Genomic DNA, 112,812 nt, shown 5'->3' on the forward strand with positions numbered 1-112,812 from the left:
ACGCCCCCGCCACCTCCTCATGACCGGCGTCGCCGTCACCGGCCTGGGCCTGGTCACCGCCGCGGGCATCGGCGCCGGGCCCACCTGGGAGGGGGTGTGCCGGGGCGAGTCGGCCGCCGCGCGGAACCCCGCGCTGGAGGGGCTGCCGGTGGACATCTCCTGCACCGTGCCGGGCTTCAGCGCCCGCGAGCACGTGGGGCGCCGCAGCTCCCTGATGCACGACCGGTTCGTCCAGCTCTCCCTGACGGCCGCCCGCGAGGCCGTCGCCGACGCCGGACTCGACCCGGCCGGCTGGGACGGGGCCCGGGTCGGGGTGGTCGTCGGCTGCGGGCTCGGCGGTGTCGCCACCTGGGAGGAGCAGCACCGCAGGATGCTGGAGCAGGGCCCCGAGGCGGTCTCCTCGCTGCTGGTCCCGATGCTGGTGCCCAACATGGTCGCCGGGCACATGGCGATGGACCTGGGGGCCACCGGGCCCAACTTCGTGACCGCCACCGCCTGCGCCTCCGGCGCTACCGCGATCGGCAGCGCGCTGCACCTGCTGCGCTCCGGCGCCTGCGACGTGGTGATCGCCGGCGGCGGCGAGGCCGGGGTGAGTCCGCTGATGGTGACCGGCTTCGCCCGGATGGGCGCGCTGTCCCGGCGGCTCGACGAGCCGTCCGCCGCGTCCCGCCCCTTCGACGCCGGCCGGGACGGGTTCGTCATCGGCGAGGGCAGCGGGATGCTGGTCCTGGAGCGGTCGGCGGACGCCCGCGCCCGCGGGGCGCGGGTGCGCGCCTCGGTGGCCGGGTACGGGGCGTCCGCCGACGCCCACCACATGACCTCGCCCGACCCCGGGGGCGCCGGTGTGCTGCGGGCGCTGCGCGCGGCGCTGGCCGACGCGGGCGTCGTCCCCGGGGAGGTGGACCACGTCAACGCGCACGGCACCTCCACTCCCCTCAACGACGTCGCGGAGGCCGCGGTGCTGCGCAAGCTGCTCGGCGACGGTGTCGCCGTCACGTCCGCCAAGGGGGTGCTCGGCCACTCCCTCGGCGCGGCGGGGGCGATCGAGGCCGCCCTGACCGTCCTGACCGTCGAGTGCGGCACGGTGCCCCCCACCGCCAACCTGGAGCGGCTCGATCCGCGGATCGAGCTGGACGTCGTCGCGGGGGCGCCGCGGCGGACCCGGACCGAGGTGGCGGTCAGCAACTCCTCCGGGTTCGGCGGCCAGAACGCGGTCCTGGTCGTCACGGCCGCATGACGCCCCACGGCACCGCGCCGGGTGACACCGCCTCGGGCCCGCGGTACGACCCGGACGAGCGGTACGCCCCGGCACGTCTCCCCCGGCCGTTCGGCCACGACACCGGAAGATCCCGTCACGTGACTTTGACCACGTCCATGACCAGAGGGAACCTCCTGCTGCAGCGCGTCGTCGGCGTTCTGTACATCGCCGCCGGCATCGGCAAGTTCTTCCCGGAGATCGAGTCGGTCGAGCAGCGGCTGAACGACGCCGCCCGGTCGAACGGCGACGCGCCCCTGCTGGGTCCCTTCACCGACTGGCTCGCGCGGTACCCCGGCGGGGTGACCGTCTTCGTCGCCGCCGCGATGATCTCCTCCGGACTGCTGCTCCTGCTCAACCGGTACCTCGTCCTCCCGGTGCTGTACTGCCAGCTGCTGATGCTGGTCTGCTTCGTGGTGATCCTGGTCGGCAGCGTGCCGCAGATACTCGTCATGGACGCGGCGTTCTTCGCCGCCGCCATCCACCTGCTGCGGCTGCACCGCTCGCCGGCCGCCGAGGCGGTGCCCCTCGCGGACCCGCTGGACCCCACCGCCCCGCTGGCCCCGCCGGATCCCGCGGACCCGGACGGCCCCACCGTCCCGCCGGCGTCCGGGGGTGAGCCCCGATGAGCGGAACGACCGGTGCACGGACGCCGTTCACCCTGCCGCACGCGGAGCTCACGGCCCTGGAGGAGCGGGTGGCCGGGGCCCTGCGGACGGCCGACGACAGCGCCCTGGAGATCCTCGGCTACGGCGAGGTCACCCTGGTGCTCCGGCTGGCGACCGACCAGGGGGCCTTCGCCTGCAAGCGGCTGCCGGTCTTCCCCGACCGGGACCGCTTCGAGCGCTACCGGCACTCCCTCGACGAGTATCTGGAGCGGCTCGGCAAGGGCGGGCTGCGGGTCGCCGACACCCTGCTGTGGCACCTCCCCCTGCCCTCGGGCCGGATCGTCGCCTACTGCGTCCAGCGGGAACTGCCCCCGCACCGGCTGTGCTCCCGGCTGCTGCACGGCGCGGACGAGGCGTGGGCCGGGGACTTCTTCGCGCGCTTCCTCGGCCGGGTCGAGCAGGCGGTGTCGCCCGAGCTCGGGCTGGACGCGCAGGCGGCCAACTGGATGGAGGTGGACGGCGAGCTGGTCTACCTCGACGTCACCACCCCGCTCATGCGCGACGGGCGCGGCCGTGAACTGCTCGACGTCCGGCTGTTCTTCACCTCACTGCCGTGGCTGCTGCGCGATCCCGTCCGGCTGTCGATGACACGGTCCATCTTCGACAAGTTCTACGAGGTGCGGGGGGTCCTCCTCGACTTCCTGGGCAATCTGCACAAGGAGCGGCTCGGCCATCTGGTCCCGGTGTTCCTGGAGCGGGCCAACGCGCGGCTGGCGAAGCCGATCACCGAGCGGGAGGTGGCCGCCTACTACCGCGGCGACGCCCGGATGTGGGAGCTGATCCAGCGGCTGCGCCGGGCCGACCGCTTCTGGCACCGCAACGTCCGCCGGCGCACCTACCCCTTCCTGCTGCCGCCCCCCGTGGAGCGCTGACATGGCGGTTTCCGCGCCGCTCCCCGCGCCCCGGCCGCCGGTACCCCCGGTGCCGTACCGCGCCACGGCCCCGCGGGCACCGGCGGCCGGGATCGGCGAGAGCCTCGTCCTGGACCCGTCGCGCCCGCTGTACGTCAGCCACGTGCGGGGGCCGCTCACGGTCGCGGTGGTGTCGATCGCCTGGCTGCGGGAGCGCAGCGAGGCCGACCGGGTGGCGCTCCGGGCGCGCTACCTGTGGGACGAGGAGGCGGCCCGGCTGGCGACGCTGCACCTGCCCAAGCGGCGGTCGGAGTGGCTCGCGGGCCGGCTGGCCGTCAAGCACAGCGTCTGCGCGTACCTGCGGCGGCACGGGGGCGCGGCGACCGCGCCGCACGAGGTGCGGGTCCGGCCCGTGGCCGACGGCATCCGGGCCGGCAGGCCGACCGTCAACGCGCCGGTGGACGTGGGGCTCTCGCACTCCGGCGACCTGGCCGTCGCCGTCTGCGGCCCGCGCGCCGTCGGAATCGACCTGGAGTCCGACCGCCCGGTGCCTCCCCTGCTGGCCGAACTGCTCGCCGTGGACCGCGCCGGCGCCCGGAACCCCGGCCGCCGGCGGCTGGCCGCCATGCCGCTGCCGCTGCGCTGGGCCTGCCGGGAGGCCGTGCTCAAGCACTTCGGCTTCGGACTGCGGATCGGCGCCCAGGAGGTCGAGCTGCGCGGCTGGAAGGACGACGGCCGGTTCTCGTGGCGGGCCGGACCGGAGCTGCGCCGCCATGTCCCCGTCGCCGACGGCCGCCGCTTCGACAGCTGGGCGGGGCGTTTCGGCGACTACTTCCTGGCCCTGGTGTGGCAGTGAGGAGCGTGTTCCGTGTCAGCAGTACCGTCCCCGGCCCCCCGTTCCGGCGGGCCCCTCGGACCGGTGCCCGGCCGGAGCTTCGGGGAGGCGCTCCGCGCGGCGGCCGGGACCGCCGCCCTCAGCCCGTCGTCGCACAACTGCCAGCCGTGGGCGGTCGCGGTGGCGGCCGGGCCCGCCGCCCGCCGGGCTGCCGCCCGGCTGCTCGGTGACGGCGGGGACGGCGGGGACGACAGCGGGAACGGCGGGACGGGAACGGGAGGGGAGGAGCACCGCTACCTGGTGCTGGCCCTGGACCGCGCGCGGCAGCTCGACGCGCTCCCCGCGCACGCCGCGGAGATGCTGGTGAGCTGCGGCCTGTACTGGCGACTGCTGCTGCGCGCCCTGGCCGCCCGGGGCTGGACGGCGGACCGCGTGCGCTTCACCGGGGGCACCGGGAATTCCGGGGGACCCGGCGGGTTCGGTCCCGCGTGGCCGGAGAGCTGGTCGGCACCGCTGTGCGTCGTCCGACTGCGCCCCGGCGCCCCGGCCGAGGACCCCGCCGCGCTGCACGCCACCGCGCTCGCCCGCCGCACCAACCGGGCGCCCTACCGCACCGGGGAGATCGATCCGGCGGTCCTGGAGGAACTGCTCGCCCCCGCCGGGGACGCCACCGGAGACACCGCAGGCGCCGGGGTGGTCGTACGGCACATCGGGGACGCCAGGGTGCGCGCCCGTTTCGCCGCTCTCGTCGCCCGCCACGGCGGCCGGGACTTCAGCCATGGACCGGCCTGGCGGGAGACGCACTCCTTCCTCCGCCGGAACCACGCCGACGCGCGGGCCCACGGCGACGGCTTCGCCCTCGACCAGCTCTTCGGGCCGCTGTCACGCCTGCGACGGCTGGCGCTGCGCGCCGCCCTGGCCCCCGCCACCATGGGCGTCCTGTGCCTGGCCGGCTACCACCGCCTGCTGGCCCGGCGGCTCGCGGCCACCGTGCGGGCGGCGCCGGTCCTCGTCGCGATGGGCCTCCCGGCCGGGGAGCCGGGCCCCGGTGACCTCGTGCGCGGCGGTGCGCGGCTGGCCGACTACTGGCTGCGCGCGACCGAGGCCGGGCTCGCCCTGCACCCGGTCAGCGTCGTCCTCCAGCACGACGACCCGCGCCGGCGGGTCCAGTCCCTGCTCGGGCTGCCGGGGCGGCCCTTCCTCGTCGCCCGCCTCGGCCGGCCCACCACCGGCTTCCCCCCGGCGCCGCGCCGGGCCGCCGAGGCCGCTTTCCGGACAATCTGACGGAACTTCCGGCGAACACTCCGTTCCCCGCCCGGCCGGCGCCGCGGCCACCGGCCCCCACTCGCACGAACACGGTCAAAAAACCCCTGCCCGTGTTAATCTCGGTCCCCCGGAAATTGGTAATTCGCGCGTAGGTTTGATAGAGCCACGGGCATCACCGTTGTCCCACATAAGTGACCAAGGGGTAACATTAGTGCCGCATGGGGGAAGCCCGGGACGGGCCGGAATGTCCGCGCGGGAAGGCGGCCCGAACGGCACGTCCGAGCGAATACGGGAATCGCGGAACCTTCCACCGCGGCAGACAGTCCCCAGTACGGGGGGCGGTGGAAGATGAACATGAGGGTCCTGCTGTGCTGCGATGAGTCGATCATGAGCGCGGGCATCCGCGCACTGCTGAACGAGCAGCCGGACGTCCAGGTCGTCGGCCACTCGTCGGGCCGCGACTGCGCCCGGATCACGGCGCGGTCGCGGCCCGACATCGTCCTGGTGATCTCTCCGGCCCTCAGCATCGAACACCGGCGGGAGCTCGCGCAGCTGGCCGCCATGGCCAAGGTCGTGCTGATCCCCAAGGCCGAGAACACGCACCGCTCCCTGGAGGCGGTGCGCCAGGGAGTCAGCGCGGTCCTGGCGCCCGACACCTCCGCGGACGAGTTGATCCACACACTCCGGACGATCAGCTCGGGCGAGGCCATGGTCATCCCCAAGGCGACCCGGCGCGCGCTGTTCTCGCTGCCCGAGAGCCGCGACTCCGGCACCGCCTCACGGCTGCTGGGCACGCTCACCCCGCGCGAGGCCGAGGTACTGCTCCTGCTCGCCCGGGGAAGCTCCAGCACCGAGATCGCCGGAAAGCTTTCGGTCTCCGAGGCGACCGTCCGGTCCCATGTCCATCACCTGCTGAGAAAATTGAATGTTGAATCACGTACCCAGGCCGTCGCCCTGGCCTACGAGAGCGGCATCATGGCGGCGCTGGAGGAGAGGGCGGAGGGGAAATCGGGTCCCCCGGCGGAATTCCGCTTTCCCGGCGAGAAGCGGGCGGGTGAACGGAAGGGGCGGAGGGAACGGAAGGATCCGGGTCAGGCCCGGTAGCCCGGCTCGACGCGCTCGCCCACGAGTTCGTCGACCACCACCGCCATCTTGTCGAAATCGGCGACAAGCGAGCGGAAAACTTCCTTTTGCATGTCCCTCCCGAATTCCTCCCGGCTGGTCACCTCGATGAGCTCGAAGAAGTGGACCGGCGCCCCGGCCCCGCCGCTCTCCCCTTCCACGACGCGCTGGACGCCGAACGCCAGCACACTGGGCAGCTCCGGACAGGCGGCGTAGTCGGTGTCCCGGACCCAGGCCTCGAAGTCGGCCGGGTCCACGCCCTCGTGCAGGCGGATGCGGTGAACGATGGTCGTCATGGTGTCCTCCGGGGAGTGCGGTGGCGGTGCTGTGGCTGTGTGCGGTGGCTGTGGCTGTGGCTGTGGCTGTGGGGACGGTCAGCGGCGCCTGCCCGGGCGGCGGCCGGTCAGCCCCATCGCCCGGGCGACGTTGTTCTTCTGGATCTCGTTGGTCCCGGAGAAGATACGGGCGGGCAGCGCGTCGCGCAGCAGGGTCTCGGCCTCGCCGTCGAGGACGCCGAGCGCGCCCCGGAGCTGGACGGCGTCGAGGCCGACCTGTACGGCCGCCTCGCTCACGGCGAGCTTCGCCAGCGCGGGCGCGATCTCGTCCCGACTGCCGTCGGCCAGCCCGCGGGCGGCCCGGTAGAGCAGCAGCCGGGCCGCCTCCAGCCTCAGGGTCATGTCCACGACGCGGTGGCTGACGGCCTGGAAGCCGCCGATCGGCGTGCCGAACTGCTCGCGCTCGCCGACGTGGCGGACGGTGTCGTCCAGCACCCGCCGCATCGCCCCGAGGTAGGCGGCGAACAGGCAGGTCCGCTCCCACTTCATCGACGAGGTGAACACACTGGCCCCCGCGCCCTCGACGCCCAGCATCCGGTCGGCCGGCACCACGCACCCGTCGAGGCGGACATCGGCCGTGGGCGAACCGCGCAGCCCCACCTTGCGGTAGGGCGGGCCGACGCTCAGCCCGGGGGTGCCCGCGTCCACGACGAAGGTGCTGAGCCCGAAGAAGCCGCCGCCGGGCGCGGTGGCCACCTGCACGACGAAGACGTCGGCCACCGGCGCGTTGGTGGTGAAGCACTTCTCGCCGTCGAGCACGTAGTGGCCGTCCCGGCGCTCGGCGCGGGTCCGCAGGTTCAAGGCGTCGGAGCCGGCCTCCGGCTCGGTGACGCAGTGCGCCGCGATCCGCTCGCCCGAGCAGAGCGCCGGCAGCCAGCTCCGCTTCTGCTCCTCGGTGCCGAACTCCACGATCGGCATCAGCGAGGCGAACAGATGGGCCGCGACGGAGAAGGCGAAGCCGGTATCGGGGCTGCCCTCCCCGAGCGCCTCCAGGACCGCGGCGGCCGCCACGGCGTCCAGTCCGCTGCCGCCGTACCGGCCGGGCACCGTGGCGCCGACCACGCCCTGCTTGCCCGCCAGCAGCCAGCGCCTCCTGAAGTCCCCGGAGTCGAAGCCCCCTGGTGCGTCCGGGGACGCCCCGGACACACCGGGGGGCCGGGCCAGCTCACGTCTGGCGAACCGCAGGACCATGTCGCGCATCTCCGCGGTTTCCGGATCGAGGTCGAAGTTCATCGCGTTCCGTCCGTGTGCTCCTCGACGAGGAGGTGGTAGTTGATGCCGCCGGTGCCGAACGAGCTGACCCCCGCGCGCCGGGGCCGCCCCGGCCCGGCCGGCCACCGGGCCGCCTCGGTCGGGACGGTGGCGGGCACGGCGGCCAGGTCCAGCGCGGGGTTGAGGGTTCGGAGGTTGGCACCGGGCGGTATGGTCCGGGCCCGGATGGCCTGGAGCGCGCGCAGCAGGCCCGCGCTGCCAGCCGCCGCGAAGGTGTGGCCGAAGAAGGACTTGGCGGAGCCGATCCGCAGGGGGTCCCGCCCGGGGGTGCCGTAGACCCGCGCCACGGCGTCGATCTCCACCCGGTCGCCCACCCGGGTGCCGGTGCCGTGCGCCTCCAGGTAGTCGACCTCCCCGGGGCCGAAGTCGACCTGCTCGAAGGCCCGCCGCATGGCTCGCGCCTGGCCTGCCGCGTCGGGGGCGATCAGGGACCTGGCGTCGTTGGAGGCGCCCACCCCGCGCAGGACGCCGAGGATCTCGTCCCCGTCGCGGCGGGCGTCGGCGTACCGCTTGAGGAGGAACAGGCCGCAGCCGTCCCCGGGGGTGAAGCCGTCGGCCGCCGCGTCGAACGGCCGGTTCGTGCCGTGCGAGAGCAGGCCCAGCGCCGAGCACAGGACCATGTCCCGGGCGTTGCAGGCCAGTTCGACGCCCCCGGCGACCGCGAAGTCGGCGGTGCCCGCCCGCAGCGCGCCGACCGCGAGGTCCAGTGCGGCCAGCGACGAGGCGCACGCCGCCTCCACCGCGACGGGCACGGCGGCCAGGCCGTACTCGTTGGCGATCAGCGCCGCCGTGCCGCCGGCCAGGCAGCCGTCCAGGAGCGCGGGCGAGAGGGGGTCGCCGGGGCCGCCGTAGCGCTCGCGCACCCGTTTGAGCAGTGTCCGCACCTCCACCGGGGACAGCCCGGCGGCCCCGGCGAGGGCGGCGAGGGCCTCCTCGGTGTCGCGCAGGGCGAGGTCGACGGCCGCGCGGCGCTCCGCGGTCAGCCCCAGATTGCTGCCGACCGCCACCACTCCGGGGCCGCTCAGGGTGCCCGCGGCGCGGCGGTGCCCGGTGAGGAGTTCGCCGGCGACCGCGAGGGCGAGGCGCTGCGCGGCGTCCATGGCCGCGTGGCGGAGCGGGGTGATGCGCAGTCCGGCGGGCGGCTCCTCGGGGACCGGGACATGGCCGCCCCGGTCGGTGTAGCTGTGCGTGAGGCTGAGCGCGCCCGGCGCGTGGTACAGCTCCCGGTCGAGCACCGACTCCGGCACCGGCCCCAGCCGGTCCCGTCCGGAGCGGACCACCCGCCAGAACTCCCCGGCGTCGCGCGCCCCGGCGAACCGGCCACCGACCCCGACCACCGCGACCGGTTCGGCCGCGGCGGCCGTACGCCCGGTGGCGGCGCGGGCGGTACGGGCGGGCGCACCGCCCGTACCGCCGCCGGGCGCGGCCCGGTCCGGCTCGTGCTCGGCCAGCAGCAGATGGCACAGGGTCCCGGTGAGGGAGGCGCCGTGGACGGCCGCGCACCGCGGCGCGCCGTCCCGGCCCCGCGGCCACTCCTCGCCGGTGCGGAGCGTCCGGAAGGGGGCGCCGTACGGCAGGCCGCCGTCCGGCGGGGGCCACTGCGGGGGGAGCCCGCGGTGGTACAGGGCGAGGGCCGCCTTGGTGAGGGCCGCCAGGCCCGCGTTGGCGAAGGTGTGCCCGAGCCGGTCCCGGACGCTGCCGAGGACGACTCTCCCGGCCGGCCCGGCCGGCTCCCCGTCCGCGCCCTGGTGGAGCCCGGCCAGCGCGGCGAGTTCGGCCGCCGTCTCCCGGGCCAGCCCGGAGCCGGCACACTCGACGTACCCGACCGCCCCGGCCGGTACGGCGGCCTCCCGGTGGGAGGCCTCGGCGGTCTCCCGGCGGAGCGGCACGGAGTCGGAGTAGCGGAACGCGCCGGGCCGGGCGTGGTGGCGGAGCGCGACGCCGCGGATCTCGGCGTAGATCCGGTCCCCGTCGCGCACGGCCGACGAGAGCCGCTTGAGCAGGACCGCCCCGACCCCCTCGCCGAGCGGGAAGCCCCGGCCGTCCGCCGCGAAGGGACGGGTGCCGGGGGCGAGCAGGCCCTTGGCGGCCAGCGCCAGCTCCGGGAGCGGGCCCTCCCGGCGCTGGCCCGCCACCACGAGGACGGCGTCCGAGACCCCGCCGCGCAGGCAGTTGACCGCGTGGGCGACGCCCAGGAAGGAGGTCGCGTCGGCGGACTCGACCGCGAGCGTACGGCCGCGCAGCTTGAAGGCGCCCGCGATCCGCGCCGGGATGGTGCTGGCCATCTCGCCCACCCGGTCGTGGGAGGACCCCCCGGCGCGCTCCACCAGGAGCCCCCGCAGCCGCTCGGCCGCCTCGGCGCCCCACGGCGCGCCGCCCGCCGCGGCGGCCACCTCGCGCGCGTAGCGGCCGGCCTCCACGCGCAGGGCGTTGGCGTACTGGCGGTCGAGTCCGAAGCAGGTGCCGGTGACCACATCCGTGCGGTCGGCGGGCAGCGGACGGCCGGGGTGGCCGGCGTCGGCCAGACAGCGCCGCGCCGCCTCCAGCATGAGCAGCTGCATCCGCGCCATGGCGCCCGCCTGGGCCGGCGGGATGCCGTAGCGGGCCACGTCGACCCGGAGGTCCGTCAGCCCGCCGGGGCTTCCGGCGGCGGAGTCGGCGCCGGGCTCCCCGGGAGGCCCGGCGTTCAGCAGCCTCCAGTAGTCGCCGGGGCTCCGGACACCCGGATAGAGCGCCGACATCCCCACGATCGCGATCGGCTCCGGCGGAGCCTGGTCCGGGCGGTGCTCCCGCTGTGCGCCGGACGGTGTGTCGGACGGCATGATGCGGCTGCTCCTGTGTCTCGGCTGTGGTCCGGCCCGGTGGACGGGCACGGCGGTGGACGACGCCGCCGGTGTCACGGCGCGCCGTTCGGCGGGTGCGCCGGTCAGCGGTGCGCGGCCGCCGGGGCGCGCCCGCCGGCCCAGACCGCGGCCGGCCGGTCGAGGTCCGGGGCCCGGGCGAGGATCTCCGCGTGCCGGCGCTGGAGCCGGTCGCCCGGCCGGACGCCCAGCTCCTCGTCGAGGTACCGGCGGGCCCGGTGGAACACGTCCAGGGCCTCGCTCTGCCTGCCGGAGCGGTACAGGGCGAGCATCAGCAGCTCGCAGAAGCGCTCCCGCAGCGGGTACCGCGCCACCATCCGCCGCAGTTCCGCGATCGCGCGGGACTCGTCGCCTACCGCCAGCCGGGCGGCCGACAGGTCCTCCCAGACCGTCAGCCGGCGCTCGTCGAACAGCGCGGCGGCGCTGCGGCAGCGCAGCCCGTCCCCGGCGTCGAGCAGCGCGGGGCCGCTCCACAGCTCCAGGGCGGACTGCAGCAGCCGCAGCGCCCGGGCGGGCTCGTGGACCAGGGCCGCCGTCCCCTGCACCGCCAGGTCCAGGAAGCGGTTGCCGTCCACGCACTCGGCGGACACGTCGAGCAGATAGCCGTTGTGCACGGCGCGCAGGACGGTGGTGTCGCACGGCCGCCGGGCCGCGCCGTCGAGCACCTTGCGCAGCCGGGTGGCGTTCGCCTGCAGGGCGTTGCGGATGTTGCCCAGCGGAGTGCCGGCCCACAGCTCCTCGGCCAGATCCCCGGTGGATATCGCCTGTCCGGCGTCCAGCGCGAGCGTGGCGAGCATGGCCCGCACCTTGTTCGACCGTATTTCCCGGCTCTGCCCCGCCACGGAGACGGAGACGGGCCCCAGAAGATTGATCCGCACGACGTTCCCCCGTTTTGCTGCGATCAACAGCGGCCGCCAGCCTGCCGGAACCCCCGTGAGGCGCCACCGGTACCCCGCGACCGCCCCGGGTCCGGGGCCGTACGGGCGGGGCCGTGGCAGGCGGCCTGCTTTCCGTACCCCGCAGTCTCACAGGGGGGACCGCGCCGGGGCATCCACCGCCTGACGGTTTTCCCCGGCCGCCACCGGCCACCCCGTGTACCGCGGACTCAACCATTGGTTGAACCCGCCTCAACCCTTCTCACGGCCCCCCGCGCCCGCTCCGCCGCCGAACACCCGGCCCTTTGCCCGGTTATCGGCAAAAACACCCGAGAGAAGTAAGCACACCGCCCCACACGGGTGAATCCGGGTGCGGATTCCCGGGGCTCGAGAGCGAGTGCCGCAGGCGTACGGCACCGCGCGCCCCGCCATCACCAGGACCGCACCGGTCCGAGCACACCGACCCGGCGCCCGCAACCCCTCCCATATGACTACATGCGCACTTTGGTCCGCTTTCGTAACGTCGAACGGGAAGCCGCCCGCCGAGGCGGCGACACCGTACCGGGGATCCAACGAGGAGGATTTTCGATGATTACTCACGCAACGGCCGGCCCCGCTCTCGCGCCCGCCGACCTGACCGAGCGGCACGCCGTCACCGACCTGATGACCGTGCGCGAGGCCCCGGTCAGCGACGCGCCGGTGTGGGCGCCCGAGGCCATCGGGATCCTGCTGCTCGCGCTCCTGCTCTCCCCCAGGGAGCCCCGGGAGAAGTGACCGGCCCGCGGACCGCCCCCCCCCCGCGGGACAGGGCGGGACGCGGCACGAGCAGGCAGTGGGCCCGGAGGCCCCGGGAAGCCCCGGGGCCTCCGGGGCCCCGCGGGGACACGAGGGATCCCGGAGAACCCTCCGGGAAGCCCGGGAACCCAGGAAACCCAGGAAACCCAGGAGAGCGGCACGACATGACAGACCGGTCCAGAGAGGTGGGTCTCTGATGCCGAACCCGGACGTCTCGCCGCGCGCGGCCTACACCGCCGCGGTGGAGAGTCTGGCCGACCGCGTCCTCGGCGCCCTGCGGGGCGCCGGGGACCCGGTGGTGATCGCCGCCCAGGTGGAGGAGGCACCCGACCCCAAGGCGGCGCTGGCCGCCGTACGCGTGCTGGGGCCCGACGTCTTCGCCCCGGCCCTGTTCGGCGAGACTCCTTTCGGCCCCGCCGACGTCCAGGCGGTGGCCGAGTCCTTCCGGCTCTTCCCGCCCGCCCCCGACGCCACGCCCGAGACGGCGTGGCGCGACTGGACCACCGCCCGGCTCCTCCTCCGGTACGGCGGTGACGACTCCCTGGGGGCACCCGAACCACGCGTCCTCGACGACGGCGGGGAAGGCCCGGGCGGTACGGGGGGCGGCACCGGGGCGCCGGACACCTCCTGGCGCGTGTGGTCCCTGCGCATGGCCCAGCTCTCCCCGCTCGCCCTGCCCGGGGTCGACGGTCCCGTCCACGAGGCGGCGGCCCGGCGGTCGCACGCCCTGGCGCGGGGCACGGCCCGGGCGATGCTGCGCCGCGACTACCCGATCGCCGCCTGCCTGGCCCGCTGGCTCGCCCACTCGGCACACCGCGGAGCGCGGCCCTGCCTCGACGTGGCGGCCGTGGTGCGGCACATCGAACTGCACGGCGTGGGCGGGGCCCGCACCGCGCTGGACACCGCGATCGCCCGCCGGCTGCTGGACCGGCCGGAGCACCGGGGAGGCCCGACACCGTGAGCACGCCGAACACCTCCCCCCTGAGCGCCCCCGCGCCGGCCCCCGTGCCGCGGTCGGCCCGGCAGGTGGCCGGCCGGGCCCTCGGCTGGCTGCGGCGCCACTGCGAGCTGGGCACCCTGCCCCCCGGCACCACCGCTGAGCTCGCCCACCCCGACAGCATCTACAAACCGCTGGGCGAGACGGCACTGGCCGGCTCCCTGGTGCTGCGCGCGGAGCGGGCCGACCCGCAGGACCGCAGGACCGCCCGCGAGCTGCTCGACTTCGCCTGGTGGGAGCTGCGCGGCGGCGACATGCTCTACGAGCGCCAGCTGCGGTATCTGATGATGACCGACCCGCTGGAGCTCTACACGCACTTCGTCCGCGCCGGCTACCGGCACCGGCGGCTGGACGCCCTGCTGGAGCACCTGTACGGGGTGGTCACGCCGTACGCCGTCGAGCAGGTGCCCAACCGGCGGCTGGCGATCGCCAACGCCGCGCGGCTGATGGGCCTGGACCGCGCCGCCGGCCGGGAGATCGACTGGCGGCTGCTCACCGACGCCACCTGGCTGGGCAACACCCCCGAGCCGTGGGCCGTCGACTGGATGACGGCCTACTCCATGACGCACACCGTCTTCCACCTCACCGACTGGGGCGCCCGCCCCGGCGATCTGCCGCCGCGCCTGGAGGAGTACCTCCAGCTGTGGCTGCCGGTCTGGCTGGAGGTGTGGCGGGAGGTCGAGGAGTGGGACCTGTTCGCCGAACTGCTGATCGTCGGCGCCTGTCTGCGGGAGCCGTACCTGGACCCGGCCGCGTGGGCCGGGCTGGCCGCCGTGCAGCACGAGGACGGGCTGGTCCCCCGGGACGGCAAGGCGGTGGACGGGGACGACGCCCAGCGCTTCCGGGACCACCACCACCCCACCGTGGTGGCCGCCGTCGCCGGCACCCTGGCCCTGGCCCGGTCCCTCCCCGGCGAAGGCGAAGCCGCCCGGTGAGCGGCACCGCCACCGCCGGACCGGACCCGGCGGAGTACGGCCCGGCGGGCGGGTCCGGGCTCGGGCTCGGCGCCCGCCTGGCGGCGGTGGCCGACACCGCCTCCGGCCCGGCGGCGGCGGTCGTGGCGGTACGCGCCGGGGAACCGGCCGTGCTGTGCCGGGGCGTCACCGAGGCCACCCGCTTCGAACTCGGTTCGGTCACCAAGACGTTCACCGCCCTGCTGCTGGCCGAGCTGGCCGCCCGGGGCGAGGTGCGCGCCGACGAGCCGATCGCGGGCCGCCTCCCCGGGCTCGCCGTGCCCCGGGGCCTGGGCGACCGGATCACCTTCGAGCACCTGGCCACCCACACCGCCGGGCTGCCCCGGCTGCCGCCCGGGCTGCTGCGCCGGGCGCTGCCCCGCTGGTTCACCAACCCGTACGAGACCTTCACCCCCGAGCACCTGCTGCGCTCGCTCCCCCGGGTCCGGGTGCGCCGTCCGCCCGGCGAGCGGGTGCGCTACTCCAACCTCGGCGTCGGGCTGCTGGGGCAGCTGCTGGGCGAGGCCGTCCGCGCCGGCCACCCGGACCTCACCGGCCATCCGGACCCCACCGGCTACGCCGCCGCGCTCACCGCCCGGGTGCTGGCACCGCTGGGGCTGGCCGACACCACCTGCGACCCGGAACTCCCGCAGGCCACCGGCCACTTCCACCACCGGCCCCGCCCCCCGTGGCGGATCCCCGGCCTGCCCGGCGCGGGCGCGCTGCGCTCCAGCCCCCGCGACCTCCTGCGCTATCTGACGGTCCTGCTGGACCCGCCGGACGGCCCCGCGCAGATCCCCGGCACCCTGCGCACCGCGCTGCACGACGTGATCCGGCCGCGGATCACCGAGCCCGGCGGCGACCGGGTGTGCCTGGTGTGGAAGTCGCGGCTGCTCACCGCGGACGACGGCACCCTGCGCGAACTGCTGTTCCACTCGGGCGGCACCCGCGGCTTCACCTCGTTCGCCGGTTTCTCCCCCACCACCGGCACCGCCCTGGCGGCCCTCACCAACGGCTCGCCCACCCTGCGCGGCACGTTCATCCACACCGCGTACCGGACGCTGCGCGAGCTGGCCCTGGAGACGCCTCCCCGGCAGCCGCCCGTCCGGCGGCCGGAGACCGCGTACCCGGCGGAACCGCGCCCGGGGGCCCGGCAGCCGGAGGCTCAGTAACCGGACGGTCGCACCAGGCCCGTCTCGTAGGCGTGGACCGCCGCCTGGGTGCGGTCCCGCAGCCCCAGCTTGGCCAGGATGCGGCCGACATGGGTCTTCACCGTCTGCTCCGCCACCACCAGCCGCGCGGCGATCTCCGCGTTCGACAGCCCCTGGGCGATCAGGGACAGCACCTCGGTCTCCCGCTCCGTCAGCTCCCCCGTCCGGCCCCGCAGCGGGGCCCGGGGCACCCGCGTCACCCGGGAGTACTCCGCGATGAGCCGCTTGGTGACGTTCGGCGCGAGCAGCGCGTCGCCGGCGGCCACCACCCGTACCGCGTGGGCCAGTTCGTCGGCCGAGGCGTCCTTGAGCAGGAAGCCGGACGCGCCCGCGCGCAGCGCCTCGTACACGTACTCGTCGAGGTCGAAGGTGGTCAGGATCAGGACCCTCGTGGTGTTGCCCGGCCGCCCGGTGACGAGGCGGGTGGCCTCGATGCCGTCGAGGTTGGGCATCCGGATGTCCATCAGGACGACGTCCGGGGCGAGGTCCGCGACCCGGCCGACGGCCTCCAGCCCGTCCACCGCCTGGCCGATGACCTCGATGTCCGGCTCGGCGCCCAGCAGCACCGTGAAACCCTGCCGGACCATCGCCTGGTCGTCGGCTATCAGTACGCGGATCGTGGTCATACGGGGTCCTCGGCGGAATCTGCGGGATCGGCGGTGTCGGCGGGCAGGACGGCGGTCACCTCCCAGCCGCCGCCCGGGGTGGGTCCGGCGGCCAGCTCGCCGCCCAGCATGGCGGCCCGCTCCCGCATGCCCAGCAGCCCCTGCCCCCCGGACGGGACGGACGGTACCGTACGGCCCTCCCGGCCCGGCGCGGTGTTGGCGACCCGTACGGTGAGAGCGTCCGGCCGGTGGCCGATTTCCACCCGTACCACCGCGCCCGGCGCGTGCCGCATCGCGTTGCTGAGCGCCTCCTGCACGATGCGGAACGCCGACAGCTCCACCCCCGGCGACAGCGGACGCGGTTCCCCGGTGGTCTCGGCGGTGACCTCGACCCCGGCGCCGCGCACCGTGCCGAGCAGTTCGTCCAGCCGGTCCAGACCGGGCTGCGGGGCGCGTGTCTCCTCCGCACCCGGGTCCTCCGAGCGCAGCACGCCCAGGACGCGCCGCAGTTCGGTCAGCGCCTCGACGGCGTTCCCGCGGATGCCCGCGAGGTTCTCCCGCAGCTCCGGTGAGGGGTCCGCGACCAGGTGCGGGGCGACCTGCGCCTGGATGGAGATCACCGACATGTGGTGGGCGACCACGTCGTGCAGTTCCCGGGCGATCCGGTTGCGCTCCTCCAGCAGGGTGCGCCGGGCCCGCTCCTCGGCGGTGCGCTCCTCCTGCTCGGCCAGCCGGGTACGGGCCACCCGCCGACCGCGCAGCGCGACGCCGAGCACCACGGGCACCGTGAAGGCGACGACGTACAGGCGGGGCACGGGGAACCGGTCGGGGGCCAGGAACGCACCGGCCGTCCCCACCAGCAGGCTGACCACCAGTGCCTCGGCCGCGACCCGGGGCCGGGTCCGCAGTGCCAGCAGGAAGAGCACCCCGGCGTGCGCGAAGAAACCCGGCTCGGTCCAGGGGGGCATCGGGGGGCCGTCGGCCAGGCCCCGTTCCATCATGTCCGCGGAGACCGGACCCGACAGCACGGCGGCCAGGACCGGGGCCACCGTCGACACCCACCAGGCCGGTACGGGACGGTACAGCGCGCCGACGAGCGCCCCCGCCTGGGCGCCGGCGAACAGCAGCGCCGTCACCGGACCCAGCCGGTAGACGGCCTCGTAGTCGTCCGCCGCGGCGAAGCCCAGGAACAGCGCGAGCAGCACCACCGGCACCGCCAGCGCCGGTGTCCACTCCAGCCACCCGGGCCGCCGCCCCGCCGGCGGCAGCGGCTCGGCGGACACCGTCAGCAGGTCCTCGCGCAAGGCGCGCGGCACCGCCCGCAGGCCCCGTGGGATCCGTGAGATCCGCTCCCGCACGCTCCGCCCCCTCGGCACGGACGCCACCCTAGCGACTGCGCGCCGGTTCCGGCCGTCCACCGCGCACCTCCCCGGCGTCCTCGGCGTGCTCGGCGTCCTCGGCGTTCCTCCGCTCGGTGCGGCCGCCGCCCGTCCGCGGCCGCCGCCCCCACTCGTACGGGCCGAACGCGGCCAGGCAGACCAGCAGCGCCACCGCGAACACCGGCAGCCACAGCAGCCGGACCAGCGCCCAGCCCGCCTCGTCGGGGACGGTGTGCAGACCGGTCAGGGGCCCGTCCGCGAGCAGACCGACCGCGGTGACCGCCATCATCGCCGTCTGGTGCCAGAGGAAGACCGTCAGCACCGACAGGTTCACCAGCGCCACCGCCGCCCAGACCGCGGGACGCCGCACCGCCCGCCGCAGCGGGCCGAGCAGCAGCACCGCCGCACCGCACTGGGCCAGACCGAAGCAGACGGCGGCCGGGGTGGGCGGGGCCAGGTTGGAGATCCCGGCCCCGGGCACCCCGACCATCGAGGCCGGATAGCCCGCCCACCGCACGAGCCCGGCGGTCGCGGCGGCACCGCCCAGCAGCAGCGTCCACCCGGCGGCCCGGCCCGGCGTGCCGTTCCTCGCCCAGGCCGCGCCCAGGCAGTACGGCACCAGCCAGCCGGCCAGTACGTTGACCGAACCGGTCCAGGGCGGGCCGTCGAACCCGAACCGCAGCAGGTCCACGTACAGCACGACCGTCAGCGGCCAGACCGGGTGCAGCCTCGCCACCAGCGGGGTCGCCACCGTCAGCGCGGCGAAGACCAGCAGGAACCACAGCGGCGACAGCACCAGTCGCACCATCGTGCGGACCGTGTCCGCGCTCGTCCCGGCGGCGAGCATCACGGCCACCGCCACCGCCCACACCGCGAGCAGGACGGTCACCGGTCCGAACAGCCGGACCAGCCGGGCGCGCAGCCACCGCCCGCGGCTCTCCCCCGGGCGCGGGCGGCCGTATGGCTCCGCGCCGCCACCAGCCCGCCCACCAGGAAGAAGACCGCCAGGGTCTGGAACACCCAGGAGAACGGGACGAACCCGGTCAGGTGCTGGAGGGGGCTGGCGCCGTGCAGGGTGCCGCTGTCGGGGACCGGGGCGGTCACCAGCCAGTGGCCGAACACCACCCCGAGGACGGCCAGGGCGCGCAGGGCGTCGACGGCCCGGTCGCGGCCGGGCGGGGTCGCGGCGTCGATCCGCCGGGCCAGGGTGCGCGCGGCGTCGCGCGGGGACTCACGCACGGCCGTCCTCCCCGGCCGGCCGGAGTCCGGAGACGATCCGGACGATGTTCCGCAGCGCGAGCGAGCCGGGTCTGAGGTAGTCGCCGTGCCCGCCGTCACCCGCCGGAAAGACCCTCGCCCCGAAGCCCGGGGCCACCGGATCGGCGCCCAGCCCGATCGACACGCCAGCCGGTTCGGCCCTGGTGTGCGGCACGAGGGCGATCCAGTCCCTGCTGCTCCGCCCGGCCCAGACGGCGGCCCGGGTGCGCAGCGCGGCGGCGCTGTCGACACCGGCGCCGGGGCTGCCGTACAGCACGAGGTCGTCGGCCGCCAGTCCGGCCGCGGCCCGGCCGCAGAGCACGGCGCCGTAGGAGTGGCACAGGACGGAGACCCGGGTGCCGGGGCGGGCCGCGGCCAGCTCCGCCACGAAGCCCCGCAGGGCGGGGGCGGCGCCCTCCGCCCGGCCGGTGGTCAGCACCGAGGGGCCCAGCGTGTTCGGCGTCCGGTACCCGAGCCAGGCGACGACGGCGGAGCGCCCGTCCAGCTCCCACCACAGCGCCTCCGCGCCGGCGCGGAGGCTCTCGTACCGCTCGGGCTCGAAGTCGGTGTCCGCGCCGGGGACGAGGACGGCGATCCGCTCGGCGCGGGCCAGGTTCCCGAGGACCTCGGCGGACCGGCCGCCGTTGCGGCCGTCGAAGGTGAGGAAGTGCCGGTCCGGTGCGGCCATGGCGCGCAGCGCGGCGGCCCGCCGCCGGTCGCCGTGGCCGTCGGCCGTCCGGGCGGCGGCCAGGATGTTCTCGCGGTTGGCGCGGTACCGCACGGCGAGGGCCGCCGAGTCCGCGTCCACCGGGCCGAGCGCGGCCGGCGGCGGTGCCGGTACGTCCGCGGCCCCGGCCGCGCCCGACACCGGCACCGCCACCGAGGCGGCGACCAGCGCGGTGAGCAGGGCGCGTCGGATGCGCCACAGGTGACGTGCACCCCGTACACGTCTGCCGCGCGCGCGGAGCTGCATGGCGGGTTCCTCCCGGTGCCGGACGGCTGTCGTGCTTTCCGGCACCGAAACTATGGAGCGCGCCCCCTCACCCGCCTCCCTCCACGGGGCCCACCTTCCGGGTGGCTCTCAGGTACTACGAGTAGGGGCGGGGTCACCCGCGGGCCGCTCCGGCGGCGGGCGTACGGCCCGTCCGGCCCCGTGCGCGGCGCTCACGCCCTTCCCGGGCGGGGCTCCGCACGCCCGCGGTCACCCCGGGCGGCCCGGTGCCCGCACCCGCCGCTCCGGTGTGCACGGGGCGGCGCCGTCCCCCGCCGTCCGCGGACCGACGTGGGCGCTGGGGCTGATCAGGGGCGGCGCGCCGGAGTCGCGGAAGTAGGCGAGGAGGATCTCCTCCAGGGTGGGGGCGTCGGCCCGCCAGCCGCCGGCGACGGGTCCGTCGGGCCGCACGAGCGCGGTGAGCTGCCGACCGCTGACCCGTGACTCGACGACCGTGTGCCGGGCGAGCTCCGCAGGGACGTCCCGGCCGGCGGGCGCCCCGGTGAGCGCCCCGGTGAGCAGGGTGTGGGTGGTGAGGACCTCGTCGACCCCGCCGGCCAGCCGGATGCCGCCCGCGGCGAGGACGAGCAGGTAGTCGCAGCTGTTCTCCAGGTCGGCGAGCAGATGGGAGGAGAGCAGCACGGTGGTGCCGTGCTCGGCGGCCTCGGCCAGCAGGACGGACATGAGCTCGCGGCGCGCCAGCGGGTCGAGGCCGGCCCCGGGCTCGTCCAGGACGAGCAGGTCGGGACGCCGGCCGAAGGCGAGGGCGAAGGCCACCCGGGTGCGCTGGCCGCCGGAGAGGGCACCGGTCCGCGCGCCGAAGGGTACCCCGCCGGAACGGACGATCCGCTCGGCGGTCCGCTGGTCCCAGCGGGGGTTCAGTTCCCGGCCCAGCCGCAGGGTCTCGGCGACGGTGAACCGCCTGAACAGCGGCTTCTCCTGGGGAAGGAAGGCGACCCGCGGGCCGGCCTCCGCGATCCCGGGGGCCGCGCCGAACACCCGGACGGTGCCCGTCGTCGGCTTCAGCAGACCCGCCACCAGCCCCATCAGCGTGGTCTTGCCGGCGCCGTTCGGGCCGATGAGCCCGCAGACCCGGCCGGCCGGCAGCCGGAACGAGCAGTCCCGGAGCGCCCAGCCGCGCCGGTACCGCTTCCCCAGGCCGTACGCCTCGACGGCGGACTCCGCCGCCCCCTCCGCGCGCGCCCCGCGGCCCGGGGCCGCACTCACCCGAGTTCCCCGCCCGCGCCGCCGGGCCCGTTCCCGGTGGCCGCCGCGCTGCCGCCGTACCGCTCCTGCAGAACCGACGTGACCAGGGCGGTCACATCCTCCCGGTCGAGCCCCGCCGCACGGGCCCGGTCCATCCACTCCGCCAGTTCCCCGCGCAGCGGCGAGTCGGCGGCGGCCTGGGGCCGGGCCAGCGACCGGCGCACGAACGTTCCCAGGCCGGGGCGCGGTTCGACCAGTCCCTCCCGCTCCAGTTCCCGGTAGGCCTTGAGGGTCGTGTTCGGGTTGACCGCGCAGGTCCGCGCCACCTCCTTGGCCGTCGGCAGCCGGTCGCCCGGCAGCAGCACGCCGAGCCGCAGGGCCTGCTTGGTCTGCAGGACGATCTGCTGGTAGGCGGCGATCCCGCTCCGTCTGTCGATGCGGAACTCGATCTCCCTCACCCCCTCTGGCCGGTTCCACCGGCCGGTGGAACCGACGATGTAGGGGCGGCCCGGTCCTGTCAAACGAGGCGGACGGCGGGCGCGCGCGGCCGGCGGCACGGGGCCGCGGCCGTCAGCGCGGCGGCCGTACCTCGCGGCGGCGTACGGCCGCCGTACCGCCCAGCTCCTCCAGGAGGTCCGCCAGCAGGGCACGGGTCTCCGCCAGCCGCCGTGTCCCGCTCCGTTCCCCGAACCGCTCCTCCAGCGCGCGCCGCGCCGCACGGGCCGCCTCCACCGCCGCCCGGCCGCGCGGCGTCAGGCCGACCCGGCGGATCCGGGCGTCGGCGGGGTCGGGGACGCGTTCCACATAGCCGAGGCGTTCGAGTTCGGCCACGGTCTTGGACGCGCCCTGCTGCGTCATGTCCAGCTTCCCCGCCAGCTCGCCGACGGTCGGGTGCGCGTCGACCAGGTGCTGGAAGACGTAGCCGTGGGAGAAGCGCAGGCCGGCGAAGCCGCGGGCCGCCAGCTCGTCCGCCACCCGGGCGGCGGCGGTGAAACCCAGGAAGAGGGCGAGGGTACCGGTGTCCAGTTCTCGGGGGTCGACAGGCTGCACACCACCATCCTGCACTTGACAACCTCGGTTGTACAACTAACGTTTCAGGCATGCCGGAGCTTCAGCGACACCCCAACGTCGATCTCGCCGTCCGCTACCACCGAGCCGTGTCCCGGGGTGCCACGGGTGAGGAGCTGGCCCGCTTCCTCCACCCGGAAGTGGTGCACCGCGAGCTGCCCAACGCCCTCCTCCCCGTCGGCGCCACCAGCGACCTGGCCGCCCTGCTCCGGGCGGCCGAGCGCGGCGCGGAACTCCTGGCGGAACAGGACTTCGAGGTGCTCAACGCGGTCGCGGCCGGCGACCGGGTCGCCCTCGAGGCCCGGTGGACGGGAACGCTCGCCGTGCCGATGGGCGACCTGCCCGCGGGCCGTGTCCTGCGCGCCCACATCGCGGCGTTCCTGGAGATCCGGGACGGCCGGATCACCGCCCAGCGGAACTACGACTGCTACGAGCCGCTGCGGCAGTGACGGCGGCGGCTCCCCAGGACCTGCCCGCGGCCCCGGGAACCGCCGTCCTCGCCCCGGACGCCGCCCGCCCGGCACCTCAGCCGAAGGAGAGCGGGATCTCCTCGGCGCGCAGTTCCGCGACGGCCCGGCCGTACATCCGGGACTTGATCACACCGAGCGTGGGGCTCGCCTTGGACGCCAGGGACCCGGCGATCTCCAGCGCGGTGGCGCGTACGGCCTCCTCGGCCACCGCCCGGTCGACGATCCCGGCGGCGAGGGCCTCCTCGCCCCCGTAGCGGCGGGCGGTGACCATGGCCTCGTGGGCGGCCCGCGGGGTCAGCCTGGCCTGGATCAGGGCGGACATGCCCGGGGTGAAGGGGATGTGGATGTCGGCCTCGGGCAGGCACCAGTAGCCCCGGTCGGCGCGCATCACCCGGAAGTCGTGGCACAGCGAGAGCATGGCGCCGGCCGCGAAGGTGTGGCCCTGGAGGGCGGCCACCGTGACCAGCGGCAGGGTCAGCACCCGGGCGAAGAGCTCCTGGACGCTCGCGGCGTACTCGGCGGCCCGGTCGGTGTGGGCGAGCAGCCAGTCGAGGTCCAGGCCGTTGGAGAAGAACTTGCCGGTGGCCGCCGTCACCAGGGCACGGGGCCCCTCGGCGTTCTCCACCTCGTCGAGCAGCGCGCCGACCGAGGCGATCCAGTCCGGGTGGAAGCGGTTCTCGGTGTCCCCGAGGTCGAGGAGGAAGACGTCGTCCCGGCGCTCCAGCGTGGGCATGGGGTGGCTCCTTCGGTCAGGGAGGCGGGAGGGCGAGCCCTCCCGCCAGGATGCTACCGGCAAGTAACTACTCGGACGGCATGTTATCCGGCTCCCGGCGGGCACCCGGCCACCGCGCCCCCGTCCCGCGCGTCCCCGCGGAACGGGGAGTGCCGCCCGGGACCCGACAGCCGGACAAGGGATGCGCCGAGGCGAAAAATCCCGGTATGCGCACCCGCGGGGTGTCCGGTGGGCGAGAATCGGCCACCACGGCCGGCCGCCGCCCCGCACGGGAGAAGGGCGGCGGACGGCGGGCCGGAGCGGGAGCGACGAGGAGATCCGATGGAACAGCCCGGGAGGCCGCTGAAGGACGACCGGGACCTCACCGGTCCGCGTCTCGCGCTGAACGCCGATCCCGATTCCGGCCCCGGTCCCGGCTCCGACCCGGTCACCGAGCAGATCCGGACGCTCACCCGCGCCCAGGTCCGGCTGCGCGGTCTGCTGGAGGCCGTCCTGGCCATCAGCCGGGAGCTGGAGCCGTCCGTGGTGCTGCGCCGGGTCGTCACCACCGCGATGGAGCTGGTCGACGCCCGTTACGGAGCGCTCGGCGTGCTGGACGAGTCCGGGGAGCGGCTGGCGCGGTTCATCCCCGTCGGGCTCGACGAGCGGGAGGAGGCAGCGCTCGCCGGCGTCGAACCGCCGCGCGGCCACGGCCTGCTCGGTCATCTGATCCACCACCCCGAGCCACTGCGGGTCGAGGACATCGCCGCCCATCCCGGCTCGGCGGGCTTCCCGCCCGGCCATCCGCCCATGCGCACCCTGCTCGGGGTCTCGATCGGCGTCCGGGGCGAGATCTACGGGGACCTGTACCTGAGCGACCGGCGCGACGGCCGCCCCTTCGACGCGGAAGACGAGGAGATCGTCATCGCGCTGGCGGCGGCGGCCGGGGTGGCCATCGAGAACGCCCGGCTGTTCGAGCGGGTGCGCTCCGGCGCCGAGAACTTCCAGCGCATGCTGCTGCCCCGGCTGCCCGATCTGCGCCCGTTCGGCGGCGCGGCCGTCTACCGGCCGGCGAACGCGCCCGAGCAGCTCGGCGGCGACTGGTACGACGCGATCCTGCTGCCCGACCGGTCCTGCGCGGTCGTCATCGGCGACGTCATCGGCCACGACCTGACGGCCGCCGCCGCCATGGCCCAGACCCGCAACATGCTCCGCGCCCTGCTGTACGACCGGCGCACCCCGCCCAGCCTGGTCCTCACCCAGCTCGACCGCACCCTGGAGGCGATCGCCGACAGCCCCGTCACCACCGCCTGCCTGGCCCGCGTCGAACCGGACGGGCCCGCCGGGGCCGGTGGCTCCGCCGGGGCGACCGCCTGGCGGCTGCGCTGGAGCAGCGCGGGGCATCCGCCGCCCCTGGTGGTCACCCCGGACCGGCGGGCGGAGTACCTGTACGCCGAACCCGGCGTACCGCTCGGCGTCGACCCCGGCCTGCCCCGGCCCGACCACACCCGTCCCCTGCCGGACGGGGCCGTGGTGGTGCTCTTCACCGACGGGCTGGTGGAGGATCCCCGGCGCCCGCTCGACGAGACGATGGCGGCACTCGCCCGGGTGGCCGCCGACCACGCCGCGCTGCCGCCGGACGAGCTGTGCCGCGTCCTGGCCGACCGGCACACCGGCGGCGGGCACGACGACCTGGCCGTCCTCGTGCTGCGCGTTCCGGAGCGCGCCGTCCGCCCGGACTGACCGCAGGCGCGGGGAGCGGAGCCGCCGCACGGGCGGGCCCGGTGCCGGCGGGTCCGTCCGTGCGGCGTCCGGTCCCGGCGCCTCAGGAGAAGTTCACGTCACTGCAGATGTAGTACACCTGGTCGGCGTGTGAGGCCTTCCAGATCGTGTACACGATGTGGTGCCCGGTGCGGCCGGGGGCGCTGACGTCGACCAGGATGTCCGAGGCGGGGGCGTACCGCCCGGTCGTCTCCAGCAGCTCCAGATCGCCCCAGCCCAGCCGCCGGGTGGTGGGGTCGAAGCCCTGCCGGGTGACGTAGACCCGCAGGTAGTCGGCGCCGTGCAGGGCCTGGTCGCGCAGGTGCACCGTGAAGTCCTCGCCGACGTCCGTGGTCCGCCACGGGCCCGGGTTGTCCATGGACCGGTAGCGGCCGTCCCCGGTGAGGCCGGCGCTGCACAGCTGTCCGTCGGGGATGAACGCCTGGTGGTCGCCGCCGACGTTCTCGCGGTACAGGCCGTTCCAGTTCCACATGGCGTTGGTGTCGTCCTGCCAGGCCTGCCAGCACATGGGGTCCTCCCGCTGCATGGCCGGGTTCTGGAAGTCGCTTCCCCAGCGCAGCCAGCAGCCGTAGTTGCGGGAGGCGGGATCGATGACCGAACCGTGGGCGGCGGCCGGTTCGGCCCACGGGACCAGACCGACGAGGACGGCGGACAGCAGTGCGAGGATCCGGAGCGCCCAGCGCTCCCTTAAATCATGCTCATGACAATCCAACACGGACTCTTCGCCTTTCGAGATGAGGGCTCCTGCCGGAAGCGCCGGGAGTTCCTGGGAGCGCTCCCAGGCGCTTTGGCCGCGTTATCCCCGCGACCGTCCGACCAAAACACATTCGACAACGATTCGACAGAAACCGATAACGGAGCCCACTCGGCTCCACACGGCACCGACCGTCCCGCCGCCCGGACCACCCTCTGATCTCACAGGTTCCCTCCCCCCGCCCCCTCCGGCAGAGTGGGCCTCACGCTGCCACGGGGGGCGGCGCCGCGCAGCCGCACGGCGGCCCGGCGTCCGGACCCGCTCCGGCTGCCGGTCGCCCCCACCCGCAATACCCTGGACCCAGGGCGGAACGAAGTCCGCGAACAGGAACGGCCCGCGCCCCCGCCCGTCCCCCGTATCCCTCCGTAAGGGGAAGTCCCATGTCCGCCACGCACACAGCCGAGTTCGAACACGTCATCCACACGGCGAACATCTGGTTGAAGGCGGTGTCGGAAGCCCTGGGGACCGAGGACCGCCACCTCGCCCACCGGGTCCTGCGCACCTGGCTGCACACCCTCCGCGACCGCCTCACCGTCGACGCCGCGGCCAACTTCGCCGCCCAGCTCCCCGAACTGCTGCGCGGGGTCTACTACGACGGCTGGGTCCCGAGCAGCGTGCCGGTCAAGTACGACCGCACGGCCTTCGTGAACCGCTTCGCGCAGGAGGCCATGGTCAGCACCGAGGCTGTCCCCCGGATCGTCCCCGCGGTCACCGACACCGTGCGCGGGCGTCTGTCGCCCGGTCAGCTGGACCGGGCCATGGAGCAGCTGCCGCACGGCGTCCGCACCCTCTTCGAACCGGCCCCCGTCTCGGCCTGACGGCCCCGCGGCCGGCCGTGCGCGCCGCGACCACCGAGCCGGTGACGGGAGACCCCGTTCCGTTCCGCGCCGGGCGGCGGGTGAGGGGCGGATGCCCGGCACGCCGGGCACCACCTCGTACGTCGTGGCCGACGCGGCGGACAACGATGCGTTCTCTCGCCTGCCACGGCGCGGGCCAGGTGCTCACCCGCTAGCGGGCACTGCGCGAGGTGCGCGGGACGGCACTCCGGAACGAGCCGGAGTTCCGGGGTTCGCCGTCCGCACGTCCTCCTGGCACGGGTCGGCCGGGAGGCGCCCGGCTGCTGCCGCTCGGCATCCTCAAGAGCCGGCAGGGCCTGACCGCGTCCGCTGCGGCCGCCCGGCGCCGAGACCGTTCTCGTACGCGCGGTCGGCAGGACGATGAGGATCGCGCCCAAGGCGTACATGACGTGCTCACTATCGGCCGCGGGTGCCTCGACCAGCTCACGCGCGAAGAAGCCCGGAAGGTGCTCCAGGGAGTCGTCGTGCTCCCCGACCGCGTCCAGGACGCCCGCCAGCCAGTTGGATCCTTGATGGCGTACCTCGCCGCACACCTCCTTCAGGCATCGTTTCTTATGGCTGACACTCGTGCCGTTGACCGACCGGGTGAGTGTCAGTGCGACGTGGGAGTCTCCGCGGCATGAGTTACGACCTTGCTGTCTGGGAAGGCGAGAGGCCGGCGGATGACAAGACCGCTGGCCAGGTCTTCAGCGACCTGTACGACCGCCACATCGACGGCGAGGTGGAAGAGCCTCCGTCCGAACGCATTGCGGCGTACGTGGCTGTGTTGCTTGAACGGTGGCACGACATCACCGAGGACGAAGAGGACACCTCGCCCTGGTCAACCGGGCCGTTGATCGATGAGGCCAGTGGTCCGCTGATCTACTTCGCCATGCGGTGGAGCATGGCTGAGGAGGCGTCTGCCTACGCGGCGGCCGTCGCGGAGTCCATGGGGCTGGTCTGCTTCGATGTTCAGCAGGACCGGCTCAGGCCGTGAGCGGGGCCGCCAACCGGCGGTAGCCGACCAGGGTCGCGGCTATGCCGACGAAGGCGAGGAAGTGTTCGGCCTTGCGTTCATAGCGGCGGTGGAGCCTTCGGCAGCCTGCCAGCCAGGCCACGGTTCTTTCGACTACCCAGCGATGTCGGCCCAGCCGCTGCGAGGACTCGACGCCCTTGCGGGCAATGCGGTGGCGGATCCCCCGTCGACAGAGCCACGCGCAGGTGGTCGTGGATCTTGGGCCCCAGCTTGCCGCGGTCGGTCGGATCCGGTCCCGTCAGTGGCCCCCTTTTGCGGCCCGCGATCCGCAGAGGTGGGACGGGTTCGGGGACCGGCGCCTGGAGGCTGCTGGCCTCGCGCAGCCAGGTCCTGGACAGCGACCAGGCGAGATGGCTGGAGAGTGTGGACTTGCCCGCGCCGGGCTCACCAGTGATCAGCAGATGCTCGTGTCCGGCGAGCGCCTCGGGAAGCGGGGGCAGGGCGTCGGACGTCTGTGTCTTGCGATCGCCGTCGTTCCCACCGTGCCGGGCGCCGGTGACGATCTGCGGCTCGTCGCCCAGCGGCGGGCTTCCCCCGCCGGCTGGGCACGCACCTGTCGGCGGACGTAGATCACCGACAGCGGTGGCTCTTCGACGCCGAGGATGTCGTAAGGCAGTCGCTCCACCACCTTGCCCTGGGCCTCCAGCAGCGCGCGCAGGGCGAGTGTGGGGAGGGGCAGTTCGGTCCACGTTGTGAGCCGGGGGCGCTTCGCCTCCCGGGCGCGGCCGCCGGCCCGGCCCGGACCGCGCGGGACGAGAAGCCCGTGACCGGAATGCCACCCGGCCGCCGCTCCGGAAAAGCCCGGAAAGCGTCCCTCACCGGACCGGCCGGCGGCGGGAGCGCATGGTCAGCCGTACGGCGAGGAGGACGAAGGCGGCCACCAGGACCGCGATGCCGACGGCCAGCAGGTAGGCCAGGGTCTCCGCCACCACCCCGATGATTCCCAGGACGACGGCCACAAGAACGAGGAACAGGAAGAGCGCCATGTTGTGAGCACCCCTTTCGCAGGGTTTCGCGCTGGTCGGGAGCGGCCGGTCAGCGGCGGGCCAGCCGCCGCTCACCGTTGCCGCCCGGCTGGTAGGCCAGGTCGTAGTGCCGGAAGACCGACTCCTCCTGCTCGGCGGGCAGCACGTCGTCCGTGCCGATGGCCGGGGCCTTCTTCACCAGCGCCTTGTCGTACGGCACCTGGACGTAGTCCGGCCCGGCGACCGCCTCGCCGACGGGGACGAACACCAGGCGCTGGCGGGTGGGCAGTCCGGTGCGGACGGTGGCCATGGCGGGCTCGTCGGTCACCGTGTCCACGTAGACCGCCTCCAGCACGCCTATCTTGTGCCCCTCCGGGTCGATGACGTCACGGTTGCGCCATTCGCGGATGTCAGCCGTCTGGATCATGCTCTGCTCCCTGTGCGGATCGTCGGTCGGTACGGGTCTTCCCGGGGGCCGTGCCGCGGCTGCGGCCCCCTCCCGTACAGAACGTTCCCGGTATTCGCCGCTCGATGGCACGGGGCGGCGCCGGTCCCGCTACACCTCCGGCCCGCCGCCGTCACCGCCCTCGCCGCCGTCATCCCCGTCCCGGGAGGCGTAGGTGTAAGGACTGGAACTCCCCCCGCCGTCCGGGAGTACGGGCTCGCGGACGGCCCGCCACTCCTTCTCGCCCATGGCAGCGCGAACGTGCTCGACGGTCTCCGCGGCGGCCGCGCGGGCGGCGGCCAGGCAGTCGCGGAGGCCGCCGAGCAGCGCGTGCTCGTACTTGACGACCCGGCCGTCGACCATGACGGTGTGCACGTCACCGCGGCCCGCCTGGAGCACGATGTGCCCGTAGGGGTGGACGACCGGTGACATGGCGGGCGACCGGTCGTTCTTCACCAGGACGAGATCCGCCTTCCTGCCCGGGGTGACGCTGCCCGTCACGGAGTCGAGGCCGAGGGTCCGCGCGCCCCCCAGCGTGGCCCACCGTACGACGTCCTCGGCGCGCAGCCGGTGGTGGGACACCGTCTCACCGCGCTCGTGGGCCGCCAGATGTGCCCTGCCCCGTGCGGCGTTCAGGGTGGCGCGCATGGCGGAGAACAGGTCGGCGCTCCCCCACATGGCGGAGTCCGTGGACAGGGACACCGGTATCCCGTGCTCGCGCAGCCGCCGGGTCGGCGGGTACCCCTGGCCCGCGTTGAGCTCGCTCTCCGCGGCGACCGAGGCGGTGCCGCCGGTGTCCGCGATGCGCCGGTAGGAGTCCGGGGACAGCGACGCGGCGTGCACGTAGGTCACCGCGGGGGTCATGAAGCCGTGCTCCCACATCAGCCGGATGCTGTCGTCGTCGGTGGCGCCCCACACCCCGGCGTGGGTGGTCACGCGCAGCCCCAGCTCGCGCGCCGCCTCGAACGCCGCCCGCTCGGGGAAGGCCGGGTCACCGGTGACGTCGAAGGCCAGCTGGAGACCGAGCATGTCGTCCCCCGGGGTGAACCGGCGCTCCGCGAAGGTCCTGAAGTCGGCGCCGGTGGCCCACTCCCAGGGGGCGCCGAGCAGGTTGCCGTACGCGAGGACATGGCGGCCGGGCACGGCCCGGAGCGCGTCCACGGCGGCGTCGGCGTGCTCCGGGGTCCGCAGGCCGTGCGACCAGTCCAGGACGGTGGTCACCCCCGCGTCGAGCGCCTCGACGGCGGCCAGCAGGTTGCCGGCGTGGACGTCCCGGGGCCGGAACACCTCGCCCCAGTTCAGGTAGCAGAAGGCGAAGTACTGGCCGAGGGTCCAGTCCGCGCCGATGCCGCGCAGCGCCGTCTGGTACATGTGGCGGTGGGTGTCGACCATGCCGGGCAGCAGGATGCCGCCGGCGGCGTCGATCTCGGCCGTCCCGGCGGGAACGGCCAGCCTGCGGCCGACCGCCTCGACACGGTCCCCGGTGACCAGTACGTCGCCCCCCTCCACCACCTCGCCGGTGTCCACGGCCAGCACCGTGGCACGGCGGAAGACGACGGGACGGCCGGGGACGAAGTCCCGCGGGTCCGTGGCGGGAGTGGTGTCCGTGGCCATGGTCAGGCTCTCCCCTTCTCGGCGCTCTCGGCGTTTCCGGTGTTTCCGGTTGTCGGCCGCTGCCCCGCCGGTACGGCCGCACCGGGGTGAGGGCGCGTACACGGGCGCGGCTGCTCCCTTCCTTCTGCCGGGCCGCGAGAATAGGAGGACCACGCGGGCACGGGAACAGCGCCTTCCCCGGACCCACCCGGAATCGGTCACGGGCGGCTCCCCCGCCCCCCGGCAGGGGCCACCGCCTTGGGGGACGCTCTCCGGCCGCGGACTGAGACCAGAACCGGGGCCAGCCCCACCAGGGAGGCCCGCGCCCGGCGCCGCCGCAGGATCAAATAACGCGGAAGGGCCCAGGTCACAGACGTGACCTGGGCCCTTCCCGGAGTGAGCCGCCTAAGGGAATCGAACCCTTGACCTACGCATTACGAGTTGTCCGATCTTGTTCCGCGACCGTCCGCCAGCGTCCGCCAAGAAGGCAGCGTCGCAGCTCAGCGCCTTGATGGACGCTGATGGATGAACGTGGACCGCCCCAGAACATCAGCCAACCGAGACCAGGACTGAGACCAACTCGGCGAGTTGAAACTGCCTCAGTCCACAGCTTGTGCCCGGGCAGCAACCGTCTCGGAGTTCCGGGTTCCTAGAGTGTCCGGCGCTTACATCGCAACCGCTTCGTCCCGGGCTACCGGCACTACGGTCACTGAGGTCTCCGCGCCCAGTCATCCGGCCAGCCTGGAGCCGCTGTCGGTTGGCTGCGGTCGTGGTGGTTGCTGTACTCCGCTGCTGTACTGCACCTGTCTTCGGTGCTGGTGGAAGCGGTCACTGGCGTGGTCAGTCGCAGGCGGCCTGGACCTGGCGCAGGAAGGCCGGCCACTGTCGAGGTTCACTGCTGTACCCCGCGCTGCGGAGGGTGAGTTGCAGGGTTTTCTTAAGGGGGTGGGGGGATTGCAGGATCGCCTCGTTGCGCTGGGCGAGGCGGTGGAGTTCTTCGGGGGTGGGTAGCCGGTCGCTCTTGGCGCTGTTGCAGGTCTGGTGGGTGGGGGCGAGGTTCCAGATGACATCCAGGTCGGGGCCGCGCCAACCGGAGACGGCACCGAAGCGCCGCATCAGCGAGTGAGGGAAGACGTGATCGACGGCGATTTCGTCGCCGGGGGTGAGGGGGGCCGTGCAGAGCAGGCACCGGCCGTGCTGGAAGCCGATCAGGGCGTCGGCGACTCCGGTGACCGAGCGGCGGCGGTGCTTGTCCGTGAGTTTCAGCGTGGCCCAGTCCACCGCGACGCCCTCGGTGATGAGGCTGCGGCCGACGCCGGCGGCGAAAGAGCTCTCCACGATGCTCCACCGCGCGCCCAGCTCGGTGCGCAGCCCGGCGGCCTGCTCGGACCGGGCGACCTGGCGCAGGTCTGCGGTCAGGCGCACGATCCGCTTCCGCGGGCTGCCGACCAGCTCGTAGAAGCGGTGGGCCACCTCGGTGCCGCCGCCCAGGTTGTGGAACTTCTGCATCACCATCGCGGGCATGGACCGCACCGCCGCGTCCAGGAGCCGCTCGGTGGGATGGCCCAACGTGGTGGACCCCTCGGTTTCCTGCCGGGCCACGGTCAGGAAGTCCGGCTTGCCCAGCAGCGGCCCGGACGGCGCCTGGGGCGCTTCGGCTAGATGCACCACCAGGCCCATGGCGTAGGGCACGGCGATCTCGTCCAGCGTCACCTCGGTGCGGTCCTGGGCGGCGTACTCCAGCAGCGCGGTCCCGAGGGCGAACTTGTAGGTGCGGGTGTTGGCTCCCATCAGCACCGCCAGCCGCCAGGAGGTCCGGGCGCTCGGCTCGACCCGATAGAACTCCGCCGTCATCACTTCCTCCCCACGACGGCACGGTGCTGCGTACGGAAGACCAGTGTGCTCCAGCGCACCTCCGCCCGGCCCAGCCGGTCCGGCCCCTCGCCGCGGTGCACCACGGTCAAGCCGAACCGTTCGGCCAGGGCGACGGTCTCGGCCGCGGACACATCGAACATCCGCCGCCCGGCCGGAGGCGGTCCGTGCCGCAGCGACATGGCCACACACACCCCGGGCGCGGTCAGCTCGGCCACCCGCCGCATGCCCTCGACTCGCTCGCGGCTGTCCAGGTGCATCCATACCGCGGACAGCAGCACCAGATCGAAGGGCCCGCACAGACCGGTCAGGGCAGGCAGGGCGGCATCCACCCACTCGATCGCCGCGCCGGCGTGGAGGCGCTGCCCGATCCGCCGCAGCTCCGAAGTGGGCTCGACCGCCACCACCGCATAACCGCGCGCGGCCAGCGCGGCGGCGTCCCGGCCGCTGCCGGCCCCGATGTCGACCACCCGGCCCGGAGCGGGCGGCAGCCACGGCAGAAGATCCCCGTGCACGTCCTCAAACGTCACCCCCTCGTACAGGCAGGCCAGCGCCTCGGCGTCCTCCCCGTAGCCCACGGTCCCCGGCAGCCGAGCCATGCCCGTAGCGCCTCCTCACACCTCAACCAGACAACTCCGTACGCCGCACACCATGGCAACCAGCCCCAAGCTGCCACTTCCCTGTGACAACCGCTTTACAAGTTCGGTCTCCCCTCGGCCTAGTCGGGGCCCGCCTCGTGCACCAGGGCCACACGTGGCTGCTGTGTGTCGCCACCGTCCGGGCTCGTTGATGTCACGTTAGATGTCAGCGGAACAGCTCCGGCACCAGGCAGGTCTCCAGAGGCTCATCAGGCCGGTCGGCCCAGCGCCATCAGCGGCTACCCGTCAGTCTTGTCTAACCTCCCCTGCCTCACGAGTGCGAACCAAGTGCACCATGAACGGCCTTACGAGTGTGTTCAGCCCTGGGGGAGACGGCAACTTATGCAAACGCATAGCGGAGATCAAGCCGTGTGTGTCATCGTGTGTCAATGCTGCGCAGAATCAACAGATGGGCACGAGTAAAGTCGCACCCTGCCGACGCGGTGAGCACCCTCACCAGTAAACTCCCCGCGACTTACCAGCCAATCATTCGGCCGCTCATCGAACGTCAGTCGGAATTGTTCGGAGTGCCGGAATCAGCCTTCACTGGCGGTGACTCTGGCCCGCATGCCCGCTCTTCTTTCCCTACCGAAGAAGACGTGGTCGATGCCGAGATTTACGCATTCGGTAGTGTTCTAATAATTCTATGCGTTTCCGAGGCATTGCGCCTCAGTCATGAGCGCAACGACGAAGGCGAGATTGTAACTACCGAGGAAAAGGACTGCAGGGTCCGCCTTACTTATGCAGTGCCCTTCGTCGAGGACCCCGACGTTGCGGAATTCGAAAGGATTATTGCTGAAGTTTGGAGAGGAATCGAATTTAGAGATCCGCCGTCGCGGAGTCGGCGACTGCGAGAAATGGCGCAAGGTAAGCCGAATACGACTCGGCTACCTACTGACGGAGAGTTGGATGCAGCTGAGGCGCTATCGGACAAGTCCGTACGACGGTTGGCTATAGCGATCAAGTCGTCTAGCGGCCTGCTACTGAGTGACGCGCCGAAGCAGATCCCACCCAAGGAGCGGGGGCGCATTGACGCTATTGTTCAACTTCTTATCGACAAAGAGCTGGTCGATACCGAAATAGTTGTGATCTGTCGAGACTCGTCTGCTCAGGTTAATCGCGTTGCTACGGCAGATGTATTGAACGGCCTAGACGAGCAGGGTGTTCGATGCGCTTGCGGGCGTCCGCTATCAGAAGAAAAACACGAAAAAGCACTCAGCGTAACCGACTTTGCTCGGTCCATGCTTGATGGCAGTGCCTGGCTTTCCGTCTTGGTGCTGCGACATTTGCTCAACTTCGGAGTACCCATCCACAGCATTCGAATGGAGCAGGAGTATTCCGGGGAGGAAGTTGACTGCGTGGCGGAGATTTATGGCCGTCTCGTGCTGTTCGAGCTCAAGGACAAGGAATTCAACCTCGGGAATGCATATTCCTTCGGCGCTAAGGTTGGTATTTTTCGACCGGATGTTCCTGTGATTGTCACTACAGAGAAAGTCGGGGCCGACGCGAGGGATCATTTCGCCAGATCGGCCGTTGCTGACCGGCGAAGCAGGAGGTACGCGACCGAAGGCCCTGTTGGAGATGGAGGTATTAAGTTTATCGAGGGTCTAGATAGCCTCAAGGCCGGGATCGAAGGAATCATCACTGAAATTGCGGGCGCCGCACTGGCACCACAACTTCGATCAGCGCTTTCTTTCTCAAGCGCACACCCTGCGGCCTTGTTGGCCGCTTGGGCGGGCGTAGAACGTTCGTCGACTCCCGAATAGTTAGCCAGATAGGTCGGCGTAGCGGCTTTGGGCTGGAGCTGATTTGGCGTGAGTGATCATGACCCATTACGCTAGCCTGCGGATCAGGCGGATTTGTGAGCCTGCCCGTTAATGCCCGATCTTGGGCCATTTTCTTAGAGGCTCGCGCCAAATTGACTACCTAAAACCGTGGAGCCGACCGGCCTCAGCCACAAAAGGGTTTTCCTCCCTCCGCCCGCGTGCACGCAGCGCTGCCGGGTGCGGCCTGCCAGGGCGAAGACAGGAGGCAGGCCGCGCCGTGCGCGGGCCTTGACTCCGTGAAGAAAGTTGTTACTCAGACACCGGTCGTGATGGGTCGAAGCGGGCGCCCGTACTGCTCGCCTGACCGCTCACAGGCGCTCCGCAAACGAGTCGGCTGGTGAAGCCTTGAGAGACGAGGCGTTCGTACGCGTGGCGCACGTCGCTGGGTACGTCTTGGGCGACCATGAAGTCCTGAGCGGGGTAGAGCATTAGGCGTTGCAGGGACCCGACTAGCATGTCGATCACCAAGCGCGCGTCCTGGATGGAGTCGATGTACTCGGTCAGGGACATGGGGGCGGACGCGCTCACCCACTCGACTTCGGGCCACAGCTTGCAGGCTGTCGCGTAGGCCCGCCGTTCCTCGTACGGCTTGCTGACCAGGAGGACGGACGAGACGGGGACGCCCTGCTCTTCGAGCAGGGAGCGTGAGAAGCGGATGTTCTCCCCGGTGTTCCGGGCGCGCGGCTCAACGAGGATCGCTTCCGCCGGCACACCCAGCTCTACCGCTCGCTCGCGGTAGTGCTCGGCTTCGCCCCGCGGCATGCGGTCGCGTGTCGTGGGGCTGGTCGCGCCGGTGAAGACGATGAGCGGCGCCATGCCGCGGTGGTAGAGGTCCGCGGTGGTGTCCGCCACGCCGAGATCGTGGCTTCCGAGGCCGATGGCGACGGAGCAGGGGCGCACCTCGTGTCCCATCTGCTGGAACTCCCAGAGACATTGAGCGTCCGCCCACTCCTGATCCGAGATCACTTGGACTCTCCTCCGTCGTTTGCCGAGTCGGGCACCTTGAAGTCGTATGTCCACGAGAAGCGCGTTGCTGCGTGGACACCGATCGCGAACTCCACCACGGTCCCGTCCGCGGTGAAGGTGGTGCGGTGGAGTTCCACCACCCACTCGCCCGGTGAGAGCTGGAGGAGCTGCGCCTCCTCCGCCGTGGGGACACGTGCGAACAGCGTCTCCTGCATGTGGTCGATCTCGTATCCGGCGTCGTAGAGGACGCGGAAGCCACCGCCGCGGCCGGCGGGCCCCGGCGTCGGATCGACGATGCGGGTTCCCTCGACGTGCTCGGGGCGGTAGTAGCTAGTCAGTGTGTGCGTGGGCTGGGAGCCCTCCTTGACCACACGTGCACGGGCGTACACCTCCGCACCTTCTGGCAGGCCGTGCGCCTCGGCGACAATCGTCGGCGCTTTCACCCGGCTGACGGTCTGCGTCTGCTCGTTCCGGCGGTACGCGCGCCCGGAAGCCACCCGGTCCGCGATGAACGCCACCTCGTCGCCGTCGCGCCACTTGGCCTTGTCGTACCGCGCGATACCGAGCCGCTTGAGCGGTGCCCGCTGGCGCACAACGGTGCCGTGACCGCGCGACGAGGTGACCAGTCCCTCGGCCTCCAGCGCCTTGTAGGCCGCGTGGACCGTGGACTTCGAGCCTTCACCCGCTTCGACCAGCTCCCTGATCTGCGGTAGCTGATCTCCCGGGGCGTACTCACCGGCCCTGATCTTTTCGGCTAGTCGGTCAGCGAGTTCTCGCCACTTGGGCGCCATGTAGCACTCCTCTCAACACCGCCAGTGAAACACAGTCCCAGGACTGTTGACAGTCCTGGGACTGTGCGTCATCGTCTTGCTCAGCGGCTCGCAGTCCTAGGACAGCGAGCTTCGGAGGGCCTTGTTTGTGCTGCTCCGAAACGCAGGGCGGACACGCTGCAGGACCGCCCGACAAGGCCAGAGGACAGGGCTTCGGCCCGACTGGCGAGGTGGCCCGGTGACCGCGAGCAACGGCCGGAGGGTGGGGACACGGTCCCCCTTGCAGCACGTCCCTTTCCCTGCGACCGACAGGAGCTCTGATGTCCCGACGACCTCGATAGACACCGCCGTGACGGACCGGCCGGCGGTGTCTGTGCGGTACCCCGGTCCGCCCTCTGCCTGGCACCGCAGCGGCTGACGCTGCGGCCGGTTGCCTCCTCCGCCCGTCCGGTTCCGCGTGCTGCGCGGCGCTGTACGGGCGGGGCGTGGGGAGCCGGATGTTCCTGCTCTACGGCCGCGGCCCCGGTGGTGCAACACCGGGGCCGCTCTGCTGGGCCGTTCCACTGTGGAAGGGATCCACGACCCATGAAGCACAGCATGACACTCCAGGCGGTTGCCGCTGACCTGGCCGGCGGGGAGCCGTCGGCCGCCGAGCTGGACGCGATCGAGGCCGAGATGCCGCTCATCGCGGCCGAGGTCGAGCTGCTGGACGCGCAGATCACGGTGCTGGACCGGGTGCCGTCCGAGCTGGATGCCCGCCGCCTGCGCCGCGCTCGCCGCCGGGTGCTGGCCGCCCGCCGGGCGCTGACCAACCAGGGCATCGCCGGTTCGCCGGAGGTGGCCTGATGGCCGGCACGTTCACCGCGCAGTTGGCCACCCGCGGCGGCCGGTGGCACCTGTACGTCGCCCTGCTGAACACCGGGGAGCCCTGGCCCGACCACGACTTCGGTACCCGGACCACAGTGCCCACGCGGGCGGAGCGTTCACGCGCCTTGAACGCGCTGGGCTACACGCTCACCGACGACGCCGAATGGACGTGGGTGGAGGACAGCGAAGTCCACGATGACCCCGCCTCGCCGGTGCTGCTGATCGCCGCGACCAGGGTGCGGGAGGCGGCCCGGTGAACAGCGTTCAGATCCGTTCAGCCGAACGTGCCTTGTCGGTGGGGACGTGGCTGATCGTGGCCGGAGCGATGCTCTACTCCATCCTCACCGTCACCCCGCTGATGGCCAAGCACACCCCTCAAGGGTGGGGCTGGACCGCGCCGATCCTGCCGCTGGTGGTGGACGCCGCGGTCGTCATCGTGGTCCGCCTGGACGCCGTGCTAGCCCGCCTGGGCGGGCACGGCGGGCGGTGGCCGGTGGTGCTGCGGTGGATGACCGGCGCCATGACCCTGGCGCTGAACGTGGCCGACTCCGCGCTGAAGAAGGACCTGGTGGGCGTGGCGGTGCACGCGGTGGCGCCGCTGCTGCTGATCGTCACCGCCGAGACCGGGCTGGCCTACCGCCGCGCCATCGCCGCCGCCCAGGAAGCACAGGAGGCCCGGCAGCGCGCCGAGCGGGAGCGGGCCGAGCAGGCGGCCCGCGAGCGCGAGGAGGCGGCCGAGCGGCGGGCCCGGGCCGAGCGCGAGCACGCCGCCCTGCTCGCCCGTGAACAGCGTGAACACGAGGCCCGCCTCGCCCGCGAGCAGGCCGAGCGGGAGGCAGCCGCGCGGCGGGAGGAGCGGGAGCGGGCCGAGGCCCGCGAGCGCGCCGAGCGGGAGGCTCGTGAACGCGCGCAGCGCGAGCGTGAACAGGCCCAGCGGGAGCGTGAACGCCGCGAGCGGGAGGAGGCCGAGCGCCGCGAAGCCGAGCGGCGGGAGCGGGAAGCCGCCGCCCGCCGGGAGCAGGCCGAGAGGGCCGAGCGGGAGCGCCGTGAACGCGCCGCGCTGCTGGCCGGCGGGCCGGTGAACGAGAAGCTGCCCGAGGAACGGGCCCGCCGGATCGTGCACGCCGCGTTCGCCGAGGGACTGCCGGTGCGGGCCGCGGCCGAGCTGTGCGGCTGGTCGATCGGCTGGGTCTCCGCCCGCTACCAGGAACTGCGCGACCAGCCCACCCCGGCCGACAGCGCCGGGCGGCCGGTCAACGGCACCGCCCTGGCCGGTAGGCCCTGATACGGCTGCACCAGCGCCCGCTACAGCGCCTCCACCCACTCGCGCATGCGTGACCTTAGCGACCCGTTTTCACCTGCTCTGTCGCACGGGCCCGGCCGTCCACCTTCCACAGCTTCGGCCGGGCCGCCCTCCCAGAACAAGGAGTGCACTCAGCATGACTGACACCACTCTCACGCCGGTAGCGGGCCCCGAGGCCCCGCCGGACGCACCGCCGCCGCAGCAGGCGCCCGAGCAACCGGCCCCCGCGCCGGCCGCCGAGGTGGACCACACGCCCGGCGGTTGGCCGGTCGTTCCGCTCGCGGTGACCGGCACGAACACCACCGCCACCCTGCTCGGGGCCGCTGCGCTGGTCGGCGGACCGGCGGCGCTGGCCGTTGCCGCCACGGGCGCGGTCGTCGTCGGCACGGCCGCCGCCGCGCGTACCCGGCGCGGGCAGCGCGGTACGGCGCGAGCCGCCCGCACCAACACCGCCCGTACGGCGGTCGGAGCGGCACCAGGGGTGCGCGGTGCCCGCAGGGGCGGGACCGGCCGGGTGCCGCTGCAGAAACGGCCGACCAGCCTGAGTAAGAGGAACGGCGCGGGCCACGGGACCAGTACGGCCGGTGCCCGAGGCAAGGCCGCCCACCGGGCTGCCGGTTCGGGCCAGGCCGGATCGCTGCCCAGGGCCCGCGCGGCATCCGCCAGTGCTGGCACCCGACCGGGCCGCGCCGGTGGACGGATGGCCCAGGCGCGGGCAGTGCGGGAGGCGGCTCGTGCGTCGGCCCCAACGCGGGCCGCACGGCGGGCTGAGACGACCGGGGCACGCCGCGCGGTGGCCGACGCCCGCCGCGCTGCAAAGCACCGGGCCCGCACCGCCTCCCTGGCCGGTAAAGGACCGGTCGGACGGACCGCGGCCAAGGCGCTGGGCGCAACGAGCGCGGCCCGCCGCAAGGCGGTGGACCGGGCCCGTGCGGCGCGGGACCGCGCGGCGGCCCGGCACCTGGACGGGCAGCGGGAGGCTGTGCGCACGGCACCGGCCCGCAAGCGGGCCCGGAAGGCGCTGTGGCGATCGGCGGCCCGGTTCCAGGGCCGCCGACTGCTGGCCGCGCTGCTGGCGGGAGCGCTCGGGCTGATCGGGCTGGTCACCACCCCGCTGGGCCGCCGCCTGGGCTGGGCGTGGCTGATGTACCCGGGCCGCCGCTTGTACGCCCGCCTGACGCGCACCGCTGCCGAGCAGCGCGCCGCCCGCGATGCGGCGATCCGCGAGCGGCAGGCGGAGGAGACCGCAGCGGAGGCGGACGACAGCGAGCAGATCGGGGACACCGCCGAGCGCCCGGCCGGCACCGTCCCCGCTGCCCCCAGCACGACCACCAGTGAAGGAGAGAACATGTCCGGTTTCCGGTTCGAGGAAGCCGCGGCCGAGATGGAGGCCGCGGCACAGAGCTACGAGCCCGAGAACGCCATGGAGATCCTCGCCATGGTCGAAGGGCTTCCCGCCGCGCTGACGAGCGTGGCGAACGTGATGCGGATCCTGGCCGAGCGCGCCGATGGCGAGTTCCCGCTGGAGAAGGAGGTCGCGGACGGCTTCAACGACATGTTCGGCGCGCTGATGTCGGCCGTCGCCGTGGCCGAGGACATGGGCCCGCTGTTCCGCCAGGTCCACGAACAGGACATCGCCCGCCACGAGGACCCGCGCAACGGGCCCCAGGCCGAGAAGGGATGGAACGTCTGACCATGACCACCAACACCGCCTCAACGGGGCCGGTGTGGGACTGGGCGGCCGGTCACGGACCCGTGACCGGCGCCCTGTCCGCCACTACCGGATGCCTCGCCGTCGCCACCACCGGTACGGCCGCCGGCATGCCGCCCGGCTGGGCGCTGGCCATCGGCGCGGCCGGAGCCATCGGCCACACCGTCACCAGCCTCCGCGACCGCCTGGCCGCCCGCACCGTCGCCATGCGGGCCGCCTCCTGGCTGGTTGGTGCGGGCTGGACCACCTGGGCCATGACCTCGGGCCCGCTGTCCTGGACCGCGCTCGGCTCGCTGGCCACCCTCGGGGTCGGCATCGGCGCCGCCGCCCGCGCCACCCTGCTGCACGAGGAGGCCCGGGAACTGGAGGCGATCGCTGCTGCCGAACGCCAAGTGGCCGCCGAGCTGTCCGCCGAACGCCGGGCCATCGCCGCCGAATGGGTCGATCGGATCCAGCGGGTGTGCGGGATCACCGTGCGGGTGCGGGCGGTGGAGATGTGGCCCACCGGCACCGGCTTCACCCTGGACGCCGACCTGCCGCCCGGCGGGACCACCTACGACCGCATCGCACGGGAGGCCCCCAAGCTGTCGGCGGACGCCCGGCTGCCGCACGGCTGCACCGCCACCGCCTCCCCGGGCATCGACCAGGGCCGCGTGCTGGTGGACGTGACCACCGTCAACGTGCTCGCGAGGGAGGTCACCTACCCCACCGACTACGGCCCCCTGTCGGTCCTGACCGGCATCCCCTGGGGACTGCGGACCAACGCCGAGGAGATCCGCGCCTACCTGCGCGAGCAGTGCGCGCTGGTCGTCGGTCCCACCGGGTCGGGCAAGACCAACATGGTCCACACGATCCTGGCCGGGTTCGCCCGCGCCGAAGACGTGCTCACCTGGGTCATCGACCTCAACGCCGGATCGGCCGGCCTGCCCTGGGTCCGCCCCGCCCTCGACCGTGACGGGCGGCCGGTCGACGGCATGCGACCCGGGGTGGACTGGCTGGCCGCCTCCCCCGAGGAAGCAGCCCTGATGCTGGATGCCGCGGTGCGGGTCGCCAAGCACCGCAAGACCGTCTACCAGGACCTGATGGCCCGCGCGAACACCGACCTGCTGCCCATCAGCGCCAAGATTCCGCAGATCATGCTGGTCATCGATGAGGGTGCGGAGATCCTGGCCGGTAGCGACAAGCAGTCCCGCATGCTCGCGGCCAAGATCCTGGAAGTGATCCGGATCGCCCGCGCCATGGGCATCCGCACCGTGCTGACCGCGCTCGGGGCCACCGGCGCGGTGCTGGGCAACCTGATGATCCGCCGGGAGGCCAAGGTCCGCGTCGCGCTCACCGGCGGAGAGACCGAGGGCATGGACCTGTCCAAGCAGTTCCCCGGCTCCCGCGGGTTGCGGGTGGACCAGGCTCCCTACAAGGGCGCCGGGTTCATGGGCACTCCCGAGTCCCCGGCCGCGCTGTTCAAGTCCTGGCGGATCCTGCCCAACCAGATCCGCGACATCACCGCCGCCACCGCCGACCGTCACCCCACTCTCGACGCTCCGTCCGCTCAGGCCGCCGGAGACGCCTACGCCCGGCGCTGGGATCCCGGCCGCACCGCCTGGATGCGCGACCAGCCCAGCACTCCCGCCGCCACCGGCCACGGGCAGCAGGCCGACCAGCCGAGCGGGCTGAACCTCTCCGCGCTCCGCAGCGAGCAGCTGCCCACCGCGGAGCCGGACGAGGAGGAACTCGCCCGGCGCTTCCGTGAGCAGATCGACGCCCAGTTCGCCACCGCCCCCGAAGCGAGCGCGGCCGAACCGGACGAGCCGCAGCCGCCCGCACCGGGCGGGCTGAACCTGTCCGCCCTCAAGGCTGGAGATAACCCGGCCCGCGATGCGGCACTGGCGCTCCTGCTCGCCGCCGGCCCCGAGGGCACCGGAGCCTCAGCCATCGCTCGCGCACTGGCCGACGAGCACGGCACCACCCGGCAAACCGTCGTCGGCTGGCTCAAGAGCTGGACCGAGGACGGCACCGCCGTACGCGTCGGCACCGGCACCAAAGCCCGCTACGTCCACTACCGCCACGCACCCGACAACCCCACCGAGCAGTGACCGCCTGTCGTCTGTCGCCCCGCCCGTACGCAGCCCCCCAGACGACTCTGTGAGGGCCGGAAACGACTTGTGACCTCGGCGCGACAAGTGACAAGACAAGACAAGCGACACCCCGCACGACAAGCCGGATGACAAGACGCACGACAAGCAGAGCCCCGCCCCGCCACCCGCCGGGCGGGGCTCTGCGTTTCCGCACACCCACCACTCAAGGAGGCCGTCATGGACCGCCGTGAGCCGCCGGGGCACCTCGCCCCGCACCTGCCCGCCGACCTCTACCACCGCTTAGACGACCGCACCGTCGTCATCGTCCACACCCCGCCCCCGCGGCGCCGGGCCACCACCTACGCGGTGCCGCTCGCCGTCGGGCTGGCCGTCGCGTTCGGGTTCATCGGCCTGGCCGCCGCCGCCTTGGCGCTGTTCGAGTTCGCCGTCCGCACCGCCGCCCTGCTGGGCACCCTGGCGGGCCCGGTCGGCATCGGCACCTTCCTCCAACTCGCCCGCCCCAAGGGCAAGTAACGCCCGGAGCGGGCCGCCCACGTCTCGCCAAAGATCGCGCGGCCCGCTCCGGCACTCCCAACTCCTGTCAGGGAATCAGGAGGGCTCCAGCATGACGTACCCCATAGCAGCCCGATGAGGGCGCAGGCACCAACCTTCGAAGCAGCAGAGTCCTGCCGTTTACGGCCGTGGCCGATGGGTGTGCCAGTGGGCGCTGAGCCAGATGCGGTGTTCTGGCCGGAGCCGGACTGCCGGCGGCTGGCCGTGGAGGTCGGCGTACACCGGGTAGGCGCGCAGGGTGTCGTTGACGTCGAGGGTGCCGGTTGCCGGGTCCACGGCGATCTGGCCGAGGTCGAAGAGCCGGTGGACATCCCGGCGCAGCAGCAGTCCGCCGTAGTCATGGTGCTCGCCGCTTTCGGCATAGCTGTACAGGTGGGCTGCTTCCAGGGCAGCGGCTGGGGCGGGGCCGGTAAAGGCGCACGTCTCGCCCTGGTCGCGCAGCAGCTGCTTGCGGAAGGCGTCCTGCCCGACGCGTACCCGCACCACCGATTCCCGGTGGCCGCCGGGGATGGGCAGCCGAGTGCCTCCCTCCAGCACATCCAGTGCTTCGGCCTCATCGGTGACGGCCTGCAGCGCATCCCGCAGCTTCTCCCACCGTGCAGGTCGCATGCTCAGCTGTGACTTCGGGGAGTCGCACAGGGCCCGCAGTTCCGCGCCGGAGAGCAGGCCGCGGCCGTTCATCCAGGCCATGCCGTGCCGTGACCGGTAGGTGGTCACCTGCCGGGTCTTGCGGCCCGGGATCTCAAACAGCGCCCCGCACTTGTTGCAGCGGCACGCGGGCTGCTGCCGCTGGCGCCGCTTGAAGTCCGCCTTCTTGCACTGCGGGCAGAAGTACACCGTCTTCTGGTCGGTGCCGGTCTCGATGGCCTCGATCACCGAGACACCGATCAGCTCCTTCTTGTTCCACAGGGCAATCACATCTCCCACAGCCACCCGGGCGTGGTTGGGAACGGTGCTGTCCCAGCTGTAGTGCTCAGCCGGGTTGTCGTCATAGCCGTCGTTCCCACCGTGCTGCCGGTCATCACCCACGGCCAGCATCAGCCACGCAGTGGTCATCCCATCCCCCTTCAGCTTGCCATGCAGCAGGGCAGCCGCCCTCTCGCCAAAGACCGCGGCTGCCCCGTCTCCCTATCCCGCTACGAGACTCAGGAGGTCTCCAAGCATGACCCACTCTGTCCTCTTCCGGCGAGCGTCCGGCCGCCGACCGCGGCTGCTGGACGCGTTCTGCTGCCAGGGCGGCGCCGGCATGGGCTACCACCTGGCCGGGTTCGACGTGACCGGCGTCGACATCGCCCCGCAGCCGCGCTACCCCTTCGCCTTCGTCCAGGCCGACGCCATCGCCTTCATCCGCGCGCACGGGGCGGAATTCGACGTCATCCACGCCTCCCCACCGTGCCAGCACGACAGCGAGTGCCAGCGCCTCCGCGGCAACATCCACCCCGACCTGATCGCCCCCACCCGCACCATCCTGGAGACCACCGGGCGGCCGTGGATCATCGAGAACGTCCGCGGCGCCGTCCCCAAGCTGCGCGCCCCGGTGATGCTGTGCGGGCAGATGTTCGGCCTGGAAACCTACCGGCACCGGTACTTCGAGACCGGCGGCGGCCTGGCCCTCACCTCGCCCGCGCACCCGCCCCACACCGTGCCGCAGGCGAAAATGGGCCGCCCCGTCCCGCCCGGGCATTACGGGCAGTTCATCGGCAACTTCTCCGGCGTCCCACTGGCCCGCAAGGTGATGGGTGTGCCGTGGATGACCCGCGACGGCATCCGCGAGTGCATTCCCCCGGCCTACACCCGGCACATCGGCTCCGCCTTCCTTGCCGCAACCAGCGCCGACGCCGGGGCGGTGGCGGCATGAACGCAATGGTGCTGCCGCTGCGGCGGCCCAACGGGCTGCGGCTGCTGGACCTGTGCTGCGGCGCGGGCGGGCTGTCCATGGGCTACTACCTGGCCGGATTCGACGTCGTCGGCGTCGACATCGCCCCGCAGCCGAACTACCCCTTCACCTTCCACCAAGCCGACGCCCTCACCTTCCCGCTGGACGGCTTCGACCTGGTGCATGCCTCTTGGCCGTGCCAGCACTTCGCCCGCGTCACCGCCTGGCGCGGCGACCGCGCCGACCACCCCGACCTGCTCACCCCCGGCCGGGAACGGCTCCAGGAATCCGGCATCCCCTGGGTGATCGAGAACGTCCCCGAAGCACCGCTGCGCCCCGACTACCTGCTGTGCGGCACCCAGTTCGGCCTGCACGTCCGCCGCCACCGTGCCTTCGAGACCTCCTGGGGCGGGGGTGGGGACCTGCTGCCGCCGTGCTGGCACCACCGCGGCCTGCTTGCTTTCGCCCACAAGGGCGAGCGGGCCTACGCCGACGCCATGGGCTGCACCTGGATGACCAACCGGGAGGCCCGCCAAGCCGTACCTCCCGCCTACACCGAGTGGATCGGCCGCCAGTTCCTCACTCACCGCGAAGGGAGGACCGCCGCATGAACCAGCACCTGCTCACCGCCGCCTTGGCCGCCGCCGAGCGCGGCTGGCACGTCTTCCCCCTGCGCCCCGGCAGCAAGGTCCCCGCCGGGCACGCCGAGGCCCGCTGCCCGCGCACCGGCCGCTGCACGGGTGGGCACCGCAAGCCCGAGCAGCGCGCCACGGTCGACCCCGGCCGTATCCGGCAGGCGTGGGCGCAGCGGCCGTACGGCATCGGGGTGGCTACCGGCCCGTCCGGGCTGGTCGTGGTCGACCTCGACCGGCCCAAGCCCGAAGAGCCGGACGGAACGCCTGACGGCGTGGCCAACTTTCAGGCGCTCTGCGAGCGCGCCGGGCAGCCCGTCCCCACCACCCTCACGGTGCGGACCGCGAGCGGAGGGGTGCACCTGTACTTCACCGCACCGGCCGCGGTGCGGCTGCCCAGCACCAAGGGCAGGCTCGCACCGAAGATCGACACCCGCGCTTGGGGCGGGTATGTCGTCGCCCCCGGCTCCACGGTCGACGGCCGCCGGTACGAGGTGACCGACGATGCCCCGGTCGCTGCGCTGACCGGATGGCTGCTGGCCGTCCTGCGGCCCGTACCGCGGCCCGCTGCCGGGGCGATGCCGGTAGCGGCCACCACCCGGGTGAGCCGGTACGCCGATGCGGCGCTGCGCAACGAGACCGCCGCCGTTGCTGCCACCGGGGAGGGCGGGCGCAACGCCGCGCTGCTGCGGGCCGCCCGCGCCCTGGGACGCTTCGTCGCATCCGGCGACCTCCCCCGGTCGGTGGTGGAGGAGGCTCTTCAGGGAGCAGGGGAGGCGGCCGGTCTCCCGCCGGCCGAGTGCCGCGCCACCCTCCGCTCCGGGCTGGACTGGTCCATCGCCCACAACCCGCAGCGGAGGACCGCATGAGCCCCCGCGCTGCTGCCCGCCTGAAGAGCCTCCCCACCCCCGACCGGCCGACCGACGCCGACCGAGCCGCGCCCCCGGCGGCCGGAGGCGAGCCGAAAGGCACCGCCCGTCAGGGTGTCCGCTCTGGTCCTGGCCCGCGCCGTGGCGACGGCCGTCGCATCGTGGCGTGGCTGCACCTCACCGCACCCGGCCGCGGCGCCGTGCCCACCGCCCACTCGTGGTGCGCGTGCGGCCACGACCGCAGCGCCGTCGGCCACCGCCAGGTCCTCGCCCTGATCGCCGCCCACACCGCCCACCGCGAGAACTGCCCCCTGCGCCACCGCACCGAAAGCAGGCCCGCCGCATGACCGACACCCAGCCCACCACCCTCGACGGCGCCGAGCTGCTGGACGCCGTCGAGCACTTCCACCGGCGCTTCAACGCCTTCCCCACCGAAGCGGCCTACGTCGCCGTCACCCTGTGGGACGCCCACACGCACCTGCTGGACGCCTTCGACTCCACCCCGCGCATCGCCTTCCTCTCCCCCGAACCGGGCAGCGGAAAGACCCGCGCGCTGGAGGTGATCAGCACCCTCGTTCCGCACCCGATGCACGCGGTCAACGCCAGCCCCGCCGCCCTGTTCCGCGCGGTCGCCGACGAGAAGGGCAGGCCCGTGGTGCTGTTCGATGAGATCGATACCGTCTTCGGCCCCAAGGCCAAGGACAACGAGGACCTGCGCGGCCTGATCAACGCCGGGCACCGCCGGTCCGGTGTCTCCTACCGGTGCATCGGAGACGGCGGCACGCAGAGCGTGGTGGCCTTCCCCTCCTACTGCGCGGTGGCGATGGCCGGACTGGGGCACCTTCCCGACACCATCATGGCCCGCTCCGTCGTCATCCGGATGCGGCGCCGGGCACGGACGGAGAAGGTCGAGCCTTACCGCCACCGCATCCACGAGCCGCAGGGGAACGCGCTGCGCGATCGGCTCGCTTCCTGGGCAAAGGAGGTGCGGCCCCAAGTCGACGGAGTGTTCCCCGAGATGCCAGAGGGGATCACCGACCGGCCGGCCGACGTGTGGGAACCGCTGCTCGCCATCGCGGACGCCGCCGGAGGAACGTGGCCCGAGCGGGCCCGCACCGCGTGCGTGGAGCTGGTCAACGCCGTCAGCGAGGACGACCGCGCTTCCCTGGGCGTCAAACTCCTCACCGACCTGCGCGACCACGTCTTCCCCGGTGAAGTCGCCGTCTCCACCGTCGAGATCCTCCACCTGCTCAACTCCATGGAGGAGTCGCCCTGGGGCGACCTCGACGGGCAGCCCCTCAACTCGCGTCGGCTCTCCCGCATGCTTCGGGAGTACATGACCTCCAAGGGGAAGACCATCGCACCGCGCCCCCTGCGCATCGGAGGCCAGCCCACCAAGGGCTACCACCGCGACGACCTCACCGACGCCTGGAACCGCTACTGCCCGCCGCCTCCCGAGGCATCGGTTACATCGGTTACAACACCCGCCACACCCGCTGTGATCAGCGCGGACGCCGTAACCGAACCGGAGGCGCGTAACCGGTACGCCGCGGTTGCGGACGCGCCCGACCAGTTGCCCGTGTAGCCGCTCCATATCGGTTACACCCCGCGCATCGGTTACGCCGCACAAGGTCCTGACCTGCGGCGTAACCGATGTAACCGATGTAACCGGTCCTGGAGAAACCGCCCGCGGTTCTCCGGCATCCCCGCTCTCGCACCTACGAGGAGGCATCACCGGTGAGTACCCCTGCCGCACCCGTAGCCCGGCTCCTCTACAAGCCCGAGGAGGCCGCCGAGGCGCTGGCCGTCGGCCGTTCCACGGTCTACGAGCTGATGGCCGCCGGCTCCTTGGAGTACATCAAGCTGGGCCGCTGCCGCCGCATCCGGCGGGACGACCTCGAACGCTACGTGGCGAGCCTGACGCCTCAGCCCAACTGACCAGCCGCAGAACACAGCACACCGAAGCGGGCCGGGGCATCCTCCGGCCCGCTTCCGCATGGAGGCACACACTTGAGTCCCCGCAAGCCGAACATGGAGTCGTCCATCTACCTGGGCAGCGACGGGTGGTGGCACGGTCGCGTCACGATGGGCGTCAAGAGCGACGGCAGTCCAGACCGGCGCCACCGCCGGGCGAAGACCGAGGCGGAGGTACGCCGGAAGGTCAGGGAGTTGGAGAAGCTGCGCGACGCCGGCCGGGTGCCCAAGGCGGGTCGCGTCCCGACCGTGGCGCAGTGGATGGACACGTACCTGAGTACGATCGCCGTGCACAAGCTCAAGCCGCGGTCGCTGGACGACTACTGGTCGAAGACCCGCAATGACATCGTGCCCGGTGTCGGCAGGCACCGGTTGGACCGGCTCCGGCCGGAGCACCTTGACCAGATGTACGCGGACATGCTGCGCGAGGGACACGCCCCGTCCCACGTGCTGAAGGTGCACCGCATCCTGTCCCGCGCGCTGAAAATCGCGCACCGTCGTGAGCTGGTCGGCCGCAACGTCGCCACCCTCGTGGATCCGCCCACGGTCGATGAGGGAGAGATCAACCCCTTCACCCAGGAAGAGGCGCGCGCCTTCCTCCGGGCCGCCACCCAGCGGCCGACCGCCCTGCGCTGGGCCATCGGCGTAGGGCTGGGCATCCGACAGGGTGAGGCGCTGGGGCTGCGCTGGTCGTACGTGGACCTGGAAGCCGGGCACCTGAAGACGTGGTGGCAGCTCCAGCGGCTCACGTGGCGGCACGGCTGTGAAGACCCGCACCGGTGCGGTGAGCGGCTGCACCGCTTCGAGCCCTGCCCGCCCGGCTGCACCGTGCACAAGCACTACAAGCGGGGCTGCCCGGCTCCCTGCCCGCCGAAGTGCACCCGGCACGCCAGCACGTGCCCGCAGCGGCGGGGCGGCGGGCTGGTCTTCACCCGGCCCAAGACCAAGAAGAGCCGCCGCATCGTGCCCATCCCGCCGCCGCTGATCCCGCTCCTGCTGGAGCACCGGGCCCGGCAGGAGGAGGCGCGGGCCGCGGCCGGGGAGCTCTGGGAGGAACACGACGTGGTGTTCGCCCGGCCGGACGGCCGTCCCATCGATCCGCGGCAGGACTGGCAGGAGTTCAAGGATCTACTGAAGGAGGCCGGCGTCCGCGACACCCGGCCGCACGACAGCCGCCACACCGCGGGCACGATCCTGAACGAGCTGGGGGTGGACATCCGGACCATCATGGAGATCCTCGGGCACTCTCAGCTCAGCGTGACCCGCCGCTACGTGCACGCCACGACGCCGCTCACCCAGGAGGCCGTACGGCGCGTGGGGAACGCTCTCTGGCCGCAGACTGAGACCAGAACTGAGACCAGCCCCACCAGGGCCGCCCGCGCCCGGCGCCGCCGCAGGATCACGTAACGCGGAAGGGCCCAGGTCACCGAGGTGACCTGGGCCCTTCCCAGAGTGAGCCGCCTAAGGGAATCGAACCCTTGACCTACGCATTACGAGTGCGTCGCTCTGGCCGACTGAGCTAAGGCGGCGAACGCTCGCGGCCGGGCCGCGGCGGGCTCAAGTCTACACAGTGCCCGGGGGTGCCTCGTACCGGGTTCACGCCGGGCGGCGGGGTGCGGGCGGGGCGGGGGCCCCGGGATCAGGCGCACTTCGTGCCCTTCTCCGGGACCTCGCCGCGCAGCAGGTATGCGTTGACCGCCGAGTCGACGCAGTCGCTGCCGCGCACGTACGCGGTGTGGCCGTCGCCGTCGTACGTCAGCAGGGTCGCCGAGGAGAGCTGCCCGGCCAGCCCCTCGGCCCACTTGTACGGTGTGGCCGGGTCCCGGGTGGTGCCCAGGACCAGGATCGGGGCGGCTCCCTCGGCCTCGATGCGATGGGGTTCGCCGGTGGGCTGCGGCTCCCAGTAGGCGCAGTTCAGGGCGGCCCAGGCGAAACTGCGGCCGAAGACCGGGGAGGCCTTCCGGAAGTCCGCCACGGCCCGTTTGGCCTCGGCCGGGCTGCTGAAGGGCGGCGGGAGGTCGATGCAGTTCACCGCGGCGTTGGCGTACATGATGTTGCCGTAGGAGCCGTCCGGGTCCCGCTCGTAGTAGTCGTCGGCCAGCGCCAGCAGTTCCGCGCCGTCGCCGTCCAGGGCGGAGGTGAGCGCCGAGCGCAGCTTCGGCCAGTAGTACTCGGTGTACATGGCGTTCAGCACGCCGATCGTGCCCAGCGACTCGGTCAGCTCGCGCTCCTGGCCGGTCTCCAGCGGCCGGCCGTCCAGGCGCTTCAGGAAGTCGCCCAGCTTCCGGCCCGCGTCCTCGGGGTCCTCGGTGCCCAGCGGGCAGTCCCGCCGCTTCACGCAGTCGGCCAGGAAGGCGGTGAGGGCGGTGTCGAAGCCCGCGGTCTGGTCGCGGTTGAGCTCCTCGGAGGTGAGCGAGGGGTCCATGGCGCCGTCCAGGACGAGGCGGCCGACCCGGGAGGGGAAGAGCCCGGCGTAGGTGGCGCCGAGGTAGGTGCCGTAGGAGGCGCCGACGTAGGTGAGCTTGTCGTCGCCGAGCGCCGCGCGCAGGACGTCCAGGTCGCGGGCGGCCTCGACGGTGGAGACATGGCCCAGCAGCTCGCCCGCGCGCTTCTCGCAGCCCTCGGCGAACTTCTCGAACGCCTCGACCAGTTCCTCGATCTCGCGCTGGTCGTCCGGTGTGACGTCGGTCTGCGTGTAGGCGTCCATCTCCTCGTCGGCCAGGCACTTGACGGGCTCGCTGCGCGCCACGCCGCGCGGGTCCATGCCGACGATGTCGTACCGGGCGCGCACCGGCGCCGGGTAGCCGACGCCCGCCGCGAGCTGGACGTAGTCGACGGCGGAGCCGCCGGGGCCGCCCGGGTTGACGTGCAGGGTGCCCAGGCGTTCGCCCGGGCCGGTGGCCTTCTTGCGGGTGACGGCCAGTTCCAGGTCCTCGTCCGCGTCCGGGGCCGCGTAGTCCAGGGGCACCCGCAGTTTCGCGCACTGGAAACCGGAGACCCCGCAGTCCTTCCAGTCCGGCTTCTGCCCGTAGTACGGCTCCAGGTCCGCCGGGATGCCCTCGGGCAGCGGCTCCAGCGGCGCGGCGGTCGGGGCCGCGCGGTCGTCGCCCGGGGACCGCGCGGGCGGTTCGGAGACGCCCGGACCGCGCCGTTCCTCCTCTCCGGGCTCCCCGGAGCCGTCGCCGTCCGAGCCGGAACAGCCCGACAGCAGCAGCGCGGCGGTCGCGAGTGCGACGCCGCCGGTACGGAGCAGACGCCTGGTGTCCATGCCCGGAGCGTATACGGGCCGGAGCGGCGCGGCAGGACGCCTCTCCGCCGGGCCGGCCGGTTCAGCCCGTCCGCAGGGCCACCGCCATCGCCTCCACGGCGAGCAGCGGCGCCACGTTGCGGTCGATGGCCCGGCGGCACTCCAGGACGGCCTCCATGCGGCGCAGCGTCTGCTCCGGCCGGGTGGTGGCGGCGATGCGCTCCACCGTGTCCCGGACGTCCTCGTTGGCGAGGGCGGCCGGAGAGCCGAACTGCCGGGTCAGGACGTCGCGGTAGAAGGAGGTGAGGTCGACCAGGGCGAGGTCGAGGGAGTCGCGCTGGGCCCGGGTGGCGCGGCGCTTCTGGCGGGTCTCCAGCTCCTTCATCACCCCCGCCGTGCCGCGCGGCAGCCGGCCGCCCTCCGACGCGCCGAGCGCGGCGCGCATCTCCTCCGTCTCCCGGGCGTCCACCTCCTCGACGGCCTCCCTGGCGTCCGCGCCGGCCGCGTCGATCAGCTCCTGGGCGGCCTTCAGGGCGTCACCGAGCTGCTCGATGCGGACGGGGAGCCGCAGCACGGCGGCGCGGCGGGCCCGGGCCCGTTCGTCGGTGGCCAGCCGGCGGGCCCGGTCGATGTGTCCCTGGGTGGCGCGGGCGGCGGTGGCGGCCGTCTCCGGCTCGATGCCGTCGCGGCGGATCAGCAGGTCGGCGACGGCGTCCACCGGCGGGGTGCGCAGCACCAGCAGACGGCAGCGGGAGCGGATCGTGGGCAGGACGTCGTCGACGGAGGACGCGCACAGCAGCCACACCGTGCGGGAGGCGGGCTCCTCGACGGCCTTGAGCAGGACGTTCCCCGCGCTCTCGGTGAGCCGGTCGGCCTCCTCCAGGACGACGACCTGCCAGCGGCCGCCCGACGGGGAGAGCTGGGTGCGGCGCACCAGCTCGCGGGTGGTGTCGGCGCCGATGCTGAGCTGGTCGGTGCGGACGACCTCGACGTCGGCGTGCGTACCGACCAGGGCCGTGTGGCAGCCGTCGCAGAAGCCGCAGCCGGGGGCGCCACCCAGCGCCCGGTCGGGGCTGACGCACTGCAGGGCGGCGGCGAAGGCGCGGGCGGCGGTGGCCCGGCCGGAGCCGGGCGGCCCGGTGAACAGCCAGGCGTGGGTCATCGCCGAGCCGGACAGCGCGGCGGGGTCCGTTCCGCCGGAGGCGGCGGCGGTGACGTACGCGTCGGCGTCGCGGGCGGCGGCGACGAGCTGCTCGGTGACCCTGTCCTGCCCGACGAGGTCCTCCCATACGGTCATGGCCCGGCGCCCCTCCTCCCGGTCTCCCGTCGTACCGGTGTCCTGTCGTCCCGTTGTCCGGGGCCGTCCCGGCGATCCGTCCCGGCCCGGCTCATTGTGCCGTGTCCGGCTGACGGACCGGTGCGGCGGACCGCGCCCGGCCGGCTCTCAGCCGCGGCGGCCCCGGCGCCCGCGGCGGCCGTCCTCACCCGCGGGGCCGTCCGGGTCCGCGGTGTCGTCCCCGGTCAGTCCCTGCTGGGGGCCGAGCAGTTCGTCGGCGAGGGTGGGCAGGTCGTCCAGCGGTGTCTCCTCCGCCCATTCGGGGCGGCGCCGGGGACGGCCCTCCTGGTCGACCTGGGGCAGCTCCTTCGTGCGCTCCACCTCGTCCGGCACGGGCGGCGCAGGCGGTGCGGGCGGCTGGACCTGGGGCAGTACGGCGGTCTCGTCCGCGTCGGGGTCACGGGCCGGCTGCCCGGGCCGGGCCTGCGGTATGACGACCGTCTCGTCCTCCGCCGGGACCTGCGGCAGCATCCTGGTCTCGGCATCGGGGTCGGCGCCCGCGCCGGGGGCACCGGCGGTACCCGCGGCGTCCGCCTCCTCGGTCGTGCGCAGCGAGTGTCCGGACTGTTCGGGCTGGGCGCGCCGCTGCTCCTCCTCGGCGCGGCGGCGGGCCTCCTCGGCGCGCAGCAGCGCCTCCTCGGCCTTGCGCTGCTTCTCCCGGCGGCGTTCCTCGGCCTCGGCCCGCAGCCGGGCCTCCTCCTCGGCCTGCCGGCGGCGGCGTTCCGCCTCCTCGCGGCGGGCCCGCTCCTCCGCCTCGCGACGCCTGCGCTCCTCCTCGGCCTGCCGGCGGGCCTCCTCGGCGCGGCGGCGGGCCTCCTCGGCCTGGCGCAGTTCCTCGCGGCGGCGGGCCTCCTCCTCCTCGCGCTTCCTGCGCTCCTCCTCCTCGGCGCGCAGCCGGGCCAGGCGCTCCTCCCGCTCACGCGCCAGGCGCTCCTCCTCGGCCTTGCGCGCCGCTTCCTCCTCCGCGCGCCTGCGGGCCTCCTCCTCGGCCTTGCGGCGGGCCTCCTCGCGGGCGGCGATCTCGGCCTCGGAGAGCGGCAGCATCTGGTCGAGCCGGTGCCGTACGACGGTGGTGACCGCCTCGGGCTCCCGGCCGGCGTCCACCACCAGGTAGCGCACCGGGTCGGCGGCGGCCAGCGCCAGGAAACCGGCCCGGACCTTCCGGTGGAACTCGGCGGACTCCGACTCCAGCCGGTCGGGCGCCTCGGTGAACCGCTCGCGGGCGGTCTCAGGCGAGACGTCCAGCAGCACCGTCAGGTGCGGGACGAGCCCGCCGGTGGCCCAGCGGGAGATCCGGGCGACCTCGGTGGGCGACAGGTCGCGGCCCGCGCCCTGGTAGGCCACGGAGGAGTCCACGTAGCGGTCGGAGATCACGACCGCACCGCGCTCCAGGGCGGGCCGGAGGACCGTCTCGACGTGCTCGGCCCGGTCGGCGGCGTACAGCAGGGCCTCGGCGCGGTGCGACAGACCGGTCGAGGAGACGTCCAGCAGGATCGCGCGCAGCCGCTTGCCGACCGGGGTGGCGCCCGGCTCGCGGGTGACCACCACCTCGTGGCCCTTGGCCCGGATCCACTCGGCCAGCGCCTCCACCTGGGTGGACTTGCCCGCTCCGTCGCCGCCCTCCACCGCGATGAAGAAGCCGTTCGGCGCGGGCGCCGGACGCGGCTCGGTGCCGCCGGTGAACGCGTCGCGCAGGTCGCGCCGCAGCGGTACGCCCTGCCGGTCGTCGAGACGGACCAGGACGAGCGCCGCCACCGGCAGCAGCAGCGCGCCCACCAGCATCAGGGTGAAGGCGGCACCGCCGTGCGCGAAGACGAAGTCGCCGCTGACCACCCGGTGCGGTCCTATGAGGGCGGCCAGCACGGGCGCGGCGAGGACGGCGAGCGCGATGCCGAGCCGTACGACCGCGTGGAGGTGGTCGGTCGTCCGGGCGCGGCGGGGCTCCTCGGTCTCCTCGTCCAGCAGGGTGTGCCCGGTGTTCGCGGCGACCCCGGCGGCCAGGCCCGCGAGCAGGGCCAGCAGCAGCACGGTCGTCAGGTCGGGGGTGAGCCCGGCGGCGAGCAGGGCCAGTCCGGTCAGGGCCGTGGCCAGGGCCAGCAGCCGGCGCCGGGACAGGGCGGGCAGGACGCGCGGCGCCCGGCGGACACCGGCGGCGGTGCCGCCGGTCAGCGCCAGGACGGACAGGCCGAAGGCGACCGGGCCGCCGCCGAGGTCGGCGGTGTGCAGGGCGGCCAGCGCCACGGCCGCGGCGATCGCGGCGGCGAGGGAGGCGCAGGCCAGGACGAGCAGCGGGACGGCACCGGTGCGGCCCTTCTCCACCGTCCCGGCGGCGCCCTTCTCCGCCGTCCCGTCCGCCCTGTCGGCCCTGCCGGTCCGGGGCGGGCGCAGGCCCTCCAGCGGGGAGCGGGGGCGCGGGGTGTCACCGGCCGGGAGGCGGAGGAAGTACAGCAGGCTCACCGAGGCGGCGAACAGCCCGGCGGCGGCGTACGACGCCAGCGCCGCCTGGTGGGTGCCGAACCAGTCGATGCCCGCGGCCAGCAGATTGCTCACCAGGGTGGCCGCCACCAGGACCGCGCCGGCCAGCGGCACGGCGACGAATCCCGTGCGCAGCCACAGCCGGCGCAGGGCGTCGTGGTGGTCCGGCAGGGGGCGTACGGCGGCGCCCTCGGGCGGCGGCGCGGGCAGCAGCGTGGGGGCCGCGCTGTCCTTGGCCACCGCGTGGAAGCGCTCGGCGACTCCCAGCAGGAAGGCGGTGACCAGCAGGAACGCGAAAGCCTGGTCGGGTGTCCAGTCGATCCACAGCGGTGCGACGATCATCAGCGCGAGCCGTACGCCGCCCGCGCCGATCATGGTCCAGCGGCGGTCGAGGGCGCCGGAGGAGTCCGCGGTCAGGGAGGACAGCGGGCCCAGCAGAACGGCGCCGAACAGCAGGGTGGCCAGCATCCGGGCGCCGAAAACGGCGGCGACGGCCAGGGCCGCCCCGCGGTAACCGCCGCCGAGGAGCGGCCCGCCGCCGCCGGCGGGCACCACGAAGGCCGCCTGGAGCACGAGGAGCACCAGGACCAGCAGGGCGAGGACGTCACCGATCCCGCTGGTGAGCTGTGCGCCCCACAGCCGCCTGAGCGGGGCATGGCCCAGCAGGGCCCGTACGGCGCGCTCGCGGGAATCGGCGGCCAGGGCGTCGGAGGTGGAGGTCACGACCGGTGGCTGCTCTGCTCGCGTCATCCCGCCAGCCTAGCGGGCCGCGGCGGCGGAGTGACGGTACGGCCGAACAGGTGGACGGTGTCGTTTAGGAGCCGCTGTGGGGCGGACGCGGCACGCGGTGTGCCGGGCCGTGTTCCGGGCGGCGCATCCGGCAGTGCCTCCGGGCGGTGGGCCGCCCCCTCGGGGTACGGCCCGCCGCCCGGATGTGCCGGTCACTCGCCGCCGTTGGCGCTCGCCGCGGTCCGCTTCGCCGCCGTCTTCTCGGCGGCGGTCTTCTTCGCGGTGGTCTTCGCCGCCGTCTTCTTGGCGGCCGCCTTCTTGGCCGGTGCCTTCTTGGCCGTCGTCTTCTTCGCCGGCGCCTTCTTCGCGGTCTTCTTCACCGGGCCCTTGGCACGCTTCTCGGCGAGGAGCTCGTAACCGCGCTCCGGCGAGATCGTCTCCACGTCGTCGTCGCGGCGCAGGGTGGCGTTGGTCTCGCCGTCGGTGACGTACGGGCCGAAGCGGCCGTCCTTGACCACCACCGGACGCCCGCTGACCGGGTCGGTGCCCAGTTCCTTCAGCGGCGGCTTGGCCGCGGCCCGGCCGCGCTGCTTGGGCTGGGCGTAGATCGCGAGGGCCTCGTCGAGGGTGATCGTGAAGAGCTGGTCCTCGCTCTGCAGCGACCGCGAGTCGGTGCCCTTCCTCAGGTACGGCCCGTAGCGGCCGTTCTGCGCGGTGATCTCCTCGCCGGTGGCCGGGTCGGTGCCGACCGTGCGCGGCAGGGAGAGCAGCTTCAGGGCGTCGTCCAGGGTGACGGTGTCCAGGGACATCGACTTGAACAGCGACGCGGTGCGCGGCTTGATCGCGTTCTTCCCCGTCTTCGGCGTGCCCTCGGGCAGCACCTCGGTGACGTACGGCCCGTAGCGCCCCGCCTTGGCGACGACGGTGCGGCCGGTGTCCGGGTCGGTGCCCAGTTCCACCTCGCCGCTGGGCTTCGCCAGCAGCTCCCTGGCGTACTCCACCGTCAGCTCGTCCGGCGGCAGGTCCTCGGGCACGTCGGCTCGGCGGCCGGGCGTGCCGTCCTCGCCCGCGGGCTCCTCGACGTAGGGGCCGTAGCGGCCGACCCTCAGCACGATGCCCTCGCCCACGGGGAAGGAGGACACCCCGCGGGCGTCGATCGCGCCGAGGTCGGAGACCAGTTCCTTCAGTCCGCCGAGGTGGTCGCCGTCGCCGTTCCCGGCGTCGGCCGCGGCGGCGTCGCCGGAGCCCGGGTCGTCGGCGCCGAAGTAGAAGCGGCGCAGCCACGGCACGGCCTCGGCCTGGCCCGCGGCGATGCGGTCGAGGTCGTCCTCCATCTTCGCGGTGAAGTCGTAGTCGACCAGCCGGCCGAAGTGCTTCTCCAGCAGGCCGACCACGGCGAAGGAGAGGAAGGAGGGGACGAGCGCGGTGCCCTTCTTGAAGACGTAGCCGCGGTCGAGGATGGTGCCGATGATCGACGCGTAGGTCGAGGGGCGCCCGATCTCGCGCTCCTCCAGCTCCTTGACCAGCGTGGCCTCGGTGTAGCGGGCCGGGGGCTTGGTGGCGTGGCCGTCCGCCGACATCACGGTGGCGGTCAGCGGGTCGCCCTCGGCGACCTGCGGCAGCCGGCGCTCGCGGTCGTCGAGGTCGGCGGCGGGGTCGTCGGAGCCCTCGACGTACGCCTTGAGGAAGCCGTGGAAGGTGATGATCTTGCCGGAGGCGCTGAACTCCACGTCCCGGCCGGCCCACTGTCCACCGTCGGCGGCGCACCGCCCGCCGACGCGGACGGTGACGGACCGGCCGGTGGCGTCCTTCATCTGGGAGGCCACCGTCCGCTTCCAGATCAGCTCGTACAGCCGGAACTGGTCGCCGGTCAGGCCCGTCTCGGCGGGGGTGCGGAAGCGGTCCCCGGAGGGGCGGATCGCCTCGTGCGCCTCCTGCGCGTTCTTGACCTTGTTCGCGTAGGTGCGGGGCCGGTCGGGCAGGTACTCGGCGCCGTAGAGCTGGGTGACCTGGGCGCGGGCGGCGTTGACCGCGGTGTCGGACAGCGTGGTGGAGTCCGTCCGCATGTAGGTGATGAAGCCGTTCTCGTACAGCTTCTGGGCCACCTGCATGGTCGCCTTCGCGCCGAGGCCCAGCTTGCGGCTGGCCTCCTGCTGGAGGGTGGTGGTGCGGAAGGGCGGGTACGGCGAGCGGCGGTACGGCTTGGACTCCACCGAGCGGACGGCGAAGCCGGTGTCCTCCAGCGCGGCGGCCAGCGCGCGGGCGGCGGTCTCGTCCAGGTGCAGGACGTCCGCGCCCTGCTGCTTGAGCCGCCCGTCGGGGCCGAAGTCGCGGCCCTGCGCGACCCGGCGGCCGTCCACGGTGGTCAGCCGGGCGGTGAACGAGGCGGGGTCGGCGGTGTCGTGCGGGCGGCCGGTGGCGAAGGTGCCGGTCAGGTCCCAGTACTCGGCGGAGCGGAACGCGATGCGCTCGCGTTCGCGCTCGACGACGAGACGGGTGGCGACGGACTGCACCCGGCCCGCCGAGAGCCGGGGCATGACCTTCTTCCACAGCACCGGGGAGACCTCGTAGCCGTAGAGCCGGTCGAGGATGCGGCGGGTCTCCTGGGCCTCGACCAGGCGCTGGTCCAGCTCCCGGGTGTTGGAGACGGCCGCCCGGATGGCGTCCTTGGTGATCTCGTTGAAGACCATCCGGCGGACCGGGACCTTGGGCTTGAGGACCTCCTGCAGGTGCCAGGCGATGGCCTCGCCCTCGCGGTCCTCATCGGTGGCCAGGAACAGCTCGTCGGACTCCGCCAGCAGTTGCTTGAGCTTCTTGACCTGGTCCTTCTTGTCGCTGTTGACGACGTACAGCGGCTCGAAGTCCTGGTCGACGTTGACGCCGAGCCGGGCCCAGGGCTCGCCCTTGTACTTGGCGGGGACCTCGGCGGCGCCGCTCGGCAGGTCCCGGATGTGCCCGACGCTGGCCTCGACCACATAGCCAGGACCGAGGTAGCCCTTGATCGTCTTGGCTTTGACCGACGACTCGACGATCACGAGTCGGCGCCCGCCGCTTGCGGCCTTGCTGGTCGGGGACAACTTCTTCTCGCTCTTCTCTCCGGTTCCCTGGGGCGTGGTCCCGGTCCGTGGTCGGCTCTGGGTCGCTTGCGCTCTCGCTGCGGAGTGTGACGGTACCTCCCGCCCCCGTGTCAAACGGTAAAAGTCCGCAACGCCACTCGAACGGTAACCCGAGTCCCAGCATTCCTGCCGCCTCGCGCCGACTGGCAAGATGTGGCCGGTCACGCGTTCCAGCCGACCGCCTGGGGGGTTCCTGCCATGTCGGGCCCTGTTCACGGGCCGGGCGACCGGGCGCGCACGGGCGCCGGGAGGTCCGTCCGGGCCGCCCGTACCGCCCGGCTCCTCCGTACCCTCCGCACCGCCCGTACCCATCCGGCCACCCCGCCGCTGACCGCGCTGGCAGCCGGACTGGGCGCGGCCGGCCATCTGTGGAACACCGACCCCCACCGGCCCGGGCAGTGGCTGCCGCGCTGCCCGTTCAACGTGCTCACCGGGCTGCTGTGTCCGGCGTGCGGCGGTACGCGGCTGGCGTACGACCTGCTGCACGGGGACCTCGTCGCCGCCTTCCACGACAACGCCCTGCTACTGGTGCTGGGCGTGCCGGCGGCGGCGTACCTGGGCGGGAGGTGGCTGGTGGCGGGGCTGCGCGGGCGCCGGTGGCGGCCGTCGGCCGGCCGGCGGGGCGTGCTGGGGGTGGCGGTGGTCGCCGCGGTGTGGACGCTGGCGCGGAACCTGGCCGGCTGACCTCCGCCCGGTGCCCGCGGCCGCTGCCGGGCGGGTCCGGCGAAGGGCTCGGAGCAGGGCTCGGCGAAGGGTGGTCAGAGCAGGGTGAAAAGCCAGGCGCCGGCGACCAGGAGGGCCACGCCGAACAGGGTGGTGACCGCGGCGGCCACGGTCTGGTCGACACCGTCGGCCACCGGCTCGCGCAGCCGTACGCGCACCGATGTCCACAGCAGCAGTCCGGCGCCGACCAGTGCGAAGGTCGCCCCGGCGAAGACGGCGGGTGCACTCTCCATGCGGAGCATGGTCGCGTCCCGGGGAGACCTGTGGGCGAACGGCGGATGAACACTGGCGGAGTGGCCGGATTCCGACCCCCTGGCCTCTCCTCTTCTTCCGCTCTTCCTCCGTTCTCCCGTGCCCCGGCTCGTTCTCCGGTGTGCTCCGGTGTGCTCCGGGCTCTGCTCCCGGTGCCCTCAGTCCGCCGCGCCCCCGTGCCCCTCCAGAGGCAGCAGGAAGCCCTGCTCCACCAGCAGCCGGATCGCCTCCGGAGTGCGGTCGCGCAGCCCCACCGGGTCCTCGCCGAGGAGTTGGGCGATGGCGTCGAGGATCCGGCCCGCCGGGAGCGAGCCGTCGCACACGCCCGCGAAGCCGGCACCGACCGTGTCCACCCGCGTCGCCCGCCGCATACCGCGGTTCTGCCGCAGCACGACGTACTCCGGGTCGTCCGCGCCGGGCTTGCCGATCTGCTCCTGCACCACCTCGTCGGCGAGGACGAACCGGGTGGCGAGCAGGGCCGCGTCGTCCGTGGCGCGCAGGAAGTCCCGGCGCTCGAAGTGGGCGCGCACCTCCCCGCCGAGCGGCTGCTCGACGGGGTGCGGCCACTCCTCGACGGTGACCGACGGGTGCTCGGCGCCCGACTTGCGCAGGGTGATCCAGCCGAAACCGACGGCCGTGGTGCCGCGCGCCTCGAACTCCGCCAGCCAGGCGTCGTACCGCGCGGCGTACACCGCGGGGTCGCCCAGGTGGTCGCCGCCGTCGCGCAGCCACAGCTCGGCGTACTGGGCGACGTCCTGCGCCTCGCGCTGCACGATCCAGGCGTCGCAGCCGGGCGGCACCCAGGAGGCGAGCCGTTCGCGCCAGTCCTGGCCGTCCACGTGCTGCCAGTTGGCCAGCAGCTGGCACCAGCCGCCGTCGGCGAGGTGGTCGGCGGAGTTCCGCACGAGGGTGCGGCACAGGTCGTCGCCGCCCATGCCGCCGTCCCGGTAGGTGAGCCGGGTCCCGCCGGGGGTGCCCGCCGCGGCGCGGGGAGAGATGACGAAGGGCGGGTTGGAGACGATCAGGTCGTACGGGGCCTCGCCCTCGACCGGCTCGAAGAGCGAGCCCTCGCGCAGGTCGGCCTCGGGGGCGCCGGACAGCGCCAGGGTGAGGGCCGTCAGCCGCAGGGCGCGGGGGTTGAGGTCGGTGGCGGTGACCCGGTCGGCGTGCTGGGCGGCGTGCAGCGCCTGGATGCCCGAACCGCAGCCGAGGTCCAGGGCGCGGGCCACGGGTGTGCGCACCGTGATGCCCGCCAGGGTGGTGGAGGCGCCGCCGACCCCGAGGACGAGCCGGGCGCGCGGGTCCGGGTCCGTACCCGCCGTACCCGTGCCCCCGGGGTCCGTGCCCGGATCCGCCGGGTCCGGTCCCGCCACCGTGCCGGTGTCCCCGGCGGTGCGGATGCCGCCGGCGCCGCCGACGGCGCAGCCGAGATCGGAGACGATCCACCAGTTCTGCCCCGCCGGACCGCCGTACGGCCGGATGTCCACGACGGCCCGTACGGCGTCCGCGCCGTCGGCGGCGGCGCGGCGCAGCCAGCCGTCGGCGAGTGCGTCGTCCGCCGGGAGCGCGGCGCGGGCCCGTTCGTACGGCACCGGCCGCTGGAGCAGGAACAGCCGCACCAGCGTCGCCAGCGGCCCGCCGTCGCGGGTGGCGCGCAGCGCGGGGACGGTCTCGCTGCGGGCCAGCGCGGCGTAGGCGGTGGCACCGAGCAGTTCCAGCAGGCCGTCGGGGGTGAAGTCGGCGGTGCGGAAGGCGTCGCGCAGCCGGGGCAGGGCGGGGCCGGGGGCGGGGAGGTGGTCCGTACTCACCGCCCCATTGTGGCGTGGAACCGTCCCGGGCACCGGACGTGCCCGCCGTGTACCGGACACCTCCGGCACGCGGCCGTGCCGACCGCGCCGGCCCGTGTCGACCACGCCGCCTACGCCGACGAAGCGGAGGGGCTCGGCGACGGCTTGCGGCAGCCCTTCTGCTCGGCCATGGCCTTGCCGAGCTCGCCCTTCTGGAGTTTCTCCAGCGCCTGGTCACCACCCTCGTTGAGCCGGCCCAGCCCGTCGGCTATCTCCTTGAGCCCGTCGGCGAACTCCGCCTGGTCCTCGGTGTTCAGGGCGTCGGCCTGCTCCTTGAGGTCGGCGTACTTGCGGGACATGCCGTCGAGCTGCCGGACCGCGTCCTTCTCCAGCGCGGCACCGTCCTCGACCGGCGGGGTGCCCGCCCCCTTCACGGCCTTGGCCAGGGCGGCGTAGGCCTGGGAGATGTCCGAGAAGGCCTGCGCGTCGGTCGTCTTGATCTCCTCCGGTGACTTCTCCCCCTCGGTGGCCTGGGTGATGGAGGTGTTGGCCTGCTGGATTCTCTTCACCTGGGGCTGCACCTGGTCGCAGAACTTCTGGGCCCACGCGGCGGTCTTGTCCTCACCGTCACCGCCGCACCCGCTGAGCGCGAGTACCAGTGCCGTGCCGCCGGTCAGCGCGATCGCACGTTTCTTGTTCACTCCGGATCGGTCCCTTCGTGGCTGTCCGGCCCGGAACATACACGCACACGGCCCAACGGCCGGTTACGGCACACGGCTTATGCATGGTTTGGGGTCGGTATGGACGCACCGGAGGCATGCGCATCTCACACGGATCCGTCCGGGGCCGGACGCCCGGAGAACACGGTGGGGCGGGCGCCCGGGATCCCGGGTGCCCGCCCCACCGTCGACTGTGCCTTTCCGCGGCTGTCCGGCCCTTCCGGCCCTTCCCGGGCCGTTGTCCGGACCGCGCTACGGGGTCGTCACCGGGGCCCCGGACTCCGCGGAGCCGGACGGCGTGCCGCCGGGCGTCCCGCCGTCCGTGCCGGTGTCCGCGTCCGCGTCGCCCACCGCGATGCCGCGCCGCTTGGAGACGTAGACCGCGCCGACGATGACGACGAGGGCGAGGACCGCGATGAGGGCCCGTAGCCAGGGGCTGGTGTCGTCGCCGTAGCTGAACTGCACCACCGCGGGCGCGATCAGCAGTGCCACCAGGTTCATCACCTTCAGCAGCGGGTTGATCGCCGGACCGGCGGTGTCCTTGAACGGGTCACCGACGGTGTCGCCGATGACGGTCGCGGCGTGCGCCTCACTGCCCTTGCCGCCGTGGTGGCCGTCCTCGACGAGCTTCTTGGCGTTGTCCCAGGCACCGCCGGAGTTGGCGAGGAAGACCGCCATCAGGAGGCCCGCGCCGATCGCCCCCGCCAGGAAGGAGCCGAGCGCGCCGACGCCGAGGGTGAAGCCGACGGCGATGGGTGCCATGACGGCGAGCAGGCCGGGGGTGGCCAGCTCGCGCAGCGCGTCCTTGGTGCAGATGTCCACGACCCGGCCGTAGTCGGGCTTCTCGGTGTAGTCCATGATCCCGGGCTTCTCCCGGAACTGGCGCCGCACCTCGAAGACCACCGCGCCCGCCGACCGGGACACCGCGTTGATCGCCAGCCCGGAGAACAGGAAGACGACCGAGGCGCCGAGGATGAGACCGACCAGGTTGTTCGGCTGGGAGATGTCCAGGCTCAGGTTCATCTCGCCCGCCCGGGCGCCCACGTCCGCCACGGCGGTGGCGATCGCGTCCCGGTAGGAGCCGAAGAGCGCGGCGGCGGCCAGCACCGCGGTGGCGATGGCGATGCCCTTGGTGATGGCCTTGGTGGTGTTGCCGACGGCGTCGAGGTCGGTGAGCACCTGGGCGCCGGCGCCCTCCACGTCGCCGGACATCTCGGCGATGCCCTGGGCGTTGTCGGAGACCGGACCGAAGGTGTCCATCGCGACGATGACGCCGACGGTGGTCAGCAGACCGGTGCCCGCCAGCGCCACGGCGAACAGGGCCAGCATGATGGAGGTGCCGCCCAGCAGGAAGGCGCCGTAGACGCCGAGGGCGATCAGCAGCGCCGTGTAGACCGCGGACTCCAGGCCGATGGAGATGCCGGCCAGGACCACGGTGGCCGGGCCGGTCAGCGAGGTCTTGCCGATGTCGCGCACCGGCCGCCGGCCGGGCTCGGTGAAGTAGCCGGTGAGTTGCTGGATCAGCGCGGCGAGCACGATGCCGATGGCGACCGCGACCAGTGCGAACACCCGCGGGTCACCGTCGTGGCCGAGGATGCCGGGGTCGGTGACGCCGTCCAGTTCGGCGAAGGTGGACGGCAGGTAGACGAACGCCGCGACGGCGACGAGGGCCAGCGAGATCACCGCGGAGATGAAGAAGCCGCGGTTGATGGCGGTCATGCCGCTGCGGTCGGCGCGGCGCGGGGCGACCGCGAAGACGCCGATCACGGCCGTGACGACGCCGATCGCGGGGACGAGCAGCGGGAAGGCCAGACCGGCGTCGCCGAAGGCGACGGTGCCCAGGATGAGCGCGGCCACCAGGGTGACGGCGTAGGACTCGAAGAGGTCGGCGGCCATGCCCGCGCAGTCGCCGACGTTGTCGCCGACGTTGTCCGCGATGGTGGCGGCGTTGCGCGGGTCGTCCTCGGGGATGCCCTGCTCGACCTTGCCGACGAGGTCGGCGCCCACGTCGGCGGCCTTGGTGAAGATGCCGCCGCCCACCCGCATGAACATGGCGATCAGCGCGGCGCCCAGACCGAAGCCCTCCAGGACCTTGGGGGCGTCGGCGGCGTAGACGAGCACCACGACGGCGGCGCCGAGAAGGCCCAGACCGACGGTGAACATTCCGACGACACCGCCGGTGCGGAAAGCGATCTTCATCGCCCGGTGGGAGACGTCGGTCAGATCCCTGGCGGGTTCTCCCGCACCGGGAGTCGCCTCTCGCGCGGCGGCGGCGACCCGTACGTTGCTGCGTACCGCGAGCCACATGCCGATATAACCGGTGGCCGCCGAGAAACCGGCGCCGACCAGGAAGAACAATGAGCGGCCGATTCGCTGGCCCATGTCGTCGGCCGGGAGCAACATCAAAAGGAAGAAGACCACGACGGCGAACACGCCGAGAGTGCGCAACTGCCGCGCGAGGTAGGCGTTCGCGCCTTCCTGTACGGCGGCGGCGATCTTCTTCATGCTGTCGGTGCCCTCACCTGCCGCGAGCACCTGGCGTACCAGCATCACGGCGACCACCAGGGCCGCCGCCGCGATCAGTGCGATCACCAGTACCAGACCGCGGTTGCCGCTGGTGAGAACCGCTTCGGCCAGATGGAGCCGGTTCTGGGAGGGGATGTGGTGCGCGGCCATTCGTCCTCCTTGACGTTTGGCACATGGGCGCGCGCAAGCACGCTCAGGCGTCCTGCTGCAAAGATGTGGACGGATTGTAGGAGCCGCTCCGGGTCACAACCAGAGTGCGCTATTCACCGCAGATCCGCACCTTCGAAGATCGAATAGCAGGCACCGAGACGATTCCCTCAAACGGGCGGATGTATTCCCCTGGGACACCGTCATCTCACTGGGACGACAGCTGTTTGAGACACCTTTGAAGTGCCATTCGGGTGATTTCCGGAGAAAGGCCCCAGGGAAGATCCGGAAACACTCGAGCGGCGTCGGCCGGAGTCCCCGCAGCGACGGCACGCAGGTTTTTCCCTACGGAATTCCCGCAGCGGGACCGTGCGCGGTGGAGTGGTCCGGCGCCCGGGACCCCGGACGGGCTCGCCCGTCCCGGCCGGGCCGGACAGGAGGGGCTGGGCCGGGCAGGAGGGACAGGAGGGACAGGAGGGATCCGGCCGAGAGGGCCGGCGCGGCGGCCGGTGGGGGGAGATCCGGTGCGGGGCCGTCGTGCGGGGAGGACCCGGCTGGGAAGGGCCCGGCTACGCGAGGGAGGCCGGGGTTATCGGCCAGCTCATCCGGATGAGGCCGCCGTGCTCGTCGGCGGTCACCTCGAAGTCGTCCACCAGTCCGCTGATCACCGCGAGCCCCAGATCGCTCTCGTCGTCGCCCTCGGCGCCGTCCTCGTTGCCGGAGCCGTAGCCCGGACCCCGCACCGCGGGGACGTCGTCCCCGACCTCGATGCGGAACGCCTTCTCGCCCTCGGTCAGCCTCACCCGGACGGGTGTGTCGAGGCCGTGGCCGACATGGAGACCGACGGCCCGGCTGCACGCCTCGCCCACCGCGAGCCGCACCTCGTCGAGCGCGGTCTCGTCGACGCCGGACCGGCGCGCGACGGCGGCCGCCACCAGCCGCGCCGTCCTCACATGCTCGGGCAGCGCGCTGAAGAGCAGTTCGACGGTGGCCATAGCCATCCCCCTCGGTAGTACGTGCGGACCTTCGCGATCACCGGCCGGGAGATCACCGGCCCGGCAGCCCGGTCGATGCCTGGATCCGGCGGTCAGCGGTCAGCGGTCGGCAAGGGGGTACCGGGCCGACACACGTGTGGACCCGGTACCCCTGGCGCCGCCTTGTGCGGGCTGTACGGCCCCGGCTTCTCAGTCGGTGGCCGCCACGGCCTCGTCGACCGAGGTGTGGATGGGAAACACCTTGGTCAGACCGGTGATACGGAAGATCTTGAGAATGCGCTCCTGGTTGCAGACCAGGCGCAGTGATCCCTCGTGCGCGCGCACTCGCTTGAGTCCGCCGACGAGCACACCGAGGCCGGTGGAGTCGAGGAAGTCAACACCCTCCATGTCCACGACCAGGTGGTAGCTGCCGTCGTTCACCAGCTCCACCAGTTGCTCACGCAACTTGGGCGCGGTGTATACATCGATCTCGCCACCCACCGAGACGATCGTGCGATCGCCGACGGTACGGGTCGACAGGGACAGGTCCACGGATCCTCCAGCACCTTGCTATCGAGCGGTCCGCCCCCTGGGATGTACCCCACCGGGAGCGGAGAGGGGTCCCTTCTACCGGAAGCGGGGAGGGGGTCCTCCCACCGGGGGGCGAGAGAGTCTCCCGCCGAAGGCAGAGGTGAAACCTCCCCACCGAAGGTAGGGGACGGATCGGCAGCCGCAGAAGCATTCAATCACTTACCCGGGGCATGCACGACGCCTTGCGACCATTGTCCGTCGTGCCGGTGACACACTCGAATCCGATGGCCACCAACCACCGCGCGGCGTCGGCAGACGCGCGACCCCCGTCCCCGTCCCCCCGGGCAGTCCTCGAAGGCCTCACCGCGGGGGCGGACCGGGCCGTGCGCATCACCCATACGGAGCACCTGCCCCCACGGATCGGTCGTCATGCGGACTGGCCTGGACGGATTCGGCCGGAAGTGATCGACGCGATCCGCGCGGCGGGCATCGACCGTCCCTGGGAGCACCAGGCCCGTACCGCCCGGCACGCGCTGCGCGGCGAGTCGGTGGTCGTCGCCACCGGAACGGCCTCGGGCAAGTCCCTGGCCTATCTAGCCCCGGTGCTCAGCACCCTGCTGGACGGCTCCGAGGCCCCGGGCGGGCGCGGCGCCACCGCCCTCTACCTCGCCCCGACCAAGGCCCTCGCCGCCGACCAGCGGCGGGCCGTGGGCACACTGGCCGCCCCGCTGGGCAGCGCGGTCCGTCCCGCGGTCTTCGACGGCGACACGCCGGCCGAGGAACGCGACTGGGCGCGGCAGTACGCCAACCTGCTGCTCACCAACCCCGACATGCTGCACCGCGGGCTGCTCCCGGGCCATGCCCGCTGGTCCTCCTTCCTGCGCGCGCTGCGGTACGTGGTCGTCGACGAGTGCCACACCTACCGGGGCGTGTTCGGCTCCCATGTCGCCCAGGTGCTGCGGCGGCTGCGGCGGGTGTGCGCCCGCTACGGCGGCGCGCCGGTGTTCCTGCTGGCCTCCGCCACCGCCGCCGAGCCGGGCAGGGCGGCGACCCGGCTCACCGGCCTGCCCGTGACCGAGATCACCGAGGACGCCTCCCCGCGCGGCGAGGTGGTCTTCGCCCTGTGGGAGCCCCCGCTGACGGAGCTGCACGGCGAGCGCGGCGCCCCGGTGCGGCGCACCGCCACCGCCGAGACCGCCGACCTGCTCACCGACCTCGCCGTCCGGGGGGTGCGGACCGTCGCCTTCGTCCGCTCCCGGCGCGGCGCCGAGCTGATCTCGGTGATCGCCCGGGAGCGGCTGGCCGAGGTGGACCGCGACCTGGCCGGACGGGTGGCCGCCTACCGCGGCGGCTATCTGCCCGAGGAACGCCGCGCCCTGGAGCGGGCGCTGCACTCCGGTGAGCTCCTCGGTCTGGCCGCCACCAACGCCCTGGAACTGGGCATCGACGTCTCCGGGCTCGACGCCGTCCTGCTGACCGGGTATCCCGGCACCCGGGCCTCGCTGTGGCAGCAGGCCGGGCGGGCCGGCCGGGCGGGCCAGGGGGCACTGGCCGTCCTCGTCGCCCGGGACGACCCGCTGGACACCTATCTCGTCCACCACCCCGACGCCATCTTCCGACGCCCCGTGGAGTCCACCGTCCTGGACCCGGACAACCCCTATGTCCTCACCCCCCATCTGTGCGCGGCCGCGGCGGAACTCCCCCTGACCGAGGACGACTTCGAGCTGTTCGGCCCGGCGGTGCCCGGGCTGGTGCCGGTGCTGGAGCGACGCGGACTGCTGCGCCGCCGGGGAACGGGCTGGTACTGGACCCGCCGCGAGCGGGCCTGCGACCTCGCCGACATCCGCGGCCGGGGCGGCCGGCCGGTACAGGTGGTGGAGGCCGCCACCGGACGGCTGCTGGGCACGGTCGACGCCGCGGCCGCCCACACCACCGTCCACGACGGCGCGGTCCATCTCCACCAGGGCCGCACCTATGTGGTCCGGCGGCTCGACCTGGACGACTCGGTCGCCCTGGTCGAGCAGGCCGATCCGCCCTGGACGACGATGGCCCGGGACACCACCGCGATCTCCGTCCTGGAGACCACCGCCGAGGTCCCCTGGGGCGGGGCCCGGCTGTGCTTCGGCTCGGTGGAGGTCACCAACCAGGTCGTCTCCTATCTGCGCCGCAGGCTCGTCACCGGCGAGGTGCTCGGCGAGACGAGACTGGACCTGCCGCCGCGCACCCTGCGCACCCGCGCGGTGTGGTGGACGGTCACCGAGGACCAGCTCGACGCCGCCCGGGTGGGCCCGGAGGTGCTGCCCGGGGCCCTGCACGCCGCCGAGCACGCCTCGATCGGGATGCTGCCGCTGTTCGCCACCTGCGACCGCTGGGACATCGGCGGTGTCTCCGTACCGCTCCACCCCGACACCCTGCTGCCGACGGTGTTCGTCTACGACGGGCACCCCGGCGGTGCCGGCTTCGCCGAGCGCGCCTTCCACACCGCCCGCGAGTGGCTGACCGCGACCCGCCAGGCCATCGCGGCGTGCGAGTGCGACAGCGGCTGCCCGTCGTGCATACAGTCGCCCAAGTGCGGCAACGGCAACGACCCCCTGCACAAGCGCGGTGCCGTCCGGCTCCTCACCGAACTGCTGCGGCAGGCCCCGCCCGGGCCCGCACCCCGGCGGCATACGGACCCGCCCGCACCCGCACCGTGAGATCGGCGACCGTGCCCCGCACCCGGCAGCGCACCACACCCGCCCGCTGGGCGGCGGCCACCTCCCTGGCCACGGCACACGCCCGTGTACCGCCCCACAGGGCGTGGTCGGCTGCCGCGAGGGCCGCCGCGTCCGCCGCGGCACCCGCCCGGTGGCGGACCACGACGGCCTGACCCAGGCTCAGCACGGCCGCCGCCAGCACACACAGCGCGACCCCGCACACCGCGGCCCACACCGTGGCCGAGCCCCCGTCCCCGCCTCCCGGCGGCCGGGCCGCCTGCCGGTCCGGCGGGCCGCCCGGCACACTGCCGGGCAGGCGCCCGCTTCGCCGGTCAGCCCGGCTCCGCATACGCCACCGCCTCCGCTCCCAGTTCCACGGCCAGCGGTCCCGGACCGGCCGCCCTCGCGATCACCCGCACCCGCACCAGCTCCCCCTCCCGCGCCATCTCCAGCGCCGCACCGCGCGGCGCCACCGCGCGTACGGCCCGCCGCACCCGCTCCGGCGGCTCGTCCCGGGCCACCGCCCGTGCGCCGGCGCCCGCCGCGTCCACGCATCGGATCTGCGCGGCCACCGCCGCCACCCCCCACAGCACCATTCCGAGCAGGGCCACCAGGGAAGGCACCACCACGGCGGTCTCCGCGGTGACATAGCCCTGCTCCCGCCCCGCCCCCGTCCGGAGGGCCCGCACCCGTGGGGTCCGCCTCCGGCAGGCCACCGGACGGGGAGCCGGGCCCCGGGGAGCCGGCGTCCGTCCCGGCCGGCCCGTACCGCCGTTCGCCTCTGTCCCGCCGGACGGGCGCGGCCCGCCGGACGCGACCGTCCCGGCCCCGTCAGAAGCCCGCATCGAGCGCCCGCTCGATCAACTGCTGCATCGCGCCACTGACCGGCCCACTGGTGACGATCTTGTACAGGACCGCCGCGAAGCCCGCCGCGGCGATCGTGCCCACCGCGTACTCCGCCGTACTCATCCCCGCCTGGGTGTCCCCGGACCGCACCCTGCGCGCGATCCCGCCGCTCCACTCCCGCGTCCGTCCCCGCATGGTTGTCTCCCTCTCTCCTCTTCCGGCTCTTCGTCCGGTTCTTCGTCCGATTCTTCATCCGGGTGTTCTCCTCTCGGTCGCCGTGCGGCGACCGGCTCACAGCAGGGACCGCGCCAGACCGATGACCACCGGCACCACTCCCGCCAGCAGGAAGGCGGGCAGGAAGCACAGCCCCAGCGGCCCCGTGACCAGGACCGCGGCCCGGCGGGCCCGCCCCGTCGCCGCCCGCGTCCGGGCGGCCCGGCACTCGGCCGCCAGCCGGCCCACCGGTTCCACGGCGGGCACTCCGGTCGTCCCCGCCCGCTCCAGGCACCGCGCCAGCCCGGCCGCCTCCGGCAACTCGCCCAGCCGCTCCCACACGGCCACCGGATCACCCCCCAGCCGCAGCTCGGCCGAGGCCCGCACCAGGCGCTCGCCGAGCGGCCCGCCCACCGAGGCGCCCACCGCCCCGGCCGCCTCGCACGGCCCCGAACCCGCCGCCAGGCAGGCGGCCAGCAGCTCCGCGGTGACCGGCAGCCGCTCGTCCACCCGCGCCCCGAGGTCCGTCTCCCCTCGTGCGGACCGTCCGGCGGCACGGGAACGACCGGCGCGCTCCGTCCGGCTGCCGCGTCCGCGCGACAGTCGCCCGAGGCTCCACGCCGCGGCGGCCCCGAGTGCCCAGCCGGCCGGACCTCCGACCAGCACCGCTCCCAGCGCCAGGGCACCGAGCGGCGCCGCGGCGGCCCGCAGCGGTGGCAGCCGCCGCCGTACCCGGGCGACGCACGGTGGTGTCCGCCCACCCGGCCGGCCGGCCAGCAGCGAGGTCAGCCGCCGCCGGTGCCGGCGTGTCCGTCCCATCGCGGACACCGTCCCCAGCAGGCAGACGGCGACCGCCGGGGCGGCGAGCCCGGGCAGCCCGGCCGCTCCGGGGAAGCCGGGGAACTCGAACAGGCCGGAGGACCCGGGGAGCGCCGCCCACAGCCTGTGGACGGTCCCGCCGGTCACTTCCGGCCGCCCTTCTCCGCCGTACGGATGATCCGGGCGACCCAGGCCAGACCGGCCCACTCCAGTGCCCCGGCCCCGGCCAGACAGGCCCATCCGGCCGGACTGTGCAGCAGTACGTGCAGCGGCCGCGCTCCCATGGCGGTGCCCAGCAGCAACCCGAACACCGGCAGCAGTGCCAGCACCAGCGCCGTGGCGCGCGGGCCCGCCAGCTGGGCACGCAACTCCTCCCGCTGGTCGCGTTCCGCGCGCAGCGCCCCGGCCACCCGGTCCAGCCCGTCCGCCAGCCCCGCACCCTCGTCCACCGCCACCTGCCAGCACGCGGCCACTCCGGCCAGTCCGCCCGCGCCCTCCTGCCGGGCCGCCTGCCGCAGCGCCTCCGGTACGTCCCCGCCGAAGCGCGCCGCCGCCAGTGCCGCCGCGCCACCGTCCCCGAACCCGGGCATGCCCACCGCCAGCAGGGCGCGCTCCGGGGTGCGGCCGGCCCGCAGCTCACCGACGAGTGCCGAGCACAGTTCGACGACGGCCGCCTCCCGTGCCTCTCCCGCACGCCGCCGTTCCCGCCGCCGCAGCCCGCGCCCCAGCAGGGGCACCGCCAGCGCCCCGGCCAGCAGCGGCAGTACCGAATCCCCCAGCAGCGCCGCCACCGCGCCACCCGCCAGGCACCAGCCCGCGAGCCCGGCCCGGCCACCGCGGAAGGCCCCGGCCCGGCCGCCGGGCAGACGTGCCGGCCGGGCGGCGATCCGCGCCACCGGCCCCGGGACGGCCCACCACGGGGGAACCGGCCCGGTATCGCCCGCGCACAGCGACCGGGCCCGCCGCGCGCCTTCCCCCGGCCCGTTCAGCAGCCAGGTCAGCGCTCCGGCGCACACCATCACCGCGCACACCGATCCCACGTACGCCATGACCGGCCGCACCTCCACCAGGCCCGCCGCTCCCGTCAGCCCGGCCGTCCCGGTCGCCGTCACAGCGCACCACCGCCCCGCGCGCACAGCCGCTCCAGCCGCGGCCAGCCCCGTTCCCGCACGAAGCCGCCCGGGCTCCAGACGGCGGCGGGTACGGTCACCACCAGGCCGTACCGGTCCTGCTCCAGTACGTGGACCTCCGCGACGCGCCGCCGCCCGCGGCGGTCCCGTGCCAGATGGAGCACCACCGACAGCGCCGCCGCGAGCTGGCTGTGCAGCGCGGTCCGGTCGAGCCCCGCGGTGGTGCCCAGCGCCTCCAGCCGGGCGGGTACGTCGGCCGCCGCGTTGGCGTGGACGGTGCCGCACCCGCCCTCGTGGCCGGTGTTCAGGGCGGCCAGGAGATCCGTCACCTCCGGTCCTCTCACCTCGCCGACCACCAGCCGGTCCGGCCGCATCCGCAGGGCCTGCCGCACCAGGTCCCGCAGGGTGACCCGGCCCGCTCCCTCCTGGTTGGCGGGCCGGGTCTCCAGCCGCACCACATGGGGGTGGTCGGGGCGCAGTTCGGCGGAGTCCTCGGCCAGGACGATCCGCTCCCGCGGCCCCACCAGTCCCAGCAGACACGACAGCAGGGTCGTCTTCCCCGACCCCGTCCCGCCGCTGACCAGGAACGACAGCCGGGAGTCCAGCACCGCCCGCAGCAGCCGGTCACCACCCGGCGGCACCGTACCGGCCGCCGTCAGCTCCGGCAGGGCGAAGGCCCTCGGCCGCACCACCCGCAGGGACAGACAGGCGCAGCCGACCGCCACCGGCGGCAGTACCGCGTGCAGCCGGGTGCCGTCCGGGAGCCGGGCGTCCACCCACGGGCGGGCGTCGTCCAGCCGCCGGCCCGCCGAGGTGGCCAGCCGCTGGGCCAGCCGGCGAACGGCGGCCGCGTCCGGGAAGCGGACCGCGGTGCGCTCCACTCCGTCGCCCCGGTCCACCCAGACCTCGTCCGGCCCGGTCACCAGTACGTCCGTCACCTCCGGCTCGGCCAGCAGCGGCTCCAGCGGCCCGGCTCCGACCATCTCCGACCGCAGGGCCTCCACCACGCCCAGCACCGCGCTGTCCCCCAGCAGCCGCCCCTGGGCCCGCAGCGCCGCCGCGACCCGGGCGGGGGTGGGTTCGGCACCCGCCTCCGCGAGCCGCAGGCGCACCGCGTCCACCAGCGCCCGCGGCGCCTCCGGCCCGGCGGGCACGGCCGCTCCCACCGGATCCGCCCCCTGCCCCGTGCGGGGGCCCGTACGGGCGCTCACGCGGCCACGCTCCCCGGACCGCCGACCGGCGGCGCCCCACCGCCCTCCGGCATCGCGCGGGCCCAGAAGCCGGCGCAGAACTGGGCCAGTGGGCTCCGGGCATCCGTCCCGGGCGGCCGTCCGGCGTCCACCGCCGCCGACAGCCCCGCCTCGGTGGGAACCTCGCCGGCGAGCCGCAGTCCGAGCAGCCGGGCGATCTCTCCGCCCGCCAGCCCCGATCCGGTGCAGCCGCGCACCACCGTCCGCAGATCCCGCAGCACCATGCCCGTACGGGAGGCCACCCGGTGCGCCGCGGCGACGGCCCGCAGTTCGGCGGGGACGACCAGCAACCCCAGGTCGAGCTGGGACAGCGCCTCCGCGACCGACTCGTCCAGCCACCGCGGCAGATCCACCACGACCACCCCGCCACGGCGTCTGGCCGCGCCCAGGACGGCGCGCACCGCCTCCGACGGAACGGCCACGCTGTCCCCGCGGTCCCAGCTGAGCACCCGCAGGCCGTGCAGCACCGGCAGGGACTCCTCCAGCGCCACCCCGCCGACCCGGCCGCGCGACTCGGCGAGCGCGGGCCAGCGCAGGCCCTCCGCCCGCTCCCCGCCCAGCGGGACGTCCAGCCCGCCGCCGAGCGGATCGGCGTCGACCAGCATCGTGCGGTGCCCGGCACGTGCCGCCGTGACCGCCAGCGCGCAGGCCAGGGTCGAGGCGCCGGCTCCGCCGCAGCCGCCCAGCACCCCGACCGTCAGCGCCTGCCGTCCCACGCCCTCGGCCGCGTCGGCGATCCGCCCGGTGAGCCAGGGCTCGCCGTCCGGCAGGAGCACCACATGCTCGGCGCCGATCCCCATGCCGCGCTGCCAGACCCCGGGGTCGTCCATATCCCGGGAGACGAGCAGCACCCCGGCCCGGCGTACGGACACGCGCGCCGAACGGGAGAGCGGACCGGCCCGGTCGTCGCCGACCAGCACCAGTGGGGCGCCCTCCCAGACGCCCGGCCCCGGCGGCGCCCCGTGCGCCACCTCCGCCTCGGCACCGGCCGCGGCGCACAGCCGCAGCAGGTCGTCCAGCAGTTTCTCGTCCTCCGTGACGATCAGGATGCTTCCGGCCACTGTCCGTCCCCTTCCGGATTCGCACTCTCCAGTTCGCGAAGATCCGCGAACGCCGTGCTCAATCACCGTGCCGGGGAACGGAGAAAATCGATGATCTTGGTCCAAAAGCGTGGACAACTCGGCAGTTGTGAATAACTCGCTCACTCAAACGAGTAGCCTCCGCGCGCACCTTGACCGCTACGCAGAGTGACGACGCGGGGAGGGGTGGCGCTCGGCGCCCAGAAAGACCAAAGATGCAACATAAAGGGGTTTGGCAACCCGACATGCCCCCGGACATGCGACGACCCCCGCCGGGGGGGAGAGCGGGGGTCGTCTCCACGGCCGACTCGGGGGGGGAGGAGCCGGACCGGGGTAGCACGGTCGCGAACGATCCGTGACTTCCATGGTGTACCCGAGAGCCTTCTCAGGCAAACCCACACGCCCCACCTTACGCCGAATGGCGGGCGCCTATGCTCACCCTCGTGGAAAACCACTCGCTGCCGCGCACCGCCGCCTTCTTCGACCTGGACAAGACGGTCATTGCGAAGTCGAGCGCGCTCACCTTCGGGAAGTCCTTCTACCAGGGTGGCCTGATCAATCGCCGTGCCGCACTGCGCACCGCGTACACCCAGTTCGTGTACCTGGTGGGGGGCGCCGACCACGCCCAGATGGAGCGCATGCGCGCCTACCTGTCCGCGCTGTGCCGCGGCTGGAACGTCCAGCAGGTCAAGGAGATCGTCGCCGAGACGCTCCACGACCTGATCGACCCGATCATCTACGACGAGGCCGCGTCCCTCATAGAGGAACACCACCTGGCCGGACGGGACGTCGTGATCGTGAGCACCTCCGGCGCCGAGGTGGTCGAGCCGATCGGTGAGCTGCTCGGCGCGGACCGCGTCGTGGCCACCCGCATGGTCGTCGAGGACGGCCGCTTCACCGGCGAGGTGGAGTACTACGCGTACGGCCCCACCAAGGCGGAGGCGGTGCGCGAGCTGGCCGAGTCCGAGGGGTACGACCTCTCCCGCTGCTACGCCTACAGCGACTCGGTCACCGACGTCCCGATGCTGGAGGCGGTCGGCCGTCCGCACGCCGTCAACCCCGACCGGGCGCTGCGCCGCGAGGCGGCGGCCCGGGACTGGCCGATCCTCACCTTCCAGCGCCCGGTCCGCCTCAAGCAGCGGTTCTCCGGCTTCGCGATGCCCCAGCGGCCCGCGCTGGCGGCGGCGGTGGCGGTCGGCACGGCCGCGCTCACCGCCGGTCTGGTGTGGTACGCAAGCAGACGGCGGGCCCGGCCCGGCACCGCCTGAGCACGCCGCACGCATCCCTTTCGATCCTTTTCGATCGCTTTCAACAACGTTTGAAGGTGAAAGAAAAGATCGGTGGGCAAGGGTTCCGATTCGTCCCGACATGGAGTACAAAGAAAACAACGGCCCGCGAGACCTGAACCGAATCGCATCCGAGAGGAAGTCCGGTACAGACAAAGGCCCCACGGACCGAGCATGGAAGCCGGGAACCCACGCGCAGCCGACCCGCGATAGGGCCAGCCGCACCAGGACCGGGCGAGGTGCCCGCCTGATGTCGGCAGATCTCGTGCACGCCTGGTACCCCGGCGGACGTGCCAGCGACGGTGCCGACTCAACGCCGGTGCCGTCGCACCTCTGTGTCCGCCCCGCCCGCGCCGTTCACGCCGCCCCGCGCTGCAGCGCCTCGCAGACCGCCGTACTCTCCCGCGCCCCCAGCTCCACCGCCCGGCCGCAGTGGGCGATCCACTCCGCCATGCCCTCCGGGGTGCCCGAGACATAGCCCGCCAGGGCGCGGACGTACGCCTTGCCGCCCTGCTCGGCGTGGCCGAGCTCCGCCGGGCAGACGGACTTCGGATCCAGCCCGGAGGCGATCAGCACCAGCCGTTCCGCCGCCCGGGCGACCAGGCCGTTGTACTCGGTGAAGGGCCGTACGGCCAGCAGTTCGCCGTGCACCACCGCCGCCGTCACCAGCGCGGGCGCGGCGGTGCCCGCCACGATCAGCCCGGCCAGTCCGTCCAGCCGGGCGGTGACCTCGTCGGCGTCCAGCAGTGGGAAGCCGTCGAGCAGCGGCTCCGTCACCGGCTCGCCCGCCAGCCGCGGCCGCCCCACCGGATCGCCGCCGGACCGGGCCGTCTCCGGGTCCCGTACTCCGCCGCCCGCCGCCACAAGGTGCAGCCGGGCCAGGACCCGCAGCGGCGACTGCCGCCACACGTCCAGCAGTTGACCGGCCTCCGCCGTCACCCGCAGGGCCGCGCCGACCGTACGGGCCTCGGCGTCCGCCCCGAAGTCGCTGCGCCGGCGCACCTCCTCCAGCGGCCAGTCGGCGCCGCCGAGCGCCGCGGAGGCCCGTGCGCCGCGCAGCGCCGCCTCGGCGGTGATCTCGCCGCTGCGGCGCCGCATCACCCGGTGTCCGTACACCCGGTCCACGGCTCCGCGTACCGCCGAGACGGAGTCGGGGACACCGGGCAGCCCGCCCAGCGCGGCGAGGGGATCAGCAGTCGTAGACATGCCCCCGACCCTACGCAGCCGCGCCCGGCCGCCACGCCCCACGTTCGAGTGGTCTTGTTCACCCGGTCCCGCTCCCCGTCCCCGGCGCCCCGCGGACCTCACTACGCTATCGGTTATGAAAATCGCTTTCGTAGGAAAGGGCGGCAGCGGCAAGACGACGCTGTCCTCGCTGTTCGTCCGCCACCTCGCCGCCCGTCGCGTCCCCGTGCTGGCCGTGGACGCCGACATCAACCAGCATCTGGGCACCGCGCTGGGGCTGCCGGAGGAGGAGGCCGCCGCCCTGCCCGCGATGGGTGCCCGGCTGCCGCTGATCAAGGAGTACCTGCGCGGCACCAACCCGCGGATCGCCTCCACCGAGGCGATGATCAAGACGACTCCGCCGGGCACGGGCTCCCGGCTGCTGCGGATCACCGAGGACAACCCCGTACACGACGCCTGCGCCCGCAGCGTCCGGCTCGATCCCGGCGACGCCCCCGGGCACGCTCCCGCCGGGGCAACCGGGGCAACCGGGGCAACCGGGGCAACCGGGGCAACCGGCGGAACCCCCGACGGCACGGTCCGGCTGATGGTCACCGGCCCCTTCACCGAGACGGACCTGGGCGTGGCCTGCTACCACTCCAAGGTCGGTGCCGTGGAGCTGTATCTGAACCACCTGGTCGACGGGCGCGACGAGTACGTCGTCGTCGACATGACGGCGGGCTCGGACTCCTTCGCCTCCGGCATGTTCACCCGCTTCGACATGACGTTCCTGGTGGCCGAGCCGACCCGCAAGGGGGTGGCGGTCTACCGGCAGTACAAGGAGTACGCCCGCGACTGGGGCGTCGCGCTGCGCGTGATCGGCAACAAGGTGCAGGGCCCGGAGGACCTGGACTTCCTGCGCGCCGAGACCGGTGACGACCTGCTGGTGACCGTCGGGCACTCCGACTGGGTGCGCGCCCTGGAGAAGGGCCGTCCCAGGCCGTTCGCGGAGCTGGCGGAGGCCGACCGGGAGGCGCTGCGGGTGATGTACGCGGCGGCCGACGCGTCGTACGGACGGCGCGACTGGGAGCGCTACACCCGGCAGATGGTCCACTTCCACCTGCGGAACGCGGAGAGCTGGGGCAACGCGCGGACGGGCACCGACCTGGCCGCGCAGGTCGACCCGTCCTTCGTACTGGGGGAGACGGCGGCCCGGGCGCCCCAGCCCGCCTGACGGCCCGTCTGGTGGCCCGCCCGCGGTGGTGCCGGAGTCCGGCTCCGTCACCACCGCGGCGCCGCGGTGCCGTGTCCGTCAGCCGTGCGTCATCCGCGCGGCCTTCCGGAGCCGGGAGGGCCGGAGGGCGGGGATGCGCCGGCGGCCGTCGCCGGGGCGGCCAGGAAGCTCTCCCAGCCGTCCTCGGGGGCCTCTCCGACGCCCAGGGTGCGCAGCTTCTCCAGGACCGCCGGGTCCTGCTCGTCGAGCCAGTCGACGAGCTGCCGGAAGGAGACGCAGTGCACGTCCGCCTTGGGGCAGATCTCTTTGATGACGTCCTCGACGGCCTTCATGTAGACGCCGCCGTTCCAGCCCTCGAAGTGGTTCCCGATGATCATCGGTGCCCGGTTGCCGTCGTAGGCCCGGTCGAAGCCCGCCAGCAGGCCGTCCCGCATCTGGCGCCCCCACCGCTCGCGCATCGCCGGGTCGCCGTCGACCGTTCCCGACTGGTTGGCGAGGAAGTTGTAGTCCATCGAGAGCGTCTCGAAGGAGCGGCCGGGCATCGGCACCTGCTGGAGCGGCAGGTCCCACAGACCGCCCTCCTTGTCGGGCCAGACCTGGGTGCCGTTGCCCGAGGAGTCGTAGCGGAAGCTCATCTCCCGCGCGGCCGGCAGCAGATTGTCGCGACCCTCCAGACAGGGGGTGCGCCCGCCGACCAGTTCCCTGTCGTAGTCGAAGGGGAGGGGCTCCAGGTCGTTCCAGCCGGTGGCGGTCTTCCAGTTCGACACGAACCACTTGGCCTGTTCTATCTCGCTCTTCCACTGCTCGGACGACCAGTCGCCGACGCCTCCCGGCCCGCAGAAGTGGCCGTTGAAGTGGGTGCCTATCTCGCTGCCGTCCAGCCAGGCACCGCGGAGCTGCTCCAGGGTGGCCCGTATGTTCTCGTCCTTGAGATAGCCGATGTCGGAGGCGCCGCGGCCGCGGCCGGGCGGCCGGTAACGGTCGGCCTCCGACTCGGGGAGAAGGTATATCCCGCTGAGGAAGTACGTCATGTGCGCGTCGTACTTCCGGCCCACCTGCCGGAAGTGGGAGAAGAGCTTCTTGCTGTCCTCGCCGGCGCCGTCCCAGGAGAAGACGACGAACTGCGGGGGCTTCCGTCCGGGCTCGAGCCTGCCGAACCGGGGCTGGTTCGGCTGCGGGCCTATGTACGCGGTGGAGCCGTCGCCTATCAGCTTCACCTCGGCCGTCTTCTCCGGCCGGACCTCCTTGTTCGCGCGCTCCTCCCGTTCGTCCTTGCCGTCCTCCGGCGCCTCCGGGGCCCCCGAGCACCCGACCGCCAGCACGGCCAGCGCGGCCGCTCCCGCGGCGCCCCTGACCAACCTCCCCGCAGTTCCCATCAGTTCCACCTCGCCGTTCATGTGTGCCTGCGACCGACGCGCTCGGCCTGCGAACAACCTCACACGCCCTCTGAGAGGCGCAACCGGCGCCGACGGTTCCCGGGCTCTTTTCACTCCGAGGCGTGAAGAACGGACCTGATTGCCCGGATCCCCTTCCTTGATCCTTTACGCGACATTACGATTCGTTTACCGAAACTTTTAGTAGCTACGCCCATACGGACCGCGACGAGACTCCGGACGGAGACGGTAATGTCCGCCTGCGCCCCTACTCACTCCTCCGACGCCGACCCGCCCGGCCGGACCACCCGGTCCGGCCCGCCGGCCTCCTCGACAAGTCCCCCGCCCCAGCCGGGCCCTCCCGCCCCTTCCTCCGGCACCTCTTCCAGTACCTCCGCCGGCGCCTCCCCCCGCACTGCCCGGCCGTACCGGCTGCGGGGCCTGCTGCCCCGCCCCCGGCGCGGGGGCGCACCGGGCGGCGCGCTGGCCGCCGACCTCTCGGCCTCCGTGTCCGTCTTCCTCATCGCCCTGCCGCTCTCCCTGGGCATCGCCCTGGCCACCGGGGCGCCCCTGCAGTCCGGCCTGGTCGCCGCGGCCGTCGGGGGCATCGTCGCCGGGCGGTTCGGCGGCTCCCCCCTCCAGGTCAGCGGACCGGCCGCGGGGCTGACGGTGGTCGTCGCCGAGCTGATCCAGCTCTACGGCTGGCGCACCACGTGCGCCGTCACGGTGCTCGCCGGGCTCGCCCAGCTCGGTCTGTCGGCGCTGCGCACCGCCCGCTCGGCACTGCTGATCAGCCCGGCGGTGGTGCACGGCATGATCGCGGGCATCGGGGTGACGATCGCCCTCGCCCAGCTGCACATCGTGCTCGGCGGGAGCCCGGAGAGCTCCGCCGTCGCCAACGCGCTGGCCCTGCCCGGCGGGCTGGCCGACGTGCGTCCCGCCGCGCTGTCGGTCGGCGCCGTCACGGTGGCCGTCCTCCTGCTGTGGCCCCGACTGCCCGGCCGGCCGGGTGAACTGACGCGCCGGATGCTTCCCGCCGCGCTGGCCGCGGTGGTGCTGGCGACGGCGGTGACGGTGCTCGGCGGTCTGCGGCTGCCGAGCGTGGACCTGCCCTCCTGGCGCAGCCACGCCCTCCCGGGACTTCCCGAGGGACCGGTGCTCGGACTGCTCGCCGCCGTGCTCACCGTCACCCTGGTCGCCTCCGTGGAGTCGCTGCTGACCGCGCTGGCCGCCGACAAGCTGGCCGCCGCCCGCACCCTCCCGGCGCACCTGTCGGCGGTCCGGATCCCGCGCGCCGACCTGGACCGGGAGCTGCGCGGCCAGGGGCTGGCCAACACGGTCTCCGGCGCCCTGGGCGGGCTTCCGGTCACCGGGGTGGCGGTACGCACCTCGGCGAACGTGCAGGCCGGCGCGGTCAGCCGCAACTCCGCCGTCCTGCACGGGGTGTGGGTGCTGCTCGCCGCCGGGCTGCTGGCCGGCCTGCTGGAGCTGATCCCGCTGGCCGCGCTCGCCGCACTGGTGATGGTGGTCGGGGTGCAGATGGTCAAGATCGTCCACATCCGCAGCGTCACCCGGCACCGCGAGGTGCCGGTGTACGTCGCGACGACGGCGGGTGTGGTGCTGTTCGGCGTGCTCCACGGGGTGGGGATCGGGGTCGCCGCCGCCCTCGCCGTCGCCCTGCACCGGCTGGCCCGCACCCGGATCGGCTGCGAGCGCGACCGGGACGGCGGGACCTACCGGGTACGGGTGCGCGGGCAGCTGACGTTCCTCGCGGTGCCGCGGCTGAGCCGGGTCCTGAGCGGCCTTCCCGAGGGCAGCCGGGTGGTGGTGGAGCTGGGCGGCTCCTTCATGGACCACGCGGCCTACGAGACCCTGCGGGACTGGGAGATCTCCCACACCGCGCACGGCGGCCGGGTGGAGGTCACCGGCCGCTCCGCGCCCTGCGTGCGGGAGCCGTCCGGCGCGCACGGCTGCACCCCCTGGACGCCCTGGCGCAACCACCAGTGCACCTGGCCGCGCCCCGGCGGATCGCCGCACGGGGACTCCGCCGACGCGCCTGCCCGGGAGCCCGTCCGGGACCGGCTCCTGGGCGGGGTGAGCAACTTCCAGCGCACCACCGCGCCGCTGGTCCGCGAGGAGCTGGCCCGGCTGGCGAGGGAGGGGCAGCGGCCCTCCCAGCTCTTCCTGACCTGTGCCGACTCACGGCTGGTCACCAGCATGATCACCTCCAGCGGCCCGGGGGATCTCTTCACCGTGCGCAATGTCGGCAATCTGGTGCCGCCGCCCGGTGCCGAGGCCGGTGACGACTCGGTGGCGGCGGCGATCGAGTACGCCGTCGAGGTGCTGCGCGTGGAGTCGGTCACCGTCTGCGGGCACTCGGGCTGTGGCGCGATGCAGGCCCTGTACGGCTCCGGCGCGGAGGCACCGGGAGCCGCCTCCGCGCCGGGCCGTTCCCTGGCCCGCTGGCTCGGCCACGGCCGCCCCAGCCTGGAGCGGCTGACGGGACGGGGCGGGCCCGTCCCGCGCATCGTGGCACCGGGCCCGGTGCCACGCGAGTCCGACGAGCTGGAGGCACTGTGCCTGGCCAATGTGGTGCAGCAGCTCGACCACCTGCGGGCCCACCCCTGTGTGGCCCGGCGGCTGGCCGAGGGATCGCTGCGGCTGCACGGGATGTACTTCCACGTCGGCGAGGCGCAGGCGTACGTACTGGACGGGTCACCGGTCCGCTCCCCGGAACGGCCGCTGCTCCGGCCGGGCACCCCGGACGCAACCGACAACCCGGACATTCCGGACGGAGGAGAGGCGCCGGTCTTCACCCCCGTACGACCCGATGTACCGGCCGTCTGAAGGGTGGCGGAGGCGACGGACGGCGAGGGCGGCGACGATGGACGAGAGGCCCGGAAACACACCGTTCGACCGTTCACCGACCGCTCGCAGACGACCGCGCACCCCTGGCCGCAAGAGGTCTATACCACTTGGGGTGAAAGTCTTGTCAGGCAGCACACAGGCTGGTGAGCTAGGGCCTGGGACACACCGGACAACCCTGGGAAAGGGAGATGTCGTGAGCAACGAGAGCCTGGCCAACCTGCTCAAGGAGGAACGGAGGTTCGCACCGCCCGCCGAGCTGGCAGCGAACGCCAATGTCACCGCTGAGGCGTACGAACGGGCGAAAGCGGACCGGCTGGGCTTCTGGGCCGAGCAGGCCCGCCGACTGAGCTGGGAGACCGAACCGACCGAGACGCTGGACTGGTCCAACCCGCCGTTCGCCAAGTGGTTCCAGGACGGCCGGCTCAACGTGGCCTACAACTGCGTCGACCGCCATGTGGAGGCCGGCCTCGGCGAGCGGGTCGCCATCCACTTCGAGGGCGAGCCCGGTGACACCCGCGCGATCACCTACGCGGATCTGCAGCGCGACGTCTGCAAGGCCGCCAACGCCCTCACCGAACTGGGTGTGCAGGCCGGCGACCGGGTCGCCATCTACCTGCCGATGATCCCCGAGACCGTCGTGGCGATGCTGGCCTGCGCCCGTATCGGCGCCCCGCACTCCCTGGTCTTCGGCGGCTTCTCCTCCGACGCCCTGGCCACCCGCATCCAGGACGCCGACGCCCGGGTCGTCATCACCGCCGACGGCGGCTACCGCCGCGGCAAGCCCAGCGCCCTCAAGCCCGCGGTGGACGAGGCCCTCAGCCGTCCCGGCACCGAGAACGTGCGCAACGTCGTGGTCGTCCGCCGCACCGGCGAGGAGACCGCCTGGACCGAGGACCGCGACATCTGGTGGCACGACCTGGTGGAGCGCCAGTCCGAGGACCACACCCCGCAGGCGTTCGAGGCCGAGCACCCGCTGTTCATCCTCTACACCTCCGGCACCACCGGCAAGCCCAAGGGCATCCTGCACACCTCCGGCGGCTACCTCACCCAGACGGCCTACACCCACCACGCCGTCTTCGACCTCAAGCCGGAGACGGACGTCTACTGGTGCACGGCCGACGTCGGCTGGGTCACCGGTCACTCGTACATCGTCTACGGACCGCTGGCCAACGGCGCCACCCAGGTGATGTACGAGGGCACCCCCGACACCCCGCACAAGGGCCGCTGGTGGGAGATCGTCCAGAAGTACAAGGTCACGATCCTCTACACCGCCCCGACCGCCATCCGCACCTGCATGAAGTGGGGCGACGACATCCCGGCGAAGTTCGACCTGTCCTCGCTGCGCGTGCTGGGCTCGGTCGGCGAGCCGATCAACCCCGAGGCGTGGATCTGGTACCGCCACAACATCGGCGGTGACCGCACCCCGGTGGTGGACACCTGGTGGCAGACCGAGACCGGCGCCATCATGGTCAGCCCGCTGCCGGGCGTCACCAGCACCAAGCCCGGTTCGGCGCAGGTCCCGCTGCCCGGCATCGCCGCGACCGTGGTGGACGACGAGGCCAACGAGGTCCCCGACGGCTCCGGCGGCTACCTCGTCCTGACCGAGCCGTGGCCGTCCATGCTGCGGACGATCTGGGGCGACGACCAGCGTTACCTGGACACCTACTGGTCGCGCTTCAAGGACCGCTACTTCGCGGGCGACGGCGCCAAGAAGGACGACGACGGCGACATCTGGCTGCTGGGCCGGGTGGACGACGTGATGCTGGTCTCCGGGCACAACATCTCCACCACCGAGGTCGAGTCCGCGCTCGTCTCCCACCCGAAGGTCGCCGAGGCGGCGGTCGTCGGCGCCACCGACCCGCAGACCACCCAGGCGATCTGCGCCTTCGTCATCCTGCGCGGCACCGCCGCGGAGGACGAGGGCCTGGTCGACGAGCTGCGCAACCACGTCGCCAAGCACCTCGGCCCGATCGCCAAGCCCAAGCGCATCCTGCCGGTCGACGAGCTGCCCAAGACCCGCTCCGGCAAGATCATGCGGCGTCTGCTCCGCGACGTCGCCGAGAACCGGACGCTGGGCGACGTCACCACCCTCACCGACTCCACGGTGATGGACCTGATCCAGGCCAAGCTGCCGGGCGCCTCGGCCGGCGAGGACTGACCGCCCGGTCCTGCCGGCAGCACACCGGCAGCACAACGGGCGCCCCTGTCCCGTGCCGACGGGGCCGGCGGCGGAGCACACCGGGCACCGCCCGCGCGTCGCCCGGGCACCACGGGGCGGGGTGAGATACGCCTCGCCCGGAAGCCGACGGCCCGCCGCCGCGACGCCGGGGGCCACGTTCCGGCATGATTGCTGACCCACCGGCAGTGGGCCCGGCGGCCCGCGAGCGGCGGGCCACGAGCAGCTGACGGCACGCGGCGGACGACAAGCAGCGAACGGCAGACAGCGGACGACGAGAGGAAACAACCGATGAGCGCAGCCGACGACGGCCGCAGCGTCGGGCAGCTGGTGGCGGCGGCCACCGCCGAGCTGTCCGCGCTGGTGCACGAGGAGATCGCGCTGGCCAAGGCCGAGCTGCGGCAGGACGTCAAACGGGGTGCGATCGGCAGCGGCGCGGCCGTCGCGGCAGGGGTGCTGCTGCTCTTCTCACTGCCCGTGTTCAGCTTCGCCGCGGTGTACGGCATCCACAACCTGGGGCTCGGGCTCGCCTGGTCCTTCACCGTCGTGGGCGGGGTGTACGTGCTGCTCGCGGCCGTCCTCCTGCTGCTGGCCAAGAGCAAGCTCTCCAAGGTCAAGCCGCCCCAGCGCTCGATCTCCTCGGCCAAGGAGTCGGCGGCCCTGCTGTCGAACGTCAAACCGCACCCCCGGCCCGTACCGAAGGTGAGGGAGGAACCCAGGGCCGTCGAGCACGTGTCACGATCTTCCGCATGACCGACATGACGGGCCCGAGACGCATGGCAGACACTCCGGACACACCCTCCTCCCCCGCATCCCCCGCCTCACCTGCCTCCGTCGCCCGGATGGACGGCCCGTGGACGCACCGGGACGTCGCCGCCAACGGCGCGCGCTTCCACATCGCCGAGCTGGGCGAGGGCCCGCTGGTGCTGCTGCTGCACGGCTTCCCCCAGTTCTGGTGGACCTGGCGGCACCAGCTGCCCGCCCTCGCCGAGGCGGGGTACCGCGCGGTCGCGATGGACCTGCGCGGCGTGGGCGGCAGCGACCGTACGCCCCGGGGCTACGACCCGGCGAACCTCGCACTCGACGTCACCGGTGTGATCCGCTCCCTGGGCGAGCCCGACGCGACCCTGGTCGGCCATGATCTGGGGGGCTATCTCGCGTGGACGGCGGCGGTGATGCGGCCGAAGCTGGTCCGGCGCCTGGCCGTGGCCTCGATGCCGCATCCGCGCCGCTGGCGCGCGGCGATGCTGGGTGATCCGCGGCAGACGGCGGCCGGCTCGTACATCTGGGGCTTCCAGAGCCCCCTGCTCCCCGAGCGGCGGCTGACGGCGGACGGCGGCGCACTGGTCGGCCGGCTGCTGCGGGAGTGGTCCGGGCCGCAGGCCCCGGAGGAGGACGTGGTGGAGGTCTACCGGCGGGCGATGTGCATCCCCTCCACCGCGCACTGCTCGGTCGAGCCGTACCGCTGGCTGATCCGGTCGCTGGCACGGCTGGACGGCTTCCAGTTCAACCGCCGCATGAAGCGCCCGGTCCGGGTGCCGACCCTCCATCTGCACGGCTCCCTGGACCCGGTGCTGCGCGCCCGCAGCGCGGCGGGCTCGGGCGAGTACGTCGTGGAGGCCCCCTACCGCTGGCGGCTGTTCGACGGTCTCGGCCACTTCCCCCACGAGGAGGACCCGAAGGGGTTCACCGGCGAGCTGCTCGACTGGCTCAGGGACCCCGGGCCGGACCGCTAGGGCCGGCGGCGAGCCGCCCCGCCCGGGCCGGGATCCGCCGGACCGGGCCGGCGGCGTGGGCACGTGACGCGCGCATACGCCGATTGACGGACCATTGGGCGATTACCGACCTTGGGGCAGGGGCAGAGTCCGGGGTATGGGTTGGACGCACGACTACCGTGACGTGTCACGCGACATCCGGGAACAGAACAGCGCGCGGGGGTTCTCCCCGCGTCCTCCGCGGGAGCATCGCGAACTCCGCGATCCCCGTGATCCCCAGCTCGGCATCCCGCACATCCTGCGCCGTCGCGCCCGCTGGGTCGGTGCGCGACTGCGGCACACCCGCGGCTGACAGCACCGCCGGGCCGGCGGGACCGGCACACAGCCGGCCGGACCGGCAGGACCAGCGGGAACGACGGCCCCGGCGCGGCCTTCGGCACACCCCGGTGCGGTGCCGGCGGTCCGGCCGGATCCCCGGCACCGCACCGGCACCGCGCCTCCGTCACATCGCGCAGCCCTGGCTGTCCACCGGTCCCCGGGCGGCGAGCCCCTGTTCGATGTCCGGCCGCACCTCGTCGTAGGTGAGCGCGTAGCCGGTGCTGTCGTCCTCCAGGGACTTGGCGAAGATGACGCCGTACACCCTGCCGTCGGGGGAGAGCAGCGGGCCCCCGGAGTTGCCCTGCCGCACCAGCGCGTGCAGGGAGTAGACGTCGCGGTTCACCGTGCCGCGGTGGTAGATGTCCGGTCCGGTGGCCTGGATGCGTCCGCGCACCCGGGCGGAGCGCACGTCGAAGCCGCCGTTCTCGGGGAAGCCCGCGACGATCGCGTCGTCACCGGTCTCCGCGCCGTCCGTCACGAACCGCAGGGCGGGCGCGTCCAGTGACGGCACGTCGAGCACGGCTATGTCGCGCTCCCAGTCGTAGAGGACGACCCTGGCGTCGTACAGCCTGCCCTCGCCGCCCACCTGCACGGTCGGCTCGTCGACCCCGCCGACCACGTGCGCGTTGGTCATCACCCGCCCGTCGGCGAAGACGAAGCCCGTGCCCTCCAGCACCTTGCCGCAGCTCGGGGCCGTGCCCACCACCTTGACGACGGACCGCTTGGCGCGGGCGACGGCCGGACTGTTCACCAGCGCCGGGTCCGGGGGCTCCACGGAGGTGATCGGCTCGTTGGCGAACGGCGAGAAGACCTGCGGGAAGCCGTTCTGCGCCAGCACCGAGGTGAAGTCCGCGAACCAGGTGTTCGCCCCCTCCGGCAGCGTCTTCGAGACGCCCTGCAGCACCGCCGAGCCGCGGACCTCGCGGGCGAGGGTGGGCAGGGTGGTGCTCGCCAGGGCCGAGCCGATCATCCAGGCGACCAGCAGCATGGCCACGACGTTCACCAGCGCGCCGCCGGTCGCGTCCAGGGCCCGCGCCGGCGACCAGGTGATGTACTGCCGGAGCCGGTTGCCCAGATGGGTGGTGAGCGCCTGGCCGACCGAGGCGCACACGATCACCACGACCACCGCGCCGACCACGCCCGCCGTCCCGGGCGACGCCCCGTCGGTGATCTCGCTCCAGATCACCGGCAGCAGATAGACCGCGACGAGCCCGCCGCCGAGGAAGCCGATCACCGACAGCACGCCCACCACGAAACCCTGGCGGTAACCGACGATCGCGAACCACACGGCGGCGAGCAGCAGCAGTACGTCCAGCACGTTCACGTCGCCCACCGTCTCATGCGCGCCAGTCGAGGGGGACACACCGGTCGGTGTCCCACGGCCGTTCCCAGCCGGCGAAGTGCAGGACCCGGTCGATGATCCCGGCCGTGAAGCCCCAGACCAGCGCGCCGCCGACGAGGAAGCACGGGCCGCGGAAACCGCTGGGGTGCACCGCGGTGGCCCGGTTGGCCGGGTCCACCAGGTCGGCCACGGGCACGGTGAACACCCGGGCCGTCTCGGCCGGGTCCACCGGCGCCACCGGACTCGGCTCCCTCCACCACCCCAGTACGGGTGTGACGACGAATCCGCTCACGGGGATGTAGACGCGCGGCAGCCGGCCGAAGACCTGCACCCCGGCCGGGTCGAGCCCGGTCTCCTCCTCGGCCTCCCGCAGCGCGGCCCGCAGCGGCCCGTCGCCCTCCGGGTCGCCGTCCTCCGGGTCCAGGGCGCCGCCGGGGAAGGACGGCTGCCCGGCGTGCGAGCGCAGACTGGAGGCCCGCTCGATCAGCAGCAGTTCAGGGGCGCCGCCATCGCCGCTCCCGCCGCTCCCGCCGCTCTCGCCGAAGAGCATCAGGACGGCCGACTGCCGCCCGCGCCCGTCCGGCGGCGGCAGGAAGCGGCTCAGCTGTCCGGGCCGTACGGTCGCCGCCGTCTCGGCCACCGGGCGCAGCCAGTGCGGCAGTCCCCGGTCGGTCACGGGAACGGGCCTGGGCCCGTTCCCGGGCCCGGAAACAGCGGCGGAGCAGTGGCGCGCCCCCCGGGTGTCCCTCATGCCCGCCTCACTCCGCGCCGAGCGGCGGCGCGGGCCGCCCGGGGTAGTCCGCCGGTGGCTTCAGCCGCTGGCCGGGCATGCCGCCCATCTCGTACTTCAGCAGCTTCCGCGCCTTCTCCGGGTCCGTCTCGCCCTCCCCGTAGGAGGGACACAGCGCGGCGATCGGACAGGCACCGCAGGCGGGCCTGCGGGAGTGGCAGATCCGGCGGCCGTGGAAGATCACCCGGTGCGAGAACATCGTCCACTCCTTCTTGGGGATGATCTCGCCGATCTCGGCCTCGACCTTGTCGGGATCGGTCTGCTCGGTCAGCCGCCAGCGGCGCACCAGCCGCCCGAAGTGGGTGTCCACGGTGATGCCGGGCCTGCCGAACGCGTTGCCCAGCACCACATGGGCCGTCTTGCGGCCGACGCCGGGCAGGGAGACCAGGTCCTCCAGCCTGCCCGGCACCTCACCGCCGAAGCGGTCGCGCAGCGCCGCCGAGAGCCCGAGCAGCGACCTGGCCTTGTTGCGGAAGAAGCCGGTGGGCCGGATCAGCTGCTCCAGCCGCTCCGGGTCGGCCGCGGCCATCTCCTCCGGGGTGGGGTAGGCGGCGAAGAGGGCGGGGGTGGTCTGGTTCACCCGCAGATCGGTGGTCTGGGCGGACAGGACGGTGGCGACCAGCAGCTGGAAGGGGTTCTCGAAGTCCAGTTCGGGGTGGGCGTAGTAGTACACCTCGGCGAGCTCGCGGTTGATGCGCCGGGCCCGGCGGACCATGGCGAGCCTCGACTCCGGCCTGCTGCCGCCGCCCGCCGCCTTCGGCGCCGTCCCCCGTCCGGCCGACGCCTGTTCGCCCTCGGCGGAATCGTGGGATGAGCCACGGGACACCGTCACCCGCACGCCCCTTTCCTTCCGTCGTCCTGCCGTCTTCCAGCAGCCGTCCTGCCGTGTCCCGCCCCGGCACAGCGGGGCGTCGACCACCCGGCCAGCGTACGGGGGAGCACCGGCCTCCGCCCCGCCCTCCACCGATTCGGAGGCCAAACGGCCCCCTGAGGCACGTGCTCGGGCACCGGTGCGTCAAACTTGTGACTGATCGCACTGTTCTACCGTCCGGCATCATGGGGGCGACAGTCCCCAGGGCAGGTCGACAAGGAGAGAACTCGTGGACGACGTTCTGCGGCGCGCCCCGCTCTTCGCGGCGCTCGACGACGAGCAGGCAGCCGAGCTGCGTGCCTCCATGGCGGAGACGACGCTGGCACGCGGTGAGGCCCTGTTCCACGAGGGCGAGCCCGGCGACCGGCTGTACGTGGTGATCGACGGCAAGGTCAAGCTGCACCGCACCTCCCCCGACGGCCGCGAGAACATGCTGGCCGTCCTCGGCCCCGGCGAGCTGATCGGCGAGCTGTCCCTGTTCGACCCGGGCCCGCGTACGGCCACGGCCACCGCGCTGACCGAGGTCAAGCTGCTCGGCCTGGGCCACGGCGACCTCCAGCCCTGGCTGAACGCCCGCCCCGAGGTCGCCTCCGCGCTGCTGCGTGCCGTCGCCCGGCGGCTGCGCCGCACCAACGACTCGATGTCCGACCTGGTCTTCTCCGACGTCCCCGGCCGGGTCGCCAAGGCCCTGCTGGACCTCTCCCGCCGCTTCGGCGTGCAGTCGGAGGAGGGCATCCACGTGGTGCACGACCTCACCCAGGAGGAGCTGGCCCAGCTCGTCGGCGCCTCCCGCGAGACGGTCAACAAGGCCCTGGCCGACTTCGCCAGCCGCGGCTGGCTGCGGCTGGAGGCGCGCGCGGTCATCCTGCTGGACGTGGAGCGGCTGGCGAAGCGCTCCCGCTGACCCCGGTACCGGGCGCCCGGTACCGGGCCCGGCGCCGTCCGTCCGGCCCGCCGGGTCCGCCGCCGTCACACCAGGCCGTGCTCCTCCAGATACTCCAGCTGTGCCCGTACCGACAGCTCGGCGGCGGGCCACAGCGCACGGTCCACGTCCGCGTAGACGTGTGCCACGACCTCCTCCGCCGTGCGGTGGCCGTTCTCCACCGCCGTCTCCACCTGCGCGAGCCGGTTCGCCCGGTGGGCCAGGTAGTACTCGACGGCCCCCTGCGCGTCGTCCAGCACCGGTCCGTGCCCCGGCAGGACGGTGCGCACCCTGTCGTCGGTGGCGGCCACGGTCAGTGAGCGCAGCCGCCGCAGCGAGTCCAGGTACTCCCCCAGCCGCCCGTCGGGGTGGGCGACCATCGTCGTGCCCCGGCCCAGGACCGTGTCGCCGGTGAGCACCGCGCCGTCGGCGGGCAGCTGGAAGCTGAGCGAGTCCGCGGTGTGCCCCGGGGTCGGCACCACCCGCAGCTCCAGCCCACCGGTGGTGATCACGTCCCCGGCCCGCAGTCCCTCCTCCCCCAGCCGCAGCGCCGGGTCGAGCGCGCGTACGGCCGAGCCCGTCAGCACCGCGAAACGGGCGGCGCCCCCGGCGTGGTCCGCGTGGCCGTGGGTCAGCAGCGTCAGCCCCACCCGCCGCCCGGACCGCTCGACGGTGTCGGCCACCCGGCGCAGATGGCCCTCGTCCGGCGGGCCGGGGTCGATGACGACCGCCAGTGGCGAGCCGGGCTCGGCGACGATCCAGGTGTTGGTGCCGTCCAGCGTCATCGGCGAGGGGTTGGGCGCGAGCACGCACACCGCGCGGGCGGTGCCCGTGCCGTCGATCGCGCCGCCGCGCGGCCGGCCGGGCGGGGTGGCGGCGTCGGTCATCGTGCCTCTCCCCCGTTCGCTGCCTCGTCCCGGGCTCCGGGCGGCTCCGCCGGCACCGGCACGTGCCGGGTGAACTCCTCGTGCCCCGGCCAGCGCAGCACCACCCGTTCCCCGCCTGCCCCGTCGTCCTCCAGGTACGCCCTGGCCAGCACCGGCGCCAGATCCCGCTCCCGGGCGGCGGCCAGTGCGCCGGCCACCTCGGCGTACGGCAGCAGCTGCCGCAGGGTGGCGATCGTCGGGGGCATCATCAGCAGCTCGCCCCGGTCGTAGCCGGCCGCCGCCTCGGCCGGCCGGAGCCACACCGCGCGGTCGGCCTCGCCGGAGGTGTCGCCGGAGACGTCGCGGGTGCGCTGGCCCGCGGGCAGCGCGGCCACGAAGAACCAGGTGTCGTAGCGGCGCGCCTCGAACTCCGGGGTGATCCAGCGGGCCCAGGCGCCCAGCAGATCGCCGCGCAGCACCAGTCCGCGGCGGACGAGGAAGTCCGCGAAGGACAGCTCGCGGGCGATCAGGGCGACCCGGTCGGCCTCCCAGTCCGCGCCGGTGGTGTCGGCGACGACGGTGTCCGCGTCCGGGCCGGCCAGCAGGACACCGGCCTCCTCGAAGGTCTCACGCACGGCGGCGCACACCACGGCCTGCGCGACCGTCTCGGGCACCCCGAGCCGCCGCGCCCACTCCGCACGCGCCGGACCGGCCCAGGCGACCGCGAGCCGGTCGCTCTCGTCGCGCGGGTCGACCACACCGCCCGGGTAGGCGTACGCGCCCCCGGCGAAGGCCATGGAGGTACGGCGGCGCAGCAGGTGGACGGCCGGACCGCCGGCGGTGTCCCGCAGCAGCAGCACCGTCGCCGCCCGGCGCGGCGGTACGGGGACGATCCGTCCCGCGGCCAGGGCGCGGATGCGTTCGGGCCACTCGGGTGGATACCACTGCCCGCCCGTCCGCGGGGGCGGGGCCGGAGAGGAAGAGGGAGAAGAGGGCGAAGGGGAGGACGGCGTCGACGGCATGGCCGGATCGTAAGGCGACGGGCCGCGGTGTTCGAGCCGGACGCCCGGACACCGCGGCCCGTACCGGGCGCACCGCACCGGTACCGGACCGGCACCGGACCGGCTCAGTCCTCCGACCAGTCCACCAGCTCGACCAGGACCTCCACCTCGACCGGCGCGTCGATCGGCAGCACGGAGACGCCCACCGCGCTGCGCGCGTGCACGCCCCGGTCGCCGAAGACCTCGCCCAGCAGTTCGCTGGCGCCGTTGACCACACCGGGCTGGCCGGTGAAGTCCGGCGCGGAGGCGACGAAGCCCGTGACCTTCACCACACGGGCGACCCGGTCCAGGCTCCCGGCGACCGACCGCACCGCCGCCAGGGCGTTCAGCGCGCAGGTCCGGGCCAGCTCCTTGGCCTCCTCCGGCGACACCTCGGCGCCGACCTTGCCGGTCGCCGGCAGCTCGCCGCCGACCAGCGGCAGCTGCCCGGAGGTCTGGACGTAGGAGCCGGAGCGCACCGCCGGGGCGTACGCGGCCAGCGGGGCCGCCACCTCCGGCAGGGCGATCCCCAGCTCGGCCAGCCTGGCCTCGGCGCCCGCGGGACCCGCCGCGGACCCGGTACCGCCCTTCCTCACTGCTTCTCCCGCTTGAGGTAGGCCACCAGCTGCTCCGGATTCGGGCCGGGCACCACCTGGACCAGCTCCCAGCCGTCCTCGCCCCAGGTGTCCAGGATCTGCTTGGTCGCGTGCACGAGCAGCGGCACGGTCGCGTATTCCCACTTCGTCATGGGCCCGACCTTAGTACCTCCCCGGCCCCGCTCCCCCGCCTCACCACCCGCCCCGTCACCCACCACGGCCCATCCCCACGCGTACTCCGCCGCGGCGGTGGTTAGGCTCGCAAGGGTGAGCAGGCTGCATGTGGTGACCGGCAAGGGCGGGACCGGCAAGACGACGGTCGCCGCCGCACTCGCGCTGGCGCTCGCCGAGGAGGGGCGACGCGTCCTGCTGGTGGAGGTCGAGGGAAGGCAGGGCATCGCCCAGCTCTTCGAGACGGAGGCGCTGCCCTACGAGGAGCGCAGGATCGCCACCGGCCCGGGCGGTGGCGGCGAGCTGCACGCGCTGGCCGTCGACGCCGAGCGGGCGCTGCTGGACTACCTGCAGATGTTCTACAAGCTCGGTGGCGCGGGACGGGCCCTGAAGAAGCTCGGCGCGATCGACTTCGCCACCACCATCGCCCCCGGGGTGCGCGACGTGCTGCTCACCGGCAAGGTCTGCGAGGCGGTGCGCCGCCGCGACCGCCGCGGACGGTTCGTCTACGACGCGGTGGTGCTGGACGCGCCGCCCACCGGCCGGATCACCCGCTTCCTCGCCGTCAACGACGAGGTGGCCGGACTGGCCCGGGTCGGCCCGATCCACAACCAGGCCCAGGCCGTGATGCGGGTCATCAAGTCGGCCGAGACGGCCGTGCACCTGGTGACGCTGCTGGAGGAGATGCCGGTCCAGGAGACCGTGGACGGTGTGGCCGAGCTGCGTGCCGCGGGGCTGCCGGTGGGCCGGGTGTTCGTCAACATGACGCGTCCGGCGGTGCTGGACCGGGCCTCCGTGCAGGCCGCCGGGGAGTCCCGCGCCGAGCTGGCCAGGTCGCTGTCCCGGGCCGGGCTGGGCGGCGCGCGGCGCGGGGGCCGGGCGGAGCAGCTCGTCGAGCCGCTGCTGCGCCAGGCCCACGAGCACGCCGAGCGGGTGGCGCTGGAGGGCGAGCTGCGCGCCGAGATCACGGCGCTGGGACTGCCCGCGTACGAGTTGGAGTTCCTGGCCGAGGGCACCGATCTGCCCGGTGTCTGCCGGCTGGCCGGTGATCTGCGCGAACAGGGGGTGTCGAGGTGACGGCACGGACGGCGGGCGGGGCGGGGACGGCCGGACGTCCGGCGCGCGGCGGGCTTCCGGTGCTGGAGGTCGATCCGCTGATCGACGACCCGGAGACCCGGATCGTGGTCTGCTGCGGCGCCGGCGGCGTCGGCAAGACGACGACGGCCGCGGCCCTGGGCGTACGGGCGGCGGAGCGGGGCCGGAAGGTCGTCGTCCTCACCATCGACCCGGCCCGCCGGCTGGCCCAGTCGATGGGGCTGACCGAGCTGGACAACACCCCGCGCCGGGTGAAGGACGTGGGCGGCCCGGCGGGCGGCGAACTGCACGCGATGATGCTGGACATGAAGCGGACCTTCGACGAGATCGTCGAGTCCCACACCGACCCCGAACGGGCCCGCGCCATCCTGGAGAACCCCTTCTACCAGTCGCTGTCGGCCGGTTTCGCGGGGACGCAGGAGTACATGGCGATGGAGAAGCTCGGCCAGCTCCGCGCCGAGGGCGAGTGGGACCTCATCGTCGTCGACACCCCGCCGAGCCGGTCCGCGCTGGACTTCCTGGACGCGCCCAAGCGGCTGGGGTCGTTCCTGGACGGCCGGTTCATCAGGGTGCTGATGGCCCCGGCGAAGGCGGGCGGCCGGGCCGGGCTGAAGTTCGTGAACCTGGGGATGACCGGGCTGTCGATGTTCACCGGCACCCTCAACAAGCTGCTGGGCTCCGGGCTGCTGCGCGACATGCAGACCTTCGTGGCCGCCATGGACACGATGTTCGGCGGCTTCCGCACCCGGGCCGACGCGACCTACCGGCTGCTCCAGGCCCCGGGCACGGCGTTCCTGGTGGTGGCGGCGCCGGAGCGGGACGCGCTGCGGGAGGCGGCGTACTTCGTCGAGCGGCTGGCCGCGGACCGGATGCCGCTGGCCGGGCTGGTGCTGAACCGGATGCACGGCAGCGAGGCCGTCCGCCTCAGCGCGGAGCGGGCGCTGGCCGCCGCGGAGATCCTCGAGGACGACGGCATTGTGGATCACCCGGGCGGGAAGGGTGGTGGAGAACGGCCCGCCTCCGACACCGCTGCCCCCGACTCCTCCGCGTCCTCCGAGCCCGGCGGCTCCTCCGCTCCCCCCGCGGCAGGCTCCCCGGCCGAGGGCTCTCCCGCCGACGGCTCCCCCGCCACGGCCGAACGGCTGGCCGCGGGCATGCTGAGGCTGCATGCCGAGCGGATGCACGTCCTGGCGCGCGAGCGCCGCATGCGGGACCGTTTCGCCGCACTGCACCCCGAGGTGCCGGTGGTGGAGGTGGCGGCCCTGCCCGGTGACGTCCACGACCTGGACGGGCTGCGGGCGATCGGTGAGCGGCTCGCGGCGCGGCACGACGCGTCCGCCTGACCGCCCACGCCCGGCGGTCGTCCGCTTCCGCGCCGGCTCCGGCCGGGGGCGGGTCAGCCCGCCGCGGCGTAGTCGCCGTCGTACTGGTGCGCCCGGTACTCCCGGGAGTCGACCTCCACGGGCAGCAGCCCGGCGCCGCGCTCGTACTCGCTGCGCGCGGTCTCCAGGAGCCGCCGCCAGGAGGTGACCGTCGGGCGGCGGCGCAGCAGCGCTCTCCGTTCCCGCTCGGTCATCCCGCCCCAGACGCCGAACTCCACTCGGTTGTCGAGGGCGTCGGCCAGGCATTCGGTGCGCACCGGACATCCGGTGCAGACCGCCTTGGCGCGGTTCTGGGCCGCCCCCTGTACGAACAGTTCATCCGGATCGGTAGTGCGACAGGCCGCCTGCGCACTCCAGTCGGTTACCCAGCCCATGCCGGCGCCGTCCTCTCCCGAATATCGAGGCTCCCCCACGGCGGCAGACGGCATATTCACCGCTGCCAGTGCAGGACGTTACGGAAGGCGGGCAGGGCGCAACACCCCCGACGGGCCCAATCTTGAATGGCCCGAACGGACTATGGGTACGCGGCAGATCACCCAACGGAGTGAGCGAGGAACGATCGTGACCTTCCCTCCACAAAGGGACATTTCACCAGTATGGCGAGGGAATCTGACCGGAAGTCTGCTGACATAGGATTTCAATCCGGTCACACCTCAACACCCGATGGAGTGAGCTGGGAGTTGACAAGGAACCTGGTGACCGTGTCAGACGTGATACAGCGTAGGCGAACACACGCTCACCTGTCCGGCGATTGAGAACGTAGGCTGCTCCTCATGGCAAACAAGCGCTCGGGTGGCGGACTGACCGGTCCCCAGCAGGCCGCCAAGTTCCTCGGTGTCAGCGTGCTCGCGGGAGCGGTGCTCGCGGGTGTCGCGCTGCCCGTGGCCGGCGGCCTCGGGCTGGCCGCGAAGGGGGCCGTCGAGAACTTCGACGAGATCCCCGTCGACTTCAAGCGGCCCCCGCTGAGCCAGAAGAACCAGATCCTCGACTCCGAGGGCGAACTGATCGCCACCGACTACTACCGCGACCGCACGGTGGTGCCGCTGGAGAAGATCGCCCCGCCCATGCGGAAGGCGATCATCGCCATCGAGGACTCGCGCTTCTACGAGCACGGCGCCGTCGACCTCAAGGGCATCCTGCGCGCCCTCAACAAGAACGCGCAGCAGGGCGAGGTCTCCGAGGGCGGCTCGACCCTCACCCAGCAGTACGTCAAGAACGTCTTCGTCGAACAGGCCGGGGACGACCCGGAGAAGGTCGCCGAGGCGACCCAGCAGACCATCGGGCGCAAGATCCAGGAACTGCAGTTCGCGATCCAGGTGGAGGAGGAGCTCACCAAGGACCAGATCCTGGAGAACTACCTCAACATCACCTTCTTCGGACAGCAGGCGTACGGCATCGAGGCCGCCGCCCGGCGCTACTTCTCCAAGCCCGCCGCCGACCTCGAACTCCACGAGGCCGCGCTGCTGGCCGGACTCGTCCAGTCCCCCAGCCGCTACGACCCCCTCAACAACGAGGAGGACGCCCTCAAGCGGCGCAACGTGGTGCTCGAGCGCATGGCCGAAACGGGCGCCGTCAGCCGCAAGGAGGCCGACGCGGCGAAGCAGCGGGACCTCGGGCTGAAGATCAGCAGGCCCAGGAGCGGCTGCATCACCTCCACCGACAAGGCGGGCTTCTTCTGTGACTACGTCCGCAAGGTCATCCTGACCGACCCGGCCTTCGGCAAGACGGAGAAGGAGCGCCAGGAGCGCTGGAAGCGCGGCGGCCTGACGATCCACACCACGCTCTCGCCCAAGGCGCAGAAGGCCGCGGCCAAGGCCGCCACCAGCAAGGTCTACGAGGACGACCCGGTGGCCGCCTCCGTGGTCCAGGTGGAGCCCGGCACCGGCAAGATCCTCTCGATGGCCCAGAGCCGCCCGTACGGCCTGGACCAGAAGAAGAACCAGACCACGCTCAACCTCGCGGTCAACAACGCCATGGGCGGCAGCACCCACGGCTTCCAGGTCGGCTCGACCTTCAAGCCGATCATCGCCGCCGCCGCCCTGCAGAAGGGCATCAACCCCACCCACACCCACAGCAGCGACTGGAAGGCCACCTTCAAGGAGAGCGACTTCACGGTCTGCGGCAACAAGCCCTACGGCACCAAGGAGTGGAAGGTCCAGAACGAGCTGGAGTCCGAGAAGGGCTCCTGGGACATGACCAGCGCGCTCGGGAAGTCGATCAACACCTACTTCGTCGGCCTGGGGCAGAAGGTCGGTCTGTGCGACGTCGTGAAGATGGCGGGGAAGATGGGCGTCAAGCGCGGCGACGGCAAGCCCGTCGAGCAGAAGCCGTCGATGCTCCTGGGCGGCCAGAACATCAGCCCGCTCGCCATGGCCGCCGCCTACGCCACGTTCGCCAACCGGGGCACCTACTGCTCCCCGGTCGCCATCGAGAAGGTCGTCGACGCCGAGGGCAAGAAGCTGTCGGTGCCCAGGACCGAGTGCGAGCGGGCGATGTCCGAGCACACCGCGGACTCCATCAACAAGATGCTCAAGGGTGTGGTGGAGGACGGCACCGGCACGGCGGCCGGGCTCTCGGACCGCGACAACGCGGGCAAGACCGGTACGACGGACGGCCGCAAGGACGCCTGGTTCGTCGGCTACACGCCGAACCTCTCCACCGCGGTCTGGGTCGGTGACGACGTCGGCGCCCCGCGGGAGATGTTCGACATCACCATCGGCGGCCAGTACTACCCCAAGGTCTGCGGTGGCTGTCTGCCCGGGCCCATCTGGCGGACCGCCATGACCGGCGCCCTGGAGGGCGAGTCGGTGGAGTCCTTCAACGACGTGCACGTGCCGCGCGGCAGCACCAGGGAGGACGAGCCCGGCGACGGTGACGACGGGGACGGCGGACGGAACGACAACCGGCCCGGCGGCGACCGTCCCGGCCGTCCCGACATCCCCGGTCCGGGCTTCACCTTCGGACCCGACCTGACGGCCGGCGGCACCACCGACGGCGGTACCGACACCATGGGCGGGAACACCAACGGCGGCATCACCCCCACCGACGAACCCGGCGGGGGCTTCCCCGGCGGCTTCGGCAACGGTGGCGCCGACAACGGCGGTACCGACAGCGGCGGTTGGCAGGACGGCGGCCAGGACGGCGGCTGGGGTCCCAGGTAGCCGCACACCCACCACCGACCGCGGCCGTTCCACCGGGAACGCGGGAAGGGGTGCCCGGCCGACAACCGGCCGGGCACCCCTTCCGCCGTCCTCCCGCGTCCGGCGTACGGGGAGGCGGGCCCTCCCGTACGCCGTCGCGCGGCGGTCAGCCCGCCAGTCTCTTCCTGACGGCGGCGGCCACCCGGCCGCCCTCCGCCCGTCCGGCCACCTTCGGGTTCACGATCTTCATCACGGCCCCCATGGCCTTCGGCCCCTCGGCCCCGGCGGCCTTCGCCTCCGCCACGGCCTCGGCCACCAGCGCGTCCAGCTCTCCGTCGGTGAGCTGCTTGGGCAGGTACTCGGCGAGCACCTCACCCTCGGCCCGCTCCCGCTCGGCCTGCTCGGGGCGCCCGCCCTTGGCGAAGGCCTCCGCGGCCTCGCGCCGCTTCTTGGCCTCCCGGGCGATGATCTTCTCGACCTCGGCATCGGACAGCTCACGGGCCGTCTCGCCCGCCACCGCTTCCTTCTGGATCGCGGTCAGCGTGAGCCGGAGGGTGGCGGAGCGCAGCTCGTCGCGCGCCCTGATCGCCGCTGTGAGGTCGTCCTGGAGCCGGGTCTTGAGCGTGGTCATGCCGGAAGTGTGCCAGGACGCGGCCTCGAACGCCCACCGCATTCCGCCCGCGCCGTCCGCTCACCCTCCTTCTCTCCCCACCCCTCCGCCCTTCTTCTCCCCGCCCCCGTACCGTCTCCGCCCCCTGCCTCCGGCGCGGCGTCGGCCGTTCGGGTGCCGTACCCGGCCCGTACGTCTGCGACCATGAACACATGCCTGCGCGATACCCGCTCTCCCTCAAGGTCCCCCTCGGCATCACGGCGGTCGGCGCGGCCTGCCTCGTCTACTCGGCGGGCATCGAGGCCCGCGCCTTCCGGCTCCGCCGCGTCACCGTCCCCGTGCTGCCGCGCGGGATGCGACCGCTGCGCGTGCTCCAGGTCTCCGACATCCACATGGTCAGCGGACAGCGCAAGAAGCAGCGCTGGCTCCAGTCGCTGGCCGGACTCCGCCCGGACTTCGTGGTGAACACCGGCGACAACCTCTCCGACACCGAGGCCGTCCCCGAGGTCCTGGACGCGCTCGGCCCGCTGCTGGAGTACCCCGGCGCGTACGTCTTCGGCTCCAACGACTACTACGGGCCCAAGCTGCGCAACCCCGCCCGCTATCTGGCGGAGAAGGCCAGCGGCCGCCACGGCCTCAACGGCAACCCGCCGGCCGTGGGCGCCATCCACAACCCGTGGGAGGGCATGCGCGACGCCTTCGACGAGGCCGGCTGGGTCGGCCTGTCCAACACCCGCGGCCGCCTCAAGCTGGACACCGGCGAGGAGATCGCCCTCACCGGCCTGGACGACCCGCACATCAAGCGCGACCGCTACGACGAGGTGGCGGGCGGCCCGGAGGACGGCGCGGACCTGTCCCTGGCCGTGGTCCACGCCCCGTACCTGCGCGTCCTGGACGCCTTCACCGCCGACGGCTACCCGCTGATCCTGGCCGGCCACACCCACGGCGGCCAGCTCCGCGTCCCCTTCTACGGCGCCCTGGTCACCAACTGCGACCTGGACACCGGACGGGCCCGGGGCCTGTCCCACCACGAGGCGGGCGGCCACCGCGCCCACCTGCACGTCTCGGCAGGCTGCGGCGCCAACCGCTACACCCCGTTCCGCTTCGCCTGCCCCCCGGAGGCCACCCTCCTCACCCTGACCGAACGCCCCTGACCGGCCCCGGGCCCCACTCCGAGAGCCGCCCCACACCCCGCCCCGGCACCCGGGAAACCGGATTTCGCCTGAGCACGGGCGTGGGCTAGAGTAGTGGTCGTTGCTCCGGGGTGTGGCGCAGCTTGGCAGCGCGCTTCGTTCGGGACGAAGAGGTCGTGGGTTCAAATCCCGCCACCCCGACAGAGAAACACCAGATCAGGGGCCTGATCCGCGATGCGGATCGGGCCCCTGAGCCATTTCCAGGCTCTCTTGGGAGCCATTTGGGAGCCAACCTCGATTCCCGGCTCCCAGTACCCACGAGCCGCAGTGGCTTGCTACCTTCCCCCCGACCCGGCTGCCCCGCCACCGGCCAGCTCCAGGCGCGGGGCTGCACGAGTCCCGCCGTTGACACGGTTGCGATCTCTCACAGATCACGAGCGCACTCGTCCACTCCGTGAAGGGACATTCCCTCCATGCCCTCTGACACCGTCCTCCAGATCAAGATCACCCTGGCCGACATCCGCCCGCCGATCTGGCGCCGTCTGCAGGTGCCCGCCGACATCACTCTGAGCCGTCTGCACCGGGTGATCCAGACCGCGATGGGCTGGGAGGACTACCACCTGCACGTCTTTGAGACACCCCTGGGAGCCTTCGGGCACCCTGACGCCGAACTCGGCCACCGTGACGAGCGGGACGTGTCGCTCCGATCTGTGGCCCCGGCCATCGACGACAGGATCGGCTACACCTACGACTTCGGCGACGGCTGGCTCCACCACATCCAGATCGAGAAAGCCCTCACCGAAGTTCCGGGAACCACCTATCCCCGCTGTGTCACCGGCCGCCGCGCCTGCCCTCCCGAGGACTGCGGCGGGCCCTGGGGCTATGGGGAACTCCTGGCCGCTATCACGGATCCCGAGCATGAACAGCACCAGTTCCTCACCGAGTGGCTCGACGGCCCCTTCGACCCCGAGCATCTCGACATCGACGGGATCAATAAGCTCCTCACGGACGGTTGACCATCCGCAGACATCCAAGAGCAGAGCTGCGAGATGGTCCGGTGCGCCCTGGCTGATGCGCGTCCCCTTTGTCAGACGCCTACGGAATACTGCCGAAGGTTCGGCTGGACGAACACGCATTGACCTGGAGGGCCACAGTGGCTGGCAAGACTGGAGTGAGCGGAGAAGGTGCTTACGCCCGGGAGGCCGCACGGCAGGCTAGAGAACGCGAAAGGGCACGTAAGGCCGCCGAGGCCGCAGCCAAGCGGAAGGCGCGGGAGGAGAAGCTAGCGTACGAGGCAGCCCGTACTCAGGAGGCCGTGGACCGGACCAGCGTAACCGAGAACGATGTCGAGCAGCTCTCAACGCTGCTGCGTACCGCCGTGCTGAAGCACCGTCCATTGACGTTCAAGAACCTCCGGCAGAAGTTCACCCCTACGGTGTTCTCCCCAGTGGGAATTGCACGAGCCACGCCCGCGCCCCGCTGGGAAGAGTACGAACCGGAACCTCCGCGCGGCTTCCGGGGTGCCCTCGGCTTCGGGCGCCGGGGCTATGACGCCGAGATGGAGCTGGCACGCGAACGCTTCGACCGAGCCCTGCGGGACCACGCCCGCGAGGAGCAGAAGCGCGTTGAGAAGCTGAACGAGGTACGCGCCAGGCACGAGAGGCACACTCAACGGGAGGCCGTCCGGGTGGAGGAGTGGAACACCCGGATCGACGAGCGCCGAAGCGCGTACAGGGACAGGGACGTCGAGGCGGTCGAGTGGTTCGCGGACCAAGTCCTGGCCGCCTCCAAGTATCCGCATGGCTTCCCGAAGACTCACCAGGTCTCCTATCAGGCCGACACCGGTGACCTGCTCGTCGAAATCGATCTCCCCTTGGAGGACGTGGTACCCGCCGCCCGTGGATACCGGTATGTGAAGTCACGCGACGAGATCACGCCGATCCCTCGGCCGGAGAAGGAGCGCAAGGAGCTGTACTCCTCCGTGTTGGCGCAAACGGCCCTGCGCACCGTGCACGAGCTATTCGCCGCCGACACCGAGGGTGTGGTGCGGTCCATCGCCCTGAACGGGCACGTGAAGACCATCGACCGTGCCACCGGCCGGGAGGTGCACCCGTGCCTGATCACCCTCCAGACGGATCGGGAGGAGTTCGGCCAGCTCGTCCTGACACAGGTAGATCCCCGTGCTTGCCTGAAACGCCTGAGGTCGCTGATTTCCCCGAACCCGTACGAGCTGGAACCGGTCCGGCCATTGGTCACGTTCGACCTGACCAAGTTCCGGCTGATGGACAGCATGGATGTCGTGGCGGGCCTGGACAGCCGACCGGTGCTGATGAATCTGACGCCGACGGAGTTCGAGCACTTGGTCCGGCAACTGTTCGAAGCGATCGGCTTGGACAGCGTCAACACCCAACCATCGAAGGACGAAGGTGTTGACGCGATCGCCATGAACACCGATCCCGTCATGAAGGGTCTGTGCGTCATCCAGGCCAAGCGCACCAGCAAGGTCGTGCCCTTCGAAACCGTCTCTGCACTGGCAGGGGTCGTGGAGCACAAGCGAGCTGCCAAGGGCATTCTGGTGACGACCTCGTGGTTCGGGCGGGCCAGTGAGGCGTTTGCCAACGAGCACGGTCGGCTCGAACTCCTCGACGGTGCCAACCTGGTGCACCTGTTCAAGGAGCACATGGGCCTCGACATTATCCCAGGGCCAGTTCCTCCGAAGCGTCGCCCTCGGTAGCGATAACGCACGCTGTGCCGGAATGCGCCGGGAACTTACTCCTGATGTGACATGGGACGTGCCTTCAGCAACTTGTCGAGTGCTCTCACCGGCGAGCGAGGACACATTACCAAGCGGGCGTCGAGTGCCGTCTCCCACTGTTCGGTCAGGCCGAGCTTGAGGCGCTTGCGCATGCCGGGGGTGACGTGGGCGTAGCGGGCGGAGACGGAGCCGTCGATGTGGCCCATACGTTCGTCCATGAGGACCTTCTCGGTGCCGAGGTCCTCCATCACGGTCCGGTGGGTGTGACGGAGGCCGTGCGGGGTGAGGCCCTTGGCGATCGGGAGCCAGCAGGCGTCGGCCCGTCCGCCGGCGCCGCGACCGCGTGCCGGTATGCCTGGCCAGGGCTCACCGAGCAGGGGGACGGGCCGGGCTTCCTGGGGTGCCTTCTTCGGGTACCAGCCCGAGACGGCCGGGGTGAACAGCCAGGTGGCGAAGCCGTTGCGACGCCAGTGGGCCGCGTTCTCCGTCGGCACGCCGCCGCGTATGAAGCCGAGTTCGGTGATGGCCGCCTCCACGCGGGCCCGGGTGTCCTCGCGGACGCGCTCGGGGTGGTTGAGGACATTGGAGACCGTGCCGGTGGAGACACCGGCGCGGCGGGCGACGTCCGCCAGCTTGGCGCCTTGGTGCCCGCCGGTGCGGGCCGTGCCCTGGCCGCGGAAGAGGTACCGCTTGCCGTGGCAGGGGCACGGGGCTGGCTTGGTGCGGGCGATGTGGTCGGCGATCAGGGCGGACAGGAAGTCGGGGGTGTCGATGGCGCGGTAGCTGTCGTCCTTGGGCGGGCAGCGGGCCAGCGTCCCGGAGTCCAGTTCATACAGCTGGTGCTCGACGCGGACGACGCCGGGGCGGGTGAACTCGGTCTCCAGGCCGACGACCTCGCCCCATCGCATCCCGGTGTACGCCATGAGGATCACGGCGACGAACTCGTCGTCGCGGCCGGAGAGCAGCGCGGCCCGCTCGGCGATCAGCAGGGCGCCGAGCGGGTCGGTGATGACCTTCTCGGGGCCGCGGTCGCGGGAGCGGCCGGCGCGCTTGCCGCGCCCGCGGCGTCTGGCCGCCGGGTTGGAGGTGATCAGGCCCTCGTCGATCGCGTCCTCAAGGATCAGGTGGAGCGTGGAGCGCCAGGTCTTGACGCTGGAGGCCGCGTAGAGGACCTTCTCCTTCTTCTCCCACAGGTCGACGTCCGCGCGCAGGATGCCGGCGAGCGCCTTGTCCTCGAACTCGGGGAGCAGGTGCTCCTCGATGTGGCGCTTGTAGTTCTGCATGGTCGAGGCGGCCAGGTCCTGGGCGGCATACCAGCGGTTCGCGTACTCGCCGAAAGTCTCCTGGCCGAGCGCCGGGTCGCGCCAGTCGCCGCGCCGGTACTTGTTCTCGGCCTCACTCGCGGCACGCTGGGCCTCGCCCTTGGTGGCGAACCTGATCGCCTTGCCGCGCTCGTCGACGACCGTGAGGTGCTTGCCGGGCGCCGTCTTGTACCGGCCGCGCCAGTAGTTTCCGCGCTTCTCCGCGAAACCCACTTTCCGGTGTCTCCTTTGCCTCTGGGTGCTTCACGTCGGGGTGCGGCTATGCGGTGGCGTCGTACTGGGCCCGGCGCGGTGGCCGGGCCCGCAGGCGGTTCGCCGGAGTGGTGAGGGGGCGGGGCGGTTGTGCGAAGTCGTCCCGCGAAGCAGCCGTGGAGGACGGGACGGCCGCGCTTTCGGCCGACGGAGCGGGACGAGCCGGTGTCTCCTCGTGGAGGCGGACGATTTCGGCGAGGTGGCCGGCGGTGAAGCGGTAGGCACGGCCGACACGGGTGTGCGGGATGAGGCTCCGCCGGGCCCGGTCCTTGACCCACCAGGCAGAGCAGCCGAGTGCTTCGGCGATCTCCTCGGGGCGGTAGAGGCGGGGCAGAGGGGTGTCGCGCGGGTTGTGCGGCAGGTGGGTGGTCGCGGGTGCGGGCGAAGGTCTACACAAGGGCGGCGGGTCCTGACTCGGTGGTGGGCGGACTCGGTCAGCGGCCCTGGACGGGCCTCGTCACGGAGCGGTCGGGTCCTGCGGCAGCACGAGGGGCGAGGCGAGGAGGGCCTCGGCGATCGCGGCAAGGTCGTCGGCGTCACAGCGGCGCTGAGCGCATTTGATGCGGGGCGGCATCGGGTGACCGAGGGAAGTCGCATGGTCGGTCGTCTGGCGCTGGGTGAGGCTGCGCTCGGTGCGGAGCGTTTCGAAGGTCCGGACGTCCCGTATTCCTGCGGGAGCGTTTTCCAGTGAGCGTGCTGCCATATCTCTATTCCTAGCGTTCACTCGCCGGTTTGGTTAACCGGCGATCGTGGCCTATATTGCGGCCCGCGCGGCACACACGTGGAGGGCTTTCCGTAGTCCGGGAGACTCGGGGAGCCACGCTGCGCGACGCCCGAAGAGTTCTCTGACGTGCGGTGTTGTGTTGTAGCTTCCCCGGCGAAAGTTCGTCAACGGATTGGCGATGTGATCCTTCCGGATCGGCGTCCAGGGCAACTATTTGGTCGACCGTCGATCATGCTCTACGGTTTTCACGTCGCCCTTCGCGGCATGCTTTCCGGCTGCCTTTCTGCCGTCAGAGATTCGGCCGCATTGGGATGGACTTGAGCGATCCGGGTGTGGCTGTGTTGGCGATACCCCGGAAAGCGCGACCTGCCATCCGCAAGCCGCGCCACTACCCGGCCGATCCCCTGCCCCCGCCCGCCGGCATCGAGTGAGGACCGCCCCTCTTGGCACGCATCCGCACCATCAAGCCCGAAGCCTTCGTCTCCGAGTCCCTCGCCGCCGTCACCCTGACCGCCGAGCGGACCTTCTTCGGCCTGCTCACCCAGGCCGACGACCAGGGCCGCCACCGCGACCACGCCGCGATCATCGCCGGGCAACTGTGGGTCCTGCGCCCGGAGCACACGCCCGCCGAGGTCGAGAAGGACCTCGCCCAGCTCGCGGATGCCGGCCTGATCTGCCGCTACAAGGGCCCGGACGACAAGCGCTACCTGCACATCGTCACCTGGCACCAGCACCAGAAGATCAACCGACCCAGCAAGAGCCGCCTCCCCGGCTGCCCGCACCACGACGCTCCGCCCGGCACCGCGACAAGGACCACCGCTCCTGCCGCACGGACCGGTGTCACGGAGCCCGCGCCGCCGCCTCACGGAACCCTCCGTGAAAGCTCTCGCGAGCTGAGCGAGCCCGCACCAAATCCTGGCTCTGCTGAAAAATCCGCAGGTGAGGACGGTTTCACGGAGCCCTCCGTGAAGGAACACGGAGGGCTCCCTGCAGCGGCGGTGACGCCTCACCGTCCGGATCTAGGACCTAGGATCATGGATCTAGGAACTACCCCGTCGGGGGGCGCGAGCGCCCCCGCGCCCGACACCGTCTCGGCCCGGCACCTCATCGGCGAGTACGCCGCCGCCTGCGCCCACCGCCCGCCCAAGGACGTCCTGGGACACCTCGGCCGGGAGGTCAGCAAGCTGCTGGCCGAGGGCATCGATCCCGCCCACATCCGTTCCGGGTTGGAACGCCACCGGGCCAAGGGTCTGCACCCGAGCACCCTGCCCAGCCTCGTGCACGAGGCGATGAACGCCAACCGGCCCGCACCCGCCGCCCACCGCCCGTGGACGAACCCGGCCGACGTCGAGGCGGCCTACGGAGGCGAACTGTGACCACCACCCACACCCGCGCACCGCAGCGCGCCGGACAGCTGACCGACCGGCTCAACGCGATCCTCACCGCCCGTGGCATCGACCCCGACGCTCCCCTGGACGAACCGGCCAACGAGCCGGTCACCGCCCTGGAACTGGCCGACGCCCGCATACCCGCCCGCTACCGCCGCGCCCTGGCCGACCACCCGCAGATCACCGCCTGGGCCGACACCATCGCCCGCACTGGACGCCCCGGACCAGGCGGCGCCCCGGGCATCGCCGAGGGCCCGTCTCTGCTGATCGCCGGACCCACCGGCACCGGCAAGACCCACCAGGCGTACGGCGCCATCCGCACCCTCCTGACCGCCGGGGTCCGTCTGCGCTGGGAAGCCGTCACCGCCGCCGACCTCTACGCCCGCCTGCGCCCCCGCTCCGGCCACGACAGCGAACGCGACCTGCAGGCCCTGGCCCGCTGCCCGCTGCTGCTCCTGGACGACCTCGGCGCCGCCAAGGCCAGTGAGTGGACCGAGGAGCTCACCTACCGGCTCGTCAACTACCGGTACGAGCACCTGCGCCCCACCCTGATCACCACCAACCTCCCCATCGCCGAGCTGCGCACAGCGCTCGGCGACCGCGTCGCCTCCCGCCTCACCGAGATGACCGAACGCGTCATCCTCACCGGCTCCGACCGACGCCGGACGACACCCGCGCACGCCCCGGCGCCAACCACCGTGGCCACCCCTCCACCGGTCCCGGTCCCAGGGCGCCCTCGCTGAGCAGCCCCGCACCCGAACGGAACGGCGGCGGACCGGCCCGCCGCTGAAGTAGGCGACCAAACACGTTGGCCAGCTGAACAGAAACGGGGACCGCGAACCATCCGAGAACACGGTCCCCTCGGAGGCCGAGGACCGGGGACCGGAACACAGACCGCGCCGGGGACCGGGGACCGGGCGCTGGGGACCACGGTCCCGCGGGGACCGGGGACCGCGCACACCGGGACCGAGGTCGAGGCCGCATACAGGGGACCGACCACGGAATCACCGGACCAGCATCGCCGCAGGTAAGCCGCCCATGGCCCAGCCCTCCGCAACTCCGGTCCCCGCAGCAGGAACCGGGGACCGGGACTCGGTCTCGGGGAGCACCGCCTGCCTGCCGACCACAGGACGGTCCCCGCAAAGCAACAGCAGCCCTCGTTCGGGGACCGTCCTCATCCACAAGAACAAAGCCACGGGGACCGAGCGGGGACCGGGGACCGCAAATCACCTTGGGGACTGAAAACCGCAGGGGACCGAGGTCAGCAAGGGCAGGTCCCAGACGCGGCCCCCACCAGGTCCCGCTCTGTCCGCCGACCAAGAACCGTCCGCGGACAGAGCGGTAGCGGCGTCGCGGGCCCACCCCACACCCGGTCCTCTGTCCCGTCCTCACCATCCGGCGCTTCCGCACTCAACCTCTACGAGAAAGGCCCTGATGCACGAGCACCACAACCCCACGCCCGTCGGCCAGCAGGAAGTGACCACCCCAGCCACAGGCCGAGCAAGTTATCGGCCAAGACGCTCTTCCCCGCCGGGGAAGGCGTCTTCGGCCATGCCCGCCCCGGAGGTGGCGGGAGTGGACCAGCACCGGGAGGCGCTGGTCCGCAAGGCAGCGACCGAGGGCGGATCGCAGCCGGGGAAGCAGCCGCCGCCGCTTGAACACCGCGACGCGAAGACCTTGCGCAAGCGCTCCCCGAAGCCGCCCACGCACAAGCGCGATTACGTGTGCAGTGTCCGCCTGAACGACGACGAGAAGAGGTTGCTCACCGCTGCTGCGACCGCCGCGCGCACAACCCTGCCGTCCCTCCTCGCCCGCAGCGGCCTCGCCGCCGCCCGTGACTTCGACACCACCGCTGCCGCCATCGCCGGACGCCGTGAACTCGTCGCCGAACTGTTCGCCGCGCGACGGCACCTCGGCCACGTCGGCAACAACCTCAACCAGATCGCCCGCGCGATCAACGCCGGAGCCCACCCTCCCGAGCTCGACGCCGTCATCGCCGCCACCGAGCGCGCCGTCCAGCGTGTCCAGCACGCCACCGACCAGCTCCTCCACCAGGACTAAGAACACACCACCGGCATGATCCCCAAGATTCACAAGCGCGGGCAGCGCACCCTCGGCCTCCTGTCCTACCTGTACGGGCCGGGCAAGTACGAGGAGCACACCGACCCGCACCCGGTCGCCTCCTGGGACGGCAACGCCCCCGGCCCCGGCCGTGACGAGAACGCCGCACCCATCCGCCAAGACGGTCGCCTCCTCATCGAGGCCATGACTATCGCGCCATCCAGGGAGAAGCGCAGTGGCCGCTGCTACCGACGAGGCCGAGTTCTTCGCCCACATCGACGACCGGGCGGCGCAGGGACAGCTGGTTGCCCCCGGCGGAGTCTTGGACCTCCTGCCCCGTGCCGTACCAGCCGCCCCGCGGGTCGGGCTGGGGCAGATCGCCGTGCAACCGTGCCATGTCTTCCCCACCGGAGAGATGGGAGGTCGGTTCCTTGCTAGCGTCGGACGGCCGCCAAGGAGGTTCCATGCCATCTTCCGCGCCTGCCGCTGCACCGGCCGACCTGAGAATCGAGCCGGTCGACGTTGTGCTCGACGATGTCGAGCGTTCCCTTCGAACCCGGCTGGACCGGGACGCGCTGGTACGCAAGCGGCGCTCGCTGGGCGCGCGGACGGACCGGGGCACATGGGTGCGGATCGAGCGGCGCCGGGTGGAGAAGATCGGGAGCCAGGGCTGGAACGGCACCGAGTGCGCGGCCGTGCTGGGAGGAGTCGCGCAGCCCCGGTGGCACCGGGCGGTGGTGTGGCGTCAGCCGGACGGTGTCGCGATGTGGCGGGCCGACGAGACCGATCTGCTGCCCGGCGCGCCGGTCGGCACCAGCGTCCTGGCCAGTGACCCCGGGCTGCCGGATACGTGGTGGCAGGCGTTGAACGCCTCGCTGGACGCCCTGGCCGCCCACCACACGAACCGTGTCGCCACCCCGGACACCGTCACGATCACCCAGGGCGGTGTCACCGAGGCAGTCCGCCGCTTCCTCCCCAGCTGCATCGACACGACGGTGAGCCGGTGGTGGCCCGCGCACGCGGACCTGAACTGGGCGAACATGACCAGCCCGGAGTTCTGCCTGTTCGACTGGGAGGACTGGGGCATGGCCCCACGGGGACTGGACGCCGCGTCCCTGTGGGGCAACTCCCTCGCCGTCCCGGCCCTGGCCGAACGCGTCCGCCACGAGCGGCGTCGCGACCTGGAGAGCCGGGACGGCAAGCTGATGACCCTGTTCGTCTGCGCGAAGATCCTGGCCCCGGACGCCCATCCCGAGGACCCTCGCCTGGAGCCGGCACGCCAGGCGGCGGCACGGATCGCGGGGGAACTTCAGATCGGCTGACGGTCCACCCTCTCGCGGAGAAGCCGCCGGTACGTGCGCAGGCTGCCCGGATCAGCCTCGTACCGCAGGGCGGTGACCAGCTCCGCCAGGTGGGACGGGTCGTCCGTGCCGACGGCGACCCTCCCCACCTGCGGCAGCCGGTAGGCGGCGCGGAACGCGGCCTGTACGGCGGAGAGGTCGTCGTCGGGGTCCCGGATGAAGACCCGCGGGTCGAAGGTCTTCCACAGCGGGTCTCCGGTCCCGCCTCCGAAGGGGCTCATGCCCCACAGCTGATCAGGTTCGAGGCCCCACCGTGCTGCCAGGGCTTCCGACGCCTCCAGGACGTCGACCGGAACCAGGAGCCCCGCCCGGACCATGACCACGTCGGGCCTGGGCATGGTGCCGTCGATGAGGCCGCGCAGTGGGCGGGGATCCCACGAGGAGACGCCCCAGGCTCCGCACAGCCCGTCTGCCGCGGCCCTCTCCAGGGCGGCGCACGCCGCCCCCAGCGCTTCCCGACCAGCTGAGAAGCGTTCGGGCAGGGAGCGTTCCGGGTTGTGCAGGAACACCAGGTCGGGGACGCTTCCGAGGTCACGGTTGGTCTGCTCCACCGCTGCCCGGAGCCTGCCCGGATCGAGTGAGTGCTCGGCCCTGCCAGCGGCCGGGAAGAATCCGACCTTGGTGGAGACCGTGAAGCGGGGCAGGAGGTCGCCCCCCACCTCCGCCAGGGCGGTGTGGGCCGAGAAGCCGTGGTAGTTGAAGCTGGTGTCGATCGCCTCGACACCGAGTTCCAGCGCGCTGGTAAGGATCAGGCGCTCATGACGAGATCGGTGTAGCCCGAGGACAACTCGGGGGTCAGGCTCGCGCACAGTTCCTCCTCCACCAGGATCTTCGCCAGGGCTCCCACCTCGGCGCCCACGACCTGGGCGGCCTCGTCCAGCCGCACCGGGTGGCCGCTCAGGAGCAGGCGGAGTCCGGGCAGGGCCTTGGAGGCAAAGGTGAGCTTCTTGCCTGCGGCCACCACGGTGACCGTCTCCTGCTCCTCCTGGATCAGCGGCGGGAACTCGCTGACACACACCACGGCCTCAAGCGGTCCGAAGATCTCCAGGAAGGGGACGTGCCGGCCGGCGGGGGCCTCGCGCTCGCGGACCTGCAGGAACTCTGCCGGGCCGCGGGCGTCGAGGAGCCGGGAGGCCGCGTCGGTCAGCCGCTGCTCCTGAGTCCGCCGCTCCTCCGGGCTGCCCCAGCGGTCGAGGTCGTGGCGGAACACCTCCTCCTGGCGGGACCAGTCGGCGAGCCAGGTCAGCCAGCTCACGGCGGTGCGCTTGGCGAACCCGAAGGTCACGTGGGTGCTGTGGCCGCCACCCCGGCCCACCCGGGTGGCGGCGTGCCAGTAGCCGCGGGGGATGTGCATGACGTCGCCGGCCTTCATGGTGCCGGTCCACACGATCTCCTCGCTGGGGGTGTTGTTCCGCTCGGCGTCCCGGAACATGGGCACGGGCCGTGACGTGCCACGCACCTCCCACTGCTTTTCCCCGGCGAGTTGCACGATGAGGACGTCGTGGTCGTCCCAGTGCAGGTCAAAGCCGGACGCGTCGTTGGTGGTCAGGTACACGTTCGCCTGGACGTGCTCCCGGGACCACCACTGCAGAGCTCGGCACGTCACTTCCATCGTGGGGTCGAAGACGTTCGACTGGTCCAGGACCAGCGTCGCGCCCTCGCGCAGCAGGCTGCCCACGCGGCGCATGCCGGCCATCGGTATCGCCTGGCCCCTGGGTGTGACCTGCCGGTCCAGGTACGCGTCGGGGTGCAGCTCCTCGCCGCCCTTGAAGAAGCGGAACTGCGGGTTGGCCAGGCTCCGGCGCATGACCATGTCGAGCAGGCGCGCGGGCGTGAGCAGTCGGGTGACGAGCTG

At 73.1% G+C, this 112,812-nt stretch carries 101 protein-coding genes, 2 tRNA genes and 3 pseudogenes (1 of these 106 only partly in view); 49 read left to right on the forward strand and 57 right to left on the reverse strand.

Annotated features, from left to right (window positions below; translation table 11 throughout):
- Positions 1–19 precede the first annotated feature (19 nt).
- The 6 genes from V1L54_RS18385 (at position 20) to V1L54_RS18410 (ending at position 5,979) form a co-directional block, all read left to right on the forward strand.
- Positions 20–1,237, forward strand: a complete 1,218-nt coding sequence (locus V1L54_RS18385) for a beta-ketoacyl-[acyl-carrier-protein] synthase family protein (RefSeq protein ID WP_330119266.1) — start codon at positions 20–22, stop codon at positions 1,235–1,237.
- 119 nt (positions 1,238–1,356) lie between these two features.
- Positions 1,357–1,884: a DUF6041 domain-containing protein gene (locus V1L54_RS18390; RefSeq protein WP_330119135.1), complete on the forward strand. Its 528-nt coding sequence runs from the start codon at positions 1,357–1,359 to the stop codon at positions 1,882–1,884.
- Positions 1,881–2,795 (forward strand): DUF6206 family protein, encoded by a 915-nt coding sequence (locus tag V1L54_RS18395; protein ID WP_330119136.1) that lies wholly within the window; start codon positions 1,881–1,883, stop codon positions 2,793–2,795. Before V1L54_RS18390 ends, V1L54_RS18395 begins: the two co-directional genes overlap by 4 nt.
- Position 2,796: 1 nt before the next feature.
- Positions 2,797–3,630 (forward strand): 4'-phosphopantetheinyl transferase family protein, encoded by an 834-nt coding sequence (locus V1L54_RS18400; RefSeq protein WP_330119137.1) that lies wholly within the window; start codon positions 2,797–2,799, stop codon positions 3,628–3,630.
- Positions 3,631–3,642: 12 nt separating this feature from the next.
- Complete coding sequence (locus V1L54_RS18405) at positions 3,643–4,893, forward strand: nitroreductase family protein (protein ID WP_330119138.1); 1,251 nt, start codon at positions 3,643–3,645, stop codon at positions 4,891–4,893.
- Between the two features lie 330 nt (positions 4,894–5,223).
- Entirely contained in the window at positions 5,224–5,979 is a 756-nt protein-coding gene (locus V1L54_RS18410; protein WP_330119139.1) for a response regulator transcription factor, read from the forward strand.
- Here V1L54_RS18410 and V1L54_RS18415 read toward each other — a convergent pair.
- From V1L54_RS18415 to V1L54_RS18430, 4 genes are all read right to left on the reverse strand, one after another.
- Positions 5,967–6,293, reverse strand: coding sequence for a RedY/HapK family protein (locus V1L54_RS18415; protein WP_330119140.1), 327 nt, complete (start codon positions 6,291–6,293; stop codon positions 5,967–5,969). The genes V1L54_RS18410 and V1L54_RS18415 overlap by 13 nt on opposite strands.
- A 78-nt stretch (positions 6,294–6,371) precedes the next feature.
- Entirely contained in the window at positions 6,372–7,565 is a 1,194-nt protein-coding gene (gene redW / locus V1L54_RS18420) for an L-prolyl-[peptidyl-carrier protein] dehydrogenase (RefSeq protein ID WP_330119141.1), read from the reverse strand.
- The gene (locus V1L54_RS18425) at positions 7,562–10,426 is read right to left on the reverse strand and encodes a beta-ketoacyl [acyl carrier protein] synthase domain-containing protein (protein WP_330119142.1); all 2,865 of its coding nucleotides are present in this window, start codon (positions 10,424–10,426) and stop codon (positions 7,562–7,564) included. Before V1L54_RS18425 ends, redW begins: the two co-directional genes overlap by 4 nt.
- A 104-nt stretch (positions 10,427–10,530) precedes the next feature.
- Complete coding sequence (locus V1L54_RS18430) at positions 10,531–11,262, reverse strand: AfsR/SARP family transcriptional regulator (protein ID WP_330119143.1); 732 nt, start codon at positions 11,260–11,262, stop codon at positions 10,531–10,533.
- A 666-nt stretch (positions 11,263–11,928) separates the two neighbouring features.
- On the opposite strand from V1L54_RS18430, the gene V1L54_RS18435 reads away from it, so the two are divergent.
- The 4 genes from V1L54_RS18435 (at position 11,929) to V1L54_RS18450 (ending at position 15,257) form a co-directional block, all read left to right on the forward strand.
- On the forward strand, positions 11,929–12,114 hold the full coding sequence (locus tag V1L54_RS18435) for a hypothetical protein (protein ID WP_330119144.1): 186 nt from the start codon (positions 11,929–11,931) through the stop codon (positions 12,112–12,114).
- 217 nt (positions 12,115–12,331) lie between these two features.
- Positions 12,332–13,096 carry a hypothetical protein gene (locus V1L54_RS18440; protein WP_330119145.1) on the forward strand — a complete coding sequence of 255 codons (765 nt, stop codon included), beginning with the start codon at positions 12,332–12,334 and terminating at the stop codon, positions 13,094–13,096.
- Positions 13,093–14,067: a DUF6895 family protein gene (locus V1L54_RS18445; protein ID WP_330119146.1), complete on the forward strand. Its 975-nt coding sequence runs from the start codon at positions 13,093–13,095 to the stop codon at positions 14,065–14,067. The genes V1L54_RS18440 and V1L54_RS18445 overlap by 4 nt, the downstream gene beginning before the upstream one ends.
- Positions 14,064–15,257, forward strand: a complete 1,194-nt coding sequence (locus V1L54_RS18450) for a serine hydrolase domain-containing protein (protein WP_330119147.1) — start codon at positions 14,064–14,066, stop codon at positions 15,255–15,257. The genes V1L54_RS18445 and V1L54_RS18450 overlap by 4 nt, the downstream gene beginning before the upstream one ends.
- Here the strand turns inward: V1L54_RS18450 and V1L54_RS18455 are convergent.
- From V1L54_RS18455 to V1L54_RS18485, 7 genes and pseudogenes are all read right to left on the reverse strand, one after another.
- Complete coding sequence (locus V1L54_RS18455) at positions 15,251–15,922, reverse strand: response regulator (protein ID WP_330119148.1); 672 nt, start codon at positions 15,920–15,922, stop codon at positions 15,251–15,253. The two genes, V1L54_RS18450 and V1L54_RS18455, sit on opposite strands and share 7 nt — an antisense overlap.
- Positions 15,919–17,277: a sensor histidine kinase gene (locus tag V1L54_RS18460; RefSeq protein WP_330119149.1), complete on the reverse strand. Its 1,359-nt coding sequence runs from the start codon at positions 17,275–17,277 to the stop codon at positions 15,919–15,921. The genes V1L54_RS18455 and V1L54_RS18460 overlap by 4 nt, the downstream gene beginning before the upstream one ends.
- A 10-nt stretch (positions 17,278–17,287) precedes the next feature.
- Positions 17,288–18,519: pseudogene (locus V1L54_RS18465) on the reverse strand (acyltransferase family protein).
- Positions 18,512–19,510: an alpha/beta hydrolase gene (locus V1L54_RS18470; RefSeq protein WP_330119150.1), complete on the reverse strand. Its 999-nt coding sequence runs from the start codon at positions 19,508–19,510 to the stop codon at positions 18,512–18,514. Before V1L54_RS18470 ends, V1L54_RS18465 begins: the two are co-directional and overlap by 8 nt.
- 228 nt (positions 19,511–19,738) lie before the next feature.
- The gene (locus tag V1L54_RS18475) at positions 19,739–20,755 is read right to left on the reverse strand and encodes an ABC transporter ATP-binding protein (protein WP_330119151.1); all 1,017 of its coding nucleotides are present in this window, start codon (positions 20,753–20,755) and stop codon (positions 19,739–19,741) included.
- Positions 20,752–21,183, reverse strand: coding sequence for a GntR family transcriptional regulator (locus V1L54_RS18480; protein ID WP_443076696.1), 432 nt, complete (start codon positions 21,181–21,183; stop codon positions 20,752–20,754). The genes V1L54_RS18475 and V1L54_RS18480 overlap by 4 nt, the downstream gene beginning before the upstream one ends.
- 121 nt (positions 21,184–21,304) lie before the next feature.
- A complete protein-coding gene (locus V1L54_RS18485) occupies positions 21,305–21,784 on the reverse strand; it encodes a MarR family winged helix-turn-helix transcriptional regulator (protein WP_330119153.1) in 480 nt (159 codons plus the stop codon).
- A gap of 50 nt (positions 21,785–21,834) precedes the next feature.
- Here V1L54_RS18485 and V1L54_RS18490 point away from each other — a divergent pair, with 50 nt between their 5' ends.
- Positions 21,835–22,251, forward strand: a complete 417-nt coding sequence (locus V1L54_RS18490; protein ID WP_330119154.1) for a nuclear transport factor 2 family protein — start codon at positions 21,835–21,837, stop codon at positions 22,249–22,251.
- Positions 22,252–22,327: 76 nt separating this feature from the next.
- Here V1L54_RS18490 and V1L54_RS18495 read toward each other — a convergent pair whose 3' ends face one another.
- On the reverse strand, positions 22,328–23,005 hold the full coding sequence (locus V1L54_RS18495) for an enoyl-CoA hydratase-related protein (RefSeq protein WP_330119155.1): 678 nt from the start codon (positions 23,003–23,005) through the stop codon (positions 22,328–22,330).
- A 321-nt stretch (positions 23,006–23,326) separates the two neighbouring features.
- Between V1L54_RS18495 and V1L54_RS18500 the strand changes: the two genes are divergently transcribed.
- Positions 23,327–24,727 carry a PP2C family protein-serine/threonine phosphatase gene (locus V1L54_RS18500; protein WP_330119156.1) on the forward strand — a complete coding sequence of 467 codons (1,401 nt, stop codon included), beginning with the start codon at positions 23,327–23,329 and terminating at the stop codon, positions 24,725–24,727.
- An 82-nt stretch (positions 24,728–24,809) separates the two neighbouring features.
- On the opposite strand, the gene V1L54_RS18505 is transcribed toward V1L54_RS18500, so the two are convergent.
- Positions 24,810–25,478: a lytic polysaccharide monooxygenase auxiliary activity family 9 protein gene (locus tag V1L54_RS18505; protein ID WP_330119267.1), complete on the reverse strand. Its 669-nt coding sequence runs from the start codon at positions 25,476–25,478 to the stop codon at positions 24,810–24,812.
- A gap of 422 nt (positions 25,479–25,900) precedes the next feature.
- Between V1L54_RS18505 and V1L54_RS18510 the strand changes: the two genes are divergently transcribed.
- The gene (locus V1L54_RS18510; protein ID WP_330119157.1) at positions 25,901–26,338 is read left to right on the forward strand and encodes a DUF2267 domain-containing protein; all 438 of its coding nucleotides are present in this window, start codon (positions 25,901–25,903) and stop codon (positions 26,336–26,338) included.
- A gap of 658 nt (positions 26,339–26,996) precedes the next feature.
- Positions 26,997–27,353, forward strand: coding sequence for a hypothetical protein (locus V1L54_RS18515; protein ID WP_330119158.1), 357 nt, complete (start codon positions 26,997–26,999; stop codon positions 27,351–27,353).
- On the opposite strand, the pseudogene V1L54_RS18520 reads toward V1L54_RS18515, so the two are convergent.
- The 6 genes and pseudogenes from V1L54_RS18520 to V1L54_RS18545 form a co-directional block, all read right to left on the reverse strand.
- Positions 27,343–27,576, reverse strand: a pseudogene (locus V1L54_RS18520) (transposase); the annotation flags it as partial. The gene V1L54_RS18515 and the pseudogene V1L54_RS18520 overlap by 11 nt on opposite strands.
- A gap of 631 nt (positions 27,577–28,207) precedes the next feature.
- Positions 28,208–28,378, reverse strand: a complete 171-nt coding sequence (locus V1L54_RS18525; RefSeq protein WP_330119159.1) for a hypothetical protein — start codon at positions 28,376–28,378, stop codon at positions 28,208–28,210.
- Positions 28,379–28,427: 49 nt separating this feature from the next.
- On the reverse strand, positions 28,428–28,784 hold the full coding sequence (locus tag V1L54_RS18530) for a PRC-barrel domain-containing protein (RefSeq protein WP_330119160.1): 357 nt from the start codon (positions 28,782–28,784) through the stop codon (positions 28,428–28,430).
- A 129-nt stretch (positions 28,785–28,913) separates the two neighbouring features.
- On the reverse strand, positions 28,914–30,416 hold the full coding sequence (locus V1L54_RS18535) for an amidohydrolase family protein (protein ID WP_330119161.1): 1,503 nt from the start codon (positions 30,414–30,416) through the stop codon (positions 28,914–28,916).
- 819 nt (positions 30,417–31,235) lie between these two features.
- Complete coding sequence (locus V1L54_RS18540) at positions 31,236–32,249, reverse strand: HNH endonuclease (RefSeq protein WP_330119162.1); 1,014 nt, start codon at positions 32,247–32,249, stop codon at positions 31,236–31,238.
- Positions 32,249–32,866 (reverse strand): class I SAM-dependent methyltransferase, encoded by a 618-nt coding sequence (locus V1L54_RS18545; RefSeq protein WP_330119163.1) that lies wholly within the window; start codon positions 32,864–32,866, stop codon positions 32,249–32,251. The genes V1L54_RS18540 and V1L54_RS18545 overlap by 1 nt, the downstream gene beginning before the upstream one ends.
- 428 nt (positions 32,867–33,294) lie before the next feature.
- On the opposite strand from V1L54_RS18545, the gene V1L54_RS18550 reads away from it, so the two are divergent.
- On the forward strand, positions 33,295–34,671 hold the full coding sequence (locus tag V1L54_RS18550) for a hypothetical protein (RefSeq protein WP_330119164.1): 1,377 nt from the start codon (positions 33,295–33,297) through the stop codon (positions 34,669–34,671).
- A 309-nt stretch (positions 34,672–34,980) separates the two neighbouring features.
- Here the strand turns inward: V1L54_RS18550 and V1L54_RS18555 are convergent, their stop codons facing one another.
- Both V1L54_RS18555 and V1L54_RS18560 read right to left on the reverse strand, forming a co-directional pair.
- Positions 34,981–35,697 carry a YdcF family protein gene (locus V1L54_RS18555; protein ID WP_330119165.1) on the reverse strand — a complete coding sequence of 239 codons (717 nt, stop codon included), beginning with the start codon at positions 35,695–35,697 and terminating at the stop codon, positions 34,981–34,983.
- Complete coding sequence (locus V1L54_RS18560; protein ID WP_330119166.1) at positions 35,694–36,488, reverse strand: GntR family transcriptional regulator; 795 nt, start codon at positions 36,486–36,488, stop codon at positions 35,694–35,696. The genes V1L54_RS18555 and V1L54_RS18560 overlap by 4 nt, the downstream gene beginning before the upstream one ends.
- Positions 36,489–37,052: 564 nt before the next feature.
- Between V1L54_RS18560 and V1L54_RS18565 the strand changes: the two genes are divergently transcribed.
- From V1L54_RS18565 to V1L54_RS18590, 6 genes are all read left to right on the forward strand, one after another.
- Entirely contained in the window at positions 37,053–37,313 is a 261-nt protein-coding gene (locus tag V1L54_RS18565) for a DUF6284 family protein (protein ID WP_330119167.1), read from the forward strand.
- Positions 37,313–37,591 (forward strand): DUF6303 family protein, encoded by a 279-nt coding sequence (locus tag V1L54_RS18570; protein ID WP_330119168.1) that lies wholly within the window; start codon positions 37,313–37,315, stop codon positions 37,589–37,591. Before V1L54_RS18565 ends, V1L54_RS18570 begins: the two co-directional genes overlap by 1 nt.
- Positions 37,588–38,619: a DUF2637 domain-containing protein gene (locus tag V1L54_RS18575; protein WP_330119169.1), complete on the forward strand. Its 1,032-nt coding sequence runs from the start codon at positions 37,588–37,590 to the stop codon at positions 38,617–38,619. Before V1L54_RS18570 ends, V1L54_RS18575 begins: the two co-directional genes overlap by 4 nt.
- Before the next feature lie 154 nt (positions 38,620–38,773).
- A complete protein-coding gene (locus tag V1L54_RS18580; RefSeq protein ID WP_330119170.1) occupies positions 38,774–40,330 on the forward strand; it encodes a hypothetical protein in 1,557 nt (518 codons plus the stop codon).
- Between the two features lie 2 nt (positions 40,331–40,332).
- Positions 40,333–42,441: a hypothetical protein gene (locus V1L54_RS18585; protein WP_330119171.1), complete on the forward strand. Its 2,109-nt coding sequence runs from the start codon at positions 40,333–40,335 to the stop codon at positions 42,439–42,441.
- Between the two features lie 219 nt (positions 42,442–42,660).
- A complete protein-coding gene (locus V1L54_RS18590; RefSeq protein WP_330119172.1) occupies positions 42,661–42,957 on the forward strand; it encodes a hypothetical protein in 297 nt (98 codons plus the stop codon).
- 159 nt (positions 42,958–43,116) lie between these two features.
- On the opposite strand, the gene V1L54_RS18595 is transcribed toward V1L54_RS18590, so the two are convergent.
- Positions 43,117–44,052 carry an HNH endonuclease gene (locus tag V1L54_RS18595; protein ID WP_330119173.1) on the reverse strand — a complete coding sequence of 312 codons (936 nt, stop codon included), beginning with the start codon at positions 44,050–44,052 and terminating at the stop codon, positions 43,117–43,119.
- Positions 44,053–44,158: 106 nt separating this feature from the next.
- Between V1L54_RS18595 and V1L54_RS18600 the strand changes: the two genes are divergently transcribed.
- The 7 genes from V1L54_RS18600 (at position 44,159) to V1L54_RS18630 (ending at position 49,754) form a co-directional block, all read left to right on the forward strand.
- A complete protein-coding gene (locus V1L54_RS18600) occupies positions 44,159–44,854 on the forward strand; it encodes a class I SAM-dependent methyltransferase (RefSeq protein ID WP_330119174.1) in 696 nt (231 codons plus the stop codon).
- Positions 44,851–45,483, forward strand: a complete 633-nt coding sequence (locus V1L54_RS18605) for a class I SAM-dependent methyltransferase (protein ID WP_330119175.1) — start codon at positions 44,851–44,853, stop codon at positions 45,481–45,483. The genes V1L54_RS18600 and V1L54_RS18605 overlap by 4 nt, the downstream gene beginning before the upstream one ends.
- On the forward strand, positions 45,480–46,373 hold the full coding sequence (locus tag V1L54_RS18610) for a bifunctional DNA primase/polymerase (protein ID WP_330119176.1): 894 nt from the start codon (positions 45,480–45,482) through the stop codon (positions 46,371–46,373). The genes V1L54_RS18605 and V1L54_RS18610 overlap by 4 nt, the downstream gene beginning before the upstream one ends.
- Positions 46,374–46,534: 161 nt before the next feature.
- Positions 46,535–46,720 (forward strand): hypothetical protein, encoded by a 186-nt coding sequence (locus tag V1L54_RS18615; protein WP_330119177.1) that lies wholly within the window; start codon positions 46,535–46,537, stop codon positions 46,718–46,720.
- Positions 46,717–47,958, forward strand: a complete 1,242-nt coding sequence (locus V1L54_RS18620; RefSeq protein WP_330119178.1) for a DUF3631 domain-containing protein — start codon at positions 46,717–46,719, stop codon at positions 47,956–47,958. The genes V1L54_RS18615 and V1L54_RS18620 overlap by 4 nt, the downstream gene beginning before the upstream one ends.
- 152 nt (positions 47,959–48,110) lie before the next feature.
- Entirely contained in the window at positions 48,111–48,311 is a 201-nt protein-coding gene (locus V1L54_RS18625; protein WP_330119179.1) for a helix-turn-helix domain-containing protein, read from the forward strand.
- A 72-nt stretch (positions 48,312–48,383) separates the two neighbouring features.
- Positions 48,384–49,754, forward strand: coding sequence for a tyrosine-type recombinase/integrase (locus V1L54_RS18630; protein WP_330119180.1), 1,371 nt, complete (start codon positions 48,384–48,386; stop codon positions 49,752–49,754).
- A gap of 48 nt (positions 49,755–49,802) precedes the next feature.
- On the opposite strand, the gene V1L54_RS18635 is transcribed toward V1L54_RS18630, so the two are convergent.
- From V1L54_RS18635 to topA, 5 genes are all read right to left on the reverse strand, one after another.
- Positions 49,803–49,876 (reverse strand) — tRNA-Thr (locus V1L54_RS18635).
- 110 nt (positions 49,877–49,986) lie between these two features.
- Positions 49,987–51,615: an alpha/beta hydrolase gene (locus V1L54_RS18640; protein WP_330119181.1), complete on the reverse strand. Its 1,629-nt coding sequence runs from the start codon at positions 51,613–51,615 to the stop codon at positions 49,987–49,989.
- A gap of 61 nt (positions 51,616–51,676) precedes the next feature.
- Entirely contained in the window at positions 51,677–52,891 is a 1,215-nt protein-coding gene (locus V1L54_RS18645) for a DNA polymerase III subunit delta' (protein WP_330119182.1), read from the reverse strand.
- Between the two features lie 147 nt (positions 52,892–53,038).
- Entirely contained in the window at positions 53,039–56,155 is a 3,117-nt protein-coding gene (gene tmk / locus V1L54_RS18650) for a dTMP kinase (RefSeq protein ID WP_330119183.1), read from the reverse strand.
- A 191-nt stretch (positions 56,156–56,346) separates the two neighbouring features.
- Complete coding sequence (gene topA / locus V1L54_RS18655; RefSeq protein ID WP_330119184.1) at positions 56,347–59,211, reverse strand: type I DNA topoisomerase; 2,865 nt, start codon at positions 59,209–59,211, stop codon at positions 56,347–56,349.
- A gap of 237 nt (positions 59,212–59,448) precedes the next feature.
- Here topA and V1L54_RS18660 point away from each other — a divergent pair, with 237 nt between their 5' ends.
- Entirely contained in the window at positions 59,449–59,934 is a 486-nt protein-coding gene (locus tag V1L54_RS18660) for a DUF2752 domain-containing protein (protein ID WP_330119185.1), read from the forward strand.
- Positions 59,935–60,008: 74 nt separating this feature from the next.
- Here V1L54_RS18660 and V1L54_RS18665 read toward each other — a convergent pair whose 3' ends face one another.
- The 6 genes from V1L54_RS18665 to bldG all read right to left on the reverse strand — a co-directional run bounded on the left by V1L54_RS18665 (position 60,009) and on the right by bldG (position 66,930).
- Positions 60,009–60,206, reverse strand: a complete 198-nt coding sequence (locus tag V1L54_RS18665) for a hypothetical protein (RefSeq protein ID WP_330119186.1) — start codon at positions 60,204–60,206, stop codon at positions 60,009–60,011.
- A gap of 177 nt (positions 60,207–60,383) precedes the next feature.
- Entirely contained in the window at positions 60,384–62,033 is a 1,650-nt protein-coding gene (locus V1L54_RS18670) for a DUF7059 domain-containing protein (RefSeq protein ID WP_330119187.1), read from the reverse strand.
- A 110-nt stretch (positions 62,034–62,143) separates the two neighbouring features.
- Positions 62,144–62,713, reverse strand: a complete 570-nt coding sequence (locus tag V1L54_RS18675) for a small secreted protein (protein ID WP_330119188.1) — start codon at positions 62,711–62,713, stop codon at positions 62,144–62,146.
- A gap of 270 nt (positions 62,714–62,983) precedes the next feature.
- Positions 62,984–65,407, reverse strand: a complete 2,424-nt coding sequence (locus tag V1L54_RS18680) for a sodium-translocating pyrophosphatase (RefSeq protein ID WP_330119189.1) — start codon at positions 65,405–65,407, stop codon at positions 62,984–62,986.
- 566 nt (positions 65,408–65,973) lie between these two features.
- On the reverse strand, positions 65,974–66,399 hold the full coding sequence (locus tag V1L54_RS18685; protein WP_330119268.1) for an ATP-binding protein: 426 nt from the start codon (positions 66,397–66,399) through the stop codon (positions 65,974–65,976).
- A 189-nt stretch (positions 66,400–66,588) separates the two neighbouring features.
- Positions 66,589–66,930 (reverse strand): anti-sigma factor antagonist BldG, encoded by a 342-nt coding sequence (gene bldG / locus V1L54_RS18690; protein WP_093657489.1) that lies wholly within the window; start codon positions 66,928–66,930, stop codon positions 66,589–66,591.
- 186 nt (positions 66,931–67,116) lie between these two features.
- Here bldG and V1L54_RS18695 point away from each other — a divergent pair.
- Positions 67,117–69,605 (forward strand): annotated as a pseudogene (locus V1L54_RS18695) (DEAD/DEAH box helicase); the annotation flags it as partial.
- Here V1L54_RS18695 and V1L54_RS18700 read toward each other — a convergent pair.
- The 7 genes from V1L54_RS18700 to ssd all read right to left on the reverse strand — a co-directional run bounded on the left by V1L54_RS18700 (position 69,529) and on the right by ssd (position 74,924).
- Positions 69,529–69,954 (reverse strand): Rv3654c family TadE-like protein, encoded by a 426-nt coding sequence (locus tag V1L54_RS18700; RefSeq protein WP_330119190.1) that lies wholly within the window; start codon positions 69,952–69,954, stop codon positions 69,529–69,531. The pseudogene V1L54_RS18695 and the gene V1L54_RS18700 overlap by 77 nt on opposite strands.
- Positions 69,938–70,234, reverse strand: a complete 297-nt coding sequence (locus tag V1L54_RS18705) for a TadE family type IV pilus minor pilin (RefSeq protein WP_330119191.1) — start codon at positions 70,232–70,234, stop codon at positions 69,938–69,940. The genes V1L54_RS18700 and V1L54_RS18705 overlap by 17 nt, the downstream gene beginning before the upstream one ends.
- A 202-nt stretch (positions 70,235–70,436) precedes the next feature.
- Positions 70,437–70,646, reverse strand: a complete 210-nt coding sequence (locus V1L54_RS18710; RefSeq protein ID WP_330119192.1) for a DUF4244 domain-containing protein — start codon at positions 70,644–70,646, stop codon at positions 70,437–70,439.
- 96 nt (positions 70,647–70,742) lie between these two features.
- Entirely contained in the window at positions 70,743–71,630 is an 888-nt protein-coding gene (locus V1L54_RS18715; protein WP_330119193.1) for a type II secretion system F family protein, read from the reverse strand.
- Positions 71,627–72,532: a type II secretion system F family protein gene (locus V1L54_RS18720; RefSeq protein WP_443076697.1), complete on the reverse strand. Its 906-nt coding sequence runs from the start codon at positions 72,530–72,532 to the stop codon at positions 71,627–71,629. The genes V1L54_RS18715 and V1L54_RS18720 overlap by 4 nt, the downstream gene beginning before the upstream one ends.
- Positions 72,533–72,591: 59 nt before the next feature.
- Positions 72,592–73,767: a TadA family conjugal transfer-associated ATPase gene (locus V1L54_RS18725; RefSeq protein ID WP_443076699.1), complete on the reverse strand. Its 1,176-nt coding sequence runs from the start codon at positions 73,765–73,767 to the stop codon at positions 72,592–72,594.
- A gap of 53 nt (positions 73,768–73,820) precedes the next feature.
- Positions 73,821–74,924 carry a septum site-determining protein Ssd gene (ssd, locus tag V1L54_RS18730; RefSeq protein WP_330119194.1) on the reverse strand — a complete coding sequence of 368 codons (1,104 nt, stop codon included), beginning with the start codon at positions 74,922–74,924 and terminating at the stop codon, positions 73,821–73,823.
- 449 nt (positions 74,925–75,373) lie between these two features.
- On the opposite strand from ssd, the gene V1L54_RS18735 reads away from it, so the two are divergent.
- Positions 75,374–76,210: an HAD family hydrolase gene (locus tag V1L54_RS18735; protein ID WP_330119195.1), complete on the forward strand. Its 837-nt coding sequence runs from the start codon at positions 75,374–75,376 to the stop codon at positions 76,208–76,210.
- 375 nt (positions 76,211–76,585) lie between these two features.
- Here V1L54_RS18735 and V1L54_RS18740 read toward each other — a convergent pair whose 3' ends face one another.
- On the reverse strand, positions 76,586–77,434 hold the full coding sequence (locus V1L54_RS18740; RefSeq protein ID WP_330119196.1) for a Fic family protein: 849 nt from the start codon (positions 77,432–77,434) through the stop codon (positions 76,586–76,588).
- A gap of 115 nt (positions 77,435–77,549) precedes the next feature.
- Between V1L54_RS18740 and V1L54_RS18745 the strand changes: the two genes are divergently transcribed.
- Positions 77,550–78,626, forward strand: a complete 1,077-nt coding sequence (locus V1L54_RS18745; RefSeq protein ID WP_330119197.1) for an ATP-binding protein — start codon at positions 77,550–77,552, stop codon at positions 78,624–78,626.
- Positions 78,627–78,715: 89 nt separating this feature from the next.
- On the opposite strand, the gene V1L54_RS18750 is transcribed toward V1L54_RS18745, so the two are convergent.
- Positions 78,716–80,002: a polysaccharide deacetylase family protein gene (locus V1L54_RS18750; protein ID WP_330119198.1), complete on the reverse strand. Its 1,287-nt coding sequence runs from the start codon at positions 80,000–80,002 to the stop codon at positions 78,716–78,718.
- A 249-nt stretch (positions 80,003–80,251) separates the two neighbouring features.
- Between V1L54_RS18750 and V1L54_RS18755 the strand changes: the two genes are divergently transcribed.
- The 5 genes from V1L54_RS18755 to V1L54_RS18775 all read left to right on the forward strand — a co-directional run bounded on the left by V1L54_RS18755 (position 80,252) and on the right by V1L54_RS18775 (position 87,110).
- Entirely contained in the window at positions 80,252–82,846 is a 2,595-nt protein-coding gene (locus tag V1L54_RS18755) for a SulP family inorganic anion transporter (protein ID WP_330119199.1), read from the forward strand.
- A 214-nt stretch (positions 82,847–83,060) separates the two neighbouring features.
- Positions 83,061–85,025, forward strand: coding sequence for an acetate--CoA ligase (gene acs, locus V1L54_RS18760; protein ID WP_330119200.1), 1,965 nt, complete (start codon positions 83,061–83,063; stop codon positions 85,023–85,025).
- Between the two features lie 309 nt (positions 85,026–85,334).
- Positions 85,335–85,796, forward strand: coding sequence for a phage holin family protein (locus V1L54_RS18765; protein WP_330119201.1), 462 nt, complete (start codon positions 85,335–85,337; stop codon positions 85,794–85,796).
- Positions 85,797–85,801: 5 nt separating this feature from the next.
- Complete coding sequence (locus V1L54_RS18770; protein ID WP_443076701.1) at positions 85,802–86,779, forward strand: alpha/beta fold hydrolase; 978 nt, start codon at positions 85,802–85,804, stop codon at positions 86,777–86,779.
- A gap of 136 nt (positions 86,780–86,915) precedes the next feature.
- Positions 86,916–87,110 (forward strand): hypothetical protein, encoded by a 195-nt coding sequence (locus V1L54_RS18775; protein ID WP_330119202.1) that lies wholly within the window; start codon positions 86,916–86,918, stop codon positions 87,108–87,110.
- A 150-nt stretch (positions 87,111–87,260) separates the two neighbouring features.
- On the opposite strand, the gene V1L54_RS18780 is transcribed toward V1L54_RS18775, so the two are convergent.
- The 3 genes from V1L54_RS18780 to nth are packed head-to-tail and all read right to left on the reverse strand — an operon-like array spanning position 87,261 to position 89,983.
- Positions 87,261–88,460, reverse strand: a complete 1,200-nt coding sequence (locus V1L54_RS18780) for a MarP family serine protease (protein WP_330119203.1) — start codon at positions 88,458–88,460, stop codon at positions 87,261–87,263.
- Between the two features lie 13 nt (positions 88,461–88,473).
- The gene (locus V1L54_RS18785; RefSeq protein WP_330119204.1) at positions 88,474–89,229 is read right to left on the reverse strand and encodes an NUDIX hydrolase; all 756 of its coding nucleotides are present in this window, start codon (positions 89,227–89,229) and stop codon (positions 88,474–88,476) included.
- Positions 89,230–89,236: 7 nt separating this feature from the next.
- Complete coding sequence (nth, locus tag V1L54_RS18790) at positions 89,237–89,983, reverse strand: endonuclease III (RefSeq protein ID WP_443076702.1); 747 nt, start codon at positions 89,981–89,983, stop codon at positions 89,237–89,239.
- Positions 89,984–90,368: 385 nt separating this feature from the next.
- Between nth and V1L54_RS18795 the strand changes: the two genes are divergently transcribed.
- On the forward strand, positions 90,369–91,043 hold the full coding sequence (locus V1L54_RS18795; protein WP_100202900.1) for a Crp/Fnr family transcriptional regulator: 675 nt from the start codon (positions 90,369–90,371) through the stop codon (positions 91,041–91,043).
- Positions 91,044–91,108: 65 nt separating this feature from the next.
- Here the strand turns inward: V1L54_RS18795 and V1L54_RS18800 are convergent, their stop codons facing one another.
- From V1L54_RS18800 to sp36, 4 genes are all read right to left on the reverse strand, one after another.
- A complete protein-coding gene (locus V1L54_RS18800) occupies positions 91,109–91,948 on the reverse strand; it encodes an MBL fold metallo-hydrolase (protein WP_330119206.1) in 840 nt (279 codons plus the stop codon).
- Positions 91,945–92,949 carry an NUDIX hydrolase gene (locus V1L54_RS18805; protein WP_330119207.1) on the reverse strand — a complete coding sequence of 335 codons (1,005 nt, stop codon included), beginning with the start codon at positions 92,947–92,949 and terminating at the stop codon, positions 91,945–91,947. Before V1L54_RS18805 ends, V1L54_RS18800 begins: the two co-directional genes overlap by 4 nt.
- A 104-nt stretch (positions 92,950–93,053) precedes the next feature.
- Positions 93,054–93,563 (reverse strand): RidA family protein, encoded by a 510-nt coding sequence (locus tag V1L54_RS18810; RefSeq protein ID WP_330119208.1) that lies wholly within the window; start codon positions 93,561–93,563, stop codon positions 93,054–93,056.
- Complete coding sequence (gene sp36 / locus V1L54_RS18815; protein ID WP_100202903.1) at positions 93,560–93,715, reverse strand: Sp36 family protein; 156 nt, start codon at positions 93,713–93,715, stop codon at positions 93,560–93,562. The genes V1L54_RS18810 and sp36 overlap by 4 nt, the downstream gene beginning before the upstream one ends.
- A 115-nt stretch (positions 93,716–93,830) precedes the next feature.
- Here sp36 and bagA point away from each other — a divergent pair, with 115 nt between their 5' ends.
- Positions 93,831–94,811, forward strand: coding sequence for an ATPase BagA (gene bagA, locus V1L54_RS18820; protein WP_330119209.1), 981 nt, complete (start codon positions 93,831–93,833; stop codon positions 94,809–94,811).
- Positions 94,808–96,172, forward strand: a complete 1,365-nt coding sequence (bagB, locus tag V1L54_RS18825) for an ATPase BagB (protein ID WP_443076693.1) — start codon at positions 94,808–94,810, stop codon at positions 96,170–96,172. Before bagA ends, bagB begins: the two co-directional genes overlap by 4 nt.
- Positions 96,173–96,225: 53 nt before the next feature.
- Here bagB and V1L54_RS18830 read toward each other — a convergent pair whose 3' ends face one another.
- Entirely contained in the window at positions 96,226–96,585 is a 360-nt protein-coding gene (locus V1L54_RS18830) for a WhiB family transcriptional regulator (protein ID WP_330119210.1), read from the reverse strand.
- 399 nt (positions 96,586–96,984) lie between these two features.
- Between V1L54_RS18830 and V1L54_RS18835 the strand changes: the two genes are divergently transcribed.
- On the forward strand, positions 96,985–99,372 hold the full coding sequence (locus tag V1L54_RS18835; protein ID WP_330119211.1) for a transglycosylase domain-containing protein: 2,388 nt from the start codon (positions 96,985–96,987) through the stop codon (positions 99,370–99,372).
- A 145-nt stretch (positions 99,373–99,517) separates the two neighbouring features.
- Here V1L54_RS18835 and V1L54_RS18840 read toward each other — a convergent pair whose 3' ends face one another.
- Positions 99,518–99,982: a GatB/YqeY domain-containing protein gene (locus V1L54_RS18840; protein ID WP_330119212.1), complete on the reverse strand. Its 465-nt coding sequence runs from the start codon at positions 99,980–99,982 to the stop codon at positions 99,518–99,520.
- Positions 99,983–100,173: 191 nt separating this feature from the next.
- On the opposite strand from V1L54_RS18840, the gene V1L54_RS18845 reads away from it, so the two are divergent.
- From V1L54_RS18845 to V1L54_RS18860, 4 genes are all read left to right on the forward strand, one after another.
- Positions 100,174–101,115: a metallophosphoesterase gene (locus V1L54_RS18845; protein ID WP_330119213.1), complete on the forward strand. Its 942-nt coding sequence runs from the start codon at positions 100,174–100,176 to the stop codon at positions 101,113–101,115.
- 106 nt (positions 101,116–101,221) lie between these two features.
- Positions 101,222–101,295: transfer RNA gene (locus V1L54_RS18850), tRNA-Pro, on the forward strand.
- Positions 101,296–101,567: 272 nt separating this feature from the next.
- Positions 101,568–102,110 carry a plasmid pRiA4b ORF-3 family protein gene (locus V1L54_RS18855; RefSeq protein WP_330119214.1) on the forward strand — a complete coding sequence of 181 codons (543 nt, stop codon included), beginning with the start codon at positions 101,568–101,570 and terminating at the stop codon, positions 102,108–102,110.
- A 299-nt stretch (positions 102,111–102,409) separates the two neighbouring features.
- Positions 102,410–103,828, forward strand: a complete 1,419-nt coding sequence (locus V1L54_RS18860; RefSeq protein WP_330119215.1) for a restriction endonuclease — start codon at positions 102,410–102,412, stop codon at positions 103,826–103,828.
- Between the two features lie 35 nt (positions 103,829–103,863).
- Here V1L54_RS18860 and V1L54_RS18865 read toward each other — a convergent pair whose 3' ends face one another.
- From V1L54_RS18865 to V1L54_RS18875, 3 genes are all read right to left on the reverse strand, one after another.
- Positions 103,864–105,384: a LacI family DNA-binding transcriptional regulator gene (locus tag V1L54_RS18865; RefSeq protein WP_330119216.1), complete on the reverse strand. Its 1,521-nt coding sequence runs from the start codon at positions 105,382–105,384 to the stop codon at positions 103,864–103,866.
- A 46-nt stretch (positions 105,385–105,430) separates the two neighbouring features.
- The gene (locus V1L54_RS18870) at positions 105,431–105,784 is read right to left on the reverse strand and encodes a helix-turn-helix domain-containing protein (protein WP_330119273.1); all 354 of its coding nucleotides are present in this window, start codon (positions 105,782–105,784) and stop codon (positions 105,431–105,433) included.
- A gap of 96 nt (positions 105,785–105,880) precedes the next feature.
- Complete coding sequence (locus V1L54_RS18875; RefSeq protein ID WP_330119217.1) at positions 105,881–106,126, reverse strand: XRE family transcriptional regulator; 246 nt, start codon at positions 106,124–106,126, stop codon at positions 105,881–105,883.
- Between the two features lie 464 nt (positions 106,127–106,590).
- On the opposite strand from V1L54_RS18875, the gene V1L54_RS18880 reads away from it, so the two are divergent.
- The 3 genes from V1L54_RS18880 (at position 106,591) to V1L54_RS18890 (ending at position 109,596) form a co-directional block, all read left to right on the forward strand.
- Positions 106,591–107,523: a hypothetical protein gene (locus tag V1L54_RS18880; RefSeq protein WP_330119218.1), complete on the forward strand. Its 933-nt coding sequence runs from the start codon at positions 106,591–106,593 to the stop codon at positions 107,521–107,523.
- Positions 107,520–108,278, forward strand: a complete 759-nt coding sequence (locus V1L54_RS18885) for an ATP-binding protein (RefSeq protein WP_330119219.1) — start codon at positions 107,520–107,522, stop codon at positions 108,276–108,278. The genes V1L54_RS18880 and V1L54_RS18885 overlap by 4 nt, the downstream gene beginning before the upstream one ends.
- 808 nt (positions 108,279–109,086) lie before the next feature.
- Positions 109,087–109,596 carry a MobC family plasmid mobilization relaxosome protein gene (locus V1L54_RS18890; RefSeq protein WP_330119220.1) on the forward strand — a complete coding sequence of 170 codons (510 nt, stop codon included), beginning with the start codon at positions 109,087–109,089 and terminating at the stop codon, positions 109,594–109,596.
- A gap of 208 nt (positions 109,597–109,804) precedes the next feature.
- On the opposite strand, the gene V1L54_RS18895 is transcribed toward V1L54_RS18890, so the two are convergent.
- Positions 109,805–109,993, reverse strand: coding sequence for a hypothetical protein (locus tag V1L54_RS18895; protein WP_330119275.1), 189 nt, complete (start codon positions 109,991–109,993; stop codon positions 109,805–109,807).
- Between the two features lie 67 nt (positions 109,994–110,060).
- On the opposite strand from V1L54_RS18895, the gene V1L54_RS18900 reads away from it, so the two are divergent.
- Positions 110,061–110,918 carry a hypothetical protein gene (locus tag V1L54_RS18900; RefSeq protein WP_330119221.1) on the forward strand — a complete coding sequence of 286 codons (858 nt, stop codon included), beginning with the start codon at positions 110,061–110,063 and terminating at the stop codon, positions 110,916–110,918.
- Here V1L54_RS18900 and V1L54_RS18905 read toward each other — a convergent pair.
- Both V1L54_RS18905 and V1L54_RS18910 read right to left on the reverse strand, forming a co-directional pair.
- On the reverse strand, positions 110,906–111,766 hold the full coding sequence (locus V1L54_RS18905; RefSeq protein WP_330119222.1) for an aldo/keto reductase: 861 nt from the start codon (positions 111,764–111,766) through the stop codon (positions 110,906–110,908). The two genes, V1L54_RS18900 and V1L54_RS18905, sit on opposite strands and share 13 nt — an antisense overlap.
- Positions 111,706–112,812, reverse strand: the 3' portion of a protein-coding gene (locus tag V1L54_RS18910) for a JmjC domain-containing protein (protein ID WP_330119223.1). Its footprint extends 99 nt past the window's final position; the window shows 1,107 of its 1,206 coding nt (coding positions 100–1,206); its start codon lies beyond the right edge, outside the window — the gene reads right to left on this strand; its stop codon occupies positions 111,706–111,708. Before V1L54_RS18910 ends, V1L54_RS18905 begins: the two co-directional genes overlap by 61 nt.

Origin of the sequence: Streptomyces rubellus (genome assembly GCF_036323805.1) — a bacterium.
Classification (GTDB): domain Bacteria; phylum Actinomycetota; class Actinomycetes; order Streptomycetales; family Streptomycetaceae; genus Streptomyces.

What these genes read in the sequence shown, in the direction of transcription:
- V1L54_RS18385 (WP_330119266.1), top strand. Translation starts at nt 20, where the DNA reads ATGACCGGCGTCGCCGTCACCGGCCTGGGCCTGGTCACCGCCGCGGGC.
- V1L54_RS18395 (WP_330119136.1), top strand. Translation starts at nt 1,881, where the DNA reads ATGAGCGGAACGACCGGTGCACGGACGCCGTTCACCCTGCCGCACGCG.
- V1L54_RS18400 (WP_330119137.1), top strand. Translation starts at nt 2,797, where the DNA reads ATGGCGGTTTCCGCGCCGCTCCCCGCGCCCCGGCCGCCGGTACCCCCG.
- V1L54_RS18410 (WP_330119139.1), top strand. Translation starts at nt 5,224, where the DNA reads ATGAACATGAGGGTCCTGCTGTGCTGCGATGAGTCGATCATGAGCGCG.
- V1L54_RS18415 (WP_330119140.1), bottom strand. Translation starts at nt 6,293, where the DNA reads ATGACGACCATCGTTCACCGCATCCGCCTGCACGAGGGCGTGGACCCG.
- redW (WP_330119141.1), bottom strand. Translation starts at nt 7,565, where the DNA reads ATGAACTTCGACCTCGATCCGGAAACCGCGGAGATGCGCGACATGGTC.
- V1L54_RS18425 (WP_330119142.1), bottom strand. Translation starts at nt 10,426, where the DNA reads ATGCCGTCCGACACACCGTCCGGCGCACAGCGGGAGCACCGCCCGGAC.
- V1L54_RS18430 (WP_330119143.1), bottom strand. Translation starts at nt 11,262, where the DNA reads ATGCTCGCCACGCTCGCGCTGGACGCCGGACAGGCGATATCCACCGGG.
- V1L54_RS18435 (WP_330119144.1), top strand. Translation starts at nt 11,929, where the DNA reads ATGATTACTCACGCAACGGCCGGCCCCGCTCTCGCGCCCGCCGACCTG.
- V1L54_RS18440 (WP_330119145.1), top strand. Translation starts at nt 12,332, where the DNA reads ATGCCGAACCCGGACGTCTCGCCGCGCGCGGCCTACACCGCCGCGGTG.
- V1L54_RS18455 (WP_330119148.1), bottom strand. Translation starts at nt 15,922, where the DNA reads ATGACCACGATCCGCGTACTGATAGCCGACGACCAGGCGATGGTCCGG.
- V1L54_RS18470 (WP_330119150.1), bottom strand. Translation starts at nt 19,510, where the DNA reads ATGCAGCTCCGCGCGCGCGGCAGACGTGTACGGGGTGCACGTCACCTG.
- V1L54_RS18490 (WP_330119154.1), top strand. Translation starts at nt 21,835, where the DNA reads ATGCCGGAGCTTCAGCGACACCCCAACGTCGATCTCGCCGTCCGCTAC.
- V1L54_RS18495 (WP_330119155.1), bottom strand. Translation starts at nt 23,005, where the DNA reads ATGCCCACGCTGGAGCGCCGGGACGACGTCTTCCTCCTCGACCTCGGG.
- V1L54_RS18500 (WP_330119156.1), top strand. Translation starts at nt 23,327, where the DNA reads ATGGAACAGCCCGGGAGGCCGCTGAAGGACGACCGGGACCTCACCGGT.
- V1L54_RS18510 (WP_330119157.1), top strand. Translation starts at nt 25,901, where the DNA reads ATGTCCGCCACGCACACAGCCGAGTTCGAACACGTCATCCACACGGCG.
- V1L54_RS18515 (WP_330119158.1), top strand. Translation starts at nt 26,997, where the DNA reads ATGAGTTACGACCTTGCTGTCTGGGAAGGCGAGAGGCCGGCGGATGAC.
- V1L54_RS18525 (WP_330119159.1), bottom strand. Translation starts at nt 28,378, where the DNA reads ATGGCGCTCTTCCTGTTCCTCGTTCTTGTGGCCGTCGTCCTGGGAATC.
- V1L54_RS18530 (WP_330119160.1), bottom strand. Translation starts at nt 28,784, where the DNA reads ATGATCCAGACGGCTGACATCCGCGAATGGCGCAACCGTGACGTCATC.
- V1L54_RS18535 (WP_330119161.1), bottom strand. Translation starts at nt 30,416, where the DNA reads ATGGCCACGGACACCACTCCCGCCACGGACCCGCGGGACTTCGTCCCC.
- V1L54_RS18540 (WP_330119162.1), bottom strand. Translation starts at nt 32,249, where the DNA reads ATGACGGCGGAGTTCTATCGGGTCGAGCCGAGCGCCCGGACCTCCTGG.
- V1L54_RS18545 (WP_330119163.1), bottom strand. Translation starts at nt 32,866, where the DNA reads ATGGCTCGGCTGCCGGGGACCGTGGGCTACGGGGAGGACGCCGAGGCG.
- V1L54_RS18550 (WP_330119164.1), top strand. Translation starts at nt 33,295, where the DNA reads ATGCTGCGCAGAATCAACAGATGGGCACGAGTAAAGTCGCACCCTGCC.
- V1L54_RS18560 (WP_330119166.1), bottom strand. Translation starts at nt 36,488, where the DNA reads ATGGCGCCCAAGTGGCGAGAACTCGCTGACCGACTAGCCGAAAAGATC.
- V1L54_RS18565 (WP_330119167.1), top strand. Translation starts at nt 37,053, where the DNA reads ATGAAGCACAGCATGACACTCCAGGCGGTTGCCGCTGACCTGGCCGGC.
- V1L54_RS18570 (WP_330119168.1), top strand. Translation starts at nt 37,313, where the DNA reads ATGGCCGGCACGTTCACCGCGCAGTTGGCCACCCGCGGCGGCCGGTGG.
- V1L54_RS18580 (WP_330119170.1), top strand. Translation starts at nt 38,774, where the DNA reads ATGACTGACACCACTCTCACGCCGGTAGCGGGCCCCGAGGCCCCGCCG.
- V1L54_RS18585 (WP_330119171.1), top strand. Translation starts at nt 40,333, where the DNA reads ATGACCACCAACACCGCCTCAACGGGGCCGGTGTGGGACTGGGCGGCC.
- V1L54_RS18590 (WP_330119172.1), top strand. Translation starts at nt 42,661, where the DNA reads ATGGACCGCCGTGAGCCGCCGGGGCACCTCGCCCCGCACCTGCCCGCC.
- V1L54_RS18595 (WP_330119173.1), bottom strand. Translation starts at nt 44,052, where the DNA reads ATGACCACTGCGTGGCTGATGCTGGCCGTGGGTGATGACCGGCAGCAC.
- V1L54_RS18600 (WP_330119174.1), top strand. Translation starts at nt 44,159, where the DNA reads ATGACCCACTCTGTCCTCTTCCGGCGAGCGTCCGGCCGCCGACCGCGG.
- V1L54_RS18605 (WP_330119175.1), top strand. Translation starts at nt 44,851, where the DNA reads ATGAACGCAATGGTGCTGCCGCTGCGGCGGCCCAACGGGCTGCGGCTG.
- V1L54_RS18610 (WP_330119176.1), top strand. Translation starts at nt 45,480, where the DNA reads ATGAACCAGCACCTGCTCACCGCCGCCTTGGCCGCCGCCGAGCGCGGC.
- V1L54_RS18620 (WP_330119178.1), top strand. Translation starts at nt 46,717, where the DNA reads ATGACCGACACCCAGCCCACCACCCTCGACGGCGCCGAGCTGCTGGAC.
- V1L54_RS18640 (WP_330119181.1), bottom strand. Translation starts at nt 51,615, where the DNA reads ATGGACACCAGGCGTCTGCTCCGTACCGGCGGCGTCGCACTCGCGACC.
- V1L54_RS18645 (WP_330119182.1), bottom strand. Translation starts at nt 52,891, where the DNA reads ATGACCGTATGGGAGGACCTCGTCGGGCAGGACAGGGTCACCGAGCAG.
- tmk (WP_330119183.1), bottom strand. Translation starts at nt 56,155, where the DNA reads ATGACGCGAGCAGAGCAGCCACCGGTCGTGACCTCCACCTCCGACGCC.
- V1L54_RS18660 (WP_330119185.1), top strand. Translation starts at nt 59,449, where the DNA reads ATGTCGGGCCCTGTTCACGGGCCGGGCGACCGGGCGCGCACGGGCGCC.
- V1L54_RS18665 (WP_330119186.1), bottom strand. Translation starts at nt 60,206, where the DNA reads ATGGAGAGTGCACCCGCCGTCTTCGCCGGGGCGACCTTCGCACTGGTC.
- V1L54_RS18680 (WP_330119189.1), bottom strand. Translation starts at nt 65,407, where the DNA reads ATGGCCGCGCACCACATCCCCTCCCAGAACCGGCTCCATCTGGCCGAA.
- V1L54_RS18685 (WP_330119268.1), bottom strand. Translation starts at nt 66,399, where the DNA reads ATGGCCACCGTCGAACTGCTCTTCAGCGCGCTGCCCGAGCATGTGAGG.
- V1L54_RS18700 (WP_330119190.1), bottom strand. Translation starts at nt 69,954, where the DNA reads ATGCGGAGCCGGGCTGACCGGCGAAGCGGGCGCCTGCCCGGCAGTGTG.
- V1L54_RS18710 (WP_330119192.1), bottom strand. Translation starts at nt 70,646, where the DNA reads ATGCGGGGACGGACGCGGGAGTGGAGCGGCGGGATCGCGCGCAGGGTG.
- V1L54_RS18720 (WP_443076697.1), bottom strand. Translation starts at nt 72,532, where the DNA reads ATGGCGTACGTGGGATCGGTGTGCGCGGTGATGGTGTGCGCCGGAGCG.
- V1L54_RS18735 (WP_330119195.1), top strand. Translation starts at nt 75,374, where the DNA reads ATGCTCACCCTCGTGGAAAACCACTCGCTGCCGCGCACCGCCGCCTTC.
- V1L54_RS18740 (WP_330119196.1), bottom strand. Translation starts at nt 77,434, where the DNA reads ATGTCTACGACTGCTGATCCCCTCGCCGCGCTGGGCGGGCTGCCCGGT.
- V1L54_RS18745 (WP_330119197.1), top strand. Translation starts at nt 77,550, where the DNA reads ATGAAAATCGCTTTCGTAGGAAAGGGCGGCAGCGGCAAGACGACGCTG.
- V1L54_RS18750 (WP_330119198.1), bottom strand. Translation starts at nt 80,002, where the DNA reads ATGGGAACTGCGGGGAGGTTGGTCAGGGGCGCCGCGGGAGCGGCCGCG.
- V1L54_RS18755 (WP_330119199.1), top strand. Translation starts at nt 80,252, where the DNA reads ATGTCCGCCTGCGCCCCTACTCACTCCTCCGACGCCGACCCGCCCGGC.
- V1L54_RS18765 (WP_330119201.1), top strand. Translation starts at nt 85,335, where the DNA reads ATGAGCGCAGCCGACGACGGCCGCAGCGTCGGGCAGCTGGTGGCGGCG.
- V1L54_RS18770 (WP_443076701.1), top strand. Translation starts at nt 85,802, where the DNA reads ATGACGGGCCCGAGACGCATGGCAGACACTCCGGACACACCCTCCTCC.
- V1L54_RS18775 (WP_330119202.1), top strand. Translation starts at nt 86,916, where the DNA reads ATGGGTTGGACGCACGACTACCGTGACGTGTCACGCGACATCCGGGAA.
- V1L54_RS18785 (WP_330119204.1), bottom strand. Translation starts at nt 89,229, where the DNA reads ATGAGGGACACCCGGGGGGCGCGCCACTGCTCCGCCGCTGTTTCCGGG.
- nth (WP_443076702.1), bottom strand. Translation starts at nt 89,983, where the DNA reads ATGGTCCGCCGGGCCCGGCGCATCAACCGCGAGCTCGCCGAGGTGTAC.
- V1L54_RS18800 (WP_330119206.1), bottom strand. Translation starts at nt 91,948, where the DNA reads ATGACCGACGCCGCCACCCCGCCCGGCCGGCCGCGCGGCGGCGCGATC.
- V1L54_RS18805 (WP_330119207.1), bottom strand. Translation starts at nt 92,949, where the DNA reads ATGCCGTCGACGCCGTCCTCCCCTTCGCCCTCTTCTCCCTCTTCCTCT.
- sp36 (WP_100202903.1), bottom strand. Translation starts at nt 93,715, where the DNA reads ATGACGAAGTGGGAATACGCGACCGTGCCGCTGCTCGTGCACGCGACC.
- V1L54_RS18830 (WP_330119210.1), bottom strand. Translation starts at nt 96,585, where the DNA reads ATGGGCTGGGTAACCGACTGGAGTGCGCAGGCGGCCTGTCGCACTACC.
- V1L54_RS18835 (WP_330119211.1), top strand. Translation starts at nt 96,985, where the DNA reads ATGGCAAACAAGCGCTCGGGTGGCGGACTGACCGGTCCCCAGCAGGCC.
- V1L54_RS18840 (WP_330119212.1), bottom strand. Translation starts at nt 99,982, where the DNA reads ATGACCACGCTCAAGACCCGGCTCCAGGACGACCTCACAGCGGCGATC.
- V1L54_RS18845 (WP_330119213.1), top strand. Translation starts at nt 100,174, where the DNA reads ATGCCTGCGCGATACCCGCTCTCCCTCAAGGTCCCCCTCGGCATCACG.
- V1L54_RS18855 (WP_330119214.1), top strand. Translation starts at nt 101,568, where the DNA reads ATGCCCTCTGACACCGTCCTCCAGATCAAGATCACCCTGGCCGACATC.
- V1L54_RS18875 (WP_330119217.1), bottom strand. Translation starts at nt 106,126, where the DNA reads ATGGCAGCACGCTCACTGGAAAACGCTCCCGCAGGAATACGGGACGTC.
- V1L54_RS18890 (WP_330119220.1), top strand. Translation starts at nt 109,087, where the DNA reads ATGCCCGCCCCGGAGGTGGCGGGAGTGGACCAGCACCGGGAGGCGCTG.
- V1L54_RS18895 (WP_330119275.1), bottom strand. Translation starts at nt 109,993, where the DNA reads ATGGCACGGTTGCACGGCGATCTGCCCCAGCCCGACCCGCGGGGCGGC.
- V1L54_RS18900 (WP_330119221.1), top strand. Translation starts at nt 110,061, where the DNA reads ATGCCATCTTCCGCGCCTGCCGCTGCACCGGCCGACCTGAGAATCGAG.